This is a genomic window from Roseibium alexandrii DFL-11 (assembly GCF_000158095.2).
Taxonomy (GTDB): domain Bacteria; phylum Pseudomonadota; class Alphaproteobacteria; order Rhizobiales; family Stappiaceae; genus Roseibium; species Roseibium alexandrii.
In genome coordinates this window covers 1,407,502-1,522,844 of sequence record NZ_CM011002.1, presented here as the reverse complement: position 1 = coordinate 1,522,844, position 115,343 = coordinate 1,407,502, and the positions used below count along the sequence as shown (strand labels likewise).

Annotated in this window: 96 protein-coding genes and 2 pseudogenes (2 of these 98 only partly in view); 62 read left to right on the top strand and 36 right to left on the bottom strand. The window is 56.4% G+C overall.

Going from position 1 to position 115,343, the window contains the following annotated elements; genetic code table 11:
- The 14 genes from rpsB to lpxB form a co-directional block, all read left to right on the top strand.
- A protein-coding gene (rpsB, locus tag SADFL11_RS07095) for a 30S ribosomal protein S2 (protein ID WP_040451945.1) crosses the window boundary here: on the top strand, window positions 1-604 show its 3' portion. Its footprint begins 206 nt before the window's first position; the window shows 604 of its 810 coding nt (coding positions 207-810); the start codon falls outside the window, past its left edge; its stop codon occupies window positions 602-604.
- A 154-nt stretch (window positions 605-758) separates the two neighbouring features.
- Complete coding sequence (gene tsf / locus SADFL11_RS07090) at window positions 759-1,676, top strand: translation elongation factor Ts (protein ID WP_008193435.1); 918 nt, start codon at window positions 759-761, stop codon at window positions 1,674-1,676.
- A 69-nt stretch (window positions 1,677-1,745) separates the two neighbouring features.
- Window positions 1,746-2,468, top strand: coding sequence for a UMP kinase (gene pyrH, locus SADFL11_RS07085; protein ID WP_008192166.1), 723 nt, complete (start codon window positions 1,746-1,748; stop codon window positions 2,466-2,468).
- A gap of 105 nt (window positions 2,469-2,573) precedes the next feature.
- Window positions 2,574-3,137: a ribosome recycling factor gene (frr, locus tag SADFL11_RS07080; protein WP_008196500.1), complete on the top strand. Its 564-nt coding sequence runs from the start codon at window positions 2,574-2,576 to the stop codon at window positions 3,135-3,137.
- Between the two features lie 32 nt (window positions 3,138-3,169).
- Window positions 3,170-3,937, top strand: a complete 768-nt coding sequence (locus tag SADFL11_RS07075; RefSeq protein ID WP_008191788.1) for an isoprenyl transferase — start codon at window positions 3,170-3,172, stop codon at window positions 3,935-3,937.
- A 15-nt stretch (window positions 3,938-3,952) separates the two neighbouring features.
- Window positions 3,953-4,795 (top strand): phosphatidate cytidylyltransferase, encoded by an 843-nt coding sequence (locus SADFL11_RS07070; RefSeq protein ID WP_008191279.1) that lies wholly within the window; start codon window positions 3,953-3,955, stop codon window positions 4,793-4,795.
- Between the two features lie 8 nt (window positions 4,796-4,803).
- A complete protein-coding gene (locus SADFL11_RS07065; RefSeq protein ID WP_008196188.1) occupies window positions 4,804-6,015 on the top strand; it encodes a 1-deoxy-D-xylulose-5-phosphate reductoisomerase in 1,212 nt (403 codons plus the stop codon).
- 99 nt (window positions 6,016-6,114) lie between these two features.
- Complete coding sequence (rseP, locus tag SADFL11_RS07060; RefSeq protein ID WP_008193007.1) at window positions 6,115-7,251, top strand: RIP metalloprotease RseP; 1,137 nt, start codon at window positions 6,115-6,117, stop codon at window positions 7,249-7,251.
- Between the two features lie 194 nt (window positions 7,252-7,445).
- Window positions 7,446-9,803, top strand: a complete 2,358-nt coding sequence (bamA, locus tag SADFL11_RS07055; RefSeq protein WP_209002757.1) for an outer membrane protein assembly factor BamA — start codon at window positions 7,446-7,448, stop codon at window positions 9,801-9,803.
- Between the two features lie 100 nt (window positions 9,804-9,903).
- On the top strand, window positions 9,904-10,941 hold the full coding sequence (lpxD, locus tag SADFL11_RS07050) for a UDP-3-O-(3-hydroxymyristoyl)glucosamine N-acyltransferase (RefSeq protein WP_040453357.1): 1,038 nt from the start codon (window positions 9,904-9,906) through the stop codon (window positions 10,939-10,941).
- Between the two features lie 66 nt (window positions 10,942-11,007).
- Window positions 11,008-11,472, top strand: a complete 465-nt coding sequence (fabZ, locus tag SADFL11_RS07045) for a 3-hydroxyacyl-ACP dehydratase FabZ (RefSeq protein WP_008192525.1) — start codon at window positions 11,008-11,010, stop codon at window positions 11,470-11,472.
- 6 nt (window positions 11,473-11,478) lie between these two features.
- A complete protein-coding gene (lpxA, locus tag SADFL11_RS07040; protein WP_008197046.1) occupies window positions 11,479-12,267 on the top strand; it encodes an acyl-ACP--UDP-N-acetylglucosamine O-acyltransferase in 789 nt (262 codons plus the stop codon).
- 13 nt (window positions 12,268-12,280) lie between these two features.
- On the top strand, window positions 12,281-13,165 hold the full coding sequence (locus SADFL11_RS07035; RefSeq protein WP_008192138.1) for an LpxI family protein: 885 nt from the start codon (window positions 12,281-12,283) through the stop codon (window positions 13,163-13,165).
- On the top strand, window positions 13,162-14,358 hold the full coding sequence (gene lpxB, locus SADFL11_RS07030; protein WP_050776105.1) for a lipid-A-disaccharide synthase: 1,197 nt from the start codon (window positions 13,162-13,164) through the stop codon (window positions 14,356-14,358). Before SADFL11_RS07035 ends, lpxB begins: the two co-directional genes overlap by 4 nt.
- 64 nt (window positions 14,359-14,422) lie before the next feature.
- Here lpxB and SADFL11_RS07025 read toward each other — a convergent pair whose 3' ends face one another.
- Window positions 14,423-14,962, bottom strand: coding sequence for a helix-turn-helix transcriptional regulator (locus tag SADFL11_RS07025; RefSeq protein ID WP_209002755.1), 540 nt, complete (start codon window positions 14,960-14,962; stop codon window positions 14,423-14,425).
- A 218-nt stretch (window positions 14,963-15,180) separates the two neighbouring features.
- Between SADFL11_RS07025 and SADFL11_RS07020 the strand changes: the two genes are divergently transcribed.
- A complete protein-coding gene (locus SADFL11_RS07020) occupies window positions 15,181-16,674 on the top strand; it encodes a multicopper oxidase domain-containing protein (protein ID WP_040451948.1) in 1,494 nt (497 codons plus the stop codon).
- 51 nt (window positions 16,675-16,725) lie between these two features.
- Here SADFL11_RS07020 and SADFL11_RS07015 read toward each other — a convergent pair whose 3' ends face one another.
- Window positions 16,726-17,619, bottom strand: coding sequence for a LysR family transcriptional regulator (locus SADFL11_RS07015; protein WP_008191246.1), 894 nt, complete (start codon window positions 17,617-17,619; stop codon window positions 16,726-16,728).
- A 139-nt stretch (window positions 17,620-17,758) separates the two neighbouring features.
- Here SADFL11_RS07015 and SADFL11_RS07010 point away from each other — a divergent pair, with 139 nt between their 5' ends.
- Window positions 17,759-18,454, top strand: a complete 696-nt coding sequence (locus SADFL11_RS07010; protein ID WP_008196684.1) for a type 1 glutamine amidotransferase domain-containing protein — start codon at window positions 17,759-17,761, stop codon at window positions 18,452-18,454.
- 71 nt (window positions 18,455-18,525) lie between these two features.
- Here the strand turns inward: SADFL11_RS07010 and SADFL11_RS07005 are convergent, their stop codons facing one another.
- Both SADFL11_RS07005 and SADFL11_RS07000 read right to left on the bottom strand, forming a co-directional pair.
- On the bottom strand, window positions 18,526-20,418 hold the full coding sequence (locus SADFL11_RS07005; protein ID WP_008191687.1) for a PhoX family protein: 1,893 nt from the start codon (window positions 20,416-20,418) through the stop codon (window positions 18,526-18,528).
- A gap of 376 nt (window positions 20,419-20,794) precedes the next feature.
- The gene (locus SADFL11_RS07000) at window positions 20,795-21,337 is read right to left on the bottom strand and encodes a hypothetical protein (RefSeq protein WP_008189694.1); all 543 of its coding nucleotides are present in this window, start codon (window positions 21,335-21,337) and stop codon (window positions 20,795-20,797) included.
- Between the two features lie 260 nt (window positions 21,338-21,597).
- Here SADFL11_RS07000 and SADFL11_RS06995 point away from each other — a divergent pair, with 260 nt between their 5' ends.
- The 4 genes from SADFL11_RS06995 to SADFL11_RS06980 all read left to right on the top strand — a co-directional run bounded on the left by SADFL11_RS06995 (window position 21,598) and on the right by SADFL11_RS06980 (window position 25,736).
- The gene (locus SADFL11_RS06995; RefSeq protein WP_008189317.1) at window positions 21,598-21,789 is read left to right on the top strand and encodes a helix-turn-helix domain-containing protein; all 192 of its coding nucleotides are present in this window, start codon (window positions 21,598-21,600) and stop codon (window positions 21,787-21,789) included.
- Between the two features lie 194 nt (window positions 21,790-21,983).
- Entirely contained in the window at window positions 21,984-23,003 is a 1,020-nt protein-coding gene (adhP, locus tag SADFL11_RS06990) for an alcohol dehydrogenase AdhP (protein ID WP_008196413.1), read from the top strand.
- Window positions 23,004-23,031: 28 nt separating this feature from the next.
- Window positions 23,032-24,756, top strand: a complete 1,725-nt coding sequence (locus SADFL11_RS06985) for a cation:proton antiporter (protein WP_008192538.1) — start codon at window positions 23,032-23,034, stop codon at window positions 24,754-24,756.
- A complete protein-coding gene (locus SADFL11_RS06980) occupies window positions 24,753-25,736 on the top strand; it encodes a universal stress protein (RefSeq protein WP_008191674.1) in 984 nt (327 codons plus the stop codon). Before SADFL11_RS06985 ends, SADFL11_RS06980 begins: the two co-directional genes overlap by 4 nt.
- 559 nt (window positions 25,737-26,295) lie before the next feature.
- Here SADFL11_RS06980 and gltA read toward each other — a convergent pair.
- Both gltA and gltX read right to left on the bottom strand, forming a co-directional pair.
- On the bottom strand, window positions 26,296-27,588 hold the full coding sequence (gltA, locus tag SADFL11_RS06975) for a citrate synthase (RefSeq protein WP_008189202.1): 1,293 nt from the start codon (window positions 27,586-27,588) through the stop codon (window positions 26,296-26,298).
- A gap of 233 nt (window positions 27,589-27,821) precedes the next feature.
- A complete protein-coding gene (gltX, locus tag SADFL11_RS06970) occupies window positions 27,822-29,246 on the bottom strand; it encodes a glutamate--tRNA ligase (protein ID WP_008188889.1) in 1,425 nt (474 codons plus the stop codon).
- A gap of 134 nt (window positions 29,247-29,380) precedes the next feature.
- Between gltX and SADFL11_RS06965 the strand changes: the two genes are divergently transcribed.
- Window positions 29,381-31,876 (top strand): ComEC/Rec2 family competence protein, encoded by a 2,496-nt coding sequence (locus tag SADFL11_RS06965; RefSeq protein WP_134852936.1) that lies wholly within the window; start codon window positions 29,381-29,383, stop codon window positions 31,874-31,876.
- Between the two features lie 69 nt (window positions 31,877-31,945).
- On the opposite strand, the gene lexA is transcribed toward SADFL11_RS06965, so the two are convergent.
- Window positions 31,946-32,659, bottom strand: a complete 714-nt coding sequence (lexA, locus tag SADFL11_RS06960; RefSeq protein WP_040451950.1) for a transcriptional repressor LexA — start codon at window positions 32,657-32,659, stop codon at window positions 31,946-31,948.
- Between the two features lie 344 nt (window positions 32,660-33,003).
- Window positions 33,004-33,402 carry a hypothetical protein gene (locus SADFL11_RS06955; RefSeq protein WP_040451952.1) on the bottom strand — a complete coding sequence of 133 codons (399 nt, stop codon included), beginning with the start codon at window positions 33,400-33,402 and terminating at the stop codon, window positions 33,004-33,006.
- Between the two features lie 285 nt (window positions 33,403-33,687).
- Here SADFL11_RS06955 and SADFL11_RS06950 point away from each other — a divergent pair, with 285 nt between their 5' ends.
- The 6 genes from SADFL11_RS06950 to SADFL11_RS06925 all read left to right on the top strand — a co-directional run bounded on the left by SADFL11_RS06950 (window position 33,688) and on the right by SADFL11_RS06925 (window position 39,364).
- Window positions 33,688-34,377: an integrase catalytic domain-containing protein gene (locus SADFL11_RS06950; RefSeq protein WP_008191486.1), complete on the top strand. Its 690-nt coding sequence runs from the start codon at window positions 33,688-33,690 to the stop codon at window positions 34,375-34,377.
- A 45-nt stretch (window positions 34,378-34,422) separates the two neighbouring features.
- Window positions 34,423-34,803, top strand: a complete 381-nt coding sequence (locus tag SADFL11_RS06945) for a Mu transposase C-terminal domain-containing protein (protein WP_134852935.1) — start codon at window positions 34,423-34,425, stop codon at window positions 34,801-34,803.
- A complete protein-coding gene (locus SADFL11_RS06940; RefSeq protein ID WP_008196560.1) occupies window positions 34,804-35,148 on the top strand; it encodes a hypothetical protein in 345 nt (114 codons plus the stop codon).
- Window positions 35,148-35,909 carry an AAA family ATPase gene (locus tag SADFL11_RS06935; protein ID WP_008189273.1) on the top strand — a complete coding sequence of 254 codons (762 nt, stop codon included), beginning with the start codon at window positions 35,148-35,150 and terminating at the stop codon, window positions 35,907-35,909. The genes SADFL11_RS06940 and SADFL11_RS06935 overlap by 1 nt, the downstream gene beginning before the upstream one ends.
- 772 nt (window positions 35,910-36,681) lie before the next feature.
- A complete protein-coding gene (locus SADFL11_RS06930) occupies window positions 36,682-38,097 on the top strand; it encodes a carbohydrate porin (protein ID WP_040451953.1) in 1,416 nt (471 codons plus the stop codon).
- Between the two features lie 7 nt (window positions 38,098-38,104).
- Window positions 38,105-39,364, top strand: a complete 1,260-nt coding sequence (locus SADFL11_RS06925) for an alpha/beta hydrolase (RefSeq protein ID WP_008196719.1) — start codon at window positions 38,105-38,107, stop codon at window positions 39,362-39,364.
- Window positions 39,365-39,435: 71 nt separating this feature from the next.
- Here the strand turns inward: SADFL11_RS06925 and SADFL11_RS06920 are convergent, their stop codons facing one another.
- Together SADFL11_RS06920 and SADFL11_RS06915 are read right to left on the bottom strand one after the other, a co-directional pair.
- Window positions 39,436-39,780 carry a potassium channel family protein gene (locus SADFL11_RS06920; protein ID WP_008190914.1) on the bottom strand — a complete coding sequence of 115 codons (345 nt, stop codon included), beginning with the start codon at window positions 39,778-39,780 and terminating at the stop codon, window positions 39,436-39,438.
- 58 nt (window positions 39,781-39,838) lie between these two features.
- The gene (locus SADFL11_RS06915; protein WP_081450596.1) at window positions 39,839-40,831 is read right to left on the bottom strand and encodes a helix-turn-helix domain-containing protein; all 993 of its coding nucleotides are present in this window, start codon (window positions 40,829-40,831) and stop codon (window positions 39,839-39,841) included.
- Window positions 40,832-41,538: 707 nt separating this feature from the next.
- On the opposite strand from SADFL11_RS06915, the gene SADFL11_RS06910 reads away from it, so the two are divergent.
- The 6 genes from SADFL11_RS06910 to SADFL11_RS06885 all read left to right on the top strand — a co-directional run bounded on the left by SADFL11_RS06910 (window position 41,539) and on the right by SADFL11_RS06885 (window position 48,729).
- The gene (locus SADFL11_RS06910) at window positions 41,539-42,345 is read left to right on the top strand and encodes a hypothetical protein (protein ID WP_008189382.1); all 807 of its coding nucleotides are present in this window, start codon (window positions 41,539-41,541) and stop codon (window positions 42,343-42,345) included.
- A gap of 38 nt (window positions 42,346-42,383) precedes the next feature.
- Window positions 42,384-43,928 (top strand): amidohydrolase family protein, encoded by a 1,545-nt coding sequence (locus SADFL11_RS06905; RefSeq protein ID WP_008193341.1) that lies wholly within the window; start codon window positions 42,384-42,386, stop codon window positions 43,926-43,928.
- Window positions 43,929-44,022: 94 nt separating this feature from the next.
- Window positions 44,023-45,366, top strand: a complete 1,344-nt coding sequence (locus SADFL11_RS06900; RefSeq protein ID WP_008190550.1) for a metal-dependent hydrolase family protein — start codon at window positions 44,023-44,025, stop codon at window positions 45,364-45,366.
- 77 nt (window positions 45,367-45,443) lie between these two features.
- Window positions 45,444-46,781 (top strand): metal-dependent hydrolase family protein, encoded by a 1,338-nt coding sequence (locus SADFL11_RS06895; protein WP_008195508.1) that lies wholly within the window; start codon window positions 45,444-45,446, stop codon window positions 46,779-46,781.
- Window position 46,782: 1 nt separating this feature from the next.
- A complete protein-coding gene (locus SADFL11_RS06890) occupies window positions 46,783-48,354 on the top strand; it encodes a HoxN/HupN/NixA family nickel/cobalt transporter (protein WP_050776106.1) in 1,572 nt (523 codons plus the stop codon).
- 174 nt (window positions 48,355-48,528) lie between these two features.
- On the top strand, window positions 48,529-48,729 hold the full coding sequence (locus SADFL11_RS06885) for a hypothetical protein (protein ID WP_008193999.1): 201 nt from the start codon (window positions 48,529-48,531) through the stop codon (window positions 48,727-48,729).
- Window positions 48,730-48,774: 45 nt separating this feature from the next.
- Here the strand turns inward: SADFL11_RS06885 and SADFL11_RS06880 are convergent, their stop codons facing one another.
- Window positions 48,775-51,420 carry an AsmA family protein gene (locus SADFL11_RS06880; protein WP_008192239.1) on the bottom strand — a complete coding sequence of 882 codons (2,646 nt, stop codon included), beginning with the start codon at window positions 51,418-51,420 and terminating at the stop codon, window positions 48,775-48,777.
- Between the two features lie 217 nt (window positions 51,421-51,637).
- On the opposite strand from SADFL11_RS06880, the gene SADFL11_RS06875 reads away from it, so the two are divergent.
- Complete coding sequence (locus tag SADFL11_RS06875; protein WP_040451955.1) at window positions 51,638-52,639, top strand: lipoprotein N-acyltransferase Lnb domain-containing protein; 1,002 nt, start codon at window positions 51,638-51,640, stop codon at window positions 52,637-52,639.
- Between the two features lie 58 nt (window positions 52,640-52,697).
- Here SADFL11_RS06875 and SADFL11_RS06870 read toward each other — a convergent pair whose 3' ends face one another.
- Window positions 52,698-52,985: a hypothetical protein gene (locus SADFL11_RS06870; RefSeq protein WP_040451957.1), complete on the bottom strand. Its 288-nt coding sequence runs from the start codon at window positions 52,983-52,985 to the stop codon at window positions 52,698-52,700.
- Window positions 52,986-53,394: 409 nt separating this feature from the next.
- Here SADFL11_RS06870 and SADFL11_RS06865 point away from each other — a divergent pair.
- The 13 genes from SADFL11_RS06865 (at window position 53,395) to SADFL11_RS06805 (ending at window position 68,333) form a co-directional block, all read left to right on the top strand.
- Window positions 53,395-54,521 (top strand): IS3 family transposase gene (locus SADFL11_RS06865; protein ID WP_085955879.1). Its coding sequence is split into 2 segments (ribosomal slippage): window positions 53,395-53,659 and window positions 53,659-54,521, totalling 1,128 coding nucleotides; the frame shifts between segments, so codons are not numbered across the junction.
- A 61-nt stretch (window positions 54,522-54,582) separates the two neighbouring features.
- Window positions 54,583-55,506, top strand: a complete 924-nt coding sequence (locus SADFL11_RS06860) for a formylglycine-generating enzyme family protein (protein WP_008196417.1) — start codon at window positions 54,583-54,585, stop codon at window positions 55,504-55,506.
- A gap of 28 nt (window positions 55,507-55,534) precedes the next feature.
- Window positions 55,535-55,777, top strand: a complete 243-nt coding sequence (locus tag SADFL11_RS06855) for a DUF3302 domain-containing protein (protein ID WP_008197043.1) — start codon at window positions 55,535-55,537, stop codon at window positions 55,775-55,777.
- Window positions 55,774-56,928, top strand: coding sequence for an HlyD family secretion protein (locus SADFL11_RS06850; protein WP_008195809.1), 1,155 nt, complete (start codon window positions 55,774-55,776; stop codon window positions 56,926-56,928). Before SADFL11_RS06855 ends, SADFL11_RS06850 begins: the two co-directional genes overlap by 4 nt.
- Window positions 56,929-57,300: 372 nt before the next feature.
- Window positions 57,301-59,130 (top strand): two-component system sensor histidine kinase NtrB, encoded by a 1,830-nt coding sequence (locus SADFL11_RS06845; protein ID WP_008197384.1) that lies wholly within the window; start codon window positions 57,301-57,303, stop codon window positions 59,128-59,130.
- A gap of 5 nt (window positions 59,131-59,135) precedes the next feature.
- Entirely contained in the window at window positions 59,136-59,738 is a 603-nt protein-coding gene (locus SADFL11_RS06840; protein ID WP_008193991.1) for a response regulator transcription factor, read from the top strand.
- Window positions 59,739-59,860: 122 nt separating this feature from the next.
- Window positions 59,861-60,673, top strand: coding sequence for a transporter family protein (locus SADFL11_RS06835; RefSeq protein ID WP_008190539.1), 813 nt, complete (start codon window positions 59,861-59,863; stop codon window positions 60,671-60,673).
- A gap of 85 nt (window positions 60,674-60,758) precedes the next feature.
- Complete coding sequence (locus tag SADFL11_RS06830; RefSeq protein ID WP_228198280.1) at window positions 60,759-62,360, top strand: arylsulfatase; 1,602 nt, start codon at window positions 60,759-60,761, stop codon at window positions 62,358-62,360.
- Window positions 62,361-62,421: 61 nt separating this feature from the next.
- Window positions 62,422-63,255 carry an MORN repeat-containing protein gene (locus SADFL11_RS06825; protein WP_008193835.1) on the top strand — a complete coding sequence of 278 codons (834 nt, stop codon included), beginning with the start codon at window positions 62,422-62,424 and terminating at the stop codon, window positions 63,253-63,255.
- Complete coding sequence (locus SADFL11_RS06820; protein ID WP_134852934.1) at window positions 63,252-63,716, top strand: peptidoglycan-binding domain-containing protein; 465 nt, start codon at window positions 63,252-63,254, stop codon at window positions 63,714-63,716. Before SADFL11_RS06825 ends, SADFL11_RS06820 begins: the two co-directional genes overlap by 4 nt.
- 85 nt (window positions 63,717-63,801) lie before the next feature.
- Entirely contained in the window at window positions 63,802-64,122 is a 321-nt protein-coding gene (locus SADFL11_RS06815; protein WP_008193534.1) for a hypothetical protein, read from the top strand.
- 56 nt (window positions 64,123-64,178) lie between these two features.
- Window positions 64,179-65,600 carry an MltF family protein gene (locus SADFL11_RS06810; protein ID WP_040451962.1) on the top strand — a complete coding sequence of 474 codons (1,422 nt, stop codon included), beginning with the start codon at window positions 64,179-64,181 and terminating at the stop codon, window positions 65,598-65,600.
- 42 nt (window positions 65,601-65,642) lie between these two features.
- Window positions 65,643-68,333 (top strand): AsmA family protein, encoded by a 2,691-nt coding sequence (locus SADFL11_RS06805; protein WP_008197405.1) that lies wholly within the window; start codon window positions 65,643-65,645, stop codon window positions 68,331-68,333.
- Between the two features lie 24 nt (window positions 68,334-68,357).
- Here the strand turns inward: SADFL11_RS06805 and SADFL11_RS06800 are convergent, their stop codons facing one another.
- The 3 genes from SADFL11_RS06800 to SADFL11_RS06790 all read right to left on the bottom strand — a co-directional run bounded on the left by SADFL11_RS06800 (window position 68,358) and on the right by SADFL11_RS06790 (window position 71,770).
- Window positions 68,358-69,254, bottom strand: coding sequence for a hypothetical protein (locus SADFL11_RS06800; RefSeq protein WP_008188936.1), 897 nt, complete (start codon window positions 69,252-69,254; stop codon window positions 68,358-68,360).
- Window positions 69,214-69,600: a patatin-like phospholipase family protein gene (locus SADFL11_RS06795; protein ID WP_040451964.1), complete on the bottom strand. Its 387-nt coding sequence runs from the start codon at window positions 69,598-69,600 to the stop codon at window positions 69,214-69,216. Before SADFL11_RS06795 ends, SADFL11_RS06800 begins: the two co-directional genes overlap by 41 nt.
- A gap of 217 nt (window positions 69,601-69,817) precedes the next feature.
- Window positions 69,818-71,770: a multiheme c-type cytochrome gene (locus SADFL11_RS06790; protein WP_040453367.1), complete on the bottom strand. Its 1,953-nt coding sequence runs from the start codon at window positions 71,768-71,770 to the stop codon at window positions 69,818-69,820.
- Window positions 71,771-72,383: 613 nt separating this feature from the next.
- On the opposite strand from SADFL11_RS06790, the gene SADFL11_RS06785 reads away from it, so the two are divergent.
- Window positions 72,384-73,133 carry a DUF1194 domain-containing protein gene (locus SADFL11_RS06785; protein ID WP_209002753.1) on the top strand — a complete coding sequence of 250 codons (750 nt, stop codon included), beginning with the start codon at window positions 72,384-72,386 and terminating at the stop codon, window positions 73,131-73,133.
- 32 nt (window positions 73,134-73,165) lie between these two features.
- Here SADFL11_RS06785 and bchJ read toward each other — a convergent pair whose 3' ends face one another.
- The 3 genes and pseudogenes from bchJ to SADFL11_RS06770 form a co-directional block, all read right to left on the bottom strand.
- Window positions 73,166-73,759 (bottom strand): bacteriochlorophyll 4-vinyl reductase, encoded by a 594-nt coding sequence (gene bchJ, locus SADFL11_RS06780; RefSeq protein WP_008191807.1) that lies wholly within the window; start codon window positions 73,757-73,759, stop codon window positions 73,166-73,168.
- A gap of 1 nt (window position 73,760) precedes the next feature.
- A pseudogene (gene bchE, locus SADFL11_RS06775) lies at window positions 73,761-75,418 on the bottom strand (magnesium-protoporphyrin IX monomethyl ester anaerobic oxidative cyclase).
- 4 nt (window positions 75,419-75,422) lie between these two features.
- Window positions 75,423-75,665, bottom strand: coding sequence for a hypothetical protein (locus tag SADFL11_RS06770; RefSeq protein WP_134852933.1), 243 nt, complete (start codon window positions 75,663-75,665; stop codon window positions 75,423-75,425).
- Between the two features lie 142 nt (window positions 75,666-75,807).
- Here SADFL11_RS06770 and SADFL11_RS06765 point away from each other — a divergent pair, with 142 nt between their 5' ends.
- The 9 genes from SADFL11_RS06765 (at window position 75,808) to SADFL11_RS06730 (ending at window position 84,136) form a co-directional block, all read left to right on the top strand.
- The gene (locus tag SADFL11_RS06765; protein ID WP_040453369.1) at window positions 75,808-77,418 is read left to right on the top strand and encodes a glutamate synthase-related protein; all 1,611 of its coding nucleotides are present in this window, start codon (window positions 75,808-75,810) and stop codon (window positions 77,416-77,418) included.
- 31 nt (window positions 77,419-77,449) lie between these two features.
- Window positions 77,450-79,426: a thiamine pyrophosphate-dependent enzyme gene (locus SADFL11_RS06760; RefSeq protein ID WP_008195624.1), complete on the top strand. Its 1,977-nt coding sequence runs from the start codon at window positions 77,450-77,452 to the stop codon at window positions 79,424-79,426.
- 10 nt (window positions 79,427-79,436) lie between these two features.
- Window positions 79,437-79,658: a hypothetical protein gene (locus SADFL11_RS06755; RefSeq protein ID WP_008192024.1), complete on the top strand. Its 222-nt coding sequence runs from the start codon at window positions 79,437-79,439 to the stop codon at window positions 79,656-79,658.
- The gene (locus SADFL11_RS25225; protein ID WP_167578962.1) at window positions 79,655-79,828 is read left to right on the top strand and encodes a hypothetical protein; all 174 of its coding nucleotides are present in this window, start codon (window positions 79,655-79,657) and stop codon (window positions 79,826-79,828) included. Before SADFL11_RS06755 ends, SADFL11_RS25225 begins: the two co-directional genes overlap by 4 nt.
- Window positions 79,825-80,892: a Rieske 2Fe-2S domain-containing protein gene (locus tag SADFL11_RS06750; protein WP_008193536.1), complete on the top strand. Its 1,068-nt coding sequence runs from the start codon at window positions 79,825-79,827 to the stop codon at window positions 80,890-80,892. Before SADFL11_RS25225 ends, SADFL11_RS06750 begins: the two co-directional genes overlap by 4 nt.
- Window positions 80,889-81,650, top strand: coding sequence for a hypothetical protein (locus SADFL11_RS06745; protein WP_040451968.1), 762 nt, complete (start codon window positions 80,889-80,891; stop codon window positions 81,648-81,650). Before SADFL11_RS06750 ends, SADFL11_RS06745 begins: the two co-directional genes overlap by 4 nt.
- Window positions 81,647-81,895, top strand: coding sequence for a hypothetical protein (locus SADFL11_RS06740; RefSeq protein ID WP_008193329.1), 249 nt, complete (start codon window positions 81,647-81,649; stop codon window positions 81,893-81,895). The genes SADFL11_RS06745 and SADFL11_RS06740 overlap by 4 nt, the downstream gene beginning before the upstream one ends.
- 90 nt (window positions 81,896-81,985) lie before the next feature.
- Window positions 81,986-83,161, top strand: coding sequence for a lipase family protein (locus tag SADFL11_RS06735; protein ID WP_134852932.1), 1,176 nt, complete (start codon window positions 81,986-81,988; stop codon window positions 83,159-83,161).
- Between the two features lie 276 nt (window positions 83,162-83,437).
- Window positions 83,438-84,136 carry a type 2 periplasmic-binding domain-containing protein gene (locus SADFL11_RS06730; protein WP_040451970.1) on the top strand — a complete coding sequence of 233 codons (699 nt, stop codon included), beginning with the start codon at window positions 83,438-83,440 and terminating at the stop codon, window positions 84,134-84,136.
- Between the two features lie 161 nt (window positions 84,137-84,297).
- Here SADFL11_RS06730 and SADFL11_RS06725 read toward each other — a convergent pair whose 3' ends face one another.
- Window positions 84,298-85,707: a nucleotide sugar dehydrogenase gene (locus SADFL11_RS06725; RefSeq protein ID WP_008194422.1), complete on the bottom strand. Its 1,410-nt coding sequence runs from the start codon at window positions 85,705-85,707 to the stop codon at window positions 84,298-84,300.
- A 505-nt stretch (window positions 85,708-86,212) separates the two neighbouring features.
- On the opposite strand from SADFL11_RS06725, the gene SADFL11_RS06720 reads away from it, so the two are divergent.
- Window positions 86,213-87,055, top strand: a complete 843-nt coding sequence (locus tag SADFL11_RS06720) for a hypothetical protein (RefSeq protein WP_008191410.1) — start codon at window positions 86,213-86,215, stop codon at window positions 87,053-87,055.
- Window position 87,056: 1 nt separating this feature from the next.
- Entirely contained in the window at window positions 87,057-87,635 is a 579-nt protein-coding gene (locus tag SADFL11_RS06715; RefSeq protein WP_008194638.1) for an NUDIX hydrolase, read from the top strand.
- Between the two features lie 33 nt (window positions 87,636-87,668).
- Here the strand turns inward: SADFL11_RS06715 and SADFL11_RS06710 are convergent, their stop codons facing one another.
- The 17 genes from SADFL11_RS06710 to pdxR all read right to left on the bottom strand — a co-directional run bounded on the left by SADFL11_RS06710 (window position 87,669) and on the right by pdxR (window position 114,078).
- Window positions 87,669-89,156: a sigma-54-dependent transcriptional regulator gene (locus tag SADFL11_RS06710; protein WP_008193864.1), complete on the bottom strand. Its 1,488-nt coding sequence runs from the start codon at window positions 89,154-89,156 to the stop codon at window positions 87,669-87,671.
- A gap of 29 nt (window positions 89,157-89,185) precedes the next feature.
- Window positions 89,186-92,686 carry a PAS domain S-box protein gene (locus SADFL11_RS06705; protein ID WP_040451972.1) on the bottom strand — a complete coding sequence of 1,167 codons (3,501 nt, stop codon included), beginning with the start codon at window positions 92,684-92,686 and terminating at the stop codon, window positions 89,186-89,188.
- 134 nt (window positions 92,687-92,820) lie between these two features.
- Window positions 92,821-94,725, bottom strand: a complete 1,905-nt coding sequence (locus SADFL11_RS06700; RefSeq protein WP_008195409.1) for a hypothetical protein — start codon at window positions 94,723-94,725, stop codon at window positions 92,821-92,823.
- A gap of 13 nt (window positions 94,726-94,738) precedes the next feature.
- Window positions 94,739-96,247, bottom strand: a complete 1,509-nt coding sequence (locus SADFL11_RS06695; protein ID WP_008195013.1) for an MBOAT family O-acyltransferase — start codon at window positions 96,245-96,247, stop codon at window positions 94,739-94,741.
- 3 nt (window positions 96,248-96,250) lie between these two features.
- Window positions 96,251-97,477 (bottom strand): SEL1-like repeat protein, encoded by a 1,227-nt coding sequence (locus SADFL11_RS06690; protein WP_008191517.1) that lies wholly within the window; start codon window positions 97,475-97,477, stop codon window positions 96,251-96,253.
- Entirely contained in the window at window positions 97,474-97,689 is a 216-nt protein-coding gene (locus tag SADFL11_RS06685) for a hypothetical protein (RefSeq protein WP_040451974.1), read from the bottom strand. The genes SADFL11_RS06690 and SADFL11_RS06685 overlap by 4 nt, the downstream gene beginning before the upstream one ends.
- Window positions 97,682-98,974: a hypothetical protein gene (locus tag SADFL11_RS06680; protein ID WP_040451976.1), complete on the bottom strand. Its 1,293-nt coding sequence runs from the start codon at window positions 98,972-98,974 to the stop codon at window positions 97,682-97,684. Before SADFL11_RS06680 ends, SADFL11_RS06685 begins: the two co-directional genes overlap by 8 nt.
- 151 nt (window positions 98,975-99,125) lie before the next feature.
- Window positions 99,126-100,718 carry a glycosyltransferase gene (locus tag SADFL11_RS06675; protein ID WP_008191446.1) on the bottom strand — a complete coding sequence of 531 codons (1,593 nt, stop codon included), beginning with the start codon at window positions 100,716-100,718 and terminating at the stop codon, window positions 99,126-99,128.
- Entirely contained in the window at window positions 100,715-102,292 is a 1,578-nt protein-coding gene (locus SADFL11_RS06670; RefSeq protein WP_228198248.1) for a PilZ domain-containing protein, read from the bottom strand. Before SADFL11_RS06670 ends, SADFL11_RS06675 begins: the two co-directional genes overlap by 4 nt.
- A 287-nt stretch (window positions 102,293-102,579) precedes the next feature.
- Window positions 102,580-104,805 (bottom strand): DUF4114 domain-containing protein, encoded by a 2,226-nt coding sequence (locus tag SADFL11_RS06665; protein ID WP_134852930.1) that lies wholly within the window; start codon window positions 104,803-104,805, stop codon window positions 102,580-102,582.
- Between the two features lie 262 nt (window positions 104,806-105,067).
- Window positions 105,068-106,363, bottom strand: a complete 1,296-nt coding sequence (locus SADFL11_RS06660) for an NAD(P)/FAD-dependent oxidoreductase (protein WP_008191770.1) — start codon at window positions 106,361-106,363, stop codon at window positions 105,068-105,070.
- A gap of 12 nt (window positions 106,364-106,375) precedes the next feature.
- A complete protein-coding gene (locus tag SADFL11_RS06655; RefSeq protein ID WP_008190026.1) occupies window positions 106,376-107,998 on the bottom strand; it encodes a GMC family oxidoreductase in 1,623 nt (540 codons plus the stop codon).
- A gap of 12 nt (window positions 107,999-108,010) precedes the next feature.
- Window positions 108,011-108,868 (bottom strand): ABC transporter permease, encoded by an 858-nt coding sequence (locus tag SADFL11_RS06650; RefSeq protein ID WP_008194399.1) that lies wholly within the window; start codon window positions 108,866-108,868, stop codon window positions 108,011-108,013.
- 11 nt (window positions 108,869-108,879) lie between these two features.
- Window positions 108,880-109,746, bottom strand: coding sequence for an ABC transporter permease (locus tag SADFL11_RS06645; RefSeq protein WP_008195750.1), 867 nt, complete (start codon window positions 109,744-109,746; stop codon window positions 108,880-108,882).
- On the bottom strand, window positions 109,746-110,867 hold the full coding sequence (locus tag SADFL11_RS06640; RefSeq protein ID WP_008194474.1) for an ABC transporter ATP-binding protein: 1,122 nt from the start codon (window positions 110,865-110,867) through the stop codon (window positions 109,746-109,748). Before SADFL11_RS06640 ends, SADFL11_RS06645 begins: the two co-directional genes overlap by 1 nt.
- A gap of 149 nt (window positions 110,868-111,016) precedes the next feature.
- Complete coding sequence (locus SADFL11_RS06635; protein WP_008189849.1) at window positions 111,017-112,093, bottom strand: extracellular solute-binding protein; 1,077 nt, start codon at window positions 112,091-112,093, stop codon at window positions 111,017-111,019.
- A gap of 497 nt (window positions 112,094-112,590) precedes the next feature.
- Window positions 112,591-114,078: a MocR-like pyridoxine biosynthesis transcription factor PdxR gene (pdxR, locus tag SADFL11_RS06630; protein WP_040451980.1), complete on the bottom strand. Its 1,488-nt coding sequence runs from the start codon at window positions 114,076-114,078 to the stop codon at window positions 112,591-112,593.
- Between the two features lie 108 nt (window positions 114,079-114,186).
- Here pdxR and SADFL11_RS25700 point away from each other — a divergent pair.
- From SADFL11_RS25700 to SADFL11_RS06620, 3 genes and pseudogenes are all read left to right on the top strand, one after another.
- Window positions 114,187-114,513, top strand: a pseudogene (locus SADFL11_RS25700) (mandelate racemase/muconate lactonizing enzyme family protein); the annotation flags it as partial.
- Between the two features lie 48 nt (window positions 114,514-114,561).
- Entirely contained in the window at window positions 114,562-115,314 is a 753-nt protein-coding gene (locus SADFL11_RS06625) for a mandelate racemase/muconate lactonizing enzyme family protein (protein WP_265936778.1), read from the top strand.
- A gap of 2 nt (window positions 115,315-115,316) precedes the next feature.
- On the top strand, window positions 115,317-115,343 hold the beginning of the coding sequence (locus SADFL11_RS06620; protein ID WP_008192541.1) for an aldehyde dehydrogenase family protein. It continues 1,467 nt past the right edge of the window; 27 of the gene's 1,494 nt are visible here — the first part of the coding sequence; the start codon lies at window positions 115,317-115,319; its stop codon lies beyond the right edge, outside the window.

Genomic DNA, 115,343 nt, shown 5'->3' with positions numbered 1-115,343 from the left:
CCTGCTCGTTGGCACCAAGCGCCAGGCTCAGGATGCTGTTGCAACGTCTGCCCGCAATTCCGCGCAGTACTTCGTCAACGCCCGCTGGCTCGGCGGCATGCTGACCAACTGGAAAACCATTTCCCAGTCCATTCAGCGCCTGCGCAAGCTGGAAGAGACACTGAACTCTGACGCTGCAAACGCTCTGACCAAGAAAGAGCGTCTGTTTATGGACCGTGAGCGCGAAAAGCTTGAGCGGAACCTTGGCGGTATCAAGGACATGGGCGGTATCCCGGACCTGATCTTCGTCATCGACACCAACCGCGAAGCGATTGCCATTCAGGAAGCCCGCCGTCTGGGAATCCCGGTTGCTGCGATCCTGGATTCCAATTCCAGCCCGGAAGGCATCACTTACCCGGTCCCGGGCAACGATGACGCTGGCCGCGCGCTTTCCCTGTACTGCGACCTCATCGCACGCGCTGCCATCGACGGCATCTCCCGTGCGCAAGGCGCGTCCGGCATGGACGTCGGCGCGTCTGAAGAAGCTCCGGTCGAAGAAGCGATCGTAGAAGCGGCTGCAGAAGAAGCTCCGGCTGAAGCTGAAGCAGCGGCTGCCCAAGCTTAAGTTGATCTGATTTCTACCGCGCGGTGATCTGCGCGGTAGAAACATGTTGAATTCGCAAGGCGGGGTGCAAATTGTTGCAGGCCCGTCATAAAGGCGCGGAAAGCCATCGGCTAAACCGTGTCTCATCTGAAACCCCCCATCTACGAGGCAATCGATGAGCATTACCGCCGCGATGGTAAAAGAGCTCCGTGAGAAATCCGGCGCTGGCATGATGGACTGCAAGACCGCCCTGACTGAAAACGGCGGTGACATGGAAGCAGCTGTTGACTGGCTGCGCACCAAAGGCCTGGCAAAAGCTGCCAAGAAGGCAGGCCGCGTGGCCGCTGAAGGCCTGGTTGGTGTTGCTGCTGAAGGTACAAAGGCTGCAGTGATCGAGCTGAACTCCGAAACCGACTTCGTTGCCCGCAACGAAGGGTTCCAGGAGCTGGTCGGCAAGGTGGCAACTGTTGCCGTTGGCACCGACGGTTCTGTCGACGCAGTGACCGCAGCCAATCTGGACGGCAAGTCTGTTGCTGATTCCATCACCGATGCGATCGCCACCATTGGCGAGAACATGACCCTTCGCCGGACCGCGATCCTGTCGGTCGGCGATGGTGTTGTGTCCACCTATGTCCACGGCGCAGTTGCCGATGGTCTCGGCAAGATCGGCGTTTTGGTTGCACTGGAATCCTCTGGTGACAAGGACAAGCTTAACGCGCTTGGCCGTCAGATCGCCATGCACGTTGCAGCTACCAGCCCGCTTGCTCTGAACACCGAAGAGCTGGACCAGGAAGTGGTCGAGCGCGAAAAGTCCGTGTTCTCCGAACAGGCTCGTGAATCCGGTAAGCCGGAAAACATCATTGAGAAAATGGTGGAAGGCCGTCTGCGCAAGTTCTACGAGGAAGTTACTCTCGTGAAGCAGGCGTTCGTGATCAATCCTGATCAGACGGTTGAGCAGGCCGTTGAGGCGCTTGCCAAAGACCTTGGCACTGACGTCAAGCTTTCCGGTTTCGTCCGCTTCGCTCTTGGCGAAGGGATCGAGAAGGAAGAGCAGGATTTCGCCGCGGAAGTGGCGGCAGCCTCCGGGCAGTAAGGTCCCAAGAAAAGCGCCGGTTAGTCCGGCGCTTTTTTTTGAAGGCTTAATTTTACCCAAGGTGCACAGATGACATCTCCTTTGCGTTGGAAACGGATCCTCCTCAAGCTCTCCGGCGAGGCCCTCATGGGGTCGCAGGCTTTCGGAATTGACCCGGCGATTGTGCAAAGGATTGCAAAGGAAATTGCGGACGCTGTGGCGCTTGGGGCGCAGGTCGGCGTGGTTGTTGGCGGCGGCAATATCTTCCGCGGCGTGGCGGTAGCTGCCAAGGGCGGCAACCGGGTGACCGGTGACCACATGGGCATGCTCGCAACCATCATGAACAGCTTGACCCTTGCCGATGCCTTGCGCCGTCTCAAGGTCAATGCGCGTGTCTTGTCCGCCGTCGCGGTTCCATCCATCTGCGAAACCTTCTCTCAGCGTGTGGCGGATCGCTACATGGAAGACGGTGATGTGATCATTTTCGCTGGCGGCACCGGAAACCCGTTTTTTACCACCGACAGTGGGGCGGCCTTGCGTGCTGCCGAAATGAAATGCGATGCCTTTTTGAAGGGCACGCAGGTCGACGGCGTTTATTCAGAGGACCCCAAGGTCAACCCGGATGCCGAGCGCTATGAAACCCTCGGCTATGACGAGGTCATCAGCCGGAACCTGAAGGTCATGGACACCACTGCGATCGCCTTGGCCCGGGACAATTCCATCCCTGTCATTGTCTTCTCGATCCATTCACCGGGCGCGCTGGTCAGTGTGTTGCAGGAAACGGGAACCTACACAGTCGTGGGTGACGAGTAGTTTTTCGGCCCCTAACAGGCTGAAGCACTTGTGTTTCGGTGCGGTTGTGCCATGTTGGCGCGCCGGATCTGATTTGGCTTAAGCAACAAGAACAGTGAGGACAAAATGTCTGTAGAAGGTGTCGACCTGGATGACTTGAAGCGGCGCATGCAAGGCGCGCTTTCTTCTCTGAAAACTGATTTCTCAGGTCTGCGGACAGGCCGCGCATCCGCAAGCATGCTCGATCCGATTTCTGTCGATGCTTATGGCCAGTCCATGCCGCTGAGCCAAGTTGGAACCGTTTCCGTACCAGAGCCGCGCATGGTTGCAATTCAGGTCTGGGACAAGTCCATGGTTGCCGCTGTTGAAAAAGCTATTCGCGAATCAAACCTCGGCTTGAACCCGGTGGTAGACGGTCAGTTGCTGCGTCTTCCGATCCCCGAGCTCAACCAGGAGCGCCGTCAGGAGCTGATCAAGGTTGCGCATAAATATGCCGAACAGGCCAAGGTGGCGATCCGCCATGTACGCCGCGACGGTATGGATGACGCCAAGAAGGCAGAAAAAGACGGCGAGATCTCTCAAGACGACAGCCGTGTTGCATCTGACGAAGTTCAAAAACTAACCGATGGGATGATCGGCGAAGTGGATGCGATGCTTGCGAAGAAAGAGGCGGAGATTTCGCAGGTTTAAGCGCGGCATCTAGCCAGCAGTCGAGGACTAGGATGAGCAGCAACCTGGAACGACAGGCAAATGCAGAGCCGGTTTCGGCCGCGCCTTCGCATGTGCCAAACCATGTTGCGTTCATCATGGACGGAAATGGCCGGTGGGCGTCTTCCCGCGGCCTGCCGCGTACCGAAGGTCACCGTCAGGGGCTGGAGGCACTCCGTAAAATCATCCGTCATGCCGCTCTACGGGGCGTCGGGATAGTAACGATCTACAGCTTTTCGACGGAAAACTGGAGCCGGCCGGAGCCTGAAGTCAGATTTTTGATGGGGCTGCTGCGCCGGTTCGTGCAGCGTGACTTGAGCGAGTTGCACCGGGAAAACATCCGCATCCGCATAATCGGTGAACGCGACAATCTCGACGCCGGGATCCTCAAACTTTTGCTCGATGCCGAGGAACTGACCCGCAACAACACGGGCATGGAGCTGGTTGTTGCCTTCAACTACGGCGCGCGCCAGGAATTGACCGCTGCTGTCAAAAAGTTGTGTGAGAAGGTGGCGCGCGGCGAAATTGAACCAAGTGCTATTTCGGAATCCCATATTTCCGCAGAACTCGACACGGTGGGTCTACCTGATCCGGATCTGATCGTGCGCACAAGTGGCGAATTACGCCTTTCGAATTTCCTCCTATGGCAGGCGGCCTATACAGAGTTCTATTTCTCGGATCTCATGTGGCCCGATTTCGATGAAGCTGCGCTGGATCAAGCGCTGGAATGCTTCGGTAACCGGGATCGGCGGTACGGTGGTGTCACCGCACAGGCACTTTGAGGCCGCAAAAAGGTAATGCCTGATCAACACCTTCCAGCCAAAACGAAAAGCAATCTGCAGCTGCGGGTTCTGTCTGCAGCGGTTTTAGGGCCTCTGGTTCTTGGGCTGATTTATCTGGGTGGATGGGCATATGCGGTCCTTGTGTTGGCGGCTGCCATCCTTTTCCTGTCCGAGTGGTTCACGATCACCGGGACCAAGCAGACATCGGTTCCGGCGATTGCCGGGCAGGTAGCCCTCGTCGGTGCATGTGGTCTGAAGCTATTTGGTTTTCATGTTGAAGGACTGTTGGTCGTAGCTGCTGGTGCGGCCGCGACCCTGGTTTTGTCCGGTTTTTCGAGGGAAGGGCGCTGGGGGGCGGAAGGCATCGCCTACAGCGGCCTAGCCCTGACAGCGCTCTTGTCCTTGCGGGCAGGCACTGGCGGTTTGGTTTTCACTTTCTTTTTGTTCTTTGTTGTTTGGGCGACGGATATCTTTGCGTACTTCACCGGCCGGGCAATTGGCGGCCCCAAACTCTGGGCAAGAGTGTCGCCGAAGAAAACCTGGTCTGGTGCAATAGGCGGTTTGACCATCGCAATCGTTTTCGGTGTCGGCGTCGCGGCGGTCAGCGGAGCCAGTCAGCTTCTGACGTGGGCCGTGCTTGCGGCTATCTTGTCAATTGCCTCACAAGCCGGTGATTTGTTGGAATCTGCGATCAAACGCCGATTTGACGTTAAAGATTCCAGCCAGCTGATCCCCGGACATGGCGGTATCATGGATCGGATTGATGGCCTTGTTGCCGCTGCTATCTTTGCGGTGCTGATCGGCCTGTTTGCCGGTGGAACGTTTGCAGATCCTTTAAACAGCTTGGCTCTATTCTGAGTGGGAGAGTGCCGTTGACGGCGGAACAAGAGCAAGACTACCCGGCAAAAACGGTCCGCGTTACGGTTCTTGGTGCGACCGGATCAATCGGCCAGAGTGTCGCAGATTTGATCGCCCGCAATCCTGACCGCTTTGAAGTTGTTGCCTTGGTTGCGAATTCAAGCGCTGACGCCTTGGCAGAAATGGCGCTCCGGTTGAACGCCAAATCTGCTGTTTTGTGCGATCCACGAAACTTTGAGGATCTGAAAAACCGCCTTTCGGGAAGCGGGATTGATACCGCGTCCGGAGATCAAGCTGTGTTTGAGGCGGTTGACCGGGACACAGATCTTGTCATCGGCGCCATTGTGGGCGCCGCCGGACTTTTGCCGACCATGGCTGCCATTAAGCCCGGGCGGCGGATTGCGCTGGCCAACAAGGAGTGCCTGGTTTGTGCTGGGGACCTGTTCATGGGCAAGATTGCGGCAGAGGACGCCGAAATCCTGCCGGTCGACAGTGAGCACAACGCGATATTCCAGGTCTTCGAGGCATCGCACCCGGACAGCATTGAAAAGGTCATCCTGACTGCGTCTGGCGGCCCGTTCCGGACGATGGCGTTTGAAGACATGGTGCGGGTGACACCGCAGCAAGCGCTCAAACACCCGAATTGGGATATGGGCGCGCGGATTTCCATCGACAGCGCAACCATGATGAACAAGGGTCTTGAAGTTATTGAGGCTCATCACCTTTTTCCGGTGAGTGCAGATCAGTTGGATGTGCTGGTCCATCCGCAGTCTGCCGTTCACGGGCTTGTCCAATACCGCGATGGCTCGCTTCTTGCGCAGCTCGGCAGTCCCGATATGCGCACGCCGATTGCCCATTGCATGGCCTATCCGCGCCGGATGCAAACACCTGTCGAGCGCCTGGATTTGGCGAAACTTGGATCGCTGACGTTTGAGGCACCGGATATGAAGCGGTTTCCTGCACTGCGTATCGCGCTGGAGGCGCTTCGGTCGGGCGGTACAGCGCCAGCGGTTCTAAATGCCGCCGACGAAACAGCTGTTGCGGCCTTTCTGAAGGGCGCGATCGGGTTTATGGACATCCCGGCAGCTGTCGAAGAGGCGTTATCGGCGTTTTCTGCCAAAGGAAAGCTTGCACCAGCTGCGACGGTAGAAGACGTGCTGGCGCTGGATCAGGAAGCCCGTGTTTGGACCGGGCATTGGATTTCAAGCCGCGCCGCCTAATTTATCCGGTGCGAAACGAATGCTGGATCATTAACGTGCCGTAATTCCATTGCTATTAAGGTAGCGCTTAAGGACTGTGCGGGAACAATCGGAAATCTCATGGAAATATTTGGCTCTGCCTACGACCTTCTGATCGGCTATATGGCACCGTTCCTGTTTGTTCTGACGATCGTCGTCTTCTTTCATGAGCTCGGCCACTTTGCCGTTGCGCGGTGGTGCAACGTGAAGGTGGACGCTTTTTCCGTTGGTTTTGGGCGGGAATTGTTCGGCTGGTACGACAAACACGGCACGCGTTGGAAAGTGTCGCTTATTCCCCTTGGCGGCTATGTGAAATTTGCCGGTGACGAGAATGCCGCGAGTGTTCCAGACCGGGAATACATTGCCAGTATGAGCGAGGAAGAACGCAGAACAGCCTTCATCGCAAAACCCGTATGGCAGCGTGCGGCGATCGTGGCAGCCGGTCCGATTGCCAATTTCATCCTGGCAGTCATCATTTTTGCCGGGATCTTCATGGCTTACGGAAAGCCGCAGCTCTTGCCGGTCGTGTCCACGGTTATCGAGGGATCAGCTGCCGAAACAGCCGGTATTCAGACGGGTGACCGAATCCTGTCGATCAATGACAAACCATTGTCTTATTTTGAAGATTTGAAATGGACAGTGCGCCATAACCCGGACCAGCCGCTGGTCCTCGGGATCGAACGGGATGGGGCCGAGCTCACAGCGACAGTGGTTCCCGTTTATGTCACCGACGTCAATCAGTTCGGCGTTGAGTACCGGGAGCCGCGCATTGGCGTGGCAATCGCAAGTGACGAAAATACCCGTATCTTGAAGCAGCTCGGTGTTGGCGGCGCGCTCTGGGAAGGAGTGCTACGCACCTACAAGATCATCTACGACACGATCAATTTCATCGGAGAAATGTTCGCCGGAGAGCAGTCGCCGCAGCAGCTGGGTGGCCCGATTCAGATTGCGCAGGTGTCCGGAACGGTCGCGCAGTTCGGTTTGATCGAGCTTATCAGTCTCGCGGGCTTCCTGTCCGTGTCCATCGGGTTCATCAACCTGCTTCCGATCCCGATTCTGGACGGTGGGCATCTGGTGTTCTACGCGGCTGAAGCTATCCGTGGAAAACCACTCAATGAGAAGGTGCAGGAAGTCGGATTCCGCATCGGTTTGGGCCTCGTATTAATGCTGATGGTGTTCGCGACTTGGAACGATATCTGGCGATTAATGAGCCTTTAAGCGGGGAGCCGTGACATTGACGCAACGTCCTCTGACTAAATCGATTTCGGCGGCCAACTGCTGTTGCGTTATCGGTAAAAACCTATAAAACATGGGTCGATTTTTGAGATTCTCCGAGGGTGATCGGAAGAATCTCGAGACGGGGTTTTGAAAAACAAAGGCATAGCGCACTGATGCAGCGATTGCAGAAACACTTGAGAGCCGCAATTTTGGCGACCGCGGTTCTCGCAGCCGGGTCGTTCGTTCCGGACAACTTTGGGCCGTTTGCGGGGGCGACACAGGCAGAAGCTGCTGTTGCCCGCAACATTGAAGTACGCGGTACCAGCCGCATCGAGGAAGATACGGTCATCAGCTACATGACCATCGTTCCCGGCCGCTCTTATGGCGCGGCTGATGTCGATGAGTCTTTGAAGGCGCTGTATGCAACCGGTTTGTTTGCCACGGTTGAAATCACCCCGCGTGGCAGCACCGTCATCGTGACCGTTACTGAGAACCCGATGATCACCCGCGTCTCCTTTGAGGGGAACCGGAAGATCAAGGACGATGCTCTGGCGACGGCTGTTCGTTCCCAGTCGCGGTCCATGCTCTCTCGCGCTAAAGTCCAGTCCGACGTCCAGAGCATTTTGGAAGCTTACCGCCGCAGCGGCCGTTATGGCGCAGCCGTTGAGCCGAAGATCATTGAGCGCGGTCAGAACCGGGTCGATCTGGTCTTTGAAATCAATGAAGGTGCGAAGACCGGTGTGGAGCGCATCAGCTTCATCGGCAACAACTCGTTCAGCGACGGCCGTCTTCGGGACGTGATCCGAACCCGTGAGAGTGGGTTGCTTAGCTGGTTGCGCAGCACCGACACATACGATCCCGATCGCCTGGCCGCGGACGAAGAGCTGCTGCGCCAGTACTACAACAACAAAGGTTATGCGGATTTCCGTATCGTCTCTGTGAGTGCTGATCTCGACCGTGAGAACAACATCTTCTACGTGACCTTCACGGTGGACGAGGGCGATCGCTACGATGTCGGCAACGTTGAGGTCGTTTCCACGATCGCCGAAGTTGACCCGGAAGATCTGCGCAGGCTGGTGCGGACCCGCAGCGGCCGGACATTCAACGCCCTGCGCGTAGAGCAGTCCGTCGAAGACATCACACTTCGCGTTTCTGAAGAAGGTTATGCGTTTGCTCGTGTGCGTCCGCGTGGTTCCCGTAACTATGAAAACAACACGATCGATCTGATCTACTACATTGAGGAAGGCCCGCGGGCGTATGTTGAGCGCATCAACATCATCGGCAACGACCGGACCCGCGAATATGTCATCCGCCGCGAGTTTGATGTTGCTGAAGGCGATGCGTTCAACCGTGCCTTGGTCGACAAGGCTGAGCGCCGCTTGCGGAACTTGAACTTCTTTGAGCGCGTTTCCATCACGACGCAGCAGGGCAGTGCGCCCGATCGCGTGATTGTGAATGTGCAGGTTGAAGAAAAACCGACAGGTGAAATCTCCTTCGGTATCGGTTACTCGACGACCGATGGCGTGGTTGGTGATATCTCCCTGACCGAGCGCAACTTCCTGGGCCGTGGCCAGTACGTTAAAATCGGTGTTGGTGGTGGTTCAGATACCCAGACCTACGAGTTCCGGTTCATCGAGCCGTTCTTCATGGGCCGCCGGGTCGCCCTGGATCTTGATGTCTACCGTCAGGTGAATGATGCCAACAGCTACCGCTCTTTTGATGAAGAGCGGACAGGCGGTGGCTTCGGCTTTACCTTGCCGCTGCGCGAAGACGAAACAACGCTCCGTCTGTTCTACGCAATCTATGAAGAGAAGAACACCGACGGCAAATATGGCTCGACAGGGATCAATAACTGTAGCACTGCCAACCTCTCGCTGGCTGTCTGTGACTCCCTTGGAACCTACCTCACTTCGCTGGTTGGCTATGAACTGCGCTACAACACGCTTGACCGCAACCTGAACCCGACGGATGGCATCTACGCCTCCTTCAGGCAGGAGTTTGCAGGTGTTGGTGGCGACAGCCAGTACATCAAGAGTGAAATCCAGGCGCGTGCCTACAAGGAAATCCTCGCAGACTACGGCCTCGTCGGTAGCGTTCAGTTCCGGGGTGGCAATATCATGGGTCTCAATGAGCGTCTTCGGGTGTCAGAGCAGTTCATGCTCGGCGGCAATCTGATCCGCGGCTTTGAGAACCGGGGTATCGGCCCACGCGACGCGACGTCTGATGACGCGATTGGTGGTCGTTGGTACTTCGCAGCGTCAACCGAGGCACAGTTCCCGATCCCGGGCATTCCGAAAGAACTCGGCCTTGGCGGTGCACTGTTTGCGGATGCCGGCTCCTTGTGGGATGCCGACAATGAGCTCGTTGACATCGTAGAGAACGGTGGTGGCCGGATCCTGTCCAATGGATTTGACCTGCGTGCCTCTGTCGGCTTCGGTATCCGGTGGCAGTCGCCATTCGGTCCGCTCAAGGCAGACTTTGCTTACCCGCTCCTGAAAGAAGATTCTGACCGCACCCAGGTGTTCCGCCTGAGTGGTGGCACCACCTTCTAAGAAGCGGTTTTTACCCAAAAACCGACGGCCGCCGCATCAAACGGCGGCCGTTTTTGTTACGGTCAAACCGGACCGCAGGTGTTCAAAAGAGGATATGCCGATGTCCGAGCCGAAATTCTTTCACTTTCCAGAAGGTATACGCCTCGGCGATATCGTCGGTTGGGCAGAGGCCGAACTGGTGAACGGTGCACCGGAAACCGAAATCACCGGAGTTGCCCCGCTTGAAGACGCCGGTCCGGGCATGCTGGTGTTTTTCGACAACACGGCCTACCTCGACGCGCTGACCACCACTGCAGCAGCCGGCTGTCTGGTCAGCACCCGCCACAAGGACAAGGTTCCCGAAGGCGTTGCCGCGCTTGTCTGCAGGGATGCTTACCGGTCGTGGGCCAAAGTGCTGGCTCAACTCTTTCCCGAAGCAATGGTCCCGCGTCAGGCTGGTGTCGAGGGGGTATCCGAGCGTGCATCGGTCGATGAGACTGCAAGTCTTGAAGACGGTGTGTGTCTTGAGCCGGGGGCGGTTGTCGGGGCAGGTGCAGAAATTGGTGCTGGGACTGTCATTCGCAGCAATGCGGTGATCGGGGCTGGAGTGCGTATCGGCCGCGACTGTGTCATCGGCGCCAATTGTTCCGTCCAGCATTCAATCCTGGGCAATCGTGTTTATTTTCACCCCGGTGTGTGCTGCGGGCAAGACGGATTTGGCTACGCCATGGGACCGGGTGGGCACTTGAAGGTGCCGCAGGTTGGGCGGGTCGTTATTCAAGATGACGTTGAGATCGGCGCCAACACCACCATTGACCGAGGGGCCAACCGCGACACCGTGATTGGTGAAGGCACAAAGATCGATAACCAGGTCCAGATCGGCCACAATGTCGTCATTGGCCGTCACTGTGTCGTCGTCTCGCAGGTCGGTATCTCCGGCAGTGCAACGCTTGAAGATTATGTGGCGATTGGCGGACAGAGCGGAGTGGGTGGGCATGTCACTATCGGCATGGGCGCTCAGGTTGCGGCGGTCAGCGTTGTCAGCGAAAGCCTGGAAGCTGGCGGACGCTACGGCGGAACACCCGCAAAACCTGTGAAACAATGGTTCCGCGAAGTTGCTGCGGTCAGAAAACTTGCAGAACGCGGCGGCAAATCGTAAACGAACAGCAGTTTACACATCCAATTACTTGAAGAGTTTTGGCGGACCTCCGCCAAGGGGCGAAGAATGGACGAAACAGAAAAAACAACGCTCGCAACAGCGGATATCATGAAAGTCATGAAGCTGTTGCCGCACCGGTATCCGTTTTTGCTGATTGACCGGATCATCGAGATGGACGGCGACAACAGCTGTATCGGCATCAAGAATGTCACCATCAACGAGCCGCAGTTTCAGGGGCACTTTCCAGAACGGCCGATTTTCCCGGGCGTTCTGTTGATTGAGGCCATGGCGCAAACGGCAGGCGCCTTGTGCGTGCATGCGCGCGGCGCAGATGCACCGCCGCAGCTGGTCTATTTCATGACCATCGACCGGGCGAAGTTCCGTAAACCTGTGGAGCCGGGCGATCAGGTCCATTTCCACGTCAAGAAAATCAAGCAACGTGCCAACATCTGGAAGTTCGATGCGGTTGCCATGGTCGACGGCGCAAAGGTCGCCGAAGCCGAGGTAAGCGCGATGCTGGTAGACGCGTGAGGAATTATGGTTGATATCCATCCAACAGCGATCATTGAAGACGGTGCAAAAATAGGTGCCGGCGTGCGCATTGGCCCTTATTGTGTCATTGGGTCTCAGGTGACACTTGGCGACAATGTCGAGCTGAAATCTCACGTTGCGCTTGCCGGTGACACGACCATTGGAGCTGGCACCGCCATTTTCCCGTTCGCGTCTGTTGGTCATCAGGCACAGGATCTGAAATTCCGTGGTGAGGCCGCCACCCTGACGATCGGCGAAGGCTGCATCATCCGCGAAGGCGTTACGATCAATCCGGGGACCGAAGGCGGCGGGCTGAGCACGACCATCGGCAACAATTGTGCGTTTCTTGCCAATTCCCATGTCGGGCATGACAGTCACCTCGGGGATCGGGTCATTTTGTCCAACAACGTAATGATCGCAGGGCACGTTACTGTCGGAAGCAATGTGATTTTCGGTGGCGGGTCTGCTGTTATTCAGTTCACACGGATTGGCGACAACGCCTTTGTCGGCGGCATGGCCGGCCTGGAGAACGACCTTATTCCGTTTGGCATGGTGACAGGTAACAGGGCGAACCTTGGTGGACTGAACCTGATCGGATTGAAACGCGCAAATTTCCCGCGCGAGCAAATTCATGCTCTGCGGGCGGCCTATAAGGCGCTGTTCGAGAGCAACGAAGGCACTTTGCGCACGCGCGCCGAGGAAATTGCTGAAACCACTCAAGATCAGCCGCTGGTAAAGAAAGTGACCGACTTCATTCTTGAAGAGGAAGACCGGCGCTTCTGCACACCTGCATAAGCGGGTATTGGACATGACATTGGCCGAAACCGCCTCCCATGCTCCGGTCGCATTGATTGCCGGCAATGGCCGAATACCGTTGCAGGTCGCCACTGCCCTGGCGGCTGCAGGCCGGGAGTGCAAGGTTGTCGCGATCCGCGGGGAGGCCGATGCGGCAACACGCTCGCTCGCCTCTGCCGAGCTCGGCTGGGGAGAAATTGGCCGGCTCTATGCCTTTTTGAACAAGAGTGGCTGCCGGGATGTAATGTTGATTGGCGGTGTGTCCAAACGTCCGGACTTTGCTTCCATTCTGGGTGATCTGGGGACGCTCCGCCGATTGCCGACCATCATTCGCGCGCTCACCGGTGGTGATGACAGTCTGCTGACCAAGGTCATTGGTCTCTTTGAGGTAGAGGGATTTCGCGTGGTGGGTATCAAGGATGTTGCACCCGGGCTTCTCGCAGCCAGCGGCGTTTTGGGAAAGACGCAGCCGCGCGACACCGATTGGCAGGATATTCAGCTTGCCTTGACCGCGACCCGGAAACTGGGTGAACTCGACATTGGACAGGCGGCTGTGGCCGTTGGCGGCCGGGTTGTCGCATTGGAAGGCGCGGAAGGCACCGATGCCATGCTCGAACGCTGCGCAGATCTGCGCGGCAGCGGCCGGATCCGGGCAAAGAACAAGACTGGTGTTCTGGTAAAGACCGCCAAACCCAACCAGGACTTGCGGGTTGATCTGCCCACCATTGGGCCCCGGACAATTGAGCGGGCAGACGCCGCGGGGCTGGCAGGCATTGCGATTGAAGCGGGTGGCGCCTTGATTTCCGATCGGGAGGAAACCCTGGCGCAAGCAGATAGGGCTGGTCTGTTTGTCATCGGTATTGACCAGGCTGCCTTGTCTCAGGGTCGGGCTGAATGATTACACCTGCGGCCAGCGCCATGCCCACCGTTTGCATTGTGGCCGGTGAGGAATCTGGCGACCAGCTCGGGTCAGAGCTGATCAAGGCGCTGAACGAAAAGCTTGGTCCCCGCGTCCGGTATTGCGGTGTCGGCGGCGAGCGCATGACCTCTCTTGGGCTCACCAGCTTTTTTGACATGTCCGATGTCTCGGTCATGGGACTGTCTGCGGTGCTCGCGCGCTTGCCCTTGATCGTCAAGCGTGTCTATCAGACCGTCGACGCTGCCATCGCTGCCAGGCCGGATGTTCTGGTCATCATCGACAGTCCGGACTTCACCCACAACGTTGCAAAACGTGTGCGCAAACGGGCGCCGCACATTCCTGTTGTCGGTTATGTATCGCCATCGGTCTGGGCCTGGCGGCCGGGACGGGCAAAAAAGATGAGCGTCTATGTCGACGAGTTGCTGGCGCTGCTGCCGTTCGAACCGGGCGTTCACAAAAAGCTCGGCGGTCCGCGTACCCATTATGTCGGTCACCCGTTAAGTGAAAACGCCGATCTCTTGCGCCCGTCTGAGGGGGAACGTGCGCCATTGGAGGCTGACGAGAAAGTCCTGTTGGTCTTGCCGGGCAGCCGGGGAAGCGAAATCACAAGACTTCTCGACGTTTTTGGCGAGACGGTCGCACGTGTGAGTGCGGATATGCCGGAGGTGAGGGTGGTCTTACCTGCGGTGGCTCATCTTGAAAAGCGGATCCGGCAGGGCGTTACCAACTGGCAGGTCCAGCCGGAAATCGTGACCGGCCTTGATGCAAAACGGGCGGCTTTCCGGAGCGCGCATGCCGCGTTAGCAGCATCCGGCACTGTATCACTGGAACTGGCGCTTGCCGGAGTGCCGATGGTCGTGGCGTACAAGGTGGATTGGTTCTTCCGCAGGTTAAATAACCTCAACAAGATCTTCAAATTCGCGAGCGTCGACTCCTTTGTTCTCCCCAACATCATCCTGGGCACGAAGGCGATTCCCGAGTTCCTGAATGATGAGGTTCAGCCGGATGTGCTTGCATCCCTTCTGACGAGCTATCTCACCGACAGTCCAGAACGGGCGGCACAGGTCGCCGAACTCGGCCGCCTTGATGACGTGATGTGTTTGCCGGATGGCTACAGCCAAAGTGCGGCCGCAGCAGACGTCGTTATCGGGTGTTTGAGCAAAAACAACTAAGAAACATGAGGCCCGGTCTATTAGACTGCGTTGAGAACGCTGCGAGCGTTTCCATCATGACGCTTTACGGCTCGTGAATTGGTGGGGCATCCAACATGTCTTCGAAAAACCAGGCCGTTAGCTCGTTTCGGCTATTCACGCCAGCCTTTCGATAAACTGATGTTGCTTGTTGGCGGACGGTTTTTTCCCGGGTTTGCCGCAGTTCTGCGATTTCTCTGAAAGACAGACCTTTCAACATACCGATTACAACGTCCTGCTCGCTTGCCGTCAAACTCCAGGCATCGAACTGCTTCTGCATGACCGCGCGATACTGTCCGGCAAGCTGAGGAGAGCGGGCATCGAGCTTTGCGAGTTGCCCGCGGGCGCTTTCCAGTTTGCCTCGGAGGTCTTTCGACGCTTTGTGTTGGGCACGCCGCTCGTAGGCAAAGCCCATTAGCACAAGCGCGCTGACCGCCACACCTGACATGTCGTCGACCATGGTGGTCAACGTCTCTCCATTCATGAACTCCGTGACAATCTCGACGACGCTGGTGCCAAAAACGATAAGCACAAACACCACAAACAGGGTTTGCCGGTAACGGAATTGCACCGAGGCATCTATCATCTGAATTTCCTTGATCGATGGGCCGCCCAACATACCAAAACCGGGTTTGTTCCCAAAATTGACCCTTTGCCGGATATCTGAACCCTTTGATCCGGCATTTGTCCGATGGATTCGGAGCGTCGGCATCATCACACATTTCAGGCATCACGGCGGCGATCCTGCTTGTCTTCAGGATGGTCGCAAACAGTCTTTGTCGTATCTTTGGTTTGAGGACTTGAATGTCACTTCGCCTATCTCGCCGACAGCTTCTTGCCGGTTCCGCGTCCTTGTTCGGGGCATCCCTGATCAGCCCTGCCTGGTCGACAACAATTCCAGAAAAACTTCCGATACCGCCCCAGGCTGACGGCACCAATGAAGAGCCGATTGATCTCAGAATTCGGGCTGGTGAACACACCTTCCAGGCAGGTTTGAAGACACCGACGCTTGGAATCAACCAGGATTTTCTCGGTCCTACGATCCGGACACGCCGGAACACCGAACTCAATCTGCGTTACTTGAATACTCTGGACGAGGGCGTCTCTATTCATGGCCACGGGCTCCATGTGCCAGGTGATGTCGATGGCGGACCCCAACTGGAGATGGCTCCGGGTGAAGGTTGGCAGCCTTCCTTATCGATTGTCCAACCGGCAGCCACCTGCTGGTATCACTCGCACACCCATGGCAAAACCGGCGGCCAAGTCTACCGCGGCCTGGCTGGCATGATCATTATCGATGATGACGAGAGCGACGCAATGGATCTGCCAAACCGCTACGGTGTGGATGATTTGCCAATCATCATTCAAGATCGAACATTCGATGCACAGGGCCGGTTCGTCTATTCCCTCTTTGATGCGGATGAAGACGGTTGGTTTGGAGATACTGTCGTTATCAATGGCGCCATCGCGCCGCTTGTGGCAGATGTCCCAGCGGGCAAGGTTCGCTTGCGGCTACTGAACGGCGCAAATGCTCGGTTCTACGTGATCGCTTTTTCGGACAATCGCGTCTTTCACAAGATTGCGACCGACGGCGGCCTGCTGCGCGCACCTGTCCCCATGTCAACAATGGAAATGTCACCCGGCGAACGATGTGAGATCATCGTGGATCTGGGTGACGCCAACCCTGTGGAGCTGTTGACCTTCTTTGAAGATGAGGTCGATGACGAGGGCGAGGGCATCGTTGGTAGCCTGAGCACATTGGTGGGAAGGTCGGATGCCGCGCCGCCAAGAGCATCTTTGACCTTGCGTCCGGAAGCTCTTTTGGTTGCCAACAACGCGCCGTTGCCTGAAAAACTCGCCGCTCTCAGCCATCCTGAGGAACATGAGATCAAGAACGTTCGGGAGTTTGTTCTCGAAATGGATCACGGTGGTAATCACGCGGGCCATGACGGTCATGGCAAGATGGACATGACCATAAACGGCGCCGTCATGGATATGTCGGTGATCAACGAACGTGTTGGACTTGGGGTTTGGGAGCGCTGGCGTATCCGGTCAGATCAGGGCGCTCACCCGTTCCACATTCACGGATGTTCTTTCCTGATCGAACAAATGGAAGGAGAGGTCGTTCCAGCAGACCAGCAAGGCTGGAAAGATACTGCGGTGCTGGATGACGATGACTGGTCGGAGATCGTGGTGCGGTTTGATCACGTCGCGACAGAACAGTATCCCTATATGTATCACTGCCACATCCTCGAACACGAGGATCGCGGTATGATGGGACAGTTCACTGTCACCTAGATCTGGCATTTTAAGCCGTGAGACAGGCTGTATTCTTGAATGGGCTGACCATCAGTTGGTCTGAAAAGCCTGTTTTGTGAAATCGAGCAAGAGGCGTAGGTTGCTGGACATGGCAGCACCCGGTGGAAAGACGCCATAGATGGCGATTTCCGGCAGCCGTGTTCCCGGAAGAACCTCCTCCAAAAGGCCTGCCCGAATTTTGGGGTCAGCATCGTAACGCGGTATGCGTCCGATGCCGTGTCCAGCTTCCACAAAGGCTGTCCGGGCAACGGCGTTGTTGGTGGTGATGCTTCCCTCCGGCTCGAAGACTTTCGAGGCCCCACCGGGGAGAAGGATCTCAACCTTTTGCTTGTTCATATGCAGCACCCATTGATGGTCTCTCAGATCATCAATGGTTTTTGGCCGGGAGCGGGTTTGAAAATAGTTTGGGGCTGCACACAGGCAAGTCGAAATCGTTGCAAGACGCGTGGCTTTCAGGTCGGAATCGGGCAGGGGTGCCCCGCGGATTGCAAGATCAAAGCCCTCTTCCAGAATGTCGACAACCGTGTCTGAGAAACTGACATTGAGCTTGATCTTCGGATAGAGCCGGTGAAAGTCACCGAGAACCGGTACCACGTGATTGAGGCCGACACTGACTGGGCAGGAGATGCGCAAAACGCCTTCCGGCTCCTGCTTGTAGCGCTCAATGGCCCGCTGAGCGGCCACGGTCTCATCCATGATGACCCGGCAATGGCCGAGCAGCTGCGCCCCGGCTTCAGTGATTTTCAGACTGCGCGGTGCCCGGTGAAAAAGACTGAGCCCGTAGGCGTCTTCCAGTTTGTTCACGTGATAGCTGACAACGGCGCGGGTGAGGCCCAGATGCCGACCGGCTGCGCTGAAGGATCCGCTGTCTGCGACCTGCGCAAAAACCATCAGGCTCTTGAGGTGTTCAATAGACGCTTCCATGCGGACCAGCTCTCATTTACGTATCAAATATTTTGACATTACAGCCAATTAATTTGCCATTGGTATCACTTGGTGAGCAAATTAAATCAAGGTCACGCCGGACAGATGGTCCGTCCAATTTTGAAAACGGAGAATTTCGATGCCGCAAGTATCTGACAAAAAAGTTCTGATTGTTCTGACCAGCCATGAAGATCTTGGCGACACCGGTCAGAAAACCGGCTTCTGGGTCGAAGAATTTGCCGCCCCTTATTATGTCTTCAAGGATGAGGGCGCGAGTATCACGCTTGCTTCGCCAAAAGGTGGCCAGCCGCCAATCGATCCGAAAAGTTCCGATCCATCCGCTGCAACCGAAGCAACACGCCGCTTTGACGCTGATCCGGAAACCCAACAGATCCTGGCGAATACATTGAAGCTGGATGATGTGAACGCCGCGGATTACGACGCGATCTTTTACCCAGGTGGTCACGGTCCGCTTTGGGATCTGACTTATGACACAACCTCAATTGGCCTGATCGAAACCTTCTTCAATTCAGGCAAGCCGGTTGGGGCTGTTTGTCACGCTCCGGCAGTTTTGCTGAACGCCAAAACACCGGACGGCGCGCCACTCGTCAAGGGCCGCAAGGTCGCCGGTTTCACCAATGATGAAGAAGAGGCTGTGGGGCTCACCAACGTAGTGCCGTTCCTGCTCGAAGACGAGTTGAAGGCAAAAGGTGGCGTATATGAAAGCGTGGCCAGCTGGTCCTCATTTGCCGTTGAAGACGGCAATCTGATTACCGGCCAGAACCCGGCAAGTTCTGAGGCTGTAGCGGAAAAAATCCTCGCGAAGCTCGGATGACCAAACAATAGTTGGCAATAGAAAAGGGCGCCGATTGGCGCCCTTTTTTGTTTCTGCTCCAGGGAAACGCGTTAGCCGACGAGGCCGCCATCTTCCCGGGTCACTGCGATGATCGCGGACCGCGGAACGGATGCGCCGCCAGCCGGCCAGTGGCTGTTGCCACGCTCGCCAGGGTGCTGGATGCCGACAAACATGGTTCGGCGGTCCGGGCTCCAGGTCAGACCGGTGATTTCACACTCGTTCGGACCAACCATGAAGCGGCGGATCTCACCGGTAACCGGGTCGCCGGCGAGCATCTGGTTGTTGCCTTGGCCGGCGAAATCGCCTTCGTTCTTGTAGTTGCCATCCGTCTGGATCCAGACCAGGCCGTTGGAGTCGAAAGCCAGCCCGTCCGGCGAGTTGAACATGTTCTCTTCGTTGATGTTCGCGGAACCGGCATAGGCATCGGAATGGACGGTCGGGTTGCCCGCAAGAACATAAAGATCCCAGGTGAAACCAGGAGCCGTATGGTCGCCGCCATCCGGACGCCAACGGACGATCTGACCGTAGTTGTTCTTCTCGCGCGGGTTCGGACCGTTGACGGATGTGTCGTCGCCGCCGGCATTCGGCTTGACGCCACGTTTCTTGTTGTTGGTCAGGCAGCAGTAGATTTCCGGTGCCTTCGGATTGGCGGAAATCCACTCCGGACGGTCCATGGTGGTCGCGCCGACCTTGGAACCTGCCTGGCGTGTATGGATATGGATTTCAGCCTGATCCATGCCTGTCGTTTCCGGGGTGAGGGCCACCCATGCCCCAGTGCCGTTGTCGCTGAACTTGGCAACATACAGAATACCGTCGTTTAGGAGTTCGTCGGTCGGAGCACCCGGCGCGTAAACGCCGTTCGAAACGTAACGGTAGACAAACTCCCCGCGTTCATCATCGCCCATGTAAACGACAATGCGGCCGTCATTGTTGACCACGGCTTCGGCGTTTTCGTGCTTGAAACGGCCAAGAGCAGTGCGTTTTTTCGGTGTGGAGGTCGGGTCGGTCGGATCGATCTCGACAACATAACCGGCGCGGTTCGGCTCATTCGGATGCTTGGAGACATCGTAACGATCTTCGATTACGGCCCAGTTGTAACCCCAGTCCGTTGCTGACACGCCATACCGAGCAAGTTCCGGAGATACTTCGCGGTCCGGATTTTCCGGAGCGGAAAAATAACCGTTGAAGTTTTCTTCGCAGGTCAGGTACGTGCCCCATGGGGTGACGCCGTTGCCGCAGTTGTTCCAGGTGCCGAGAGACTTGGTGCCGGTCGGATCGGCTTCGGTCTTCATCAAGTCATGGCCTGCGGCTGGTCCGGTCAGCTCCATCTCGCTTTGCGGCGTGATGCGGCGGTTGTACGGGCTGTCCTTGACGATTTTCCAGGTACCACCGTCATTGGCGATTTCAACAACGGAGATGCCGTGGGCCATCATGCCCTTGGCAATGTCGTCTTCCGCCATGATGCGCTTGTCTTCAGCGCTTAGAGCGATGATGTCGCGGTTGGTGTACTCGTTGTTGACGACGAGAAGCGTTTTGCCGTCATGGGAGAACACGTCCATGCCGTCCGTGTTGTCGCCGAACGCGCGGGCCTGGCTGTCCGCCGTGCCGCGGGTCGAATCATCAAACTCGGGAACATCGGACCACAAGGGATCGCCCCACCGAACCAGCATTTCCGATTTGTAGCCTTCCGGGACAATCACGTCGTCCGCTGTCGAAGTCGGGATCTGGGTAAAGGCAAAGCGGCCATCCGAGGCTTTTGCACCGGTCGGTACCAAGCTCGTGCCAAGCGCGGTAAAGCTGCCAAACGCGAGAACGCCGCCCAGAAAGCCACGGCGGCTGATCGCAGATTCAACGATCCGGTCAAAGTCGTTTTCTTCCGGGCGCGGGCTTATGACCTCGTCGAATTCATCGAACGACAAGTCTCTGGTATCGATATCGGCCATTGACGGCTCCTCCTGGCTAGCGACCGTTTTCGGTCTTGGCTGAGAATTTCTCGGCTGCTACTCGTTTGAGTAGTAGTGACTATAGCTGCAGCCCTTGAGTAATAAAAGCGACGATCTGGCAGAGCGGTCCTCCGGGTTCCGGGGACGGTCAATGCCCGACAAATCTATGCAGATTTAGATTTCAAACCGGTGACGCTTCCGGCCGTCATTACGTCAATAGAATACAAAGATTGTCTGGTTTTGTTCCGTTATTGCGAACCCGTGTGTGTACATCATGATTAGGCTGGACAGTGTGAGGACTGGGTTTGAAAACACGTTGGGAGGCTGTGGCGAACCACCAACGCCTCCCAGAGAGTTACATGGTCCTTTGCAGCACTCAGCTTGGTGGAAAAGGGACAGATGAATGGTGGAGCACGATCTTCAGATCGCCATCTTCCATGCGCTCAACACCAAAGGTGTATTCAACTTTCACTTCTGTGCCGTCGGTGGTCATGAAGTAATAGTTACCCATGGTCATGGCTGTTTCGCCGTTGATCACCATACCCTCTGGCTCCCATCGGACATTGGTATAAGGCGCGATCGCAAAGCCATTGTCCTCTGAGATATCGCCACCCACAAAGTAGGAGAGGGCTGCGTCAAAGTCTCCCCGGAACTGATCTTCACTGGCGAGCGTTGGCTTGAAGAGAACCGGACGGTCGCCGTAAGCATAAAATTGCTCGATATGGTTTGTTGCCGCCGCTCTATAATCCCCGCCATCCGTATGTACCTTGCCGATCTCGACGATGCCTTCGCCCCAGGCGGTCTTCAGCACAGTGACCTCCTTTTCCGTCAGTTCAGCAGAAGTCTTTGTCGCCGCGGAAGCAGAAACGGCAGTGGCTGCGAGTGCGGCAGCAGCGGCGATAACAACAGGTTTCAACATACTTCTCTCCTCCAGAAATTGACGGGGTCATCCAAAGACACCTTGGAGATGGGAAGTCGGCAATAACGTTACCAATTAAATGAAATTAATTTTTGGTCGGGTTGTATGCCATCTATTGGCCTGCCAATCGGTCTTTTCTCCTGGAATGTGAGTCGTCCTGATGTCGTTTGAGCACTTTTGAGAATTGTTGAGAGTGTTTGACAAGAATCAATGGCTCTTGAGCCACCTGTAGATACGGTGACCACACACCGGAGCCGAAAATGCTGAGCAAACCTTTTCTGACAACGCATGAAATTGCCGAACTCCTGAAGGTGCGGGAACCAACGGTGCGGACCTGGATCCATCAAGAGGAACTGCGGGCCGTGAAGCTCGGCCGGGAGTTTCGAGTGGCGGTCAAAGACCTAGAGGCCTTTGTGAACGAACACGCGACCAGAGCGCCCAGCTGGAAATAAGCCCGTTGGGCCCGTGCATTTCGTTACTGCTGCACAGTCTGTTTGGTCAGGGAACATCGAATACTGCCCGCTGATTGTCTGGCGCAAACACACAGACGAATGAAAAAAAACGCGCGAACCAAAGGCGCACGCACTTGAGAACGTGCGCGCAGAAGGCACGCAAAAACTTCCACTCAAAATCACGAGGACAAGCAATGCCCAAAATGAAAGCTGCAGTGGTCACAGGATTTGGCAAGCCACTGGAAATCAGAGAGGTCGAAAAGCCAGGCGCGCGTGAAGGTCACATCGTGGTCAAGATCGAAGCCAGCGGTGTGTGCCATACCGACCTCCATGCCGCCAAGGGCGATTGGCCCGTCAGGCCTGAACCGCCCTTCATTCCGGGCCATGAAGGTGTCGGCTACGTTGCCGAGGTCGGGCGCGGTGTCACGTCTGTTAAGGAGGGCGACCGTGTTGGGGTGCCCTGGCTTCATCATGCTTGCGGCCACTGCAACTCATGCATAACCGGTTGGGAAACCCTTTGCCGGACCGATCCGCAGTACACCGGATACACAGTCAATGGCGGGTTCGCCGAGTATGTCGAAGCTGATCCGGCCTATGTCGGGCATATTCCGGACGGGGTCGATTTCGCGCCGGCAGCGCCGATCCTGTGCGCGGGCGTCACGGTCTATAAAGGCCTGAAGGAATGTGACCTTCGCCCTGGGAAGAGCGTCGTCATATCCGGTGTCGGTGGGTTGGGGCACCTCGCGGTTCAATACGCCAAGGCAATGGGGCTGCATGTCATTGCCGTGGACGTTGCTGATCACAAGCTGAAGCTTGCCTCTGATTTGGGCGCCGAAATTACAATCAATGCTAGGACACAAGACCCAATAGAGGAGCTCACCCGATTGGGCGGCGCAGATGGTGTGCTGGTAACGGCCGTCTCGAATTCCGCTTTTGCCCAAGCGGTCGGCATGTTGGCTCCCGGCGGAACCATGAGCCTTGTCGGCCTGCCGCCCGGCGATTTCCCGCTTAACATTTTTGACGTTGTTCTCAACCGGAAAACCATCCGGGGCTCGATCGTTGGAACACGGGCGGATCTCGCTGAAAGCTTTGCATTTGCCGCAGAGGGAAAAGTTGCGTCGCATTACGCCACAGAGTCACTCGACAACATCAATGACATCTTTGGCCGGATGGAGCTGGGCAAAATCGACGGCCGCATTGTGATGACGTTGTAACCGGCAGCAAACAGAGAGGATTTTAGTCATGGCAGCGGCGATTGAGGGCTATATCTTCTATGAGATAGCAGCTCTGCTCGTTCTTGCAGCAAGTGTCGGTTTTGTGGGGCTGCTGTTGCGGCAGCCCCTGATCGTCAGCTTTATCGCCGTTGGCATCCTCGCCGGTCCTTCGGTTCTCGGAATTGCGCAGTCGGACGCCCAGATCGATCTGCTGGCGGAGCTTGGAATTGCGGTCCTCTTGTTTCTCGTCGGACTGAAACTTGACTACAATCTTGTCCGAACTCTCGGTCCGGTCGCACTGGTGACCGGATTGGGGCAGGTCCTGTTCACGACCGTCTTCGGGTTCCTGATCGCGCTCGCGCTTGGCATGACACCAACCACCGCGATCTATGTTGCCATCGCGCTGACTTTTTCGTCCACAATCATCATTGTGAAGCTGTTGTCGGACAAGCGTGAGATCGACGCGCTGCACGGCCGGATCGCCCTTGGTTTCCTGATCGTTCAGGATGTCGTTGTTGTCGTTGCCATGATCACGCTTTCAGCGATTGGTGTCGGCAGTGCGAGCGGCAGCGACAGTGCATTTGCCGATGTTTTGCGAGTCTTCGGCTACGGATTGGCGACGCTGGTGTTCGTCGCGGTCTTCATCCGCTTTGTCGCCAATCCGCTCGTTGAAAAACTGTCCACTGCGCCGGAACTGCTGGTTTCGTTTGCCATTGGCTGGGCGGCATTGCTTGCGGCGGTCGGTCACTACCTCGGATTTGGCAAGGAGCTGGGCGGTCTGCTGGCCGGTGTCTCACTGGCATCGACACCGTTTCGCGAGGCAATTTCGGCGCGTCTTGCCAGCCTTCGTGACTTTTTGTTGCTGTTCTTCTTTATCGCCCTCGGCGCTTCTCTGCACCTGTCGGTCCTCGGCGCGAGTGTGGGCCCTGCCATCGTGCTCTCCTTGTTCGTTCTGATTGGCAACCCTTTGATCGTTCTGGCGATCATGGGGGCCATGGGGTACCGCAAGCGGACAGGGTTTCTTGCCGGCTTGACGGTTGCGCAAATCAGCGAGTTTTCTCTGATCTTCATGGCAATGGGGCTGACGATCGGCCACGTGGATGAACGTGCGCTTGGCCTGGTGACACTTGTCGGGCTGGTCACAATCGCAGCATCGACCTACATGATCACGTTCTCGCATCAGCTCTATGCCGCGCTCGAACCGTTCCTTGGGATCTTCGAACGGCGCAACACGGCAGCCGAACCCGAGGGCAGCAACGTGTCTGCAAAGCCCTATGACGTGATCCTGTTTGGTCTGGGCCGGTACGGGCTCGGGATTGCCAACGCATTGAAAGAGGATGGCAAACGGATTCTTGGTGTGGATTTCAGCCCTGGTGCTGTCAGGAATGCCCGGACGCTTGGCTATGACGTGTTGTTTGGGGATGCGACAGATCCGGAGTTTCTTGCTCATCTTCCACTTGGCAATGCGGAATGGCTCGTGATGGCGGTCCCGGAACACGACACCGGCCTTACACATGATGACCCGCGCTTTGCTTTGCTGAAAGCTGCCCGTGATCTTGGGTTTGAAGGACGTGTTGCGGTTGCCGCCCACCGTGAAGTCACTGCTGAGGCTCTCTCAAAGATAAACGCTGACATCGTCATGATGCCGTACCGTGACGCAGCTTATGCCGCCGCAAACATGATAGCCGGGCGCGCGGCTCCCTCTTTGCCCGGTCTGCAAGATCCTGAAGGTCAAAAGGAACTGCCGGCATGATTGGTGAGCTGGGGTGTCCAAAAAAGATACTTGCCGTAATCGATGACACTGATACGCAGATTGCACTTAAGAGCGCGGCCGAGTTGGCAAAGGCGCATAAGGCCGGTTTAGAGGTGATCGCTTGCGTGGAACCACCGCAGGACATTGCGATTATCGCCCGGCTGGCCGGACGCGACAAAGACGCGATTATTGAAGAGATGGTGACCCGTGCGCGGGGGGGCGCGACTGAGAACCTGAAAAGGGTTCTGCCGGATCAAGTGATTGAACCTCGGATTGTTGTCGGAAAAGCGTATCTGAGCATCATCAGGCATGTCGGTGAAACGGGATGTGATTTTGTGGTGAAAGCAGCCGAGCCGTTGACCGGCATCAGTGGTTTCCTTCATGCAAGCAACGACCAGCATCTATTGCGCAAATGTCCCTGTGCGGTCTGGTTGCAGTCCGGGACCGCTGAGCCGGTGCCACGCCGGGTTATCGCTGCGGTGGATTTGGACAACTGGGATGCGGCGGAACCGGACACTTTGGAACTCTTGAACCAGCGCGTTGTCGAAGCTGCGGCGCGTGTTGCGCATGCGCACGGGTCAGAAATCATCGTGCTTCATGCATGGGACGCGGTTGGCGAGGGCATGGTCTGGGCTTTTTCAGACACCGGGGATGCGCGCAAGGCAGCCAATGACTACGTGCGGGAGACAGTGAAAATCCGCGAAGAAACCATGCGCCGGTTGCTCAAAACAATGCGCCGGCGATTGGCAAGTCCGAACGTGGTTTTACGGCCGCTTCTGGTCCGCGGTGCGGTGGAACGCGTGATTGAAATACAGAGTAACCTACAAAATGCGGATCTCGTGGTGATGGGAACGGTCGCCCGGACAGGGCTCAGTGGCGTTTTCATTGGCAACACGGCTGAGAACATCATCAACAGCCTCAAGTGTCCGGTGCTCGCCGTGAAACCTGAAGGGTTTGTCAGCCCATTGCTGACGCCCTGAAATCGAGAGGGTATTGCCGCCGGGTCTCGAGTTGGCCGGTTGAGGGCCTATCGAATGCCTGCGGGCGGCGTAGCATTCCCGTGAAACAAGTTGAACGGCAGCGGGGCGCACTGATACCGTTCGCAGTAGTCGCTAGGGTTTGAGAGAGGAATATAGACCGGCACATGGCGGTGTGCCCGGTTATTGCGTGGTCGCCGAGTATCTTCCGATCGCAACACCGACTTGTGTTGGCTCTCAGGTTTTGCCGCAAGCCTGGCCGCAAACCGTTTATGAAGCTCCTGCGCGATACGCGGGACCAGATCTTCGACCAGTACGTCCTCATGTGGCGTACGTGACCTTTTTGACCTGTGATCTTGCATTTACGGTCCTCCATCCCAGGAAAATCACAACATGCTGTTGTTACGCGAACAAGCTGTGGCAACTGCGTAAGTGTTTTTAGGTAGATCAGACCGGAGATGCGAGAGCGTGAGTTTTTCTGAGAGGCGTCATCTCCCCCCAGAAACAAGAAAAGCCCCGGATCTGTGATCCGGGGCTTTGGTCTGGTCAGTGCCTGAACCAATCAGCGGCGCTGATCGATCGGTACGTAGTCACGCTTGGAGGCACCTGTGTAGAGCTGACGCGGGCGGCCGATACGCTGGGACGGATCTTCCACCATTTCCTTCCACTGGGCGATCCAGCCGACGGTCCGCGCAAGCGCGAACAGCACGGTGAACATTGTGGTCGGGAATCCGAGCGCGCGCAGCGTGATGCCGGAGTAGAAGTCGATGTTCGGATAAAGCTTCTTCTCGACGAAATACGGATCGTTCAGGGCGATCTTTTCCAGTTCCATCGCAATGTCGAGGAGCGGATCGTCCTTGATGCCGAGTTCGCCGAGAACCTCGTGGCAGGTCTTCTGCATGATCTTGGCGCGCGGATCGTAGTTCTTGTAGACCCGGTGACCGAAGCCCATGAGACGGAACGGATCGTTCTTGTCTTTCGCGCGGGCAACAAACTCCGGAATGCGGTCAACAGAACCGATTTCGGAAAGCATGTTCAGCGCCGCTTCGTTGGCGCCGCCGTGTGCCGGGCCCCAGAGACAGGCAATGCCTGCTGCAATACATGCGAACGGGTTCGCACCGGAAGAACCGGCAAGACGCACGGTGGATGTGGAGGCGTTCTGCTCGTGATCGGCGTGCAAGATGAAGATACGATCCATGGCGCGCGCCAGAACCGGGTTTACCTTGTACTCTTCACACGGAACAGCAAAGCACATGTGCAGGAAGTTCGCTGCGTAGCCGAGATCGTTGCGCGGATAAACGAACGGCTGACCGACGTGGTACTTGTAGGCCATCGCAGCCATGGTCGGCAGTTTCGCGATCATGCGCAGGGATGCGACCATCCGCTGATGCGGATCGGAAATGTCGGTGCTGTCATGATAGAATGCTGACAGGGCGCCGACGGTGCCGCAGAGGATCGCCATCGGGTGGGCGTCGCGGCGGAAACCGGAATAGAACCGGTTCATCTGTTCGTGGATCATCGTATGATAGGTCACACGGGTGACGAAATCGTCTTTCTGCGTCTTGGTCGGCAGCTCGCCATAGAGCAGCAGATAGCAGGATTCCAGGAAGTCACCATGGTCGGCGAGCTGTTCGATCGGATACCCGCGATACAGCAGCGTGCCTTCGTCACCATCGATGTAGGTGATTTTGGATTCGCACGATGCGGTTGAGGTAAAGCCCGGGTCGTAGGTGAACATGCCCGTGTCCTTGTAAAGGGACGAGATGTTCACAACCGACGGTCCGATGGATCCGTCAAGGACGTCGAAATCGTGGTCGTTGCCACCGACGTTGAGCTTGGCGTTGTTGTCGGCCATTCAGAAAACCCCCTATTTGTTACCCTTGCACTGCCGAGCCACGGGCCTTGGATGCAAGACCCAAATGAGGCGGCCAGACTGTGCTGGAGGAATGGTCGCGTCTTGCCTAGCCCATTTGCCGCACTGCCGCAAGCAGCAGCGTATAACGCTTTGGTCAAAGACCTACATGTTGCGGTTTGCTTATGTTCCGGCGCACTGCAGCAATATGCGCCGGAACAATGGTCAATGCTGTGTCAGGCAGCCTGATCGGCAATCCGGGCCAGGGATTCGTCCCGGCCGAGCGCAATCAGAACGTCATAAATGCCAGGGGAAGTGCCCCGGCCGGTCAACGCAGCGCGCAGTGGCTGGGCGACTTTGCCGAGTTTCACATCCTTGTCTTCCGCATAGGCTTTGACAGCCGCCTCCAGCGGTTCCGCTTGCCAGTCAGCAACGCCAGAAAGCACGCCGTTCAGATCGCCCAGAACCGCCCGGGCGTCATCTGTGAGGATCTTGATCGCCTTCTCGTCATTTTCGAGAGGACGCTGGCGCCAAAGGTAGGACGCGCTGTCGGTCAGTTCGACAAGTGTCTTTGCGCGTTCCTTCAGGCCGGGAAGGGCCGTCAGAGCCGTCTGGGCATTGGCCGCGTCCGACATCCATTCCAAGACCGCCGCCCCATCGCCCGCATGGGCTAGATAGACCTTCCAATGCTCAAGCAGCTCAGCGTCGTCGGTTGCGCGCATGTAATGGCCATTGAGATTTTCCAGCTTCTTGAAATCGAAGCGCGCTGCCGACTGACCAACGGCATCCATGCCGAACCATTTGACCATGTCCTCAAGCGACATGATCTCTTCATCGCCATGGCTCCAGCCGAGGCGGGCGAGGTAGTTGCGCATGGCTTGCGGCAGATAGCCGAGGGCCCGGTAGGCTTCGGCGCCCGTCGCGCCATGGCGCTTGGAAAGTTTGGCACCGTCCGGTCCGTGGATCAGCGGAATATGCGCCATTTTCGGCACGTCCCAGCCGTTGGCATCAAAAATCAACGTCTGCCGGGCCGCGTTGGTAAGATGGTCGACGCCGCGGATGATATGCGTGATGCCCATGTCGTGATCGTCGACAACCACGGCCAGCATGTATGTCGGCGTGCCGTCGGAGCGCAGGAGGACAAAGTCATCAAGATCCTTGTTCGGGATCACCACACGGCCTTGAACCATGTCGTCCACGACAGTTTCACCGTCTTGCGGGGCTTTCAGCCGGATCACCGGATCAATGCCTTCGGGCGCTTCGGACGCATCCTTGTCGCGCCAGGTGCCGTCATAACGTGGCGGCCTGCCTTCTGCGCGCGCCTTTTCGCGCATCGCATCCACTTCTTCCGGCGTGGAATAACAGCGGTAGGCCGTGCCGTTTTCCAGCATCTGGTCAACAACTTCCTCGTGGCGTGCCACGCGGGAGAACTGGGAGATCGGTTCGCCGTCCCAATCAAGGCCCAGCCACGAAAGACCATCCATCAGCGCATCGACCGCTTCTTGTGTGGAGCGGGCCCGGTCTGTGTCTTCGATGCGCAGCAGCATCTTGCCGCCGTGATGCTTGGCGAACAGCCAGTTGAAGAGTGCGGTGCGGGCACCGCCAATATGAAGAAATCCGGTCGGGGATGGGGCGAAACGCGTGACGATATCTTGTGCCATGGTGCTTTTTGAAAGTCTCTGTCAGAATGAGGCGCGGATCTGCGCCTGACGGATAGTGGCGCGGTCTTAGCATAGGCAAGCCTGAGGCAAAATAGGCTTTGCTGCGATCGTCAAACCCGGCAGAAGGAGCGCGGGTGGTACGGGAGGTGAAACCAGACGCCGATGATGACAACCGGGGTGTCCCCGGCGCTCCCGTTAGTGACCTTTCAGTTTTATCGTCAAACATGGATAACAGCCGCAGGCCCACCGACGCATCGCCCTGGATCGCGTTTCTGAGAGCCCGGAGAGAACGCAAAGACCGGCCAATTGATCAGCGCGCCGGTTGGGCGGGAACGGCGGACGATTGGGAGCAGTTTTGGCAAAAGCAGGGTCTTCTGTGGACCGGATTTTCCTTCAGCGCCGGTATTTTTCTCTACAGCTTGTTGCCTGACGAGCCGAGTTGGCCGGTTCTTGGCGTGCTATTCGTTTTATCAGCTGGTTTCGCGGGCTCCCATGCCATCCGAATGGGCCTGCCGCGAATTTTGATCCTTTTGCTCGCCCTTTTGGCAGGGCTCAGCACTGCAACACTCCGAACAGCTGCAGTGGACGCGCCCCGGCTGGCGGAGCCGATGACAGTTCTGTTGCGCGGTGAAGTCTTGAAGGTGCAGGAAACCCGGTCCGGCAAGCGCGTTGTGGTCCGCCTCAGTGAAGTTGATGCCAGAGCCAATACCGACGCGCGGTTTGCAAACCGGGTCCGGTTGCGCATTCCGGCAGATGCGGGCATTGCACCCGGCGACTGGATCAAAGTCCGGGCCCGCTTGTTTCCGCCCATGGGCCCTGTGGTGCCGGGCGGATATGACTTTTCCTTCCGCGCCTATTTTGACGGCATTGGCGCAAGCGGCTTCAGTTACGGAGCTCCTGAGATCGTCCAGGGACCTGCGCCATCTCAGGTCCTTCTGCTCGTTCGCCATGTTAATGGGCTCCGCCAGCACCTGGCGGCGCGGATTTCGGCGCTTTTGCCGGAAGGCCCGGAAACTGCTCTTGCGGTAGCACTCTTGGTGGGGGACCGCGGCGGTATAGATGAAAAGACCGAAGAGAGCCTTCGGGCTGCGGGCCTTGCGCATATACTGGCGATTTCTGGCCTGCATATGGCGCTCTTTGCAGGCGGTGCTTATGCTGTGTGTCTTGGCACCTTGGCACTCATCCCGGGCCTTGCGCTGCGCTGGCCAATCCATAAGGTCTCAGCGGTTCTCGCCCTCGTCGCGGCAGCTTTTTATCTTCTGCTGTCCGGGGCATCGGTCGCTACCCAAAGATCCTTCATTATGATCGCGCTGGTCTTTTTGGGGATCATGACCGGACGCCGGGGATTGACGCTGCGATCGGTCGCAATCGCCGGCCTGTTTTTACTTCTGCTCGCGCCGGAACGCCTGTTTTATCCAGGTTTTCAGATGTCGTTTGCGGCCGTGATCGCACTGGTCGCCGTTTATGATCTGTGGCGGTCGCATCAAAAGAGACGCAGGATTTTCATCCCATCAGCAAACGGGCCCTTTTGGTTCTTGTCCGGTGCACTAAAATGGGCCACCGGTTTGTTCGTGACGGCACTCGTCGCCGGGATCGCAACCGGCATTGTCGGTGCGTACCATTTTTCCCGGATCGCGCCCTTCGGACTGGTTGGTAACATGCTGGGAATGCCGGTTTTTTCGATCATCGTAATGCCAATGGGCGTGGTCGCACTGGTCCTGATGCCGTTCGGTTTGGCGGCAATCCCACTCAAGATCATGAGCGCCGGTCTGGCGGTGCTGATTCGGATAGCCGAGTTCACAGAACAAATTGCGCCTGACTTTGGCCGGATGGGCAGTTTGACCGGCCTGTCTGCCGCTGTTTTGTTGGCAGGCTTTTTGGGTTTGCTGCTCGCTCCAGGCCGCTTCCGGATGATCTGTTTGGGTCTTGCGTCTATCGGAATTGCGCTTGCGATAATATCGCGCCCGCCAGATATTTACATTCCGGCAACCGGGCCTCAATTGGCCGCGCGGGATTTTGAGGGAAGTTTACAGATGTCCAGCGCGAGAAGTTCTTTTTCCGTAGAGACTTGGTTCGAAAGGGAAGGAGTGTCAGCTGAAGCGATTAAATCGCGCAAGATGAAAGATGATCAGCGCTCTTGTGACCCTTCAGGCTGTGTTGTCCGGGCGTTTGCAGCGCGGGGAGTAGTTGGTGTTGAGCACGTGCCGATCCACATCGCGCTGCCCAAAACCCGGGACGCCTTTTTTTATGACTGTCAAAAGGCCGATATGATCGTGACCGATATGGTCGCGCCAGAAGTATGCCGCGCAGCCGAAGTGTTCGACCGGGAAATCAGAAAGGCGCGCGGCGCTGTCTCCATCTGGCTGGAACAAGTCTGTCGAACAGGCTCCCCAACGAAGGGCCCGCTGGTCAAAAAGGGGGCGAGAATAGAAGCTGCGGTTCAAAGAAGAAGTGAGGCGCTAGCCCAAGTAATGCATCCGCAAACTACACCGGCACCGGCTAAAACTGCCAACGCAGTCGTTTGCCAAACCCAAATACAATCAGTCGAGTACGCAAAACCAGCGCCTCCGCGGCCGTGGCACAAGCAAGGAACGGTCACGCGCGCCAGCTTGCGCGCATCAGCTGATTAAACCACTCGGGACTACTTACAAAACCGAAGCAGCGGGCAACTCTTGAAGATGCCTGCCAGTATAGACGCCTCAGTACCGGCGGAATAGAGAAACAAGTTTACCTTGCACACGGACACGGCCCGGTCCGAAAATACGGGTCTCGTAGGCCGGATTGGCGGCCTCAAGCGCGATCGATGGGCCTTTCTTGCGCAGCCGCTTGAGCGTTGCTTCCTCGTCGTCCACAAGGGCCACGACGATGTCGCCGCTATCGGCGCTTTCCGTCCGGCGGATCAGGACGGTGTCCCCGTCCAAAATGCCAGCCTCGATCATCGAATCTCCGCGCACTTCCAGAGCGTAATGTTCCCCTTTGCCGAGAAGTTCTGGCGGGACGCTGATGGAGTGGCTGTGGGTCTGGATCGCCTCGATCGGAACACCGGCCGCAATCCGTCCCATGACCGGGATTTCCGTCGATGCTGCAACAGGTTCCGGCGCGGGTGCTGGAGCCGGTGCCGGTTTGCCGAGAGATCCTTCGATCACTTCTGGAGAGAAGCTGCCTCTTGGACGCGGCGCACCCAGACCCGGCGCGATCGAATCCGGCAAGCGGACAACTTCCATGGCGCGGGCTCTGTTGGGAAGCCGGCGTATGAAGCCACGTTCTTCCAGGGCTGTGATCAGCCGGTGGATGCCGGATTTGGAGCGGAGGTCCAAAGCATCTTTCATTTCATCGAAAGACGGCGGGACGCCGGTTTCCTTCAGTCTTTCGTGAATGAACATGAGCAGTTCGTACTGCTTACGCGTCAGCATACTGCGGTTCCTCGCCCTGAGTTTGGTTTTGTCTGAGAATCGCTCAGTACAAATCAAGAACATGCTACCTGTTCTCATTGTGTTCTGCAAGGGTAAACGTTCTCTTACTGTTCTGCTGTAGCTGTTAGAATTAAACGGCACGGGCAGCGGTTTGTCTGGCCGTAAATAAATGGCAGCAGAGTTCAAAGTGCGGTTTGTTTTCAAAAGGTTGAGTGATCATCGACTGCGGACCGTAGGGTCCGCAATATCGGCCAATGCAAATTAAACGTGGAACGTATTGAAAACAAATAGAGAATTTTCCTCGATGTTAGATGCTTCCGGTCCAGGAGTGTTCGACTGCGGACCTATTGCGGACCCTTTTTGTTTCGGTGTTTGATCGCCCGTGCAAAGTACGGGAGGTCATATCGGTCCACATTTCGAATGTAATCTTTGAATTCTTTGTTGGTCATGCGCCCGCTGTCCACAAATGCCTTTTTCTCTCGTTCGATGAATTCAGCAAATATCAACATCGCCAGTCCGATGGTTTCACCTTCTTTTTGCATTTCCTTCGCCTCCATGAACGCAAGCGCTTCTGGGGCGTGCTGTTCCAGGATCTCGATGAGGATCCGTTCGCCAGTTAGCTTCATGGTCATTATTCGGAAATCATCGATGGCAGTTTCAATCAATTCGGACTGTTGTCGCTGTAATGCCTCTCCAAAGAGAAAGTAATCTATCTTTTCTCCAGCTCCGGCACAGGCCTGCAACAAAAACTCAAGCGGAATCGAGTTTCTTGCTTTCCATGATGAAACAGTCTTGTTCGATGCCTCAAAGTATTAATGTAAGCCCAAATCTGTTTTGAGTTTTAGAGCCAATTATACTCTATCGATTGGTCTGGAAAGACTATCGTTCTGAAACGGCGAACAATCTATACTTGGATTAAGCTCTATGAAGCTGTGGGACCAGTCGGCCTAAAACGCACAAAACGCTCTGACCGTGGCAAGTCACGTTGTTTTATCGCCCGCGAATGGGATTGGGCCGTATCCGTTAGGTTGGATGATAATGCCAAGGCCGAAATTGCTGACGGTTTGCGCCAGCAGGTGAGGGGGCTGATCAAGGGCGGCGCGACTGGAAAGACTGTCGCTGTGCTGGCCAATGAGTATTTGAAGACGGTGACAGTCGCCAACGGTATCCGTCTGGAGACGCCCGCGGAATCGGACCGGATATGCAAGGTGCCGCGGGCATTGATCCGCTCAGAACAGCATTTGAAGAAAGTCTATCGCCACAAGAAGGATCGCAAGGCGAGTGATGATGATCGGCCGCACGTGAAGCGAGTGATCACAGGGATGCAGCCAATGGACTGCGTCGTAATGGACGTCCATCACGTCAACGTCCTGCTCAAACGCAAGAACGGCACGACCGGTACACCAAAGCTGCTCGGGTTCATGGATATTGCGACCCGCCGTGTCTGGTGTGAACTGGTCTTCCTTGAGACAAAAGGCGGGGTACGCAATGCCGATGTGATCGAGGCCTTTGTCGCTATGGCACAGCATTCCGCCTTCGGTTTGCCCAAGACGCTTTATTGCGACAATGGCAAGGAATACCTTTTTGCCGACTTTCTCGACGATGCGATGCAATTGCTGGTGCCAATCGTTGGGGAGCCAGGAAAATCAAGGGTCATCCGGGCGCTGCCCTATAATGCCTCCGCCAAACCGATCGAAGCCTGGTTTGGTCATTTTTAGCAGCAATTCCTGAAGACCTGCCCGGGGTACATTGGTGATGACCGAATGAACCCCAAGCGTACGGCACTTGGAAGGCTGCCGACGCCGTTCGCAGGTGATTTTTACGCCTTTAAGAATGTTTTGAATGGGCTTTTAAGGGCCTATGAAGTCATGCCGCAATCGGGTGCGCTTGAGGGATTATCACCCAGGCAGAGATTTGAGGCGCACGTTCGGCAAGGCTGGGCGGCCACGGTCATCGACCCGGATCGGTTGAACACCGTCTTCACCAAACCCGAAACCCGCAAGGTCAGGCAACACGGCATCCCAGTCGGTGGCCGGAGGTGGAGTTGCGACGAACTGGACGTCTGGTTCCATGACACGATCGCAGTCCATATCCCACAGTATCACGGCTACAACGCTCTTCGACCAACAAAACCGGACGGGTAATTGCTCGGGATTGCTCATCCGGAGGAAGAATTTGCCTTTTTCGATCCGCGTGGCGCGAGACGCTTGGCCGAACGAAACACGCGTCGGAACAAGGCGCTTCGAAATGCAGACCGGTCAGCACCAGACATCGATATTGGAGCGGAGTTGGTCAAGCTCGCGAAACGTGCCCCTGAAGTGGTTCCAAATGTGCCGAGAGGCACACTTACCGTTACGCAAGAGCTGGAACATCAACGGGTTCTTCGTCCGGAACATGGGGACCCTTGTTCTGAGAGCGAAGACGAACGCGATCGTCGTGAGATCGCCGCAGCGCGGGATGTCTTCATCCGCAAAATCGGGAGGACTTGATGAGCGAGGCATTGAAAGAGGAGGAGGCTGGTGCTTTTCGCTTTGTTGATATCTCGGCGAGCCGGGAAATCAGAAAAGCCATGGATATTGCCAAGGAAATCTCGAAATATCCGGTGCTCATCAGTTCCAAGCCGGGCATGGGCAAATCCACAGCCTTGCGGCACCATGCTCGGAAACTGAACGCCTATTATTGTGAGGTTGGGCATGCAGATAAGACAGTCAAAGGCATGCTAAAGATGATCATTGAGGCGACTGGCTTCGCTACATCCTATCGGTTTGTGAAGGACCTCAGCGATACAGCTGTAGCGCGCCTTTATGAGGGATATAGCTCCAGACGTATCCTGATTGTTGATGAAGTGCAAAATCTGGATCTATCGGCGTTTCGTGAACTCTTACGCATTCATGAAGAGGCCGATTGCGCACTGGTGTTGAGCGGCAACGACAAGCGCCTTGCCAGAACTCGGATTCACGATTCTGCTTCGGACCAGATCGTCAGCCGCTTGGGATTTCGCATCGAACTGGGTGTGCCACTGGAAGAAGACTGCCGGGATATCGCTGTGGACTATAATGTGGAGGGCGCAGAGGCTTATCAGGCACTTGCTCGCTTTGGCGGTCAGACGTCAGTACGGGATCTGGCGCGGCTTCTGGTCTTTGCTGAAAAGCTGAAGAGCCAATCCAGCGGCATCAATCTGCACCATCTGAAGGCTGCATTCCTGACCATCTATGGCAGCAAACGGGATCTGAAATTATTGGTCGGATAGGGGCAAAATTTACCCAAACCGGGCATGTCTCGAACTGACTCCATCTTGGACGGTTCACTTTGCGCATGCCGAAATGATCGCGGCTGCAAATCCGACGTCCTTTCGAAATCCAGCGAATTCACAGGAAGGGCGGGAAGCAGGCTTTTGCTGCGTTCAGGTGCAAGGTCCGCCATGCGCCAAAATTCAGTCATTCGGGTCTTTGTATCCCGACCCAAAAAGTTGGAATCGAAGAGGGTCGTTGCAGGTCTTGAACAACCGTCCGTTCTGCGCTCGCGGACCAACGATCTTCTTGGAACTGGGATGGTGTCCGGCCGGGGATAAATCAAGGCCCAATTTATCCGCTTTTATACGCCTCTGCGACTCCCGCCCGCGTCGGCTGTTGACCGGCCACAGGCGGTACGTAATAACTAAGCTACGGCAGTAGGCGGCCGCATGACAGTGTTTTTTCGATCACCGGAATTATCAGCAGGTTGGGGGGGCAGGATTGCCAGGAATTTCAGTTCGGCTGCTGCTGCGGTGTTTGCTCCATCGGTCAGCGTGCCGCTCACATGACTGTTGCCGGAAACGCTGACCAGGAAGCGTTACTGGTGTCAAAAGTCTCGGTAAAATTGCATGTTGGTGTTGATCCTCTGCAACGCCTTGAAAAAAACGAGGCCCGATTTCGGTGCAGGAATAGCTTCACGTCTCCCCCCGGTGTAGCGTTATCGTTAAGGGATTCAAAGCTGGTTGGCCTGGGGCCGCACCAGACTGACAGGTTACAGGGAGTTTGTTGATGATGGGTCTTTTGGGATCACAACTGCGTGGCATCACGCTGATCACAGGAGCGATTCTGGTCGGTTCGCCATTTGCCTTCGGACAGTCGGCGGACGGCACTGAAGCCACTGAAAAAGAATTCATCTCGATTCTGGATGTTGCCCCGGCCGTCTATTATGGTCTGAAGCGCATGCCGAAATTCTACGGTGATCCGAACATGGATCCGGCAACGGTTGATGGGCGGCTGCTTGACCGGCAGTATCTGTTCGGCAGTTTGGGCGGTCTGCGGACACAGGCTGCTGAAAATGGCCTGGTGGTGGATGCCGGTGTCACGCAGGTGGTTCAGGGCAGCGCAAACGGGACTAGCGATGGCGCGCGCTATTATGGATCGGCTGACTTGTGGGCGGTGCTCGACACCGGACGGGCCGGATTGTGGTCCGGCGGTCTTATCGTCAGTCATCTGGAGGGCAATTGGGGAAAAACCGTGACCGGAACCGGCGCTGTCCTGCCGCTCAACAGCGATTCCATCATGCCTGCAGAGCCGTCCGCACTCGCGCTGTCTGAACTATACGCGGTTCAGGCGCTTCCTGCCGGGTTCAGTGTTCTGGCCGGTAAAGTGAATTTCACAGGGCTTGCCGATACCAACCTTTTTGCGAATAACGAACGCAGCCAGTTTCTTTATGTAGGATTGAACAACAACCCGATTCTCGGTGCATTTGTGCCTTACACGTCCTTGGGCGGTGCGGTGATCAAGCAAATCACCGAAGACTTAAGTGTCACCGGCGTGGTGACCTCCAACAATACCAATGCAGTGACACCCGGTTTTGAGGATTTCGGTTTCGACACGATGACCTATGGAGTCGCCGCCACATGGACACCGAAATTTGGCAATTTGCCTGGGAACTACAATGCGCTTGCCGGCTACACGTCCAAGGATCCGCTGCGGTATGATATCGATGAGCGGTACCTTTTTGAAGTCCTGACAGGACAGGTCCCAGCGGCAACGCGCACAGGCAATTATGCTTTAACCCTAACCGCATCCCAGTATGTCTGGGCGGATGAGAGTGTGAAGCGCAGCGACGGGCTTCCGGTCGGGATCGGCCTGTTCGGCCGGTTCGGCATCGCACCAGAAGGTCGCAATGTCATCGATCAGTTCTATAGTCTGGGCATTGGCGGCTTTGGCGGTTTGTTTGGCCGGGCCGACGACAATTGGGGCATTGGCTGGGCCGGAACCCATTTCTCGGATGACCTGAGGTCCGATCTGTCGGCGGTAGGGGTCAGCATCGATCGGTTCGAGCACGCGATCGAAGCCTACTACAATGTGGCCTGGACTCCGGCTGCGCGGACCTCGCTGAATGTCCAGTATATCAATTCCGCAAACCCGGCAGCAGACGACGCGTTTGTGATCGGTACCCGCTTGCAGCTGGATTTTTAGAGCGCAGATGAACTTGGTCGCGGATGCCTTGGGCTGGATCGTCTTGCCACGCCCAATCGGAAGGTCAGGGTCGCTGAAACGTTCTTGGCGAGATGCGTTTATCAGATTTCATAACCAGCAATATGCGGGGGGTGGCAGGCTGGTCTGTTTGGCTCTCGCCGGTTTCTTGCTGGCCGCCTGTGCAGGCCCTCCGGCCGCGATTATCGGGTTGAGCACATCTGCGGCATTTGACGCTGCGGTGCCGGGTCTCGTTCAACGGGACATCTACATCATGACCAGCCGGGAGATGGCGACAGACCCGGCCCTGCTTTTTTCCGGCGATAGAAGCCCCAATCTCAATCTTGCGAAAGTCCGGGTGACCATCCCGCCCAATCATGAGACCGGAGAAATCGAGCGCCCCACCAGGCTGCCTCCGGATCCAAAAGACACGTTTACCATCGTGGACCCGAAAGTCTTTAGCGGCTCTTCGCAGTTCGTGGCGGACCTGAGAATCAACCTCAAAGGAAGGCGCGGCCAAGCCCGTGATATTCTGGTCTTCGTTCACGGGTTCAACACCACCTTGACGGATGCGGTTCTGAGGGCGGCACAGTTTGTCAATGACACCGGGTTCACCGGCGTGCCGGTGGTGTTCAGCTGGCCCTCGAAAGGCTCGACCTTTGATTATGTCTATGACCTCAACAGCGCTCTTGCGGCCCGTGACCGGCTGATTGCCGCAGGCGACCTGCTTTTGGCGGCGTCGCCTGCCGGTGTTGATATTGTCGCGCACTCGATGGGCAATTTCCTGACCATGGAAGCCATCAGACAGGCGGCCCTGCAGGGGAGACTAAATTCCCGCCACAAGATCCGAAACATCATCCTCGCCTCTCCCGACATCGATATTGATGTGTTTGAAGAACAGCTGCGCGCTACCCCTGAAGGCCGGGAAGGCGTCTATGTTCTGATTGCCAGCAATGACAAGGCGTTGGGTATATCGCGCTATCTGGCCGGCGGCGTGAACCGTGTCGGCGATGCTGATCCCGAACGGCTGGCAGGCCTGGGCGTCACCGTGGTTGATCTCAGTCAGGTCAAGGACAAGTCGAGTATCCATCACACAAAATTTGCGGAAGCACCGGGCGTCGTCAAATTGATCGGGGAGCGCCTTGAGGCCGGTGACAGCCTGGAGGCGAGTTCGGCGCCGCCGAACCAGGCTGCCAATGTCATTCAGGGCCTAGCCAATCTCCCGATTACCGTTTTCCGGGGCGCTGGACGTCCGGCGGGAGCGCCTTGAGCCTTCTTTCTAAACGCGGGCGAGTGTGAGGCGTCATCGTTGTGGACAAGGAAGCGCGACGCCATGAAATATCAGTGTTGTCCTTTGTCTTCCTGCTTCTCGATATGGAGCAAGGCCCGGGCGAATTGCATGAACAGGTTGATGAACACCCCGACACCGACGAAAATGTAGAGCACCGTGAACATTTTGCCGAAGTCGGTCCGGGGAGCGAAGTCGGCGCTGCCGACCGTGGAAACGGTCACCGCGCAGAAATAGAGCGAATCCACCCAGGACCAGCCTTCCACCTGACGGTAGAACAGTGTACCTGAGAACAGGATCAGGACTGCAAGCGCGAGACCTGTCTTGAACCTTGGAACATGCCAGGATTTCAGGATTGCCCTGATGAGGCGAATGACACTCGTCGCAAAAGCAAACACGTTTGGGATCTCCGTTCCGGCACCAGGCTCCAAGGGGAAACGAGCCGGGGCCGTTTGTTTATCTGGTCTGGTTTGCCCGCGCCATTGTTTCGCTCGGCAGCTCATCAAACATATCTCGGTACTGTTCCGCAAAGCGCCCACTTTTCATATAGCCCAGAGAAAGCGCCACGTCCTTGATGCTTTTTGGCGGATTGCGATCATCGAGGAGCAGTCTTCTTGCCTCGCTCAATCTCGCGCTCTGGAGATATTTGTAAGGGGAGGTGCCAAGCACCTCGTCAAAGACGGCATGCAGCCGAGAGTATTCTAACTTTGCCACCCGGCACAGATCGGCGGTGCTCAGATTGGCGCAGCCGTTCAGATCTATAAACTCCGACACGCAGCGCAATGACTTCAAAGAAGACCTTTGACCCATGCGTCCCTTGAGTTCGGGGAACACGCAAGGCGCCAGCACACCGGCGATCATCGCATAAAGATCGGCTTCAAGGGCTGCCGGCATTGTGACTTGGCCGTATTGCCGTGTGGTGTAATCCGGTGTCGAAAGCACCTTGCAAAGGCTCTGCCGGAAGAATTGATCTATGGCTGCGGGCAGTTTCACCACGGCGTCATCCAGGGCAATATCCTCGGTATCGACGCCCAGCAGGCTTGCACAGGTCGCGATGAGGCGTTGGCGGCGCAGGCCAATGGTGATGGAGTCGCGCTGGCGCGCGGAAGATATGAACCCATTCGGCCCCTGGAACAGATAAAGATGCCCTGTCTCGCATTCATGGCCATTCAGCAAATACTCCCGCGCCCAACTCAGCGGATAGATTATCGTGATCCAGTCTGGCGAGGTCAGTCTTTCCGCCGTGACGAGCGGTAATGTCGAGATTCGGATGATGACCGACTCGCGACCCGTGGCCAGAATGTATTTCAAGGCATCCTTGCCAGGTTCAAGCTGTACGACCCGCTCATGCAAAATGGGCATTTTCGCTGAATGTTGTACGAGGCGCTGATCCTCAATCCACTGGGAGGTCAAACCTCTGTTTGTGCTGGCGTTCTCTCGTCCGGTCATGGAGCGCTCCTCTGTCAATTTGCGTAGAGGCGGAGGAATCGGGCCTCGATTTTCCCATAGTATTAGTTCAAAAACGTGCCGAGAAAATTAGGCCTTTATTACAGTCTTGTCGCGTTTTTATTGCGGCAATCAGCATGTTATCAAAATTTCGGGAAAAGTAGATTTATTCGATGAGTTAATATTATTTAGATTTTGTAAAAGCGAAAATAATAAACAGTAATATTCGAAAAATAAAATAAATCAGATTTTTTATTGTGCTTTTATTTGTTGATTTGTTTTGGAGTCGAGCTTTTTGTAGCTGACGGTTTTGCTTTGGGCCTGCGAGACGACTTGCCCAAAAGACTGCGTGATGCAATTTGCGTCGTTGAAACAAATCAATCGAGTCGTGGAAGGCTGACTTAGCGGCAGCTTCCGGTTCGGGTGATGAGCGGCATGGAGATGCTTTCAAATGGCACGACACTCTCGGCGCAGAACTGGCTTGGTCATTGATACCGTTTTGCTCACTGTGGATCGCCGTTGCAGCTGCGCAGGATACCGGCAGGAAAAACCGGAGGTGTCACAGCCGTTATCAGGTTCCACTGCCGGCCTGATGAGTTTTCCAGTGACTGCCTCGGTCTGGGCGGCCCGGGAAGTGGGATGCTGTCCAAGGTAGTATTGCATTAGCCCAATTATTGGGCTCGAATAGCTTCGAAGCAAGGGAAGATATAATGTACTTCAAACACCTTATTCTTGCGGGCGCGGTATTTGCCCTTGCGACGGGCCCGTCAATGGCAGACGAAGATGTGGCAAAACAGCTGAACAACCCGGTCGCCAATCTGATTAGTTTTCCGATCCAGAGCAGTTTCGATTTTCGTGTCGGGCCCAATGACGGTTGGCGCGCGACAACCAACATCCAGCCTGTTGTTCCGTTCAGCTTGAATGCAGACTGGAACCTGATCAGCCGGACAATCGTTCCTGTTGTTTACCAGAATGGCGTTATTCCAGGCCAAGGAGCACAGTTCGGCCTGAGCGACACAGCTCAAAGTCTGTTTTTATCCCCCGCCGCGCCGATGCCGACATCTTTGGGAAACTTGATTGTTGGAGCTGGTCCGATAGCGGCCATTCCGACCTCGACAGATGAATATCTGGGCGCGGGAACCTTGGGGTTCGGTCCAACCGGGGTCGTACTTTTTCAAAAAGGTCCATGGACCTATGGCGGTCTTGCAAATCACCTGTGGGGCGCTGTTGAAACACGCAGCAACGCGCCGGACCTGAACGCGACTTTCCTGCAGCCATTCGTTGCCTACACAACGTCGGATGCCTGGACCTTTTCGATTAACTCGGAGCTGACCTACAATTGGGCCGAGAGTGAACTGAGTGGCCCGGTCAATGTGGGGGTCTCCAAACTCCTCAGTGTCGGTGATCAGCTCGTGCAGTTGCAAGGCCGGGCGCGGTATTGGGCCGCTGAAACGGACTCCAGCCCCGAGGGCCTCGGTTTCGGCCTGACCGCAACCTTCGTCTTTCCAACCAAATAGATATTCACCGGCCGTAATCCGGAACAGGAGGAACAAAAATGCAGGTAGTGAAAAACACGACTTTCTTGGCCGCATTGGCATTGTCCGTCACTTGTGCAGACCTTCCCGCCTTGGCCCAGTCTTTCGATATCGTGATTGAAAACGGCCGGGTGATGGATCCGGATACGGGCTTCGACCAGATTGCCAATGTCGGCATCAACAACGGCTTTATCACGGAAATCTCGACCGAGGCGCTGGAAGGTGCTCGGGTGATCGACGCCACCGGCCATGTCGTGGCCCCGGGTTTCATCGACTATCACAGCCACGGGCAGGAGCCTTACGCCTTCCGGCTTTATGCGCGGGACGGCGTCACGACCCCGCTCGATCTCGAACTCGGCGCTCACGGAGTTGATGACTTCTACGCCTACTGGGAGAACGAAACCGCAATCCTGAACTACGGCACGTCGGCCTCGCACGCCTTCTCACGAATCGCGGTACTCGACGGCGTCGATCCCGGACGCAGCCCGATTTACAATGGTGCGCTCGGCGCTGCGATGCAGGACGGTGCACTGTTCAAGACCAAGGTCTACGACCCGATGGATGAGCCGCTCATCCTGGAAGCCGTCGAGAACGGCCTGAAGCGGGGCGCGATCGGCATCTCCTACCCGCTGGGATACTATACAGTAGTGGGTTCGCCTGAGGTGATGGCCGTTACCGGGCTGGCGAAGAAGTATGATGTCCCGATCACGGTTCACGTCCGCTATCTGTCGCAGATCCCGCCCAGCGGGTACCTCGGGCTCGAGGAAATGCTGACCGTTGCCCGGACCCAGGACGTCCCGATGCTGATGCATCACGTCCCCAGCAACTGCCTCGGCCTGACCGGCAAGTGCCTCGATCTGATCGAGGCGGCGCAGGCGCAGGGCCAGAACGTCATCGGGGAATTCTACCCCTACCAATACGCCGGAACCTATGTCGACGCCGACTACAACCGACCCGGCTATCAGGACCGGCTTGGCGTCACGGCGTCCGACTACGTCGTCACCGAAACCGGGCAGTCCCTGACCGACGAAGAGTTCGACCGGCTGCGCACCGAGGCACCCACGACGGGCCTGCTGATGTACACGATGAAGCAGGAGTATATCGACGAGGCATTCTCGCGCCCGACGACAATCGTCGGCTCGGACGCGATGCCGTATCTCTTCGAGGACGGCTACACTGGCGACTGGGACAAGCCCTACGGCGCAGGCAACGGCCACGCCCGCGGCGCCGGCACCCATGCGCGTATCCTTCGGATGGCGCGCGAGAACGACGGCATCTCGCTTATGACCGCGCTGTCGAAGATGACTTATCAGCCCGCGGTCTTCCTCGAGGACCACGTGCCCCAGATGAAGATCCGCGGACGCCTGCAGGAAGGCTCGGCGGCCGACATCACCATCTTCGACCCCGAGACCGTGACGGACAACGCCACTGCGAAGATCGGCGAGAATTCGCTGCCCTCTACCGGCATCCCTTTCGTCATAGTCAACGGTCAGGTCGTGGTCGACAACTCCGTGGTCCAGCGCGTTGATGCTGGTGTCGCGATCCGCAATCCAGTTGTGCAATGATGGTCTTTGGATCTGCCTGCTGAGGGAGCGACCTGCGTTCGTTCGCGCTAGCTGTCTCAATTTTTCAAGAATAAAATGGAGAAAGGCCCCATCGATGAAAAAAATGCTTTCCACAGTAATTGGCGGCGCCCTCGTCTGCGCAGCCAGCGCTGCAACCGCCCAAAATACGACGCCGGACAGCCCGATCCTGTTCACCAATGTCGATGTCTTCGACGGCGTGAATGAAGCGCTGATGGAAGATGTCAACGTCGTTGTGACTGGCAACAAGATCTCGGCGATCTCGTCAGAGGAGCTCGTAGTTGCGGGCGGACGGGTGATCGACGGCACGGACCATACGCTGATGCCCGGTATCATCGACAGTCACACCCACCTGATGTTCTCCGGCGTCACCTTCCCCGAGATCCTGTTCCAGCGACAGAGCTACACCACTATCCAGAGCACGCTTATGGCGCGTGATACTTTGATGAACGGTGTCACGACTGTACGCGACATGGCGGGGGACGTCTTTGGCCTGAAGCGGGCGATCGATGACGGCTCTATTCCCGGACCGCGGGTCTATCCGTCCGGTGCCATGATCTCGCAGACCAGCGGGCACGGCGATTTCCGGCTGCCTGCGCAGGATAACCCAATGTTCGGCGGCGCACGCCCTGTGTCGGACCAAAAGGGCCACGGGGCGCAGGTTGACGGGGTCCCGCAGATACTGGCCGCGACGCGCGAACAACTTCGTCTGGGCGCCTCACAAGTCAAGCTGGCTATCGGTGGCTCGGTCAGCGGGATCAACGATCCGCTCGACACGACACAGTTCCTGCTGGAGGAAATTCAGGCGGCCGTTGCAGCGGCTGAGAACTGGGGCACCTACGTGACCGTCCATGGCTACACGACCCGCGCGGTCAACCAGGCGATCGACGGCGGCGTGAAGTCGATCGAGCACGGCCAGCTTCTGGACCGTCCCACACTGGAGCGCATGGCTGCCGAAGGCGTCTGGCTGAGCATCCAACCCTTTACGATCTGTAGTGAAGCCGGGCTCACCGAAGCGCAGAATGCAAAGCAGGCAATCGTCTGTCAGGGCACCGGTCAGGTTTATGAATGGATCAAGGAACTGCCAGACCTGAAAGTTGTGCATGGCACCGACATCTTCATCAGCCCGGGTCCTGGCATCGGTGTCAGCGAGGAAGTCGAACAGATGGAGCGTCTGCTTGACTGGTTCACGCCTTACGAAATTCTGAAGATGTCTACCGGCAACGCCACCGAACTGCTGCAGTTGTCTGGTCCGCGCAATCCTTATCCCGGTGTGCTGGGCCGTGTCGAGGAAGACGCATTGGCAGATCTTCTGCTCGTGGAGGGCAATCCGCTGGAGGATATCAAAAAGGTCACGAACCGCGACAATATCAAGATCATCATGAAGGATGGCAAAATCTACAAGAACACGCTTCCCTAAGGCTTGAACAGATCTGGCTGTCCGGTTGTGAGGGCGGTTAATACTCTATGATACGAAAAATCCTAGGAGGAGACCCCATGAAGACCTTAATTTGCACCGCCGTTGCTGGCGTGCTTGCCTGCGCCACTGGGGTGGCTTTTGCGCAGGGCGGCACGTCGGATGGTCCGATTCTGTTCACTAATGTCGACGTGTTCGATGGGGTGACGCTGGAACTGAGGCAAGACGTCAACGTTGTGGTCACCGGCAACAAGATCACGCAGATTACCGCCGACGACATAGCCGTGGCCGGTGGGCAGGTGATCGACGGTGACGGGTACACGCTGATGCCCGGGCTGATGGATACGCACACGCATATGTCGATGGTGTCGATTCCCGTGGCGCGGTTGTTTAACGACCATCCAGGTTATGCCTTCATCCGGTCGACGGTTGATGCCGAAGACATGCTGATGCGCGGTGTAACCACGGTGCGCGACATGGGCGGCAACGTGTTTGCGCTTGCGGCAGCGATCGACGAAGGCCTCGTGCCGGGGCCGCGGATCTACCCGTCTGGTCGTTTTGTCGGCCAGACGTCCGGTCACTACGATTTCCGCGCCAGGTCCGATACACACCGCGTCTTCTCCGGTACCGAACCGACCTCTGACCGTCTCGGCTATAGCTTCCTTGCCGATGGTGTTCCACAGGTGCTTTCGGCGGTGCGGGAAAACCTGCGGCTCGGAGCGTCACAGATCAAGATTGCGGCCGGTGGAGGCTATGCCTCGCCCACCGATCCGCTCCTGTCGACCCAATACACTTTCGAAGAGATGAAGGCCGCAGCGGATGCCGCTGCCGACTTTGGTACCTATGTGACTATGCACGCCTACACGCCGGAATCCATCAATCGTGCAATCGACGCCGGGATCAAGGATGTCGGCCACGGTCAACTTCTCGACAAGGCAACACTGGAGCGGATGGCTGCAGAAGGGGTCTATCTAAGCACGCAGCCCTTTACCGTCTGCAACGAGCCCCAGCTCGACGATTTCTCGAACGAAAAACTGGCGATTGTCTGCAAGGCTACCGCCGAGATGTACCAGATGGCCAAGGAAATCCCGGACCTGAAGGTCACCTACGGCACGGACATGTTCAACCTCCCTGACCCCTCGGATCAGATCAAGCAGATGGAACGGCTCCTGCCCTGGTTCGAGCCAGGCGAGATCCTGAAGATGGCCACCGGCAACGTGACGGGACTTCTCGCGATGAGCGGTATGAAGAACCCGTATCCAGACGGTCCGATTGGAGTGATCGAGGAAGGTGCTTATGCGGACATCCTGTTGGTCGACGGCAATCCTCTGGAGACGCTGGACGCGGTGACCGACACCGACAACCTCAAGATCATCATGAAGGACGGCAAGATTTACAAGAACACGCTGGAGAACTGAGATGAGACTTGTCAGCGCTGTTTTGGCCACGGTGATTGCTATTCTGATCACACCAATCGCTCCGCCGGCTGCGGCGGGGCAATTGGCCACTTGGTCCTCACTGGCACCGACGGTTGAACCCTATGACGATCCGTTCGCCGAGATGCCCTCCAAACAGATCTCTGATCTGCGCACTGTACTCCGTGCCGACTTGGCCGACGCCGCGGGTAACTTTGACACAGATCTGGCCGAAGCGGCAAAAGCCGCGCGGCTTCGGCTTGAGGAAGCAGGCCTCGACATCGAGCATCTGTTTACGCAGCGCGAAATTATCATGCAGCGGCGAGAGAATGAGACGCTCGGCGTCACCACGACGCATCTCGACAAGACTATCATCATGGACGGGTACGTTTTGCCGCTGCGTGCGGAGGGCGGGATGATTGTCGAGTTCCTGCTGGTGCCCTGGGTTGGGGCTTGCATACACACGCCTCCGCCGGCCCCAAACCAGATTGTCCATGTTAACTACCCCGAAGGTTTCGAGGTGACTGGCATGTTCACGCCGGTCCGTCTCGAGGGGCGCCTCACGCATCGCCCGTCGGAATACGATCTATTTCTTGTCGATGGCACGCGTCGCATTCCAGCATCCTATGCGATGGAGCAAGCCACTATCGGCGGAACACCGGGCGAGATCGTTGCCTCTGAGACGGCGGCTGCCGATCTGTCGTGGTTCGCGGCGGCACAGGCCAAGATCACGAATGTCTTCACCGCAGCGATGACGAACATGGAACAAGGCCGGTCTGCGGGCACTGTCGGCCTCGCGCTGCTGATTGCCTTCGCCTATGGCGCACTGCACACGCTGGGGCCCGGGCATGGCAAGGCCGTTGTCATTTCCTACTTTATTGGGGCGGGCGGCAGCTTGCGCCGCGGAGTCGCCATGGGGGTTCAGATCGCCGTAATGCACGTTTTGTCTGCGATTGTGATCGTGTTCCTGCTCGATTTCGCGGTAAGACAGGCGACCGGCGCGGCACCTTCGGACTATCGCATGATCCGAATGGCGAGCTATGCGCTGATCGTTGCCATCGGTGCGGTCATGCTCTGGCGTTCGCTCGCCGCCGTCCGGGTCCGCCGAACGACCGAAATGGCAGGTGACACCCACCACCATCATCATCATCACGATGATCACGCCCATGCCGGCTGCGCGGCCTGCTCTGCTGCGCAAAACACGGCCCGCGGCGGCAAGTGGATCGCGGCTGCTGTTGGCATCGTGCCGTGCACCGGTGCTTTGATCGTCATGCTCTTCGGTCTTGCAAATGATCTGCTGATCCCGGCAATCATGATGGTTCTGGCTATCTCTGCGGGCATGGCGGTTACTATGTCGGCCATCGGCGTTGCTGCGATCTGGGGGCGCAACTGGGCTGAAACGCGCGTTGCGACAAACCCACAGCGGCGGTTCCGTTTTGAGGCCGGTGCGCGGATCGCGGCGGCAGCTTGCGTGCTTCTGATAGGTGCCACACTCTTTGCAGGGACGGCGATGTACGATCCCGGGGAGAGGCCTGAGCAAGGACTGCAACTTGTTCAATCGACCGTTCCGAAATAGCCGAACTATGGGCACACATCCGTGAATTCCACCCCATCTGGGTCAGCGGCGATGTCGAGGCGGAGACGAGACATTCAACGGTGACTTATTCAGACGGGCAAGGCAAAGTCGAAGCCGGCTATGTGATCGAGGCTTCTTCTGTCGAACCTTATTCGAACTGACCTGGAGGCATCGATGAACACCAGGGATTCCCTTGTTGCAGCTATTTTTCTCGCGGCTCTCCTGGGCATGATCGTCATGGTGCTCAATGTGCCCGTGGGGATCGACCCGAAGAGATTTGGCGCGCTTGTCTTTGGCGCAATTCTGATCTTTGGCGCACTCAACCTGGTCCTGGTATTGCTGGAGGCCCGCAAAAACAGGAAGGACCGGACGTAGCAACTGGACACTGTCCATGAGGGGCCTGTTGGGGGGGGCGTGGCATCATTTCGGGCCACCCGTTTTTGGCAGAACGCAAGGTTTCGCGGTTTCATCGACCGGGCCGGTTCCCTGAAAGATCTTGCCCAGCAGGCTGAGCGGCATGGAGAGCACCTCGCCGATGGCGCGGCCGGCACCGGCATCCCTGACGGTGAGTTTCGGTTTGCCGATCGGTCCCTCCAGCTCGAAGGGAGAGACGATTTCGACCAGTTGTTTGCGTTTCGGGCGTGGCAGGAAACCGAGTTTCAGGGTATCGGCCTTCAGATTGACCTGTCCCGAGCCGACGACTTGAACATCCTCGGTTTCCAGAATGAGCGTCTCAGTCGTGGCTGTGCCGTTCTTGAACTGGAACGGCAACACGGCGCAGACCAGTTTCGAGGTCTTCCCGCTGCCGCCGGTCGAGAGCCAGGTGACCAGATTGAGCCCAGAGAGATCAAGGAGGCGGTTAGGCAGCACACCACCCCAGAGCGAGCCGGAGACCTTTCCGGAGAGCGTCTTGCCGAGAGTGCGCGCTGAAGCGCCTGATCCGGAAACATCGAAGCTCAGATAGGCAGTGCTGTTGAAATCCGTCGCCTGGCCCAGTTCCCTCAGCAACTGGCCGAACCTGAATTTCTCAACCCGCCCGCTGGCGGAGAGGTTGACCGGCGCGCTGGAAAGATCCGCGCCGAAGTCGCCGTTGATGGTGCCGCCAAGATAGGAAAGAGACAGCGGTGCAAGCGCGATCCGGTTCTTTTCATAGGTCAGTTTGCCTTTGACATCGCCTGCCTTCTTGCCTCCTGAGACGAGCTGCTTGATCAGAAGGTCGAGTTCCGCCCGAAGGGTTTTCTCAATTGGGACTGTGATTTCCACATCGGGTTTTTTGAAGGATATGCCGTTTCCTGCAAGTTCTACCGGGCCTTGAAAGTCGGTAAAATCGAGCTTGTCGGAGACAATCGTCCCGCCGAGGAGCCAGTTGCCGGCGGTGTCCGGTTCGCTCAGGGAAAGATCTGCTTTCAATTGAGACTTGCCCGAGATCATGTCCCCGCTCATGGCCAGGACACTATCGGACAATGACACGCGTCCGTTGAAATCGACCGGCTGGAGGCCGGGTCTGTCTGGCCCGCCTATCGCGGACAAAAACGGCGGAAAATCAGGCACGGAAAAAGAGACTTCAAAAGCAAGCTCATCGATGCGCCGGAACTCCGGCACCGAAAGTTCATAGGTGAGGGCAAACAGATCCGTTCCGGACACTTGCCCGGTCAGATCCTTCAATCCGAATTGGCCATTGAAATTGTCCAGGGAAAGGCTTCCGGTGAGGGTGCCCAGATCCTCCCCCGATTGCCCCACAGGCACAAAAAGGCTGGTGGTCGGGAAAGCATAGGTTCCGGTGAGTTGTATTTGTCTGAGATCGACAAGGTCTCCAATTTCCCCGGAAAGGGCAAGATTGGGGGCATCTCTTGGCCCGTTCTTTATCGCCAATCCGATCAATCCAACCGTGCCATCGGCGTTCTTGACGATCCTTTCGGCCGAAATCGGGCCGATTTCATCAAGATCAAGGATAGCGGCGCTTGTCTTGATCTTGCCGTCCAGCAATTCAACCTGTTGAAAGGATCCGCGCAGGCGTCCTGCCACACCCGTCAAGCTGAGCGCGAGGGCCGCGTCGGTGTCCTGATCCGGCGGAGGACCGAGGTCGACGGAAAAGGTCAGGTCGATCGCTTCGTCCTTTGCCGCCGGAACAACGTCTCCCATAACGGTGAGACGGGTTCCCGACGCGGCGTTCAGGCTCAGCGTCAAGTCGTTTTGCCGGAGTTCGTTGACCGGCCCTTTAAGCTTGGCTTTGTATGCGCCCGTCGCCTCGATAGCGCTCTCGATGTTGAATGCCGAGAGCAAAGCGTCAAGCGAATTGGTCTCGGTCGTCACCAATCCGTCGAATTGCGCGATCGGGTTTGAATAATCAGCAACGCCCGTAAGGGAAGCCGAGAAGGCTGGGCTGGTTGTGTGGAGGGCGACATCTGCCTTCAGCAAAGCATCCGTGGTGACGGACTTTCGGATGCTGCCGCTCAAGGTCATGGGGGTTTCGTTCAAAAAAGCGCGCATGGTCAGCGACGAAGCTTCCCGGGAGTCAGGCGTTTCCACCTTCAGCTCTTCGATGAATATCTTTTCATTCCAGCCGTTTTCCGCGTCGCTATAGGTGAAGGCAGCGTTCGCAAATTTGATATTCTCGTAAAACGGGTTTGCGAGCAGCCCTGTGACCAGCGTTTCCGGGAATCCTGTCTCTTCTTCTGATAGGGGTTGTGCAGAGCGCGCAAAATCGAAAGAAATACCGGAGATTTCAAAATTTGAGACGCCTCCGGTTTGCCCCAGCAAAAGGCCATATGGAGCGTCGAAGGCAATTTGCTCAAATGCGCGGCGATCGGCAGAAGCATCTTCACCGTTATAAGAGGCGAAATACGCCTCGGAAATCGAAATGCCGATCGCGTTCCCGAGGTCAAGCGATACGTTCCCTCGGACATCGACCGGCTGCCCAAGTTTTTCGGCCAAAATGCGTTCAACCACAGCTTGCCTTGCGGGAAGCCCCGGCCGTGTGAAAAGAACAGCCCCTGCAAGCAGGACAGCAACACCGAAAAAGCCAATGATCGTGAGGTATTTACGCTTTGGTAGCCCGGTAGCCATACGTCACGCCATCTGTCCCGTTGTGTTCGTGCTCGAATGAAGCCTATCAAATCGAAGCAGGACCGTGTTCCTATTGTTAAGCGAGGCAGGTAATTTTTGGACTGCTCGAGCCTGTGACAGCTTGGACGAGGCAAAAGTGTTAGCCGTGCCGGTTGGCGGTCAAAAGACTGTAAGTCGCGCTGGCTAGATTGACACCTAATGAAGGGATTGGGGAAACGTGTTTGCAACGCTCTTTCGGGTCATGCTCGGGCTAAGTGTGCTGCTTGCAGCCCTTTATGCGAGTGCGGCGAGCTATTACTGGCTGGGCTGGCCCGACGCCGTTCGCATCGGGCTTGCGATCTTCATCACGCCGGTTATTGCAATTGCCTGGTTCCTGCCGGGTGACAGGGGTATTTGGCGGCGAAGCGTATCGATCATTGCCCTGGCGGTCTTCTTTATTGCCTATGCGGGTAAGACACCCTATCCGCAGACATTTGTCCCTCTACATGCAAAGGTCGCTGGCGTTGCCTTTGACGGAAGCCGTGTGACTATCACCAACTTTCGGGACGCGGTGCATCCGATCGGTGCACCGGCGGAGCCACGATGGATCACCAGAAGCTTTGATCTTGCAGACCTTGTCGGCGCCCAATTCGTGCTCCAACCCTTTGGCAACTCGCTGGCAACCGTTCACGTGATGACCAGTTTTGAGTTTGCCGACGGAGACCATCTGGCCGTCTCATTCGAGGCACGCCGAACGAGCTGGGACAAGTTCGATCCGCTGGCGGGTTTTTTCCGGCATGATCAGCTCTACGCTGTTCTGGGCACAGAACGCGATCTCTTTTGGAAACGTCTGGCCCATGTTCCGCCAAACGATCTATATGTGTTCGAGATCACGCGGTCAGATGCCGAAATCAGGGCCTATTTGCGCAGGCTGCTCGAATTTGCGAGCAGCCTCCAAGAGCAGCCTCAGTTCTATTCCACGATTTCGGAGAGCTGTTTCACCACCTTGCTGAACCTTATGCCGAGGCTTGAAAAGGTTGTGCCGTGGTACGATCTGCGGCGCTGGGTGCCCGGGGCGTCGGTAGGCCTGTTTCAGGAGCTGGGGCTTGTCGATTCATCCGTGCCGACAGAACAACTCGTCATCCGGCAAAAACTCGTAAACGGCGTCCGCCCGCCCTGGGAATTCGCGACGTCAAATGAATGGAGCGACCACTTCCGGTCGAAAATCGGAGCGCCATGACAGGAAGCGTCGCGATGGAAGCGCAGATGCTCGGGCGCCCGTTTTGGGCGATCAGCTTTCACCTTTTCCGGATCTCTCCGGAATGACGGTCATGGTCGGGTATGCGAAGGACGAGAGCCTGAATTGCCGGCCGGATCGCGCATGTGACAACCTCATTGAGAGATATCCGGATGTGCCGGCAAACAAAGGCGAGGAGCCAGACCGCCGCTCCAGTCAGGCTATTGCGGAGCAGAAACATCGCAAGCAAGAGCAGTGCACTGAGACCGAGTGCGCTGCCGTCCAGGCCAAGCGCCCAGTTTTCCAGCTGCTCAACCATGTTTGCGAGAATATTGCGCAACGCCTGCATCGTCTCGCCTCCTGCAACGGTGAATGCCTAGCGTAGTAACATTAATTGTTTCGTGAAATGGGATGGTGCTGGATAGACTGGGCCTGCTTATGCGACCTAAAACTCGGGTCGATCGGATAGACTGGGCAACCCGAGCGCTTCGACGCTTGCTTCGTCGGAAATTTGCTCCCATTCGGTTATTCGTCGAGATCGCAAAAAGTGGCTGCTTCCCGCCCAACATTGCCGTCACTGTGCCTAAAAAAATGTGGTTTGTGGATCGGATGGGCGCAATTCTATGTGCCGGGAATGGTGCAGGCTCTTTGGCTGCAGCCATACGTGGAACGCTCTAAAAGCCGCGCGGTTGTGGATTAGCCCCCTGAAAGTGGTCCACCAACTGGGATAGATTATCCCACAAATTGGAGGATCAGCGATGGCTGGGAAAAGAGAGAAGCCGGAAGAGATTGTATCGAAGCTTCGGCAAGTTGAAGTGCTGCAAGGACAAGGCGCAACGATTGCCGAAGCGGTTCGACAGATCGGCGTGACGCAGCAGACGTTCTATCGGTGGCGCAAGCTCTATGGTGGGATGCAGCGGTCACAGCTCACGCGACTGAAAGAACTGGAGAAAGAGAACCAGCGGCTTCGACGTGCGGTATCTGATCTGACTTTGGACAAACTCATCTTGAGCGAAGCAGCGAAGGGAAACTTTTGAGCCCTTCGCGTCGTCGTAAATGCATCCGCCATGTGCGGCAGGAACTGGGCGTGTCTGAGCGCCGGGCCTGCCGCGCGCTTGGTCAGCATCGATCCACACAACGTAAGGTGCCACGAGGCCGAGCCGATGAAGAGCGGCTGACCGATGACATCATCGAATTAGCGGACAAATATGGGCGCTATGGGTATCGCATGGTGACGGGTTTGCTGAACAATGCGGGCTGGAGTGTGAATCACAAGCGTGTCGAACGTATCTGGCGGCGCGAAGGGCTGAAAGTCCCACAGAAACAGAAGAAGAAAGGTCGGCTTTGGCTGAATGACGGGTCATGCGTGCGTCTCAGGCCAGAGCGCCCAAACCATGTTTGGTCCTACGACTTTGTCCAGGATCGCACGGCTGATGGCCGAGTATATCGGACGCTCAACATCATCGATGAATATACAAGGGAGGCCCTGATGATCCGCGTTGATCGTAAGCTCAACTCCACGGACGTGCTGGATGCGCTGACAGATTTGTTCATCTTGCGCGGTCCTCCGCAATACATAAGGTCGGACAATGGCCCTGAGTTTATTGCCGAGAAAGTACGCGACTGGATCGCCGCCGTCGGGGCCAAGGCAGCCTACATCGAACCAGGTTCGCCCTGGGAGAACGGGTACTGCGAAAGCTTCAATGCACGGTTCAGGGACGAGCTGTTAAACGGTGAGCTGTTCTACAGCCTACGAGAGGCGCAAATCCTTATCGAGAAGTGGCGCATTCACTACAACACCGTCAGGCCGCACAGCGCCTTGGGATATCGTCCCCCAGCGCCAGAAAGCATCGTTCCGATAGACCAGAGACCGACGATGCACTAAAAATTAATCCGGACCACCCAATGGGGGCACACCAGTTGCGGCCAGTGTTCCTATTGGAGCAATGGTTGCGCTTGCCGAAAGTCACGGATTTGCGGGCCTTGAAGGTGGAACCTTCGCAATGGGGTCGGGCGAGCACTACCGGGAAGAGGCGCCTGTCCGCCAGGTCACCTTGCAGCCGTTTTCCATTCAAAAGACGGAAGTGACAAACGCAAAGTTCGCAGCGTTTGTGGAAGAGACCGGTTATGTAACGACGGCCGAGAAGGATCTGGATCAATCGGACTACCCGGGTCTTCCCCCGGACCTTCTGAAGGCCGGTTCGATGGTGTTTGCCCAGCCAAAAGATGCTGTTGCGCTGAATGACATCAATCTTTGGTGGCGTTACGTCCCGGGTGCTCAATGGCGGCATCCCCGTGGTCCCGAAAGCTCGATAGAAGGGCTTGAAGACCATCCCGTCGTTCAGGTGTCGATCGAGGATGCAAAGGCTTATGCGGCCTGGGCAGGCGGCCGCCTTCCGACAGAGGCTGAGTGGGAGTTTGCGGCGCGCGGCGGACTGGATGGTGCCCAGTTCTCCTGGGGCGAGGATTACGATCCATCGGAAGGCTGGAAGGCAAACACCTGGCAGGGCGTCTTTCCAAGTATCGACACCGCAGATGACGGTCATCATGGCAGTGCGCCCGTCGGTTCATATGCGTCCAACGGGTATGGATTATACGACATGGCCGGAAACGTCTGGGAATACGTGTCCGACTGGTGGATCCCTGGCCATCCGACCAAGGATCAAACCAACCCGGGCGGCCCGTCCAAGACGCTCGCAGAGCAGTTTGCCAATTCGGCTGTTGGCGCCCGGCATGTGGTCAAGGGCGGTTCCTGGCTCTGCGCACCCTCGTACTGTTTTCGTTACCGTCCCTCCGCGCGGCAGCCGGCGGAGCGGAGTCTTGGCTCCAATCACATCGGTTTCCGGATCGCGCGTGATGGTGTGAACTAACTAACTGGAGGCAGTTTTGGATCCTCTCATGATTTTTGCGCTGATCGTGCTGCTGGTGTTGCTGGCAACCTTGATCGGTGGATGGCTGTTTCTTGCTGTCTGGCCTGGAAAAATCGCAAAAAGGCGTGGGCACCGGCGCGCGGAGGCCGTGACGATGTGCGGCTATTGGGGGGCGCTTACGCTGGGTCTCTTAATGCCAATTGCCTTCATCTGGGCCTACACAGACGGTGAAGAGCCTTCCCGAAACAGCGGTGCGGAGGGCGACACATGATTGTTTTCCTGACCCTTTGTTATTGCGCTGTTCTGTTCGGCCTTATCAAGGCCGGTGTCATCCGGCTCACCCCCTTCTGGAAGGCCTCTCCGGTTCTCTGGCTGGTCTTGCTGCTGGTTGTTCTGTTCATACCGATGCAATGGGGCGCCCCCAGCGGACCCATCCGCTCCTATACGTCCGTCATCGAAATTGTACCCAACGTGTCTGGGCAAGTGACCGATGTGCCGGTTCAACCCCTGATGCTGGTGGAAGAAGGGACGGTCCTTTTCAAGATTGATCCAGAACCGTTCGAAGCGGCAGTTTCCCGCAGCCGGGCCGCGCTTGCGGAAGCAAAACAAGCGGTCCCGCAACTTGAAGCAAGTTTTGGGGCTGCCGAAGCGTCGGTTTCTGAGGCTGTGGCAAATCGGGACCGGGCCAAGGACGAATTCGACCGGCTGCGCACCGCAAACGAGAATGCGACAGCTTTGGGCCGGCAAAGCACGCCATTTTCGGAAAGCGATGTTGAACAGCTTCGGCTCACTTATCTTGCGTCCGAAGCCTCGCTGACCCGTGCCGAAGCGACAGCGGAGCAGGCGCGTCTGGCCTTTACCTCTGAAATCGATGGTCAAAACACAACGGTTGCGCGCCTTGAAGCAGATCTCCGCCGGGCGGAGTTCGATTTGCGCGAAACTGTCGTCAGAGCGCCAGCAGATGGGTATGTCCTCGCATTGACCTTGCGTCCGGGTCAAAGGGTCAGCAACCTGCCGCTCAGATCCTGGATGGCATTTGCGCCGGTGGCAACCGGCCGTGTTGTTGCCTCCATCCCGCAGACGCGTGTCCGGTTCATTGAACCGAACCAGCCAGCTGAAGTTACGTTTGCCTACCTTCCTGGCAAGGTGTTTGCCGCGCAGGTGGAGTCACTTGTGAGGATCACCGCAGCGGGCCAGTTGCCGCCAAACGGAATCCTTCCTTCCCTTTCCCCGCATCACGGACCGAACGAAACAATGGGCGTGGTGCTTAAGATAGACGACAGTGGCGGCGGGTTTGCAGAGATGCCCGGCGGGATCGGCGGGACCGCTGCGATCTATACACAAACGGCAGGAGCAACACATTTGATCCGCAAGGTGATGATCCGAATGGATGCCTGGCTCAACTATGTCAGGCCGAACTGACAGAACTCCTGGTCCCAAAAAGCGGTCGTTCGGTGCACGTGCGATGGACATCCGCTTCGGGCCGGGTTTTTGACGCTAAAGCAAATTCGGCAATCCGGGAAACAACGGTCCGTGACCGTTATTCTTTTTCTCGGTCACGAATGTCTGCTAGTCGAAATTTTCGGAAGTTTTGTCGGTCAAATCGGCGGTGGACCTATGCCAGGCAACTCATATTTTTGCCAGAGTTCCGTTTAGTTCACCAGCATTGGACATGACAGCAAAAATAGACATACCGGCCGACAACAGTGATTGTCCCTATCGTCATCGAAATGTAGTGATTAGCTATCGCGCGATAAGCAGTTTTCGAAAAACGGTCAGGAGCAGACACGACACATGAGCCTCATTACGATTGCATGGTCTTTCGTTTCGGCGATCGGCGTGACGGTGTTTTTCGTCCAGCTGGTCCTATGGCGGGCACACAAGGGCAATCTGGCACCTTTGTTGGCAGCTACCATGGCGTTGTCTGCTGCCGGTGGCGCAATCTGCGAACTTGTCATGGCAAAGGCGGCGTCCGTTCGCGTCTTTGAAATAGCCATCCTTCTCAACAACGTGATGGTTTTTTTTCTCGTCATACCAATGGTCTGGTTCGTTCGTTTGCGGCTTGGAACCGGCCCCATATGGCTCGCGGGTGCCATCACTGTGCTCTGGATTATTGGTCTTGGCGTCAACTTGTTCTTGCCGGGAGACCTGACCTTCAGCTCCATCGAAAGTTTGCAAAAACGTCCAACCTTCTGGGGTGAGACCTTCAACACTCCGGTGGGCACTGCCAACCCATTCCGGATCGTCAGTGAAGTCGCAACTTTGCTGATAATTATGTTTACAGGCTGGGCCACGATTGCAGCATTTCGAGACGGCCTACGGTTTCATGCGTTGCGGACGGGCGGGCCCGTTCTGTTTTTCATCCTTGCCGCCGGTATTCATACGGTGTTTGTCGACCTGGGAATGGTTGGCACACCTTATATGATCTCTTGGGCGTTCATGGCGATCGCGATCGCTCTCGGATCCGAAATCGTCGGTGATGCGGTATCGGCCGCAAGGCTTCACACGCAACTTCAGCAAAGCGAATCCCGATGGCAGGCGCTGTTTGACAATGTCGATCTCGGGGTCATCGGGGTTTCGGCAGAGGGGCGCATCACCTTTGCGAACCGGTCCATGCTCTCTTTGCTCGGCCGAGCGGACTGCGACGTTGTTGGCCAGCCATTGGAAAATTTTGTTCCCCCTGCGCTCCGGGGCGAGTTGGCGTCGCGCATCTCAACGGCAAGGCAGGTCGGACCGAGGGCCCGGACGGACTATCCTTTGCTCGACGCGGAGGGGAAAAGTAAAGATGTCGTTTGGTCTTTGGTGGCGATTCGTGATCATGACGAAACGATCACAGATTTCATGGCGATCTGCGATGATGTGACGGCGGCTCGGAGGACAGAAAATGATCTCAACGAAACACGGCGAACGATTGAAAAACTTGATCGCTCAGCGGCATTGGCCGAGATCACGGCGGGCATAGCACATGAACTCAATCAACCTCTTGCGGGTATTTTGAGCAACGCTCAAGCCGCCCGCCGAATTCTCCCGAACTCACCAACTCCAATAAAGGATCTCGCGGAAATTCTAGATGATATCATCTATGACAACAAGCGAGCCCGGGACATCATCATCGGGTTGCGCCAACTTCTGTCGCCCCAGGTTGGGTCCATGTGCCCGGTTGCAATGGCTGCGGTTATTGAGGATATCCGGAGGCTTCTTTCCAGTGAAATGACAACACGAGGCATTTCGTTGGCCATTGAGGACATGCGGATTGTTCCGATGGTGCAAGCCAACAAGGTTCAGATCGAGCAAGTGTTTTTGAACTTGATCCTCAACGCAGCACATTTGCTGATGGATGATGGGTCCGAAGAACCCAAAATCGAAATTCGGTGGCGCGTTCGAGGTAAAAAACTGGCGGTTTATGTCATTGATAACGGGCCCGGCATTAACCCGGCCATGCGCAAAGCCATTCTACAGCCAGGCGTTACAACCCGGAAAGACGGATTGGGCATGGGGCTAACAATAGTCAAAAGAATTATCGAGAGCCACGGCGGGAAGATTGGCTTTACCAGCCGGGCTGACCGGGGCACTGTCTTCCGGTTCACTGTACCTTTGTCGCAAGACGAACCGGGTGAGGTCTGAGGCCTATGTACAAGGTCTGCATTGTAGATGACGATCCCTCCACCTGCCGGGCCTTGCGCCGATTGCTCGATGCGGCCGGATATCAAACGACCACGCATCAGTCAGCCACTGAGTATCTCGCCGCACCTGCAACAGCTACACCGGATTGTCTGTTGCTTGATATCCATATGCCGGAGTTGGACGGCTTGAGCTTGCAGACAAAACTGAATGAGACCGGAGACGCACCTCCGATTGTCTTTCTTACCGGTCGCGGCGATGTCCCGATGTCGGTTCAGGCGATGCGGGCCGGCGCTGCAGATTTCCTGCTGAAGCCAGTGGATGAGGATGATCTCTTTGCTGCCATCCAGAGGGCGGTGACGGAGCGAAAAAAGGACCTGCCGCCGTCCAACGCTGATGAGGAGAAGTTGCGAGCGCACTTGGCGCTTTTGACACCGCGGGAAGACGAAGTCCTCGACGTGATGTTGACGGGTGCACTCAATAAGGAAATCGCCGCCAAGCTTGGAATCGCAGAGCGGACAGTGAAAATGCACCGTGCGCGTTTAATGCGGAAACTCGATGCCAAAACTCTGCTTGATTTGGCACCGTACATTCCCTTCAAGCAAAACTAAGTTTTTGATAAAGTTATAATTACAGAGATGAGAGAAACTACGTAGCACCTGAGGACAGCTAGTCAACGGAGCACGCCCGCGTCAATCTTCGAGAAGCGCAAATAGCAAGGTGTGGCGGGCAAATGCTGAAGATACTGACGAGAGCGGCTGCGGCCTTGTGTCTTTTGACATATACGGCGCAGGCGCAAGACGGATCCGACGATCTCGCGGCGAAGACGCAAAATCCGATTGCGTCGATGATCAGTGTTCCTTTTGAGAACACGTTCGACTTTGGTGCTGGGAACGGCAATGCCTGGATCATGAACGTGCAGCCGGTGATCCCGGTGACCGTTGGCGACTGGAACCTCGTCAGCCGAGTGATTGCACCGATCGCAGACGCACCGGGCGGCGTTCAAACGCCAGGCAATCCGAATTCGATCGGCTCGGGGCGGGCGTTTGGTCTTGGGGACATCAATTATTCTCTATTCGTTTCTCCAGCCGAAGCCGGACGTTTCATCTGGGGTGTTGGTCCATCTGTGACCCTTCCGACCGCCACCGATTCGCGTCTTGGTTCGGCAAAGCTGTCAATGGGGCCAACCGCCGTGGTGCTGACCCAGCCAAAACCTTGGTCGCTCGGAATTCTCGCGCGCCAGCTCTGGTCGGTCGCCGGGCCGGACGGGCGTGCTGACGTCAATCAGTTCATGGTTCAGCCCTTCGTGAACTACAATTTCGGCGACGGCTGGTACGCATTTACAGATCCACCGATCACGGCCAACTGGGAGGCCGCATCAGATCAGATGTGGACCGTTCCGGCCGGCGGCGGTCTCGGAAAGATTTTCAAGATGGGCAACCAGCCGATGAACGTACGTGCTGGTGCCTTTGCCAATGTGATCAAGCCCGATGCGGCACCGGATTGGTACGCCAAGCTGACGGTGCAGTTCCTGTTTCCAAAATAGTCCCGATCGGGCAATGCGACTGTTTAGTTTTCTTGTTTCTCTAAGAGGGAGGTTGCCGAACATGAAGGCGCTCAAACACTTGACCATGGCCTGTGCCCTGGCACTGCCAGGGGCGCTGCCAGCGCTCGCACAGGACACCAAACCAAACATTTTGATGATCATGGCCGATGATGTCGGTATCAGCAATGTGAGTGCCTACAGCCGCGGCATGGCGGGGTACAAAACGCCTAACATCGACCGCATCGCAAGCGGTGGAGCGTTATTTACCGACTACTATGCAGAGCAAAGCTGCACGGCTGGGAGATCTGCATTTATCACCGGCCAGTCTCCGATCCGAACGGGCTTGACAAAAGTTGGCTTCCCGGGCGCATCGATCGGTCTGCAAGCGGAAGACCCAACACTCGCAAAGATGCTAAAGCCGCTCGGATACGTGAGCGGGCAGTTCGGCAAAAACCACTTGGGGGACCGCAATGAGTTCCTGCCAACTGTCCACGGGTTCGACGAATTCTTTGGCAACCTCTATCACTTGAACGCGGAAGAAGAGCCGGAAAACCCGGATTATCCTTCGGATCCAGCCTTCCGCGCCGAGTTTGGCCCGCGCGGTGTTCTCGATTGTAAAGCCAGTGATACGGTAAGCGATATAGATGATGCCCGCTTTGGTCCGATGGGCATGCAGGTATGTGAAGACACCGGCCCTTTGACGCAGGAGCGCATGAAGACGGCTGATGAGGAATTCGTAGGCCGGGCGATGGAGTTTATTCGCTCGAACACAGAAGACGGCAAGCCCTGGTTCACTTGGCTGAGCACGTCACGGATGCATTTTTACACCCACCTCAAAGAAGAGAGCCAAGGTGTAACCGGTCTTGGCGTGTTCGCAGACGGAATGGTAGAGCATGACGGTCATGTCGGCCAGGTGCTCGACCTTCTCGATGAACTCGGGATCGCTGAGAACACGATCGTTCTCTACACAGCCGATAACGGTCCGCATTACAATGAATGGCCTGACGGCGGTCTGAGCCCGTTTCGCGGTGAAAAGAATACCAACTGGGAAGGCGGCTACCGCGTACCCATGCTGGTGCGTTGGCCAGGTCAAATTCCAGACGGCGTGGTGATCAACCCAACAACGTCTGCCCTCGATTGGGTGCCGACTCTCATGGCGGCAGCTGGGGATCCTGACATCAAGCAAAAATTGATGGACGGAACGACGCTGAACGACCGAGAATATAAAGTGCACCTCGACGGGTTCAACCTCTTGCCAAATTTGACCGGAGAAGCGGCTCGTAGCCTGCCGATCCTGACGGAAGATGCCGTAAGGGACGCCGGATGGGGACGGCAAGCCTTCTTCTACTGGAACGATGGCGGTCAACTGGTAGCCCTGCGCTACGACGACTGGAAGCTGGTCTTCAAGGAGCAACGTGCAAAAACCTTTGACGTGTGGACTGAGCCTTTTGTCTCCCTACGTATCCCGAAAATCTTCAATCTTCGCACGGACATGTACGAACGAGCTGACACCGATTCAAACAACTACAATCGGTGGTGGATCAAGAGGATTTTTGCGCTGGTTCCAGCACAGAAGTTCGTCTCCGACTACATCGCCACGTTTGAGGAGTTTCCGCCTCGTCAGAAGCCCGCGAAATTCAATGTCGACGACGCAGTGCAGGCGCTCGCCAACGCAGGCAACAACTGATGAAGAAGCGGCGCCTTGGAAACTGGGCGCCGTTTTTTTCGGGACTTAGAGGGTAGGAACGATGCTGAGAACTCTTTTCTCCATGACCGCGGTTGCAATGATGGCCCTGCCGGGCCTGTCGCAAGCCGCACAAGACCATTGGGCCCAGGACCCCGTTACCGGCTGTGAGATTTGGTCCGACACGCCGACAGAGACCGTGATCGCCACCTGGTCCGGTGCCTGCGCCAATGGCAAGGCATCGGGGATTGGGACGCTGGTTTGGGTTGAGGACGGGGCGCTTGTTGGCACCTACAACGGCGCGATGCTCGGTGGAAAACTGAATGGTCCGGGGATCATGCAATTCAACGCCGAAGACGGGCAAGGGTTTGACCGTTTGGAAGCTGTGTTCATCGACGGTGAACCAACGGGCCCCGGATCGACGCTTTCTGCAAATGGAGATCGGTTCCAGGGCACATTTACCGGAGGTGCGATGGACGGGTTTGGAAGTCTGACAGATGCTGCCGGCAACGTTTATGAAGGCACGTTCAAAGCTGGGCAGCCAGACGGATTTGGCTATCTGAAAGGCGTTGATGGGGAAACCTATCTGGGCGAGTTGGCCGCGGGTGTCTTTGAGGGAGAGGGGCTCCTTCTTCACGCCAACGGCGAGTTCTATGCAGGGGGCTTCAAGACGGGCCTGGCCGACGGTATCGGACGGTATGAGGACAACACCGGTGGCATCTATGCCGGGCAATTCAGCGGCGGCAAGCCGAATGGTATCGGCAATTACCTGACACCCGATGGCACCGCTATCCAGGGACGGTTTGTCGATCAAAAACCGGACGGCATGGTTCTGGTCACAGCGCCCGACGGCACCCAGACGGTTGAAACCTGGGCAAACGGGGAGAAGATGCAATGATAACCGGCGTTCAAAGAACTCGCTCCGTAACTCGGCTCCATATTGCAGTCTGTGCCCTATCTGTGGCGCTGCTCACGCCTGCGCCTGCACTGGCCGATCCGTTTAAAAGTGGCGTGATTGGCGGGATTGGCGGGCTTGCCATTGGCGGCATTATTGGAGGTGGCCGCGGTGCGGCCGTTGGCGCTCTGGTGGGCGGCGTTGGCGGTGCAATCGTCGGCGCCAATGACCAAAAGCGTCAACAACGTGAATTGCGGCGCCCTGCGGCGCCTGTGTCCGCGTCCAGTCCGCTCGTTTCCGGGATTCAAGGGGCACTCGCTGCAAAGGGATACGATCCGGGCGCTGTTGATGGACGCATGGGTCCCGGGACGGCTCAGGCCATCAGCGCCTATCAGCAGGCCAACGGCTTGTTGGTCACCGGTCAGCCCTCACAGGCGCTTTTGGATCATATGCGGGGCGGATGACCCGTGTGCTTCGGTCCTGTTCACAAGCAGGCGAGGTCATGAAGGCTCGTTGCCCCCGGCACCTATCATTTGGAGGACACCGATCTTGTACCGTTGGAATATTGAAGATCTGAGGGTTCATCTGGTCATTGGAGCGCTTGCATTCCTGGCACTCCCTCCATCAATCGGCCATGCCCAACGGGCGCCGGACACAAACTCCATGACATGTGAGGCTGCGCAGAATTACACGAAATCGCAGGGACGGGCCAATTTTAAGACTGGAAACCAGGCCTTCGAGCAGGTCGTTGCCAGCGTTGAACAATGCGTTGATCCACAAGTTGCTCTGATCCCGGTTACAGCGCCAACAAAAGACAACAAGAGTTGCGTCGTCGGTTACGAATGTGTGCGCCAGCGAGGTGGCCGATAAACACCCTTCGGCGATTGAACGGAAGTCCGCAGGATAAGCTTTGTGGGAGGAACGATATGATACTTCGCTGTCTCTTTGCAGGTATGATTGCCGTAGCAAGCATCGCTCCAGCGCAGGCATTGGAGCGCGCTGAAAAAATGATCCGCGCCGTTCAAGAGCCTTTCCTTGGCGATTTTGACGAGATGAAACAGGACAAGATTGTCCGTGCACTCATTTCGTATTCCCTAACGGATTACTTCATTTCAGATGGCGAGGAACATGGCCTCGCAGTGGAATTTCTGCGCGCCTTTGACACCCACATCAACAAGGGCATCAAGAACGAAACGGACAAGATCGCTGTCGTACTCATTCCGACGAGACGGGATCGTTTGTTGCCCGATCTGGTCGAGGGAAAGGGCGACGTGGTTGTTGCCAACCTAACGGTGACACCGGAACGTCTGGAAACTGTCGACTTTGGAGATCCACTCCACACCGGTGTGAACGAAGTCCTTGTCACAGCAGTAGAAGACAAGAAACCAACGTCTGTCGAAGACTTTGCAGGTATGGAAATTCATATCCGGGCCTCTTCCAGTTATTTTGAGAGCTTGGTGCAATTGAATGAGGCGTTAGCGGCAAAGAATCTTGAGCAAGTGGAAATTATCGAAGTCTCGGAGTTTTTTGAAGACGAAGACCTTCTGGAAATGGTCGATACAGGTTTGATCAAGGCTACTGTCGTCGACGACTATACCGCGGCCCTATGGGCACCGGTTTTCAAGAACCTTGTCGTGCACGAGACCGCCCCTTTGCGAGAAGATGCAGAGATTGCCTGGGCCATCCGCAAGGACAGTCCCTTAATGAAGGCCGAGGTCGACGGCTTCATGAAAACTGCGAAAGTCGGCACGGAACTCGGCAACATTCTGACGAAACGCTATTTTTCAGACACAAACAGGATCGTGAACCCGAAGATCGAAGCGTACCAGGAGAAACTGGAACAGCTAATGGTCCTCTTTGATGAAATGGGCAAGAAATACAACATTGACCCTTATCTGTTGGCGGCGCAGGCGTTCCAGGAATCCCGGTTTAACAACAATGCCAAAAGCCATGCAGGCGCCGTGGGTATCATGCAGCTCTTGCCATCCACTGCAAAAGACAAAAGCGTCAACATCAAGAATTTTCGGGATCTTGAAGGCAACATAGAGGCAGGTGCAAAATACAATCGGTTCGTTGCAGACACCTACTTTCCCGACGCAGATATCCCGGAATTCCAAAAGATCCTGTTCGTTCTTGCGTCCTACAATGCTGGACCAAACCGTGTTGCCAGGGTCCGCAAGAAAGCAAGTGACCCCAACACCTGGTTCGACAGCGTCGAATGGGAAGTTGCCAAGGCAGCGGGTGTTGAACCGATAAAATACGTCAAGAACATCTACACCTACTATGTCGCGTTCAAGGAGTTTGCAGCGTTTGATGAAGCGCGTGCGAAACTGGCGGACGAACAGTAAACGCGGCTTGGCAACCAAGCCTGAGGATCAGGGACGCCGACCATGCTGATGCCGAGCCTCAAGCGAACCCTTGGTGCAGGGCTGCTCGTGTTCTTTATCAGCATCATGTTGGTCGCAGCGGTTCTGTATACGCCATTTGCAAGTGGGCTTCGAACCGCCGTCGCAGCCTATGCCCTGACCGAAGCTCTTGAACGACAAGTCGAAATCGGCGGTGATGTGACGGTCGGTCTCGGGCCGTTGATTGGTTTTTCTGCAAGCGACATCCGGCTCGCGCGCCGTGATCCGGCCGCAAATGAAACCCCATGGCACGCCATCGACCATGTTGATGTCAAGATCCCGCTTCATGCGCTCTTGTCCGGAGACCCGAAACCATCGGCGATCCTGTTACGTGGTGTGACGGTATATTTGGCCGGCGAGTTGCCGGAGAATGCCGAAGATGACGCTGTTTCGAACCTTGGAAACTTTGCCGGTCTGCCGACCCGTCTGCTCACAGATCCGATGTCGGAAGACCTCGTTTTGGAAGACATCGTCCTGATAGATCCGGACAAAGGGAACGGATGGGGATACGAGATCGTCGTCGATAAACTGTCATCACAGGCAAGCGCGTCTCGCTCAGACCTGCTCGTTGAGGCCAAACTGCGGGTCGACGATACGCCGGCAACTTTGTTGGCAGTTTTTACCAATCCGCACAACAGTGCTGATGGCAGCAAAACCGGACCCTTTGACTTGCAAATCGGCTTGCCGGGGGGCGAATTGCGCACGTCCGGCGATCTGGACCTTCGTCAGCCCATAGCCGCGGTCGCTGCAAAGCTTGAAGTATCAATTTCGTCATTGGGTAACCTGCTTGACCTTTTGGATCTGAGACGTGTGATAGAGGGAACGGCATCCATGACCGCCAGTCACGCCGGGTCAATCGATGCGCTCGCCATGACCGAACTCCAGCTTGACCTGCAGCTTGAGAACATTGCATCGGTCTCAATATCTGGGGCCGTCCAAAATATGGTCAGCGGTGAAGGCGCGGATCTCGAATTTGCGGTCGATGTCGAGACGGGCCGTTCTCAAGACATTGCGCCTCAATCCGTTTTCCAGGTGGATGTTGAACGGTTTTCGGGCGCGATCAAAGGAGACCGGGAGCGCTTCTTTATTGCTGATCTAACAGTCCAGACCAACCTGGCGTCCGGCGAACTTCAGAGGATTGGGCCGGTTCAGGTCGATCGAATTGTGCGGGACCCGGAAGGCAAATTGGCGCTATTGGGTTTGTCTGTGGTTGCCGGACAATCGGACCCTCCAGTTTATGCCTTTGACGGCAACATGCGTGACGCACTTCAGTTGCAAGGCATCGATGTTGAGGGGCGGTTCAATCTGGATACTGCGCAGCTGCTAGGCTGGCCCGATCCAGATCAAAAGGGTGATTTAGGCCGGTTGCAGGGAACGCTGTCGCTGAGTGACGAGAGCGGGACCTTGTCGATGACGCACCTGAAACTTGCAGCGCAAGAGACCAGCTTCTTTTCGTTAGCTTTGGATCGTCAGGATTTTGAGAAAGGTGGCGACATTTATCCAGCCATTCGGGCAGCTGTTAATGTGCCCGACATCGCAAGCCTTGGAAACCGATTGGGTCTTGAAGCAGTTACACAAGGGCAAGCAAATTTTACCGGCCATGCGTATTACGGCAGCGAGGAGGTCGGTTTTTCAGGCGAACTGGCCGTGGACGAAACACGTTTATCAGGCGATTTGAGTGCCCGGCGGGCCGATGGATATATTGCCCTTAACGGCGGTATTTTCTCTGAGCTTGTCCACCTAAAGGACATCCAGAGGACTGTTCGTACAGCGTTGTTCCTGTCTGGAGGGCAAGACAACCAAGGCAATGAGGTGTCGGTTGAGATCGATACTGATTTAATGGATGCCTTGAGTGCCGATTTGACCATTCAAGTCGATCGCATTGCGGAAGCCGGAGAGGCTGCAAGCGGGTTGGAGGCCCAGCTTTCCTACCGCGAACGGTTGGTGCGGCTCGATCCGGTTCGGTTTCAATTTATTGGCGGCTCCGCAGAAAGCAGTCTTGATGTTGATCTGAAATCGGAGGCTCCAAATTTCTCCCTGGATGGCCGGATCGAAAAGTTGAAGCTTGGGGCATTGCTAAGTTACTTGGGACTGGATCCCATCGTCACCGGCAGTGTTTATGCAAGCTATGATATTAAAGGTGCTGGCGTTTCTTTCGATCAAATCATCAAGTCGGTGAGCGGTAAGACGGCTGTATCGGTCTGGGGCGGCACTGTCGGTTCCCGGATCATTGACCTGAGTGGCATGAGCCTGATCCGATGGATGTTTGGCTCCGGTAACGGGGATGGGACGGCCAAACTTGTGTGTGCCAAGGTACCAATGTCGTTCAAGAATGGTGTTGGGTCATCCAGGTCGATTGTGATCGAAACAGACAATGTTCAAATCGTTGGTGGAGGATCCGTCGATTTGAAAAATGGAACCATCGTCCTGGAGTTTGTTCCGAGGGCAAAGCGTCCTGATTTGGTCGAAATCGTAACAACATTCGCTGTTCGAGGGCCTTTGGCAGGGCCCGAGATCGTCGTTTTGTCCGGCGGGGGTGCTGGACGTGCGGTCGCTGAAATCGTTTCAACGCCTTTGAATATTCTCGGCGCTGTCTTTGGGGCAGGGGGCGCTGGGAATGATAATGCAGGTTCGGAAAAACCGTGCGTTATCCCGAAGGCCAGCGGTCCGAAATAGGTCCACCTGGCACGATTTAGGCCGTCAATTCACCCTGGCGTTTACATGGCTTTTTTCAGTGTCACTCGGCGGCGGCGGCGGCAAATCCGGTGGCCTGTTGAGGAACGGATACCCTGCCGCAGCGCGCCGTCCCTCGTCAAAGAGTTCCGACATTTGCGGTTGGGGAAATTCAAAGACATCAAATGGGATCGGCAAGTCATCAGGGATATACGCAATTCGAACCTCGGCATCCCTTTCGGTTGCATACACCCAAAGCCGGTCCAGTGCCGCGTAGGACGCAAATCGGCCGATCCGCTGGTAGGCCCGTCCGGCAAGGTCGAGAGGCGCACCTGATGGGTTCGCCGCCAAGTTTGGCTCCCGCTGTGTGTTCATCAAGGCATAGACAACAGGTTCAACATCAACTTGTAGGTTTGCTTCTGCGAGTGCAGCGGCATCTGTGCCGGTCATGAAGGATCCGAAGAAAACGAAATTCGTGCCGGCATCCAGATGCATCTGCCCGTAGGTTTTCCCGGCAACCTCAACAGGGAAGTAGACAGGTGGGAACGCAGCAGGCAATGCAATTGCAGCAAGGATCACTTGCCGGTAACGGTGATAACGATCCGGTTCCCCAGACGCGGCAATCGCACCCAAATCCCAGAGTGTCCAGCGATTGTTATCGAAATTTGCGGTCGAAACATACAGCCGGCGTCCGTTGCGATACTCCCTGGCGACGGCGTCAATTACTGTGTCGTCTAGCAGTTCGTTTAGGAGTTTGAGCCCGGGTGTGTTGTCTGCAAAGTGCCCGCTACCCAGCAAGCCGCCGATGATGGTTCCCGGCCCGACCCGGTAAAACTCAGACTGTTTGCCTTCGACAAAAAAACGCGTGAGGATCCGATCGTATTCAGGCCCGAGAAAAGGCAGGTGTTGCCAAGAGAGCGCCAACCGACATTGCTGTCACGACCCGAAAATCAGGGCGCGTCCCGGTCTCAGACCAACCTTTCAGAAAGCCTGCGCCCCAGGCACCGTGGGATCCGCCGCCGGAAATCGAGAGAACAGGATATTCATACGAGCCTGACCGGCCACGCCGCAGATCCTTCACAACCGATGCGCTGCTTGGCAAGCTGTTTATCCGCCGGCCAGGAAGAACAACAGCGGGCGGATCCGCATCGATATCAACCACACCCCACGGCATTACCGAATCCGAATAATCTGTGGGTAGGGCAGGCGGCCGGTTTGGAGCACAGGACGCAACGACAATTGAAACCGCGAGCACAAACAAAAATCTCATCAAGCCGCCTGATACACTCACACACTTGGTCGCTTATCTTATTGCCGTCGTTGTAGCATTGTTCTTTGTCGCTTTGTGAAAATGATAAGCCTCGCGACGTCCAGAATAACGTGAGACTTTATGTAGGACTTGGTGTTTTTCCACTGGGCCGGCTAACCGGTTTTGGACAACGGGCCCATGACGACTTGTGCGACCTTGGTACCTTCCAGCTGAACTCCTACTGCAAAATTGAATTTTCACGCAACGCGCGCAATTCTTGCGCCTCCGGGTTGGCAAGCAGCGCCTTCTGAAGGGCAAGCTCGGCCGCAGCCGGATTTTGAAGCGCGAGATTGAGCCGGACAAGAAAAACCCACGCTTGGACCAATTGCGGATCTAGGCGTGTGACCTCTGTAAAGGCAGCAATTGCTGCCGGCCAGTTGCGCATTGCGAGGCTGGTCCCACCGATGACCATATGCGTTTCCGGGAAATCGGTCTTGTTGGCAAGCGCTGCTTGCCATTCTTTGGACGCCGATCGGGCGCTTGCAAGTGAATTTTCCGGCAAACGGGCGGTTTGCAGCCCGAGTAGTTGGCGGGCGGCCTCGATCCGAACGGCCTTTGATGGATCGTCCAAGGCCTTCAGCACCGGAACCAATCGGGCTTGAGGTGGCAACCTCTGGAGCAGTTTCAGCGCTGCGGCCCGAACAATCGGACTATCATCTTCAAGAAGGGTATCCGTTTTACCGGACAGGTCCGAGCCATCACTGGTACTCAACAAGTCAAGCGCCGATGCCCGCACGATTGCTGGAAATGCGGCATGGTGGGCAATTTGGAGAAGATCGGGCCCGATCCCGGAAGCTCCGTTTCTTGCTGCGTGAAAGACTTCGCCAAAATGGGGGCCGCGGTGCGGGCTGTCCGGAAAGCGCGTTTGGAGCTCTGTTGACGCCCAATCCGGCGTTTTTTCTGTATGACAATCGTTGCAGGCATTTGGCGTCCCGATCGCGGCGGAGAGATCCGGGCGCGGAACACGGAACGAGTGATCCCGGCGTTCATCGATCCCCATATAGGTGCGCTCGATCATGTGGCAGGACACACATTGAGCGTCCGCAGTATCTGTTTCATGGAAGTGATGAGATGGGTCGTCATAGACCTTCAGCGTCAAGCTCGGAAAGCGCGTGTTGCCAGCCTCTGAATGGCATTGGGTGCAGATGGCATTGCCTTGCGCGCGCAGCGCTCCGCTGTGCGGCTCGTGGCAGTTGGAGCAACGCACCCCCTTGTCATACATTTTGGACTGGAGGAACGAGCCATAGACATAGACCTCATCCAGGATTTGCCCGTCGGCGTGATAAAGACCGTTCCGCAAAAGCGCCAGCCGATAGGCATCGTGGAAAGGTGTCCCTGGGAGCGGATTCCCGTCCTCAAAGGCTTCCCGGCGGGAATGGCACCCGGCACATTGCTGGATTTCTGTTTCGGCGTTGTTTTCGCTAAAGGCCACCATCAAGCCGGTTGGTCCTAGACCCGGGAACGGGCTCTTGCTCGCTCCACCTTGATGTTCTGCCCAAGTGACATGAGCCTCGCCCGGTCCGTGGCAGGCTTCGCAGCCGACACCGATTTCCGCCTGCATACTTGAATAGCGGCGCTCGCGCGGATCATAGTTTTTTTCAAATCCGGTTGCGTGGCACTCGGCGCAGCGGGCATTCCAATTCTTGTAAGGTCCGCTCCAGTGAAAGCCGTCTTCCGGTTTCAGCTCCTGACCCTCATAGATGTGATACCAGGTCTTCAGGTCCTGATCCCAGGCGATGTCAAGGGATTGCAGGCGTCCCGGCTTGGTTTCGATCAGGTATTGCTGGAGCGGATATATGCCACCGACACCCACCACCTTTAGTGTTGTGGGTCCGTCAGGAAAGTCGGTCGTTTCAATGAAGTACTCTCCATCCTTTTGAAAGAACCGGGTCGTTCGCCCCCGGTGCGCGAATTCAACGCCCCCAAAATCACCGTCGACGGTTGTTTCAGAAGGCTCCATCCATGCTTTTGCATGATGAGACGTTGCCCAGGATTCAGCCTCTGCTTCATGGCATCCAACACATGTCTGGCTGCCTGCGTAGTCGGGATGTGCCGGCGTTTGCGCTGTTAGAGGCGCAAGTGGCCAAAAGAGCGAGACAAGCGTTGTAGCCAGAATGGGAATGAACTTCATAAACGCTTCCAGATTGGCTGGCCGTGGCAACCGGCGATGATGATCACAAGAGGCAAAGGTTACGGTATTGCTTTCCTCGACAATTTCAAAGCACACCAATCTAAGAAAATCGCCAGTGATCTCTCTGAATTCCAACACTCAACATTGACCGCCCGGAGCCAAGGGTAAAGGTTCCAATCGATAGAAAGGTCAGCGCGTAAGGTACGGCGGCAATGATCAAGGCAAAAAGAGCAGCTTGTTCTTATTTGGATCAATTGTTTTCGAAAATTTGGGTTTTAAGCGGGGCAGCCGCGCACTCTTCCAGCAAGCGGAGTTTGGTTCCGCTGCTCTTGAAAAATCAAAACCGCGAAATCCTGCATATTCCCGGATAATCCCGGCTAAGACTTTCTGGTGCCGATTTATTACGGCCAGTGCCGATTAATTCTGACAAGTATAAATCCGCAGCCGCAGTAAGACGCTGAGAAAAGGCTTGTTTGTGCGTGATGCGGGAGAGCGACCGATATTCCCCTGAACGGAACAAGGCCGGTGGACCTGCACAAATGTTATTCGCCTCCCTTTCTGATCCGGTAGCAGGCACTAGCTATCTTCTGAGTTGTAGCGGAGGATGCAGACCATGCGGATAATTGTGATCATAGTTGTCTTGTTGCAGGGATTGATTGTGTCTGCTGCGTCCGAGGAACTTGATCTGGAACTTGTGCTTCTGGCAGACGCGACGGGGTCGATTGACGACGCGGAAATCAGGTTCCAGCGCCAGGGCTATGCCGAAGCGATAACTGACCCGCAGGTCCTGAACGCCATTGCCGACAACGCTTATGGCAAGATCGCCATCACCTATGTCGAATGGGCGGACATGTTTTCCCAGGACGTCGTGGTCGACTGGATGGTGATCGACGGACCGCAGTCCGCGCAGCTCTTTGCAGAGCGTTTGATGGCACCGCCCCGTCAGGCGTTTGGCCGCAATGCGATTGGGGCAGCGCTCCTAAAGGGCAAGGAGCTGATCGACACCAATGAATACAAGGGATTGCGGCGGGTGATCGACTTGTCGGCGGACAGCGCCAACAACTGGAACGGGCCAAGCATCACTGAGGCCAGAGACGCTGTTGTGAATTCCGGCATCGTCATAAATGGTCTTGCGGTATTGTGCCGTCACTGTTCCGGCCGTCCGGTGTCTTACAATCTGGAAGACCGGTTTTTCTCCGAGATCATCGGTGGTCCTGGATCCTTTGTGGTGACGGCCGACAGCGCGGACACGTTCGCAGCGGCTGTGCGCAAGAAGCTCATTCTGGAAATCGCGGACAAGCGGTCTGCGCCGGATGCCCGTGTGCGATTTGCAGCGATTGAAGGCACCGGGGCCGCGAACTGAGCCGACCAGATCCAGTCCGGTGTTACCCATTTCTAGATATTGAACTCAAACCGGCAGGCGTCCGCCCCGCAGGCCCCGCAATCGGTCTCTGTAACACGGACATGCGAGCCGATCAGTTCCTGGAACAACCGTTCGAAAACAGCCACATGCCAGTGGCAAATCGGACGACCGGCGTGTTCTCCGGCGATCAGCGGGTTGTCTTTCAGGATAAAGATGAGGGGTGTGAGTCCTGCGATTTCGAAATGTCCGGAGCCTGCAAAGGTCCAGGCGTTTTTTGAAATGGCGTTTGCCAAGAGATGTTTTGAGACGCTTGCTGGGAGCACTTGCAAAAGCGTTTGCGCCAGACCGGGGATCCGGTGTTTCAAGACATAGTCGGCCGTTCCAACACCGGCGGCCCTGGATATCTCCGCTGAAAGATCGGGCAGGGTGGCCCGCATGGTCTTGTGAAAACGCGCCACCGGGCCTTCAGGTATCAGGCCGCTCATATCTGGAAGGCTCGCGATGCGGGCGTCCTGCAAGAGCGTTTCGAAAAGGTCCTGGCCGCCCCGTTTTTCCAAGGGGGAGCGGAATTGGGTCAAGGCATTCGGGCCGATCATGCCATCGGCCTGAAGGCTCTGCCGGTCCATGTCAGGCGTTCTCCGCCATTTGTTCAGTGCTGCCACCGCAGGCAAGCGCTGCCGCGGCTGAGGCTTTCTTGCGCTCTGACGCCCGTTCCTTGCCCTGTAGCCGCAGAGCTTCGCGGCGCTCGGCTGCCCGCGCGGCACGATCGGCCGCCGATTCCCAATCCGCCACCTGGGCTTCTGCCAATGTGCGGTTCTCATCGAAGTCGAAATGCACCTTGTCCTTGGACTGCGGCCCCCAGTAGCCTGCCTTGCCAAGATCGTAGAACGTGCGGGCGAACCCGGCCTTCAGGAAGGCTTTCAGGCAGCCCAGCAGATAGCGCCGGCGAAAGCCTGTACCGCGCCACGGGTAGTGGAACAAAGCCTTTTGCATGTAGAAGCGCCGGTAGTTCTTCATGACGCCATTCAAGAGTTCGCCGCGTGTCATGGCTTTGGGCTTCATGATTGGTGTGACGAAGTTGTATTTTGAAAAATCGAACACCTCGACCTGATCTCGGATTTCCTGGAAGAGCGGTGTGAACGGCCAGGGCGTATACATGGCCCAGTTGGCAAGGTCCGGCTGCCAGTCCCACGCCATCTTGTAGGTTTCTTCCAAGGTTTCCTCGGTTTCATTGTCGAGCCCGACAATGAACTGGGCTTCGACGAAGATGTCGGCCTCCCGCAGAAGCCGGATGGCTTCCTTGTTGTCGTTGACCTTGGTTTCCTTGTTGAATTGGTCGAGTTTGAGCTGCGCCGCTGCTTCCGTTCCAAGGCTCACATGCACCAGACCGGCCTCGCGGTAGAGCGGCAAGAGGTCCTTGTCGCGCATGATGTCGGTCACGCGGGTGTTGATGCCCCACTTGATTCTGTCCGGCAGCCCGCGTGCGATCAGCTCGTTGCAGAATTCAACGAACTTCTTGCGGTTGATGGTGGGCTCTTCGTCGGCAAGGATGAAAAAGCCGACATTGTGCTCGGTGACCAGCTTTTCGATTTCATCGACAACCTTCTTGGGATCGCGCACCCGGTAATCGCGCCAAAACTTCCACTGAGAACAAAAGGAGCAAGTGAACGGGCATCCCCGGGCAAAGTTCGGGATGGCAACGCGGGTGCCCAGCGGAACATAGGTGTATTTGTTCCATTCCAGGATGTTCCAGTCCGGCTCGATCGCGTCAAGATCCTTCACGGTCGCGGCCGCATGGGTCGCAACGATCTGATTGTCTTCCTTGAAAGCAATGCCCTTGATCGTTCTGCGGTCTTCCGGCCACCGCTCTTCGTCGATTGCCCGCATCAGCTCAATGACGATTTCTTCGCCTTCGCCGCGTACGATGACATCCACCCAAGGCGCTTCGCTCAAAACCTGCTTGTACATGAAGGTGGCGTGGACACCGCCGAGGACCCGAACCGCATGCGGGTGCTCGTCTCTTGCGATTTCAAGGATGCGTTCGGCGGCGTAAATCGACGGGGTGATGGAGGTAACCCCAATGACATCCGGTGAAATCCGTCGGATCTCTGAGGCGATTTCCTCGTCTGAAAGGTCATTTGTCATGGCATCGACGAAATGAAGTCGTCAAAGCCTGCCTTTTTTGAGGCTCCCCGAGAGGTAGGCGACCCAGGCAGGAAGGCCAGCTCCCGGCGATTTCCGCGCCCACCAGAGTGGTAGTTTGGATGAACAAACAGGATGCGCATGGGATCACCTCTCAAATGTGTCAATTAAAGTTGACACATGCATCGTCTCAGAAAAATGACGCAGATCAATCGGGCGAATTGCGTATTTTTTCAGGTTGAGCGGCAGGGCGGCTCGCAGCTCAATTATCTTCCCTTGCGGTATTTCACGATTGCCACACGGCACTGTCATCTGCTTATGATTTGAGACTGCAGGGCTTTCCAGACCTAATCCTGCAGGCAAACCATCTATTGCTCGCTCATTTTCCAAGGCGCGCCTTCAGCACATGCTGATCATGGAGACAGGAGATGTAAGGACGACAGTCCGCAATCAATTACTGACTGTTTTGAAGCAACCATAAAACGCCAAGGCCCAGTAGAACAAACGCTGTGCCACTAGCTGGGGAATGAAAATGAAAGCACGCGCCGTCGCCAAATGGAGTGAATTGCCGGACCGGGATCCACAGTACGCGCTCGTTGAAGATGTCGATCTGGTGGTCGTTCGCTTTGATGAGACGGTGTCAGTGATGTACGGGCGGTGTCTTCACCGCGGGGCGCTGATGTCCGACGGCTATGTGGATGGAGACAACCTTATTTGCGGCGTTCACTACTGGGACTACCGCATTGATACGGGCGTTTCTGAATACAACAATTCGGAAGTCTTGAAGAAATTCACCAGCTGGGTCGAAAGCGATGAAGTGCGGGTGGATGCGGAGGAGATCGCAGCTTGGGCCAAAGACAATCCGCAGCCGTTCCAGCGGGATGACTATCTCGGGCTTTACGCCGATACATCTCATGGCACTGAGGAAGAGCCCTATACCAAACTCATTCAGGGGTATGCCAAACACGGTCTTTCCAAGACCGGTCATCACGGCGTGGTGGACGCGATGGGTGTACCGCGTGTGGAGCTGCCGGATTGGGACGACATCCAGATCCTGACGGCACAATTGCAGCGCTTCCCGCTGCTCGATGATGATCCGGTCGGAACAGATGTTGTCATCGGGCCGAATGCGCAAAAGCCGCTTCACCTGAAGATCCCGCTTTTTGTCTCGGACATGAGCTTCGGCGCCTTGTCCGAACCGGCAAAGATCGCGCTTGCGCGGGGTGCGGAGCTTGCTGGAACCGGCATCTGTTCCGGTGAAGGCGGAATGTTGCCGGAAGAACAGCAAGCTTGCTCGCGCTATTTCTATGAGCTGGCCTCCGGACGGTTCGGGTTCGACTGGGAGAAGCTGAATAAGGTCCAGGCATTCCACTTCAAGGGAGGCCAGGGCGCCAAGACCGGAACCGGCGGCCATTTGCCGGGGTCCAAGGTGCAGGGCAAGATTGCCGAGGTGCGGGGGCTGAATGAAGGGGAATCGGCGATCTCGCCGCCGCGCTTCCCCGACTGGACCGTTTGCGAACAAGTCCGGGATTTCGCCGATGAGGTGCGTAGCCGGACAGGTGGCATTCCGATTGGCTACAAGCTCTCCGCACAGCATATCGAAAAAGACATCGATGCGGCTCTGGAGATTGGGGTTGATTACATCATCCTGGATGGCCGCGGCGGGGGCACTGGAGCTGCGCCGATCATTTTCCGGGACAATATTTCCGTGCCGACAATCCCGGCGCTGGCGCGGGCCCGTCGGCATCTCGACAAGGTGGGCCGGAATGATGTTTCGCTGGTGATTACCGGAGGCCTCCGGAAGCCGGCGGATTTCGTGAAAGCGATGGCGCTGGGCGCGGATGCGATTGCCGTTTCCAACGCCGCAATGCAAGCAATCGGCTGCATCGCCATGCGCGCCTGTCATACCAACAATTGCCCTGTCGGGATCGCGACCCAGAAACCGCATCTGGTAAACCGGCTTGTGATCGAGAAATCCGCCCGCCAACTCGCCAACTTCTTCGAAGCATCGGTTGAGCTGATGCAGGTGATGGCGCGGGCCTGCGGCTATTCGCATTTGAACCAGTTCAATCAGCACGATCTCACAACGTGGAGACGGGAAATGGCGAACCTGTCGGGTGTTACTTACGGTGGTGTGGCCTGATCCGGGCCGATCAGTTTTGAGGGAGGAATTAATGGACGCTCAAAATCTCGACTGGATCAAGGTCGGTCATGTGGATGATTTGCCGGAGGGGCGGGTCAAGACGGTTACGGCGCGCACCACTTCCATTTGCCTGTCTCACTTCGATGGTCAGTGGGCGGCCATGGAAAACCACTGCCCGCATCAGCGTGGGCCCCTCGGAGAAGGCTCCATTGAGAAGGGCGCGGATGGCAAGTGCTGGATCCGCTGTCCCTGGCACGGGTGGGATTTCGACCCGCTGACCGGAAAGCCGCCCGGCGGACACGAAGACAGCGGACAGGAGCTTTATCCTCTCAAGGTCGAAAGCGGCGAGATTTTCGTGGGACTTGATCCAGAGCCGGAGCATGAACGCACCGTGACCGATGTTATGGCCGAGACCATGGTCAACTGGGGCGTGAAGCGCATCTTCGGAATGGTCGGTCACTCGAACCTCGGGCTTGCCGATGCCATCCGGCGTCAAGTGAACAAGGGCAAGCTCGGCTATATCGGGATCCGGCACGAAGGCGCTGCCGCCTTTGCCGCCTCCGCCTATGGCAAGTTGACGGGCAAACCCGCCGCCTGTCTGACGATTGCGGGACCCGGAGCCACCAATCTTCTGACCGGCCTGTGGGACGCCAAGGTGGACCGGGCGCCTGTGCTCGCTTTGACAGGACAGGTGCAAACGCAGGTTTTCGGACCGGGTGCCTTTCAGGATATTGATCTGAAGTCCGCATTTGAGTCCGTATCAAGATTTTCGCAACCGGTTCTTAGCACCTCCAAGCATGCCGAGCTGATGTCCCTGGCGCTGAAAACGGCACTGGTTGAGCGCGATGTTGCCAACCTGATATTCCCGGATGATGTGCAGACCCTGCCCAGCGCCAAGGAGGCCGGACATCCGCAAGGCCGGTTGAGCCGGATTGAAGTCACGCCGTCGTCCGAAGACCTAGAGGAAGCTCTCAAACTGATCAATGGCGCCAAGCGTCCGGCCATCGTGCTTGGTTACGGGGCGAAGGATGTGCGGGACAAGGTCATTGCGCTTGCCGAAAAGATGGATGCGCCGGTGCTGACAACATTCAAGGGTAAGGGCCTCATTCCGGATACCCATCCCTTGTCCGCCGGTGTCCTTGGCCGATCAGGCACACCTATTGCCAGCTGGTTCATGAACGAAGCGGATCTGATTGTCTCTCTCGGGTCCTCGTTTTCAAATCACACAGGAATCGCACCCTACAAGCCGATCATACAGGTGGACTTCGAGCGGATGCAGCTCGGCAAGTTCCATCCCGTCACGCTGCCTGTCTGGGGAGAGATTGGAACCTTCTGCGACGCTGTGCTGGGACAGGTTAAACGGCCCGCGGATGCACCGGATCAAAAAGCGGAAGTTGCGGAACGCTGGGCCATTTGGCGCGAAGAAAAGGAAAGACGCCTTTCGGAAGAGCGGACAGGGGGGATCCACTCGGCCGCCGTCTTCAAGGCGCTGACGGAGCTGTGCCCGGAAGATGCGATCATTCCGGTGGATGTGGGCAACAACACCTATTCCTTCGGCCGGTATTTTGAGCCACGTGGCCAACGCATCCTGATGTCCGGATATCTTGGTTCGATCGGTTTCAGTCTGCCGGCAGCGCTGGGCGCCTGGTGTGCTACACAGGACTTTGAGGAATACAGGGGCCGCAAGGTCATCTCGATCTCTGGCGACGGCGGGTTCGGCCAGTATGCGATGGAGTTCACCACGGCCGTGAAATACGGCATGAACATCACGCACATCCTTCTCAACAACTCTGAACTCGGTAAGATCTCCAAGGAACAGCGGTCGGGCGAGTGGCCGGTCTGGGAGACAAGCCTCACCAACCCGTCCTTTGCCGCTTTTGCTCGTTTGTGCGGTGGGCATGGTCATCGTGTCACGGAAGCCGGAGAACTGCACAGTGCTATCGCAGAGGCGATTGCCCATGATGGTCCGTCACTTGTTGAGATCGTGACCGACGCGGATCTGGTATAGGGGGAGAGCATTGCAGACAGCAGAATTTCTGATCGAACTGGGCCGCTATTATCTCTATGCAGGTGGGATCGTTACGGCTTTGTTCTTGGTGATTGGCATTGACCGGATAGAGCCATCGGCCAACGGGTCCTATGCCTTCCGCCCGCTCTTGATCCCCGGTATCTGCCTCATTTGGCCGCTGGTGCTTTACCGCTGGGCGGTTCTGGAAAGAACGAAGGGGCACAAACCATGAAACGGGCCCACCGAACCGCTCACGCCCGGATTTGGACAGTGCTGGGTATCGCACTGCCTCTGGCTTTCTTCACCGTTCTTGCCTTGCGGCAAACCCCGCCAGCGGATCGGCCGGCAATCCTGATAGAAGCGCCCGCAAATGCGGCGGCAACCGGGGAGGGGAACCAATGAGTGTTCAATACACCCCGGTTCTTTGGAACAGGAACAAGCTGGTTTATGACGCCGTTCTGCTGATCGCGGTCGCTCTCTACCTTTACGTCTTTATCCGCTATGCCCCGGCATTTGAGGATGTCACCAAACCGATTGACGGGGCGACGTTGCGCATGCGCGCCTTTGGCAGCTGCGCGTTCTTGATGCTCACCGTCATCCTGTGTATCGGACCGCTCGCCCGGCTCGATCGGCGCTTCCTGCCGCTTCTTTATAATCGGCGGCACTTCGGTGTGCTGACAGCAGGGATTGCCGCTGTCCATGCCAATTATGTGCTTGGTTGGTATTATAATTTCTCGCCAACGGACAAATACGTCGCGTTGCTGTCGTCCAACACCAGTTACGGCCAGATCCTCGGCTTTCCCTTCGAGGCGCTGGGCATTGGGGCGCTGCTGATCTTGTTCGTTCTCGCCGCCACCAGCCACGATTTCTGGCTGAGCTTTCTCGGAGCCCCACTGTGGAAAGCGCTGCACATGTCGATTTATATCGCGTACGCTTTTGTCGTGCTGCATGTGGCGCTGGGCGCGCTTCAAGGCCCCGGGGATCCGATACTGACAAGTCTGGTCACGGCGAGCGTTGTGCTGGTTTGCGGTCTCCACTTTGCGACCGGGCGGATGGAAGCAGCGCGCGAGCGTGGCGAGGCAACGGCCAAGGCCTCGCTGCAGAACGCAGGCTGGGTCGTTGCCGGCGAAGTAGATGAGATCGATGAGGATTGCGCCAAGGTGGTGACGCTGGATGACGACGAGCGTGTTGCTATCTTCAAGTATGACGGCAAGCTGTCGGCGATCACCAATGCCTGTGCTCACCAGAACGGGCCGCTCGGGGAGGGAAAGGTCCTGTGGGGCTGCATTACCTGCCCGTGGCATGGGTATCAGTACAACCTCGCTGACGGGCGCGCTCCGGAACCATTTACCGAGAAGATTTCGACCTACCGGCTGAAATTGATTGGATCAACGGTGCTCTTGGATCCGAAGGCCTTACCGCCCGGAACTCATGTTGAACCGGTCAGACTGGGAGAGGGCGCATGAGCTGGAAACAAACCAAGGATGCGCCTTTTTTCGTTGGCTATCTGAACGCCGTTCCAAAACCGCTAGCCGTGTTCGCACTGGTCTTTTCGCTTTGTTTTGTGGGTGGCATGGGGCTGGCCGCCCTGGCACTTTCCTCAACGCAGAACGATCCGGGCAATGGCGGATTTCAATGGGGGAACCGCTTTGAACAGGCCGGAATGCTGGAACTGAGGCCCTATCCGGTATTCCGGGTGCCTGGCGACGAGGAGAGCGGACCGCGGACCTATATGCTGTCCGGTCAGGGAAAACGCGGCGTATTCGGTCAAGCGGAAGCAAATGCAGGGACGCCGGTCACCTTGCGCGGCGTTCCTGTCAACCGGGGTGATCTCACCATGATCCAGGTCGGCAACGTGGAGGCAACGGAAGATGGCGCGGGCAACTTCACTCCAAGCGACGCCGTGCCATTGGGGCGCTGGAAACTCGCCGGAGAGATCTGCGACGGCAAATGCTATGCCGGTGCCATGCGGCCGGGGCAGGGGCTTGCCCACAAGGCCTGTGCTGATCTCTGCATCACCGGAGGTATCCCGCCGGTCTTTGTCTCTACCGGTCCGGTCGAGGGCCGCAGTTTTTTCCTGATGGCAGACAAGGACGGCAATCTCTTGGGCGATGAGATCCAGGGTCTGCTTGCGCTTTACATCGAAGTGGAAGGCGACGTCGAACGTCTGGACGATCTGTTGGTTTTCAAGGCAGATCTTTCAACGGCGAGGATCTTGAAATGAGCGACAATTCCAATCGTCCGGCTGTACAAACGATCGTGATTGCTCTGGTTCTAACCGGCGCTGTAACTGCTGCAGCTTATTACACTTGGATCTACGCAAACATTGGTGCCCGCACCTATGCCAGAGGAACCCTTCTGACAGACATGCGGTTTTTTGTGGGGCTACTGGCCGTATTTGTTGCACTGACATTCGCCGACAGGATTATCGGTTTCATCGTGGCCCGGATTGGGGGAAGAAAAACTTAGGCTGATGGAAAAGAGGCCTTGGTTGGCTGGGGCTGCGCGCGGCCTCATGCTTCAGGTGAAAACGCAACTCTGAAAGCGGGAAGAACCAAAATGAAAGCGTTTGGAATTCTGTGCGGGTTTCTCGTTCTGTTTGTCACCTCCTCTGCTCAATCCAGCGACACCTGGACCGTGGAGATTGCCCCCGATCAATCGCAACTCTTTCCCGGCGAAGAAATGCTTCTAACCAATGGGATCGAGGCTTTGAGTTATTTCAAGTCCGGAGATCCCGAAAAACCCTTGGTGATCTTTGTGCCGGGTGGCTTTCATCTTGCGCGGGTCGCCTACGGGTATCCGGGCGGGAACGAAAGGGATTTTTTGGCTCACTGGCTTAACGAGCAAGGCTATTCCTTCCTTGGAGCCTCATATCCAACCGGCAACAAGGTCTATTCAAAAGTCTATCCAGCCTTTTCCATTCGGGATTGGGGCAAACAGGTCGCGGCTGTTGCAAAACACTATGTCGATCAACATCAGCTTTCAGGCGAAGTGATCGTACTGGGTTGGAGCGCTGGTGGGCAGATTGCGCAATCGGTCTACGAGGCGTCGCAAGCCGCAGGTCTTGATATGAGCCACTACGTTTCCATCGCCTCTACGCCGCCGATCCCCCTTCTGCTGGCCGCACCGGGTGCGATTTCGAAGGCCCCAAACGGATTGTCGAAAGCGCCGCAGTTCTATGACTTGTTCAAGAAATATGTGGTCGCACAGGACCAAATGAACGGCCACGAAATCATGCCATGGCCGACCTTCGAAGCAGATGTTTTGGGCGACATCCCGGTCGAGCTGAATGCGATCATGATCGCCTCCCGCTTCGAAAACGGAAAATTCGTTGAAGATCTTGAGTGGTCACTGGCCGACACCGGCGGCTTGAAAGTGACGGACTTCCCGTTTGTAGTCACGATTTCCGGCAACAAGGTGCTGGACAACGATCATGCTTTGACCGACCGGGGCAATTGGGGGCTCTATCAGGTCCAGCATCTTTATCGCAATCTGGTACTGCCAGCGCTGTCCAAATCCGAAGACATTAGTCCGGCAGCATGGCAAAGCCTGATGGACCGCATATCTTATGCCACGTCAGGAGCCCTAAACGCACGGGTCCCCGGGAACCATTTTTTCTGGTACGGCGAAGTTGGTGCGCGGGAGACTGTCCAGAAGTTGGAAATGCTGATCTTGAGGGCGAAGAACCTCAAGACCGGTATTCGTCAACTGATTGAATCCGTTAAAACACGATAAATCAGGATTTAGTAGTGTGAAAAACGTTGAATAGTTGATTCATTTGCAGAAAATATTTAGAATATACTAGTGTATCAAGAAATATATGAGAATTTTTGTATAATATTACAATTGCTAACGTCAAACGTGGCGTTATATTCATGTCTGTTGCTGTTTTGAAATGGTTCGGGTCCAGTGAGTTTTATGCGGGTATGGCTCAAAACGTTGATAATTTTCGTGTGCCTATCGAATTGGTATGTACCGTCATCGCAAGCGCAGGACACATTGACGTTCTCCATGGCCCAGAACGCTGCACCGGTTGCGCTGGCCGTTCGCATCGTTGAAAGCGCATATGATCAGTTGGGCATTTCAATCACCAAACTGCCCATGGCTCGGTCCCGAAATATCCTTACCGCATCTTCCAATGAGGTAGATGGCATCATCGCCGGGCCAAAACTGTTTGATCAGGAGTTTCCGTTTCTGACGCGGATCGACGTACCAATCTTGCAGATCGATATCAGGATATTTTCCTGCAACCCCGACTTGTTAGATGGCAATTCCGTCACACAAAAACGTTGGGGCCGGATAAACGGGGCTCGGCTACTATCGAAATACACTGAGGGGTATGACGATGTTTGGTTGGGAGACACGTTTCAAGAGCTTTTCGGAATGCTCAAACTGGATCGATTGGACGCTGTGGTAGGTCCTCAGATTGCCTTGGACATCTATTCCAATCACGACGATCGCGGATGCATCGAAGCTGTTGGCGGCTCCTTGGGGCAGGTCGATTTTTTCCATTATCTGCATTCAAAAAACGGCCATTTGGTACCAAGCGTAACGCGCGTTCTACGGGACATGCTCGATACCGGGAAAATCAAGGAAATCACTGATGCTTTCTTCGGCCCAAATGCAAAGAAACGCCCTATGCCTGGTGAACTAGAAGAAACGCCGGATATCCCACCTAGCTCCGATAGTGCGACGCAAGGTTTTAATTGAGATCGCTGCCAATACTATGTGAAAGCAGAATAGTTTACCTAATACGACTATTTCTTCTTCGAGCCAGCGCCGGTGACTGGTTCCTGACTTAATTGGGGTGTCCGCCCCCTCCCATCTCTTAAGATGGGGCCACGGGAGGGAGCGGACGGGAGTGGATGGTCCTACCAGCCGATCCCCGCATAGCGGGAGCATGCCGGCGGTTCAGCGTGCAGGCGGACCAAATCCACCACTGCCGCGTCTTCCTTTTTGGATCTCATCACACTCCGAATGGCCGGACCGTTTTGCGAGACGATGATGGCATCAGCGTCCGCGACGGCCTCTTCCGGGGTCTGTTTCAGGAAGTCGGGCAAGGCATCGACAACAGCTTTGAGATGCGGCGAAGCGTGCTGCATATATTCAAACTGTTGTGCGATATGCGGACCAGGCACGATGGCCGGGTCGTAAGCGGTGACCTCCACGCCTTCAGCGCGCAGGGCCGCAATCACTTCCAGAACCGGGCTTTCGCGCAAGTCGTCCGTACCCGGCTTGAATGCAACGCCCAGGATGGCGGCTTTCTTGGCACCGGTCTTGCGGACCATTTCGATCGCCTCTTCGACTTGCTGGTCGTTGGTCGGGATCAGTGAGTCGATGAGCGGAACATTAACGTTCAGCTGTTCTGCAAGGTGCGAAACGGCGCGGACTTCCTTCGGCAGGCAAGAGCCGCCAAAAGCAAAGCCAGGCTTCAGGTAGTAAGGCGACAGGTTCAGCTTCGTATCCTGAACAAAAATGTCCATGACCTTGTGACTGTCGATCCCCATCGGCTTGCACAGGCGGCCAACTTCGTTGGCAAAGCTCACCTTCGTCGCATGCCAGACATTGTCGACATATTTTACCAGCTCGGCGACATCGACAGAGGTGACAATCGGGTTGTCATCAACTGGTACATAGATTTTTTTCATGATGTTCGCAGTGCGCTCATCCGTGACGCCGATGACTGTTTTTGGCGGTGCATGGAAATCGGCAACAGCCGTGCCTTCCCGCAAAAACTCCGGATTGAAACACACGCCGAAGTCCCGGCCGGCCCGCTTGCCAGACACTTCTTCGATGATCGGGGTCATGATCTCGAGCGTCGTTCCCGGAGGAACGGAGCAGCGCAGAACGACGACGTGGAAGGCGTCCTTGGCCGCGATCGCAGTGCCGATAGACCGGGCAACCGCTTTAATGGCGCGCGTGTCGCAGCCGCCGTCTTCGCTGGTCGGGGTGCCAACGGAGACGAACGTGACGTCTGAGTCCATGACCGCTTGCGCAACATCGGTCGTGGCTGTCAGCAGCTCGTCGTTAACACCCGCGGTCAGCAAGTCGCCGAGTTGGTCTTCAACGATCGGGCTCTGGCCCCAGGAGATGGAATCGACTTTCTTGGCATCAATGTCGGCGCCGATGACCTTGTGGCCAAGCGAGCTCAGGCAGGCGAGGGAGACGGCTCCAACATATCCCAGGCCGATGACACTGATGGTGTTTTTGGTTTCAATGAGGCGCCAGTCAAAAGCGTCGAGTGTTTGAACGGCTTCAAATTTTCCTACATGCATTTTCATTTCACTGCTCCCAGTGTGATGGTCCTGGGACAACAGTTACAAGCGCCGTGCCAAATTGAATTGGCATGAGAAAGAGTAGTAAAAACAGTGATATATGAAAAATACACAAAATCTGCGGGCCTGTTGGCCTTTCGATTTTGAAAACAAAAATTCAAATTCGGGCAAATATAATTCGGGTTTTCGGAAATACGTAAGTGTGCGGTCAGTACCGCGAATTTCTCAAACCAAAAGCCGATGAAACACGGCTTATATTATAAAGCCTCACAGCTGGATTTTTGGACGCTCCAAATTTCGTAACAAACAACAGTTCGGATTTCGCGAATTCAGAAGAAAGGCTTCCGGAAATCAGAAATGCTAATTGGCACATACGTCATCTTGTAGTTTAATATATTAGTTAAGTGTATGTATTTATGAAAGAAATTACCAGATCCTACCCGGCCGCTCCATTTGGCAAGCCTGTTGCAAAGCTGTCTGCAACCAAAATTCTCGCAAAGGAGAGGCTGTCATGTTTCCACAAGCGGTATTCGCCCCAGTCGGACAAGTCACCGGCCCCATTGGCTGGAAGGACCCGGTCCCGGTAAATGACGTCTATCTGTTCGATCTTGATGCGCTCGTGCCAAGCCCGAAAGGTCAGATGGATCTGGATTTCGCGCGGTACTTGAGCGCATTTGCGCGCAAACGCGCATGCTACATTCTGTCCAACACCAGCATCACGGACATGATGACCCGTATCCCGGCATCGGTCCGCGCTGCATGTGCCGGTCTGTTCGCAGCCGGAGGCACGGAACTCTGGGTCGGTGAAGATCTCGTCGTGCAGCATGAGCATGAGTTTTCCGACGATCTCTATGAGTTCATGGTCAAGGTCGTTCAGAAAAGCACGTACCCGGACAAACAAGCGCCAATGCTGGAGAGTGGCTCCGCGTCTTTGCGGCTTTGCATCGCGGGTTATCAATCAACGCTCCGTCAGATGAAAGACTATGCCGCGTGGGAGGAAGAGCATTCTGAGCTCGCGACCATTACCCACGAGTTCAAAGCGCGTTTTCCGGATCACGATGTTTACCGGGACACCGACACAAGCCTGATGATCGTCCCGCGGACGTTTTCATCCGCTCTCGTGGTCAGCCATCTGCTGAAGCGGCACAAGAATGCACGCCTGATCGGCTATGTGACACCGCAAGCCGCCGGTTCCTACGCCAATCCGCTCTGCAACGCTTTTGGCAGTGCGGACGTGCTCTCGACAATCAAAGGGCCGGGCGATGTCAGTCAGCTGCTAAGCTACGAGTTCCGCCGCCTCACGCAACAAGAAGCCGCCGTAAATGAGCGGGCCGGCGAACTGGTCGAGGCGTGAGATGGGATTGCCAATCGCCCCCCTGGACCAAACGACCTGGACGCTTTTGGGCAGTGAAAAGGTTTTTGAAGCCGGAGATCGTCTGAAAGTCCTTCGACAGACCGTCGAGTTGCCTGACCACACCCGTGTGGAAGACTATTATCAGATAGACCTGCCGACCTATGCGACAGTCTATGCTGTAACGGAGAAAGATGAAGTTCTGCTTCTGGAGCAATACAAGCATGGTGTCGGACATGTGTGTCTGACACTCCCGGGCGGGCAAATTGATCCGGGTGAGAACCCTGAGTTTGCTGCCCGCCGGGAGCTTCTGGAAGAAACGGGCTATGGCGGTGGCCGCTGGACCGCAGGACCGGCCCTGGTGCTTCACGGAAACCAACGGGTCGCGCTCGGACATATCTTTGTCGCCCGCCATGTCATCCAGCTCAGTGATCCATGTCCTGGCGATCTGGAGGAAATGCAACTCAGGCTGCGGTCCCGAAAACGGGTTCAACAAGACCTTTTGAACGGCGCTCTGCCAATTACATCCCACGCAGCCGCGGTCGGGATTGCCGAAACCATGATCAGGGCGAGTGGTGCCTAAAAGAAATAGAAAGTTGGCTGTCTGCAAAGGCTGTCAGGAATTTACAGCCATATCGTCCTCGTCCGGTTCCGAGCCGGCAACACCGGTGTCGTCCCCATCTTGGGCTGCCCAGATTTCCTTCTTGCGGTAAAGGGTTGAGGGACTGACCTGGAGAACACGTGCGGTTTTCGGCAGACTTCCGCCGCACGCGTCAATGGTCGCCTCGATGATGCTGCGTTCTAGCGTTTCGAAGGGTTGACCAAGGGACAGTGTAATCTGCGGCCAAACATCGCCCGTGTCGCTGACGACCGTTGAAGCCGGGCTTGCTGCCTGAGGCACGCTGAGTGGAACCGTTTGTGCGGGTTTGGGCGCAGAGGGCTGGCGCCCCTGTAGGGTCGCCAGCATGTCCACCTCGACGATCGGGCCTTCATTCAGAACAACCAGGTTGCGAATTGTGTTTTGCATTTCCCTGACATTGCCCGGCCAGGGATGACGCATCAAAAGCTCTTCGGCTTCCACTGAAAAACCTTCAAATGTCTTGCCTTCTTCGCTGCCGAACTTGGTTAGAAAATGCCGGGCAAGTTCCAAGATATCGGCACCGCGAGCGCGTAAGGGGGGCAGTCCGATGGGCAGGACGTGAAGGCGGTAATAGAGGTCTTCGCGGAAGCGGCCAGCTTCGACCTCTTCCTGCGGATCCCGGTTGGTAGCGCAGACGATGCGTACGTCGACTTTGGTTAGCTTGTCGCTGCCGACTTTCTGGACTGTGCCGCTTTGCAGAAAACGCAGCAGTTTGGCCTGCAGGCTCAGTTCCAGTTCACAAATCTCGTCGAGGAAAAGGGTGCCGCCATCGGCCCGTGCAGCCGCACCATCCCGATCCCCCGTCGCCCCCGTAAAGGCGCCTTTTACATGGCCGAAAATCTCAGATTCAATCAGGTCTTTCGGAATGGCTGCACAGTTGAGCGGAACAAACGGCTTTTTGGCGCGCGGGCTGGATTTATGGATGGCTTCTGCGCAGACCTCCTTGCCGGTGCCGCTTTCCCCCGTGATGAAAACAGACGCATTCGACCGGGCGACGCTTTCGATCATTTTGTAGACAGCGGTCATGGGCAGGGACGAGCCGACAAAGCCGTGATTGGCCTTTCCGCCGGACGGTTTTCTAACCTCTGCAACGACCTCCGTAAGGGTTTCACGCTCCAGCGCGTTGCGGGTCGTTGTGATCAGGCGCTCTTCGGCAACAGGTTTGACGATGAAGTCGTAGGCGCCGGCCTGCATGGCGTCGACCGCGGTCTTGATAGATCCGGAACTGGTTACAACCACGACAGTAACCGGCAACTGTTCCTCCCGAACGGTCGCCAGGACTTCAAGGCCATTCATGTCGGGCAATTGCAGATCGAGAAGAACGACGCTGATGCCACCCTTGCGGATCTTGGAAAGGGCCGCCTGACCGGTCTCCACATGGGTCGTCTCTATCCCGGCACGGGAAAGATGGTGCTCATAAACGGTGGCAAGAGACAGCGTGTCTTCGACAATCAGAACTTTCAAATCAATTCCCTCAAAGTCTTGCGGAGCTTTTATGGATCAGAGGTCAGGTTGATCCCCATCTCGCCCGCCAAAGCTTTCACATCTGCTAACGTATCGTCACTTATTGATTGGAGTTCGTCCACCCGTGTAAGGGCTGCGGCTGTTTTTTCTTCGCGGACCAGAGTGTTGATTTCCGCTGCAATCGTGGTCAATCGCGTCGCGCCAAAGGTTCCCGCAACACTCTTCAAGGCATGCGTTGCGCGTTCCAGCTGTGTGAAATCATGCGTTTGAGCCGCAAGGCGTGCCGATTCGCTTTTCTCTCGGGTGTCGGCCTTAAACTGGTTCAGAAGCTTTTCCTGTAACTCCGGTGGCATATCCGCGAGGAGGGTGCGGGCTTCGCCGAGTTCCTGAGACGTAGCCTGCGGTGCGGCATGATCCAGCTTGGGAGCATGATGACGGACATTGCGGGCAATGCACGCCAGAAGATCCTGTTTCTCTACAGGCTTTGACAGGAAATCGGACATGCCGGCTGCCAGGAACCGTTCTCTATCACCGCGCAAGGCATAAGCGGTGAGGGCAATGATCGGCGTCTTTGCGTTCCGCTGCCCGTTCTGAATGTGTTGCGCAGCTTCCAAGCCATCCATTTCAGGCATCGAAATATCCATCAAGATGCAGTCATAATCGCGGTTCTGGGCCGCGATGACCGCTTCCTTGCCGTTGTTGGCAATATCGATGTCACAGCCGGCACGTTCCAGCGCGTGAGAGACCACGATCTGATTGGTCGCGTTGTCTTCAGCGACCAAGACAGTTAAGCCGTCTGGAATGTGCTCTTCCAGCATCGCGACTTCAGGTTCGGGCAATTCGATAGCATCGTCAGCGCGCTCAAGAGGAACGCAGAAATGGAAGGTGCTGCCCGCGCCAGGCAGGCTCTCGACGTGGATCTCCCCGTCCATCAAGCTGGAGAGCCGTTTGCTGATGGCCAGCCCAAGCCCCGTGCCACCTTGTTTTTTGGTGTAGCTCGTGTCGATGGTGACGAAATCTCCAAACAGTGTCTGGTGCTTATCTTTTGCGATGCCAATGCCCGTATCCTTGACGGTGAAACGGAACACCGGCTGAACCGGATCGTCCTCGTCGAGGGAAACGCTGATATCGATTGATCCGATTTCGGTGAACTTAACCGCATTGGACACGAGGTTCAGCAACACTTGCCGCAACCGGCCCGCATCGCCGCTTACGACTTGCGGCACGTCAGCCGGATAGTTCAGGTCAATTGTCAGCCCCTTTTCCTGGGCAATCGGCATGAACAAGTCGGCAATGCTCTTGACGACGGTCTTAAGCCGGAACGGAGCTTTTTCGAGCTCGGTCCGTCCTGCTTCAAGTTTGGAGAAGTCCAAAATATCGTTGATGAGTTCCAGCAAGGAGCGGCCCGATTCGCGGGCTGTTTTCACGTATGCTTTTTGGACGGGGTCAAGATCGGTATCCCGGAGCAAGCTCAAGATACCCAACACCCCGTTCATTGGGGTGCGGATTTCGTGGCTCATCATGGCGAGGAATTGGGCCTTGGCCTCGTTCGCGGCTTCCGCCTTTTCCTTGGCTACCCGAAGGGCTTCTTCAGCGGCTTTGCGTTCCGTGATGTCTCGGACATAGCCCAGGAAGAGTGGTCCCTTCTCACCGCGCGTGTGGCGGATTGCGAGTTCCACGATGATCTCGTGCCCTTCGCGGTGCAGGCCCTCGATCTCGATCCGCTTTCCGAGAACCGGTCCTTCCCCGGTTTTCAGGAATTTCTCCAGACCGGCATCGTGCATGGCGCGGTATTTTTCGGGAATGATGTAGTCGGACATCTTCCGCCCAACGAGTTCAACCGCCGACCAGCCAAATACTTCTTCTGCGGCCGGACTGAAGTCGAGAACTGTTCCGCTTCCATCCATGACGATGATGCCATCGAAGGAGGCGGAGACCACATTGCGCAACAGCCCTTGACTGCTGACCAGTTCTTGTTCGCGTTTCTTAAGTTCCGTGATGTCGACACGGAAACCGACCATACCGCCTTCGCTGGTGCGTGATTCAATGACCCGGAGCCAACGGCCGTCATCCAGATGCTGTTCCATTGGAGCGCCGGGATTTCGGTGGTTCTCCATCCGGAGTTCGACCCAGTCCTCCAACGCGTCCCCGGTAACCTGGTATTGGCCACGTTGGGCGCCTTCCCGGATGATTTCTTCGAACGTTCGGCCGGGCCGGATCAGATCAGCGCTGCTGCTGTAGAACTCCTTGTACTTGCTGTTGCACAGAACCAGCCGGTCTTCGGCGTCATAGAGAACAAAGCCGTCCGGTAGGGATTCAATGGCATCTACGAGGCGGGTTTCTACTTGTTGCAATTTCGCAGCCGCTGCTTTTTGCTCGGTGAGGTCGCGCAAGATTGCGGTGTAGGTGTCCTGACCCTCGACGATGGTTTTGGAAAGAGACAATTCAACAGGATAGAGGCTTCCGTCAAAGCGGCGTCCTGTGACTTCAAACCGGTTCTTGTCTGTTTCAAGAGGCGCCGACTTTCCCGAGCAGCACGCGAATGGCAGGACATGCGCATCTTCGTCTGGAAAGATGTCGCAAATCCGTTTGCCGGACAGATCTTCAAATGATTGAACACCGAACATTTGCAACGCCGCCGGATTGGCACTCAAGAGATCGCCGGACGGAGACAACGTCACAACTCCATCCAGCATCGTTTCAAGAACAGCGTTGACTTGCGCTTCGCCGGTTTCAGCGCGGATGATGGCCGCTTCAAGGGCGGCGTTTTTTTCCCGCTCCGCATCGGCAAGATCATGCACACGTGTCAGAGCTTTTTGGCGCTGAGACGAAAGCACAAAAGTCAGCGTAGCTGCCGCCAGAAAAGCGATGCCGAGCATCACGATCAGGCTGTTGATTGATGTTAGGCTGCCGCCGTAAAGCGCGCTCGCCGGGAGTACGACTTCCTGAATACCGCGAAGGTCGCCAATTTCCCAGTCAGTCTTGGGAGACTCTGGATGCGTGTTGTGGCAGGCGACACAGCTGCCTTCCATACGAACGGCAGTGGCGCTGCGAAAAACGTTACCATCCTCGCGCTGTTCAAGCCGTTGAAACGGCTGTTCCGGGTTCTCGGCCAAGGCAGCCAGAGCTTCACGCTCGAAATCATCGATTTCCCGGCCATCGCGCCATGGCCAGGGATGATTGGACAACATCCTGATCCGGCTTTTGGCGCCAAGAAGCGCCAGTTCATTTTCCAGCGCCAACGTCATGGAGACGGGAGCTGGAATTGTCAGCTCGTTCCCATGATAATCATGACTGACGGTGACATCTTGGGAGGAGTAAAGCTTGTCGACCACTTCGCGCGAATAAAAAGAGCGGGTCGCAGTCAGCAGTTCGTTCTGCGCTTGGGCGGCTGCGGAAAGATCCGCTGTTCTCGCCTTTTGGCCGAAGTCGACTGCGATGACGTAAGCCGAAATTGCAGATGCACATATGAACACAAGGACGAGCCAGAAAGTGGCGTCCTGCGCAACATCAGATATCCACTTCCGCATGGATTTGTCCCTGGCTGGTGCGTTTTGCGAATTCAAAACACTTCGGCTGCTTCCTGAAGGTAGTTTGGCCATAGGATGTAAAATTTCGCTTTATGGAAAGAACGGAAGATTCAGGTCTTGGTTGCAGTCGGGCCTCACCCCGGCTGCAATTTGTAGAACGGATTATCCTGCATGAAGGCCTGCCAGCTTTTGTAGGTATAGGTGCGGTGCGGCTTGCAGCTGTCTTTGCAACTGTGAACTTTGAGCGTGAGCTGGAATTCCGCATCAGGATCAAAGAGGTTTGCATAGGCAAAGACCGTGTCGGCCGACTGAACGCCGGGGACGGGGCCCGCAAATCGTTTCTTGAACGCTTCGGACGGTACGGAGGACCAACCGCCTGCAGGGAACCATCGGGGCCCGACCGGTCCTGCTCCATCAAGATCGCGTGGGGTTTCGGCGCCGAAAGTGAGCAGGAAGTCTTCCCGGCTTTTGAGCGCGGCAAGATGGTTACCGGTCATCAGATCAGGGAATTCGGCTGCACTCAGCAGTGAGATCCCGGCGTGTCCTGTATCTTCGTAACGTTCCCCGGCGCGTTTGGACGGTGAGCCATCACGGTCTTCTAAGGCAGATGTTGGCCAGTAGCGGAACAGGGCGCCATTTTCATCTGCACTCCATTCGTCATAAAAGCCTTCCAGAATGGATGCACTCCGGGTTTTCAGGGCAGGATCGGGCAGGTCTTTCAGTAAACCGGCCATGGAGACTTGCCAGTTCCAGGGAGCAATGCTGCCCTTGAACCTGAAATCGATGTCCTTGTTTATTCGGTAGAGCCCGGCGGTAGCATCGAAATCCGGCTCGTATGTATCCGCGAGGCATGCGTGAGTTTCGGTAATCCTGTCTGCCAGAACCTCCGTGCATCCTTCGCCAAGGATTTCGCATGCTTTTGCAAGGCTGTTGGCAATCATCGCCTGATTGATCATCAGGGTCATTCGATCGTTCGTGTCTGTCGCGTAGATCGTAGAACTCCAGCCGCAGGCAGGATTTTGGTCTGTCGTACGCCCGTTGACGCCGTCCTGGGCGGCGAGAGTGAGACGGATCGACTTGCGGGCAAGCGCCGCAAAAACAGGATCGCCGGTTTTTTCGTAAAGAGCGGCGAGGGCGCGCAGCCGGTAGCTCTGGTTCCAGCTCTGCAGGCCTTCCGCATCCGACGAGCAGGCACGCACCTCGCCGGTCTGCGCGGCAAGCAGGCCGGTCGCTGCATAGTAGAAATTCATACCGGCAGGAGAACCCGAGACCGTCAGAACGGCTTCGCCGTCTGGCCGGTCGGGGCGTGGAAGCGTAATGAAGTTCGTGGTTTCATCCGCCATGACCGGGGCTTCAATGGATCCGTTCGTCAGGTCTACCCGATAGATCCCAGCGGATTCGGTGTCTCTACACGCCATACGGGCCCAGAGGATATCGCCTCGGATCACGACACGGTCAGGCGTGCAACTGGCAAAGTCGAGCAGGACCTCCGGCTCTCTTGATATACGGCCGTCCGCGCCGCGTTTGTGGCGAACGAGCTGCGCCGGTTTGCCTTGCCGGGTGACCAGCAAAAGCGCCTGGTCTTCAGTAAAGCGTAACAGTTTCGCGAGTGTGCCGCGCTTGAACGATAGCCGAACCACGCCGTCCTGAAGCAGCTCTGTATGCTTGTCGCCGGTCTTCCAGGTGCGCATGTGGACCAATGATCCATCGCGGGCGAGGCGAATGGTGCCGAGGCGCGCGCCATCCTGATCAGGGCCGCCGAGCTCCCGGATCATGCCATCCACCGAGACGGTCGGTTTGTCATCGCCAGGGTTCTTCGCGACAACCAGAAGGTTGGACCCGGCCATAGATACGGTTTCAAGGCACTGTTCGGTCACGCCCTTGCGGGTGACTTCTCCGCTGGTCAGGTCGACTTCGAGACCTTGAGCAGGGAGAACCAGAAGGGAGTTTTGAGCCGCACCTTCCGGTGCGGCCCAAGGTGTTGGTGTTCCGGCACAAAGGGCCGTTGAGAAGGCAAGTGTCAGAAAGAGCGAGCGCATCAGCTGTCTCCGGTCAGAAGTTGAAGTAGATGAACTCGGTCATTTCTGCGAGCCGGTAGGTCTGGATCAGCGCAAGTCCGAACAGGACCGAGACACCAAGGGCCCAGCCTGTGGTTGGCTGCCAGCGCACCGGCAGGAACCCTTCCGAGCGGCGCTGTGCAACCAGCTTCTTCAATCCGAGCACCGGGTTGTACTTCTCGGTGAACTCGATGGCGTTCGGCAGAAGGAAGACAATGGCTGCAAGAGCAATCATCATGGCCCAGACCTGCATGGTGCCGGTCAGGGCGCCTTCCCAGAGCTTCGGCTCATAGACGGTGGAGAAGCCGGTCATGCCGTGGATGATGTTGCTTGCGCCGGTGAAGCTTTCGGCGCGGAAGAACACCCAGGCAACGACGACGGCAAGGAGCGTTATGCCGCGGCTCAGGAGGTTACCAACCGGACGGGGCAGGACATTGGGCACATAGCCATTCTTGGACAGGGCATCCCAACCGTGGTTGATCGCCAGATAGGCACCGTGCAAACCGCCCCAGAAGACGAAGGTCCAGCTTGCCCCATGCCACAGACCGCCAAGAAGCATGGTGATCATGAGGTTGGAGTAGCGGCGGATCGGACCACTGCGGTTGCCCCCCAGAGGGATGTAGAGATAGTCCCTGAGGAAGTGCGACAGGGTGATGTGCCAGCGGCGCCAGAAGTCGGAGATGCTGGTTGCCTTGTAGGGCGAGTTAAAGTTGACGGGCAGGCGGATGCCGAACAGGCGGGCCAGGCCGAGTGCCATGTCGCAGTAGCCGGAAAAGTCGAAGTAGAGCTGGAAAGTGTAAGCAAGTGCTCCGATCCAGGCAGCTTCCAGCGGAACACCATTTGTGGTCTCGGCAAGGGAGAAGACCTGGTTGGCATACGGTGCGATGCCGTCCGCCAGCACGATCTTCTTGAAGAGGCCGATGGCAAACAGGGTGCTGCCAACCGCAAGGTTCAGGACGAGCTTGTTGCGGAACACCGGCAGCTTGAACTGCGGAATGGTTTCCTTCTGCATCACGATCGGACCGGCGATCAGCTGCGGGAAGAACACCACGAACAGCATGTAGCGGCCGAAGTCGCACTTGATGATATCGCCCTTGTAGGTGTCGATCAGGAACGAGATCTGCTGGAAGGTGAAGAACGAGATCGCCAGAGGCAGGACCAGGTTCAGCATCGGGATATCCGCGCCGGCAATCAGATTCGCGTTGCCGATAAAGAAGTCGGCATATTTGAACACGGCAATCAGAGCGAGATTGAAGACGATGCCCGCGATCAGGATGAACTTGTCCCGGACCTGCCGGAGCACCCGGTGAAAACCGTAGTTGATCACGACAGAACCCAAAAGAAGGGGCAGATAGACCGGGGTCCACCAAGCGTAGAACACCAGCGAGGCAATGGTGAGCCACCAGATAATGCCGTTTTCCCAGCCCCAGTGACGGAGCACGAGGTAACCGATAAAGACCGGCGGCAGGAACAGGTAGATGAATTCCAGGGAACTGAAAACCATGACTCAGCCCTCCTTGTTGCTGGTGTCTTGCGGAGTGCTCCGCAGAAGAATGGTGAGATTTGCTTCGTCGGTTTTCTGAAGCTCTTCGAGCAGAGTAGCGCTGCCCTGGTGGCCACGGTCGGCACCTTTCCGGGCAAGTTCGAACGCCTTGGTCCGGTCCTGCTCGACAAGCTTGCCTTTTGCATAAAGGCGGCCAAGCTCTTCCATGGCACCCGGGTGGCCGGCAGCCACTCCGCGCTCCAGGAGCTCGACAGCTGCATCGGCATCGAGGCCATGTTTTTCCTTCAGATGCAGGCGGGCAAGGCCGGTGAGGGCACCGCCGTGTTCTGCTTTAGCGGCAAGGCGGAGCCACTTCAGAGCTTCCTGTACGGAGCCCTTATCGTCGGAGGTCGCCAGCATCATCAGCGCCAGATCGTGCATGGCACCGGCATCACCGAGGTCCGCAGAGCGCAGGAACCAGTCGCGGGCAAGGGCCCGGTCCGCTGTCATGAACTCGCCGTCCCGGTAGAGCCGGCCCAGCGTTTTGGCTGAGCTTGCAGAACCGTCGCGGGCTTTCTTTTCAAGACCGGCAATGGCGCGCTCAGCCCAAAACAAAGCCTGTTCCGGGTTGGGTGTAGAGCCGTAACGGCCGTTCAAAAGGATCCGGGCGTAGTTGATGGTTGACGATGGATATCCGGCAATCGCAGCTTTCTCGTAATGATGAAAGGCGAGGGTCAGATCCCGCTCTGTGCCGATGCCGCGCTCATAGTGTTTTGCGAGTTGAACGTGTGCTTTCGGGTAATCCCAGCCGAGGGCCTTGTGGAACCACTGCAGGGCGATTTCCGCACACCGTTCGCCGGACGAGCGCTGGAACAGCCGTCCCAGCTCATAAGCCGTCTCGCCGCGATAAGCGAAGGAGTAGCGCACGGCTTCCATGAAGATCAGGCGTGCCTGGTCGAGGTCCGCGTCAACGCCCCAGCCGTTCTTGTAGGCCCGGCCCAGGTGGTAAAGAGCAACCGGATGACCATCGCTGGCAAGCTGTGTCAGGAGATCGGCGGCAGCTTCCCAGCGGCCGACTTTCTGAAGGCCGCGGGCCTGTTTGATCATTTCCTCGATCGTGGGATCGATCCGCTCGGCCTTTGCTGCCGGGCGAACCGCATCGCCGGAGAGGGCGACAGCGCCGGCCCCACCGATGATCGCAGCGACAAAGGCTGCTTTTAGAATGTTTCGGTTCAATGGCTTGCGGGTCATTTCAGCAACTCCATTTCAAAGCTCGGCTGATCCCCTTCGGTCGACGTTCGCCGGTACATGGGCTCAGCATGATCAAACAGCCAATCAATGCGGTTTGGTTCCACAGCAGTGGTTTCAGGCATCGCGGTGAAGCTTGAGGCGGCAATGGCGCCAATCACAAAACCGGTTACGCAAATCAGGGCTTCTTCCAGGGTCTTGTTCGCCTTAGCCATTGGTTTGCCTCCAGATTCTGCAGGATGCGCCCTCGATCAGTTGAAGGGTGCCTTCGTTATGGGTTTGGGTGATGTCGTCCGCACGCACCGGGCAAGCGAGATCGGCCCGGCGATCCATCGCCGTTTTGACGTGTTCCTTGTCGCTATCGATGACTTGCAGCAGTTCGCCGACAATTTTGCGGGCCGGGTTGGAGCCGAAGTGATAGGCGTCGGTGAAATTCTTCAGATCCCGGGTGAAACCCGTGTCGAAATCCATGTCCACGACGGGCGCAAGTTTTGAAAGCCGATCACGGAATTTGTGGTTTGCGGCAGCAAGTCCGAAGTCATTGATGCGTTGCTGCATCTCGGAGATCGTCGGCGGAATGAAGAAGATGAGTTCGACATCGTTTTCGTCGCACCAGGCGGCAATCTCTTCGACCATCGCCCACAGATCTTCTGATTGCTTGAACCGCCGCCAGTCAGCTGCGCCATTGGTGCCAACCTGTTTGGCGAAGAGAGAGGGCAGGTCGCGGTCAAGCGCGATATCCGGCCAGTAGCGCGCCCAGTGGCCCAGACCAAGCCCGCGGCCGTGATAAACAGCCGGCAGGATCAGAGTGCCGTTCGGGGTCTGCAGGGTGCACTCGTCGCATAGGGCAGGGTCTAGCAGCGCGTCGACGGAGAGCGTTTCAAGACTGCTGAGTTCAGCGGCCTTCGCTTCCGAAATGGGGGACAGCGCAAACTTCTCGACCGCTTCGAAGACCTGCGGGTAACGGTCCTGCAAAAGCGCCCAACCGATCTTGGCAACAAACCAGTTCGTGTAATAGCCGAATGGATCATTTGCGAGTGAGATCGCTTCCGGTACGCGGTTCATGCCGCCCTTGAACCGGGCATCCATGGACCGAAGCGGAAGGCTGACGATCAACGTTTCCAGTTCTGCGTTTTCCTTCAGATACTGGAAGGTGTCGAAAATCTCAAAAACGGTCGCGCCGCCATAGGCGAAATTGTAGACATCGTCGCGTCCGAGTTCCTGCCAGTACTTGTCCTGAAGTGCACGGGCGCGGCTGTCTCCAAGAACAACCGTCGGCGCCTTGATGCGCGGATACTCGATCATCTTGTAAAGCGGGTAGTGCGCCTTGACGCTGATTTCCGTTTTGTCGAGACCGAGATCGACGATCTGGTTGTGGTTGTAAGCGTCAACGACACCGTTGAATGCAACCGGAGCCAGAGCGAGGCACGCGGTCAGGGTCAATGCAGCAGTGTAGAGTTTCGGTTTCAGCTTCATAGCTGTGGCCCTCGTTTGATCCATTTGGCTGGATCCTTTCAAGAGCTGGGCCAATTCGGTTATTGAATTATAAAATCAACAAAAACACATACTTGTGAGGAATTTGCATTTTTGGAAACAGGTACGACTTACCAATTGTGTAAGAGCGGTTTTGCAAATTGAAAAAGCCGGCCAATCAGGCCGGCAGTCCGAGAACGTGGGCGATCATGAGACCACTCGGCGGTTCGATCAGGCCGGCCATCAGGCAGACACCGACAAACAGCATCGTCACGTAAAGAAGGGTGAGATAACTCGCCATGAGGTTCTGCAGGGTGGCGAGCAGTCCGTCGCCTTCACCTGCGCGCTGGTCGCCGCGGTTGGACCAGCGTTGTTTTGACAGGCGGAAGATGCAATAGACTTTCACCGATGCGTTGATCAGCTGGTTGAAGTATAGAATGAACGGATAGCTGAGGTCCACTTTGCGGGCGTAGCGATAGAGAAACAGCGACAGCAGCATCCGGGTTATGCAGATGAAGACCACATATCCGAAGATGTAGTAGGGGTCATAGAGAAACGTGGTGCAGACCGCGAGCACTGGGCTCACCAGCATGGTCCACATGGAAACGCGCTGGTCCAGGAGGCACCACCAGATAAAGAACGGCATCCGGCCCGGCCCCAATGCCAGGGCGCGAGAGCCATTGCGCAGCATATTGCCAGACCAGCGGCGGAAGTTCTGTACCATCCGGTCCATGCCGGAGCCTTCAATGACTTCAACCGTGTAGCCCATGGCATCGGGCACATAGAGCATGCGGCAGCCGGATTGGAGCATGTAATACCAGGTGCTCTTGTCGTCGCCCGACAGGAAACGGAACTTCCCCCACAGCCAATGCTCGAGATGATCTGCCTCCAGAAGGCGAATGAACTTGAGCTTTGTCAGATGGTTCGCCCGAAAAACGGACATCCGTCCCGTCAGGGTCAGAACCCGGCCGGAGAGGGAGTGGGATTGCATGGCCAGCCGGCGCTGCGCAAAGCGCATGGTTAGCCAGTTGGCAATCCAGCGTGGGCCAATGCAAAGCACTTCCTCATCTGTCGTGCAGGCCTGCAGATCTGGGTAGAGCTTGAAAAGTGGCAGGCATGCACCGACAGCGTTTTTGGCCAGAATGAAGTCGCCGTCCATGAAGATGATCAGGTCGTCGTCTTCCACGTCACCCCGGCTCATGGCGCGCAGTACAAGGCCAATTGCCAAACGCTTGCCTGGCTGGTTCTGCCGGACGACATGAAGGGTCACATCAAGGTCGGACCATTCCCGGGCAAGAAGATTGGAAATGAGATCCTCGTCAAACCGGTCGCCGGAGCCGAGCCAGATCGTACCCGGAACACCGGCGTCCCGGATTTCGCGGCAGATCGATCGGATCACCTTTTCCGTGATATCCCGGTGTTCCTTGTAGGTGGTCATCATGAAGTGGAGGTGGCGGGGGCGCCAGCCGTCATCCCACACTTTCTTCCCGGCATCCCGCATGGACGGGTAGACAAACTTGCCGTAAATCCACGCCCGTACGGCGTGAGTGAACCACCAGCCATAACGCCAGATGCCGAGGATCCCGATGACAAAGGTGATCTGTTTCGTCGCCGGGCTGAAGAAGACGTTCTCAAAGGTGGTCAACCCAACAAAGCAGAGGCCGAAATAAAGGCTGATCTGGAACAGGGCAAACGGTGTCCACTTTGCCAAGCCCTTCGGTTGATGGGTGATCTCGTCGACATTGAAGTCCTGTTGCAGGGACCGGCTCATGTCGCGTCTCCGATGTAGCCTGAGATCAGCCGCAAGACCTTGTTTGCGCGGTACCGCTCAAAGTAGACGGTGACCGGTGTTCCGGATTGGGGAAGGGCGCCGTCTTTTGCGATCAAGTCAATTTTCGCAGAGCGCGCATCCGGTGCGCGGAACCGGTGCATTTGTGTGGTCTCATCAATGAACCCGTCTGTGCGGCTGATCATGTCCACTGTTGCTTCGATCCAGCGGTCTTCTGCCGGCACATAAATGCGGGCCGGGCTGTCTTTGCGGACCTGAGTGATTTCTTCCTGGGTCAGGAACGCTGTGATAACCCGGTGGTCGCTTTCCTCCAGAACCACAAGCGGGGCACCGGCTTTAAGCGTTTGACCATCGGCTGCAATTACATCCACAACAGCGGCATTGGAGCCCAGCGTCACCGGCATCATGTCCGGTTGAGCGCGCAGCTCTTCCAACAGTTTCTTGCGGTAGTCGACTTCCTGCTGCCAGCGCGCCACTTCGGCAATGCGTTCGGACTTCAATCCGCTGAACTTGTCGCCGTTCAAGATGCCAAAATTTCCGCCTTCAGCGCCCAATTTTTCCAACTCGGCAACGTGAATGATGTGTTTTTCAAGTGCGCTCTTGGCTGTGGCCAGCTCAAGCTGTGCCGTGGCGAGCACATCCCGCTTCAGATAGCCCTGTTCAAAAAGGGTTTCATATCTGTCTAGACGGTCACGTGCGGTCTCGACTGCAAGGTCCAGTGTGACCGTTTCTGCGCGCGCCTGGCGCAGATCATTCGCCGCAACGAGGCTGTAGCCATTTTCGCGGTCGGCTTCGACTTGCAGGTAAAGCTTGTGCTCGGAGAGCTCCACCTGCGCCTGCATAAGCGCGGTTTCAGCTTTCCGGATTTCGGAAATCAGAGCGTCGTTCTCGATGAAGGCAATAGGAACTCCAGAAGCTGCAATATCACCGGTGCGCAGGTTCAGACCTGTAAGCCGTCCGGTTGCCGGGGCCGTGACCTCATAGCGTTCAGCACTGACGACTGCGGTCGAGATTTCCAGGCGGAAGAGCGTTGCGAAAATGTAAATCCCGACATACCCGAAGACGCCAATGCCAAGGACGAAATAGAAGAGCGTCATGACGATCTGCTTGATCGGCCAGCGGCGGACAGGGATCTCCTGTGCAGGGTTTGGGTCCGGTTTGGTCGGCACCGGCGTGACCGGCGTATCGATGCGAACAATCGTGTCGGTAACGTCTGTCATCTTGCCGCGGACGAGATCCTCGACAAAGTGTTGCATCAAAGCCGTTTCCCGCTCACCAAGGTCCACGAAGCGGAAAGCGACCTCTTTGGTGTCTTCACTCGAACGGACGACTTCAGCGCTGGCCTTCAAGGTGATGTTGAAGCCCTGGAACGGCAGGGTGCACAAGAGAGTGTGCTCCGATCCGACCTCAGGAAGCGGCGCAGAAAGGCCGGAGATCCGGCAACCGCCGAGCCCCCAATCCGCAGCGTCAAAAGTCTGATCACCAAGGGTGACGCGCATCGGCGCTGTTACCCTGTAGTGCAGCCTTTGGCTGGGCCTTTCATGAATGATGTCCACTTTTGCAACCTTTGATCTCAACAACACCCATCTGTTCGCAAGGAAGATGCCAAACTGTTGGGGGGACGATCAGAGGCGATGTTTATTTTGGAGATATGAATTAACTAATTGAAAAATATACGTAAAAATTGAAGTTCACTTTGGGAGGAAAGCCGAGATTTGCAAAATGGGAACCTTGGAAACTTGAGCGCGGTCCTTTGGCGCTTCCGAATTTGCAAAAACCGTACTGGACCAAAAACAATAAGGGCCGCGTTTTTCTCAAAACGCGACCCGGTCTTTTAAGTTGCTTAGAGGATGAAGCAGTCGTTGTCGTGCAGGGCCGACACTGTCTGATTACCGACACCGATCAGCTTGCAGACCTCCTGATAGGCATCGTTGCCCTGACGGTCGATCAGGAGGGTCAAGTCTTCACCAGCCACATCGACGTCCAGGCGCGCAAGCGCGGCTGAATAGTCGATGGTCGTCGTGCCTGGCTCGCTTGAACCGCCGCTGCCTTCACCATCCTCGCTATTCACGGCTTCGGTGACATAGGAGATCAAAGAGTGGAGCATCTGGCTCAGGTCGATCTTGTCAGTGCCGATCAGGAAATCCGTGATCGTGTCGGTGCCACCTGACAGGTCATAGGACCGGTAGACAAACGTATCGCTGCCTTCGCCGCCTGTGAGTGTGTCAGCGCCCTGGAGGGAGCGGATGGTGTCGTCACCGGCACCGGCTTCGATCACGTTGGCGTCTCTCGAGCCCTTCAGGATATCATCTCCGCCACCAGAGACGATGTTGTCGATGAACTTGATTGTATCGGTGCCGATCTCAAGACCATGAGCCTTCTTGTTGTGAAGGGATATGGATAGATCCACATCAAAGGCGGAGTAATCAACGGTGTCGTTGCCCCGGCCGCCATGCATCATGTCGTTGCCGGCATCGCCATAGAACGTATCGTCCCCATGACCGCCATACAGTTCGTCGTTATGGCTGCCACCACTCAGTTCGTCGTTGCCGGAGCCGCCTTTCAGTACATCCGCGCCAGCACCTCCGGTCATGATGTCATCACCTGAGCCACCAATGAGACTGTCATCTCCATGGCCACCATCCATGGTGTCGTTGTCTGCACCACCTTTCAGATCATCATTGCCGTAACCGCCGATCATCGTGTCAGCGCCGGAGCCGCCAACCAGAACGTCGTCATCATTGCCGCCGTCGAGCGTGTCGTCGCCAGCACCGCCTTTGAGTTCGTCATTGCCGTAGCCGCCGCTGAGGTTGTCGACGCCCGAACCGCCAATGAGGCTGTCATCGCCGTTACCACCGTCGAGCATGTCATCACCGGTACCGCCGATCATCTCATCGTTGCCGGCTTCCCCATACAGGGCATCGTTGCCATTGTTGCCGTTCAGTTTGTCGTTGTGGTTGCCTCCATTCAAAATGTCGTTGCCGGAGTTGCCATAAAGATCATCCTCTCCCGAGTTGCCCCTGAGGTTATCGTCCCCGGACCCGCCGTGCAGATCGTCATGGCCATTGTTGCCGGACAGATCGTCGTTGCCGGACCGGCCGTGCAACTCGTCGGAACCGTCGCCGCCGACAAGGATGTCGTTGTCAGACCGTTCGATTTCGACAACCTGGCTGCCGACACCTTCATGACTTGGGTCCGGATCGGTGCCGCTGTCGTCCTGCTGATAATGCGCATTGAGGACCAGCGCGTTTTGCACCCCGATATCCACGGTGAAGACGCTGTCGTCAAAGTCCCGGTCGCCGCCGTTGTAAAGATCTTCAAACCCGAGCGTGATTGTTCCGGCATCGGCTTTCAGGACGCCAGTGGTGTGCAGAATGCCATCCGGGTTCAGATCAACGGTCTCGCCAAAAGCCGCTGTGTGATACGGGTTGGTGCGGATCATCGTTTCAGTGCCGTCCGCCGCGATATGATACAGCCGTGGTCCGTCACTATGGATGGTGGCTTGATTGCCATCCGCATCCTTGAACATCAGTTGGGGGGCGTTTTCGCCTTCCTGCCGAACGTCCAGATCCAGGCCCTGATAGCCACCGTTCAGGCTGTAGCCATTAGAGATGATAAAGAAACCGAGCGTGTCACCGGCCTGGACATCCAGGTATTCCCGGCTTTCGCCTTGAATCAAATTGCCGCCGCTTCCTTGCAACGAGGCGTTCGGCCACAAAATCTCGACGTCTGTGATCAGTCCATCTTCTTGGATCTTGTAGTCGCCGAAAGTGTTTCGATAGCCGGCTGTTTCACCTTCGAACACGACAGACACCGGATGATCATCCACGATCTCAATGCCGGTGACCTCGACTAGGTCTGGTCCACCGGAGCCGTAGAGGATGTCGTTGCCGTTGTTGCCGTAGAGGATATCGTCCCCGGTGCCACCCCAGACTTCGTCATTTCCGTTGTTGCCGGACATCACGTCATCCCCAAAGCGACCGGACATGACGTCCGAATGCCGGGTGCCGACAAGTGTATCGTCTTCATCCGTCCCGATCATGGGACGCGTTGCGGGCAAACTTGCCATTTTCTGTCTCCTTATTTCTTACGAAGGACGCAATCGAAGGAGGCAGTTGCAGGGAATGGGCCACTAACCTTACAGAATGTTCATGTAAGAAGGTATTTAATTCAATTAGTTAGGGATGGTGTCGATTTGGATGCGAGCGGCGTTACAGTTTTGCATGATCCCGTTTTCGATTTTGAAAAAGCCATGCCGGAAAATGCAAAACAAGAATTCTGCGCCAATCAGCAATTCAGCTTATGAATAACAGCGGGGATTTTTGATCATATTAAAGACCCAGCCGGTCACGGATCCGGTAGACCATGACCGAGGGTGCCAGAAACCACGGATTGCCGGTGTAGAACGGGCGTGTCGGGTTGGGGATCATCTCAAAGGCCGAAGGCGTAGTCTCCCGCCCGGCTGCCTTGCGGCCGATGCGCATGCCCAAATAGCTCGCCATGCCGACACCCGATCCGCAGTAGCCGTTCGCGTAGAACAGTCCCTTGTCTTCGCCGCAATGGGCGAGCGTGTCGAACGTGTAGCCGACAAACCCCATCCAGCCGTGGCTGACCTTGAACGGTCGCAGTTCCGGAAAGAGGGCGCACATTTCCTGGTGCAGTTTGACCGCGCTGTTGCGGGGATCCGTCTCGCTCAATGAGACGCGGCCGCCAAACAGAACGCGCTTCCGGTCCGGCGAAAGCCGGTAATAATAGACCAGCTTTCGTGTATCAGAGAGGATCCTGTCCGTTGGAAACAGACGGTCCACGAGGTCTGTTGGCAGCTCTTCGGTCGCAATGACATAGGACCCGATCGGGATGACCCGGCGCTGATGCCATGGCGACAGGGGGCCGGAATAGCCGTTGGTAGCCAGTATGACCTTCCCGGCGCGGATCTCGCCGCGGTCGGTCAGTATCTTGAAACCAGATCCGGTCCGATCCAAAGACAAAGCCCGGCAATTGCCAATGACATGAGCGCCAGTTTCCAGGACCCGCTTCAGCAGTGCTGGATGATATTTTGAGACATCAGCACTGCAATGATGCGGGAAGACGATGCCGCCGTGATAGGCCTCCGTACGGAGCTCAGAGGCCATGTCTTCCTTTGAAACCATGAAGGCGTCTGGCTTCCAGACCGGATGCCCCGTTTCAGCTTCCTTTGCGAGCTTGTCGTAAAGATGCGGCTTGTGGGCCCCGTGAAACCGGCCGACCTCCTTCAACCCCATATCCAGACCGTCCGCTGAAAGCTGGTGCATATAATCGAGAGACGCTTGGCCTTCTTGGCATAGCGCGGTTGCCAGCTCATCTCCGTAGCGCCCCGACAACGCGCTAAATGAAGGCTTCAGGCTGGTTGAGAGCTGGCCGCCGTTCCTGAGGCTGCATCCCCATCCGGGGTGTTCGGCATCTATCACCAGTGTGCCCAGCCCATCGGAGGCGGTCTGTAGTGCGGCATTCAAGCCGGTGTAGCCAGCCCCGATAATCAGGACTTCGATTTCATCAGGGAGTTCCTGCTTTGGCAGAGAAACCTTGGGAGCAATGTCTTGCCAATAGGGCGTTGTCTTGTAGTCCGCCGCAAACACATCGCTTCCCATGGTGATTGTTCCTTATGCTGACCTAGCGTCTTCCAGGATGAGATCCGCGCCCTTTTCGCCCACCATGATGGCCGGAGCATTGGTATTGCCCGATGTCACGGTCGGAAAAATCGAGGCATCGACAACGCGCAAGCCCTCGACACCGTAAACCCTCAAACGCGGATCTACGACATTGTCCGACCTGTTGGGACCCATCCGGCATGTGCTAACCGGATGAAAGACTGTCGAGCAGCGGTTGCGGACATCGTCCAGCATCTGTTCGTCTGTCTGAACGTCCGGGCCGGGTATTATTTCCGTTTCGATGACTTTCTGAAGTGCCGGGCTCGCCGCGATCTTCCGCAGCAGCCGGCATCCCTCGATCATCTCCTTGCAATCATGATTTGTGCTCAAGGAGTTCGGATGGATGGCCAATCCCTCGTAAGGATCTGACGATTTCAGCTCAACATGCCCGCGGCTGGTTGGCCGGGTCGGCTGCATTCCGAACAGGAAACCAGCGAAAGGATCCGGGTTCATCAGAGGCCGCTGTCCCTTCGGTGCCTTGGTGTAGCTGACTGGTGAGAAGTAGAGCTGCATGTTCGGCCGGTCGCACTCCGGATTGCTCTTCACAAATCCACCGCCCTGATTGAGGCTGATGGAGAGCGGACCGCCGCGGGTCAGAACATACCGGATGCCCTGGGCCAGCTTGCCCCACCACGGGTAGAGCTGTTGGTTCAGGGTCGGAACCTTTGACTTGTAGAGATAATCAAGGCCGAGGTGATCCTGCATGTTTTTGCCGACGGCAACACTCTGGACCTTGGGCTCTACACCCTTGTTTTGAAGCTCTGCGCCGTCTCCGATGCCGGAGAGCATCAGGATCTGCGGTGAGTTGATGGCTCCCGCGCTCAAGATCACCTCACGGCGCGCAGTGACCGTCTGCTCGCGGCCATCCTTGTCATAGATGACGCCAGTTGCCCGGTTGCCGTCCAGAAGGACACGCTTGGTGTGCGCTTTCGTCAGGATGGTGACATTCGGCCGCTTTTTCGCACGGGACAGATACGCCCGGGCCGTCGACATGCGAAAACCGCCTTTGGTTGTGATCTGGTAGTGACCGACGCCTTCCTGGTCCGCGCCATTGAAGTCCGGATTGAATTTGAAACCGGCCTGTTCGCTGGCCCGGAAAAAATTCCGACACAGAGGGTGTGCGTGTTTGTCCACGCTGGAAACATGCAGCGGGCCGTCACCGCCGCGGAAATCATCTGCGCCGGCTTCGTTGGTTTCGGAGCGCTTGAAGTAGGGCAGGACATCGTCCCACCCCCAGCCCGGATTGCCCATGGCTTTCCAGTCGTCAAAGTCCGCGTGCTGGCCGCGGATATAGACCATGGCGTTGATCGAGCTGGACCCGCCGAGCACCTTGCCGCGTGGCCAATAACCTTCGCGGTTGTTCAGGCCTGGGTCCGGCTGGGTGTCGTACATCCAGTTGATGTGTTTGTTGTAAAACGCCTTGCCGTAGCCGACCGGCACCCAGATCCAGAAGTTCAGATCCGAGCCGCCGGCCTCCAGCACGCAAACCGAATACTTGCCGCTTTCAGACAAGCGGTCTGCAACGGCGGCACCGGCAGAACCGGCGCCGACGATGACAAAGTCAAACTCAGCCATGATGTCTCCGCCTTAAGCGTTCTTGTCGCGCTGAATCAGGACGGTCAGCAGAGCCAGCAATCCGGAACCAACCATAAGAAAGAAAGACACGGCGTTTAGAACCGGAGTCGAGCCGACCTTGGCCATGCGGTCATACATGGTGATGGTCAGTGGCGCTTCCGAGCCGACCAGAAACAAGGTCGTGTTGAAGTTCTCAAACGACACCAGGAAGGCAACGATGCCCGCAGCAATCATCGCCGGCCGCAGGAAGGGCAGGGTGATTGTGCGGAGCACCCGGGCCCGGCTGGCGCCGAGATTGAACGCGGCCTCTTCCATGGTTTCGTCGAACTTCTTCAACCGGGCGGTGATCACCAGAGAGGTGATGGTGGCAATGAAGGAGAACTGGCCCAAGACTACCAGAAGCATGCCCGGCCGCAGGAACTCCAGTTCCAGATCAAATCGGTTCTCAACGTAGTTCGCCGTGTCGCTGGCAAGCACCAGGATGGAGATGCCAAGGATAACGCCCGGGATCACCAGCGGTACGACCATGAGAATGTAAAAGAAGTTCTTGGCCGGAAAGTCTCCGCGAACAAAGAGAAACGCATTGGTCGTGCCAACGAACACCGACAGCGCGGCCACAAAGATCGCAATCACGAACGAATAGTAGAGACCTTGAAGAAGCCTCCGGTCGTGGAACATTCCGAGCTTCGGCTCCGTGTCGGAGAAGAACCAGTCCAAAGTGAAGCCCTGCCACGGCAACGCCGGGAACAAGCTGTCATTGAAGGCAAAGGCGCCAGCGGAAATTAAGGGTGCGGCCAGAAAGATAAAGAAGGCCACGACGTAGAGCCGGTACCCAAGGAGGAACGGCGTTGTCTTTTTGGTTGCAAGCATGATCGTCCTCCTCAGCTCTTGGCAACAGTGTTGGCCAGCGTCTGTCCACTCAGCTTCAGACCAAGCCAGATGACGAAGGAGGTGAACAGCAAAAGCAACAGGCCGAAGGCCGCGCCGCCTTCCCAGTTGAACCGGGTGATGAACTGGTTGTAGATCTGTTCCGTGAACCAGCTGGAATTCTTGCCGCCAAGCAGGATTGGCGTGAGGTAAGAGCCTGCTGTAAGCATGAATGTCACGATGCATCCGGCAACGATGCCCGGCATTGCGTAAGGCACAATGATCTTGCGAAGCACGGTGAAGCCGTTGCCGCCGAGATTGTAACCGGCCTCGATCATGGAATTGTCCATCCCGTCGAGCGTGGAAACGAGCGGTACAATCATGAACAAGATGACCGTGTAGACGAGACCGATAATCACCGCGACGTCGTTGTAAAGGAACTCCACCGGGGTTCCGATGATGCCGGTCCAGAGGAGAAAGCTGGAAATAACACCTGTTTCGCGCAGGAGGAGGATCCATCCAAAGGAGCGGATCAGGTCGCTCACCCAAAGGGGGATCAGGCAGAGCAGGAACAGGCCGCCCCGGGCCCGCGGCCCAGCAATCTTTGCAATGTAGTAAGCGATCGGGAAGCCGATCAACAGCGCCAACGCGGTCACCAGAAGGGACATGGACCCGGTACGCAAAAGCGTGTTCCAGTAGATCGGTTCGTTGATGAACTCAAGGTAGTTCGCGAAGCTGTACTCGTAGACACGCGGCGCAACTTTTTCCTTGAGTGACAGGATCACCATGCCGATATGCGGCAGAATGATCAAAAGAATGATCCAGAGTGCAAAGGGCGCAAACAAGAGGATCAAAGAGAGGCGTTTGATGTCCTTTTGCATCAGGCACGCTCCTCGTGCGCAAAGCACATGGCCTGCTTTGAGGACCAGATCAGGCGAACCTCTTCACCAGGCTTGATATCATTATGGCCGGTCAGCGTAACGTCAGATTCAATCAGCTCGCCATTGCCGGAGCGTACAAGAACCCGGCTGTTGGCGCCATTGAAGAGAAGGCTGTCGACGACGCCGTCCATTTGGTTGTCGCCATCAATTCCACCCGTGCCGCTTTCTGATGCCCGGACCGTGTGGATGAATTCCGGCCGCACGAAGATGTCGACCTTGGACCCTTCCGCGACTGTGTAATGACCAGCTGCCGAGAAGCTCATCGGCAGGCCTTGAGAGGTTTCGACTTTGCCACCTGTGCCGTCGCTCGATTTGACGGTGCCGGACCAGCGGTTGCTGTCGCCGACAAAGCCGGCCACAAAGGCGGTCTTCGGCTGGTGATAAAGCTCTTGCGGGGTGCCGATCTGTTCGAACTCGCCCTGGTTCATGATGGCGACGTTGTCGGACATGACCAAGGCTTCGGACTGGTCGTGTGTAATGTAGATAAACGTGGTGTTGAACTGGTGTTGCAGCAGCTTCAACTCGATTTTCATGGCTTCTCGCAGCTTCAGATCGAGCGCGCCAAGCGGTTCATCGAGGAGCAAAACGTCCGGGTCGAGCACCATGCAGCGGGCAATCGCGATACGCTGCTTCTGGCCGCCGGACAGCTGGTGGATTTCGCGTTCTCCTACATCCGGCAGCGCAATCCGCTCCAGGACGTCTTGAACCCTTTTCTTGATGTCTGCGTTGTTCATGCCGGTGCAGCGCAAACCGTAAGCGATGTTTTCATAAACGTTCATCATCGGGAACAGGGCCAGATGCTGGAACACCATCTTGACGTTCCGCTTGTTCGGCGGTGTCCCCAGGACAGACTTGCCCTTGATCTTGATGTCGCCTGAATTTGGCTCATCAAAACCGGCTATCATGCGCATCAAGGTGGTCTTGCCGCAGCCGGATGGCCCCAAAATGGAGAAGAACGAGCCGCTCGGGATGTCGAAGGAGACGCCTTTGACAGCCTGGAAAGACCCAAAATTCTTGGTCACGCCGGCGCATTCAAGGTCGTAATGGGGAGTATTTGTCATTGTTTTGGACGCTTCTGGAGAAGTGAAGAAAGGTGGGGGGACACCGTATGGCGGCATCCCCCGAGAATTAGGCCTAGGCTCTACGGCAAATTGGCCAATTGGCGGCAGCATTTGTTCTGTTGCCGCCAATTTTTTGATTAGCCGGTTGCTTAGCCGCCAGTCGCTGCCTTGATTTTCTCCAAGGTTTTACCTTCCATGTCTTCCACGCCCGGAGGAATGTTGGCGAAGAACTTCAGGTTGTCGATGTCGGCATCGGTGAAGGCCGCGTTCACAGCTGCTTTCTTGTCTTCCGGCAGGAGGTCCTTTCCGCCCTTAACGGCTGCGATCGCACCGGTGCTTGCGGACATCAGGGTCACGTTTTCCGGACGCAGGACGAAGTTGATCCACTTGTAGGCTGCATCATCTGCCTTGCTCTTGCGCGGCAATGCGAATGTGTCGATCCAGGCCAGCGCGCCTGTTTCCGGCGGAATGAAGGTGATGTTCGGGTTCTGGTCGAACAGCTTGTAAGCGGTTGAATCCCAGGTTTCCGATGCCACGATCTCGCCAGACAGCATCATGGCGCTGAGGTCGTCGCCGCCTTTCCAGTAGGCTTTGATGTTGGCCTTACACTCGATGAGCTTGTCGGCAACCTTGTCGAGGATACCTTGGTACTTCTCAAGGTCGGAATAGGCGTCGAATGGATTTTCGCCCATGGAGAACGCTGTGCCGAGCAGGATTGTGCGCTTCAGGCGCATGGAGGTCTTGCCCTTGTAAGCCGGGTCACAAAGATCGCCCCAACCCTTGAAGTCAGGGGCTTTGGTCTTGTCGGCCATCAGACCCGATGTACCCCACTGATGCGGAACCGCGTAGACGCCGCCATCGATGGTCGTGTTTTCCTTCACACCATCAAGCAACTTGGCTTCCATCACGTCAGTGTCGATTTTGGAAAGGTCAAGCGGCTTGTAGATGTCGTATTCCAGCTGAGCCGCGTAGATGCGGTCGTGGCTCGGCTGAGCAAGGTCAAAACCTGCACCGCCGGTGGCGCGCAGCTTGGCGATCATTTCCTCGTTGTTGGAGAAAGTCACCTCGACCTTGATGTCCGGATATTCGGCTTCGAATTTCTGGATGAGTTCATCAGGAGCATAGGACCCCCAGGTCAGAAGCCTCAGTGTTTCAGCTTGTGCCGCCCCTGCGCTGGCAAGCATTGTTGCCGCCAACAGGCCGGTTAGAGTTGATTTGAATTTCATTACATCCTCCCTGGAGTGGTGATGGTTCCGTATGAGGCATCTGGCCTCTGTGGGATCCTGGAATACGCTGCCAGCACACTGAGATACTGACACGATTGCGGCGGAGCATGGAGAATACCCGCCACCCTTCATATTGCTAAATATACCTATTCACCAGTGATCCCTCGGGTTTTCTTAAGAGCCTAGGCCCAAGTGTTGTCCAACTGGAAAAGCCTCTGGCGCGGTATATTTCACACTTCAATTCAGCACGAAAATGGGTTGTCCTGGCATGACCTGTTCGCTCATTAATCGAAGGTTCTTACTGGCTGTCCCCTCTGCGAAGAACCCGCACCCAGGCAAATCAAAACCTGCCGGAAGTGCTGGAACTGCAGATTTCAGCCGCGCCTGACATCCCCTTTACGCGTTGAAGTTCCTGAGAAGAGACGGTAAGTATCAATTGGACTGCAAAATATATCCATTGCAGATAATTTGTCAGACCAATTAATAAAAGCGGTCTGCTATGCGAGTCGGCATTTTGGCAAGACGTCCTTAAGTGCCTGAATACCCTTTCGGATGTCGTCCGGGTTTGCACTGCCAAATCCGAGAACCAGGCCACGCTGTTGAATATCCGCCAGAGAATAGCGCGAAAGCGGGGCCGTTGTGATCCCGCGAGCAGCGGTTTCAGATACAATCTGCTGTTCATCCAGATTGGCGTTAGTGAGGCCAACGGCGTGAAAGCCGCTGCTGGTCGGTTGCAGGTCGATGTCGCCTGCTAGACTGGAAGCTGCGCCCATCAACGTATCATGCCGCTCTTTATAGACCTGGCGCATGGTCCGGATGTGGGTGGCGAACATACCTTCATCCATAAATTCGGCAACCATGGCCTGCGTCACGGTCGGGACACCACTCAGCCATGTGAGAAAGATTCGCTCAAAACTCTCCACGAGCCCCTCAGGCGCCAAGAGGAACCCGAGCCGAAGGGCAGGGAACAAAGACTTGGAGAAGGTCCCCACGTAAATAACCCGGTCGTGGGTATCGATGCTTTTCAAGGTCGGCGGCGGCTGGTCACCATAATAGAACTCCCCATCATAGTCGTCTTCAACGATCATGGCGTCCGCTTCACTTGCGGCTTTCATAAGAGCGAGCCGCCGCGAGAGGCTCATGACGTTCCCGAGCGGCTGCTGATGGGAGGGGGTGACAAAAGCCAATCGAAAATGCGGGGCTTTTTTCAAGCCGTCTTCTACACACAAGCCTTCTGTGTCCACATCGACTGGAATGGGTTGAGCGCCGATGGCGACAAAAGCGTTCCGTGCTCCAATCGCGCCGGGGTTCTCGAACCAGATTGGTTCGCCCGGATTGACCAGCATTCCCCCAATCAGAGAAAACGCGCGTTGTGCGCCGTTTGTAATGAAGATCTGTTCCGGGGCGCATTTAATCCCACGTGAGGCGTTCAGCTGACGCGCAATTGCCTCCCGCAAAGGCGTAAATCCGAAGGGTTCGCCGTAACCTGCAATATCGTCCCGGTCTTTTCGCCAATGCCGCGCGGACAGCTTCGCCCATTGCGCCATCGGAAACGCGTCGAGCGCAGGGAGAGCCGTGACAAAGGCTTGAGATTTGTGCGGCAGTCGTGTGCGGACCTTGAAGTCGGGAATCGCATGTTTGGAGGCATGGGACAGGCGCGGGATGGCCTTGATGTTGTCATTCGACGACGGCTTGGGCCTCGGCTCAAGCCGGGCGTGCAGCGCATCGCTCACAAAAGTGCCGGCGCCCACACGGGCCTCCAGGAGGCCTTCTGAAATCAGCCGGTCGATCGCATCGATCACCGTTGTCCGGGAAACGCGGATCTCTTGGGCAAGGGTTCGTGTCGCCGGCAACCGGTCGCCCGGCGTCAGCGCGCCTGTCAGCAACAGATCACGCAAAGCCATGTAGAGCTGGATCGAGATTTTCTTATCAGCGTGCTTGTCAATCTTGATAGATGACAGAACCGCCCCGGCATGCCGTTTCATCACAATTCTCCAATTGGTCTGGGAGATTGCGCAAAACGGACCTTCTATCAAGTCCAATTCTGAATAACTTGATAGTCCAATTACAAGAAAACTGCGCTCAGGGAGCCTCGTTCAAGGACCGCAAGCCCCATGAAAATACAATCAATCGAGACATTTACCAATGAATTTGTCTGCTTCACACGCGTCACGACTGACAGCGGTGAAACGGGCTGGGGACAGGTCGCACCTTACTACGCCGACATCACGGCCGAAGTTGTGCACAGGCAAGTGGCTCCTTACGCGCTTGGAGAAGACGCGCGCGATATCGATCATCTGATGGATATCATCCCGGATCGCGAGCACAAGTTTCCCGGATCCTATCTGCGCCGGGCAATGGGCGGTCTCGACACAGCGCTTTATGATTTGCGGGGCAAGATCGAAGGCAAGCCTGTGTGTGAGCTGCTGGGCGGAACGCCGGGCAAGGTCCGCGCTTACGGGTCTTCCATGAAGCGGGACATTACCGCTCAGGATGAAGCGGACCGTTTGAAGCGCCATCAGGACGAGCGCGGCTTTACAGCGTTCAAGTTCCGCATTGGCGCAGAATGCGGCCGGGATCAGGACGAATGGCCGGGCCGGACAGAGGAAATCGTGCCGTTGATGCGCAAGAGCTTTGCCGATGACACAGCGCTCTTGGTCGATGCCAACTCCTGTTATTCTCCGGGAAAGGCAATGGAGGTCGGCCGGTTCTTGGAAGCCAACGGAATTTCTCATTATGAAGAGCCGTGCCCTTATTGGCATTTTGACCAGACCAAGCAGGTAACGGACGCTTTGGACATTGATGTCACCGGTGGTGAGCAAGACTGTTCGATGGTCGATTGGAAGCGCATGATTGACCATAAGGTCGTCGACATCATTCAGCCGGACATTTGTTATCTTGGCGGCATGGTGCGCACCATGAAGGTGGCGCAAATGGCGCACGAAGCCGGTATCCCGTGCACTCCGCATGCGGCCAACCTGTCCCTGGTGACCCTCTTCACCATGCACCTGCTGCGCGCCATTCCGAATGCCGGAAAGTATCTGGAATTCTCCATCGAGGAGGAAGACTACTACCCGTGGCAGTATGACCTCTTCGTCAAGTCGCCGTTCGATATCATCGATGGCAATGCGATTGTGACGGACGCACCGGGTTGGGGTGTTGAGGTCAACCCGGAATGGCTCGCCAAATCCACTTACAAAATCAGTACCCTGGAAGGCTAATCATGGCGTCTCAACAAGACCTGATCGCC

Bases quoted from the DNA above. Each gene is read 5' to 3' on its own strand.
- tsf (WP_008193435.1), top strand. From the start codon at position 759: ATGAGCATTACCGCCGCGATGGTAAAAGAGCTCCGTGAGAAATCCGGC.
- pyrH (WP_008192166.1), top strand. From the start codon at position 1,746: ATGACATCTCCTTTGCGTTGGAAACGGATCCTCCTCAAGCTCTCCGGC.
- frr (WP_008196500.1), top strand. From the start codon at position 2,574: ATGTCTGTAGAAGGTGTCGACCTGGATGACTTGAAGCGGCGCATGCAA.
- SADFL11_RS07075 (WP_008191788.1), top strand. From the start codon at position 3,170: ATGAGCAGCAACCTGGAACGACAGGCAAATGCAGAGCCGGTTTCGGCC.
- SADFL11_RS07070 (WP_008191279.1), top strand. From the start codon at position 3,953: ATGCCTGATCAACACCTTCCAGCCAAAACGAAAAGCAATCTGCAGCTG.
- rseP (WP_008193007.1), top strand. From the start codon at position 6,115: ATGGAAATATTTGGCTCTGCCTACGACCTTCTGATCGGCTATATGGCA.
- lpxD (WP_040453357.1), top strand. From the start codon at position 9,904: ATGTCCGAGCCGAAATTCTTTCACTTTCCAGAAGGTATACGCCTCGGC.
- fabZ (WP_008192525.1), top strand. From the start codon at position 11,008: ATGGACGAAACAGAAAAAACAACGCTCGCAACAGCGGATATCATGAAA.
- lpxA (WP_008197046.1), top strand. From the start codon at position 11,479: ATGGTTGATATCCATCCAACAGCGATCATTGAAGACGGTGCAAAAATA.
- SADFL11_RS07035 (WP_008192138.1), top strand. From the start codon at position 12,281: ATGACATTGGCCGAAACCGCCTCCCATGCTCCGGTCGCATTGATTGCC.
- lpxB (WP_050776105.1), top strand. From the start codon at position 13,162: ATGATTACACCTGCGGCCAGCGCCATGCCCACCGTTTGCATTGTGGCC.
- SADFL11_RS07025 (WP_209002755.1), bottom strand. From the start codon at position 14,962: ATGATAGATGCCTCGGTGCAATTCCGTTACCGGCAAACCCTGTTTGTG.
- SADFL11_RS07020 (WP_040451948.1), top strand. From the start codon at position 15,181: ATGTCACTTCGCCTATCTCGCCGACAGCTTCTTGCCGGTTCCGCGTCC.
- SADFL11_RS07015 (WP_008191246.1), bottom strand. From the start codon at position 17,619: ATGGAAGCGTCTATTGAACACCTCAAGAGCCTGATGGTTTTTGCGCAG.
- SADFL11_RS07010 (WP_008196684.1), top strand. From the start codon at position 17,759: ATGCCGCAAGTATCTGACAAAAAAGTTCTGATTGTTCTGACCAGCCAT.
- SADFL11_RS07005 (WP_008191687.1), bottom strand. From the start codon at position 20,418: ATGGCCGATATCGATACCAGAGACTTGTCGTTCGATGAATTCGACGAG.
- SADFL11_RS07000 (WP_008189694.1), bottom strand. From the start codon at position 21,337: ATGTTGAAACCTGTTGTTATCGCCGCTGCTGCCGCACTCGCAGCCACT.
- SADFL11_RS06995 (WP_008189317.1), top strand. From the start codon at position 21,598: ATGCTGAGCAAACCTTTTCTGACAACGCATGAAATTGCCGAACTCCTG.
- adhP (WP_008196413.1), top strand. From the start codon at position 21,984: ATGCCCAAAATGAAAGCTGCAGTGGTCACAGGATTTGGCAAGCCACTG.
- SADFL11_RS06985 (WP_008192538.1), top strand. From the start codon at position 23,032: ATGGCAGCGGCGATTGAGGGCTATATCTTCTATGAGATAGCAGCTCTG.
- SADFL11_RS06980 (WP_008191674.1), top strand. From the start codon at position 24,753: ATGATTGGTGAGCTGGGGTGTCCAAAAAAGATACTTGCCGTAATCGAT.
- gltA (WP_008189202.1), bottom strand. From the start codon at position 27,588: ATGGCCGACAACAACGCCAAGCTCAACGTCGGTGGCAACGACCACGAT.
- gltX (WP_008188889.1), bottom strand. From the start codon at position 29,246: ATGGCACAAGATATCGTCACGCGTTTCGCCCCATCCCCGACCGGATTT.
- lexA (WP_040451950.1), bottom strand. From the start codon at position 32,659: ATGCTGACGCGTAAGCAGTACGAACTGCTCATGTTCATTCACGAAAGA.
- SADFL11_RS06945 (WP_134852935.1), top strand. From the start codon at position 34,423: ATGAACCCCAAGCGTACGGCACTTGGAAGGCTGCCGACGCCGTTCGCA.
- SADFL11_RS06935 (WP_008189273.1), top strand. From the start codon at position 35,148: ATGAGCGAGGCATTGAAAGAGGAGGAGGCTGGTGCTTTTCGCTTTGTT.
- SADFL11_RS06930 (WP_040451953.1), top strand. From the start codon at position 36,682: ATGATGGGTCTTTTGGGATCACAACTGCGTGGCATCACGCTGATCACA.
- SADFL11_RS06925 (WP_008196719.1), top strand. From the start codon at position 38,105: ATGAACTTGGTCGCGGATGCCTTGGGCTGGATCGTCTTGCCACGCCCA.
- SADFL11_RS06915 (WP_081450596.1), bottom strand. From the start codon at position 40,831: ATGACCGGACGAGAGAACGCCAGCACAAACAGAGGTTTGACCTCCCAG.
- SADFL11_RS06910 (WP_008189382.1), top strand. From the start codon at position 41,539: ATGTACTTCAAACACCTTATTCTTGCGGGCGCGGTATTTGCCCTTGCG.
- SADFL11_RS06905 (WP_008193341.1), top strand. From the start codon at position 42,384: ATGCAGGTAGTGAAAAACACGACTTTCTTGGCCGCATTGGCATTGTCC.
- SADFL11_RS06900 (WP_008190550.1), top strand. From the start codon at position 44,023: ATGAAAAAAATGCTTTCCACAGTAATTGGCGGCGCCCTCGTCTGCGCA.
- SADFL11_RS06895 (WP_008195508.1), top strand. From the start codon at position 45,444: ATGAAGACCTTAATTTGCACCGCCGTTGCTGGCGTGCTTGCCTGCGCC.
- SADFL11_RS06890 (WP_050776106.1), top strand. From the start codon at position 46,783: ATGAGACTTGTCAGCGCTGTTTTGGCCACGGTGATTGCTATTCTGATC.
- SADFL11_RS06885 (WP_008193999.1), top strand. From the start codon at position 48,529: ATGAACACCAGGGATTCCCTTGTTGCAGCTATTTTTCTCGCGGCTCTC.
- SADFL11_RS06880 (WP_008192239.1), bottom strand. From the start codon at position 51,420: ATGGCTACCGGGCTACCAAAGCGTAAATACCTCACGATCATTGGCTTT.
- SADFL11_RS06870 (WP_040451957.1), bottom strand. From the start codon at position 52,985: ATGCAGGCGTTGCGCAATATTCTCGCAAACATGGTTGAGCAGCTGGAA.
- SADFL11_RS06860 (WP_008196417.1), top strand. From the start codon at position 54,583: ATGGTTGCGCTTGCCGAAAGTCACGGATTTGCGGGCCTTGAAGGTGGA.
- SADFL11_RS06855 (WP_008197043.1), top strand. From the start codon at position 55,535: ATGATTTTTGCGCTGATCGTGCTGCTGGTGTTGCTGGCAACCTTGATC.
- SADFL11_RS06850 (WP_008195809.1), top strand. From the start codon at position 55,774: ATGATTGTTTTCCTGACCCTTTGTTATTGCGCTGTTCTGTTCGGCCTT.
- SADFL11_RS06845 (WP_008197384.1), top strand. From the start codon at position 57,301: ATGAGCCTCATTACGATTGCATGGTCTTTCGTTTCGGCGATCGGCGTG.
- SADFL11_RS06840 (WP_008193991.1), top strand. From the start codon at position 59,136: ATGTACAAGGTCTGCATTGTAGATGACGATCCCTCCACCTGCCGGGCC.
- SADFL11_RS06835 (WP_008190539.1), top strand. From the start codon at position 59,861: ATGCTGAAGATACTGACGAGAGCGGCTGCGGCCTTGTGTCTTTTGACA.
- SADFL11_RS06830 (WP_228198280.1), top strand. From the start codon at position 60,759: ATGGCCTGTGCCCTGGCACTGCCAGGGGCGCTGCCAGCGCTCGCACAG.
- SADFL11_RS06825 (WP_008193835.1), top strand. From the start codon at position 62,422: ATGCTGAGAACTCTTTTCTCCATGACCGCGGTTGCAATGATGGCCCTG.
- SADFL11_RS06820 (WP_134852934.1), top strand. From the start codon at position 63,252: ATGATAACCGGCGTTCAAAGAACTCGCTCCGTAACTCGGCTCCATATT.
- SADFL11_RS06810 (WP_040451962.1), top strand. From the start codon at position 64,179: ATGATACTTCGCTGTCTCTTTGCAGGTATGATTGCCGTAGCAAGCATC.
- SADFL11_RS06805 (WP_008197405.1), top strand. From the start codon at position 65,643: ATGCTGATGCCGAGCCTCAAGCGAACCCTTGGTGCAGGGCTGCTCGTG.
- SADFL11_RS06795 (WP_040451964.1), bottom strand. From the start codon at position 69,600: ATGAGATTTTTGTTTGTGCTCGCGGTTTCAATTGTCGTTGCGTCCTGT.
- SADFL11_RS06790 (WP_040453367.1), bottom strand. From the start codon at position 71,770: ATGAAGTTCATTCCCATTCTGGCTACAACGCTTGTCTCGCTCTTTTGG.
- SADFL11_RS06785 (WP_209002753.1), top strand. From the start codon at position 72,384: ATGCGGATAATTGTGATCATAGTTGTCTTGTTGCAGGGATTGATTGTG.
- bchJ (WP_008191807.1), bottom strand. From the start codon at position 73,759: ATGGACCGGCAGAGCCTTCAGGCCGATGGCATGATCGGCCCGAATGCC.
- SADFL11_RS06765 (WP_040453369.1), top strand. From the start codon at position 75,808: ATGAAAGCACGCGCCGTCGCCAAATGGAGTGAATTGCCGGACCGGGAT.
- SADFL11_RS06760 (WP_008195624.1), top strand. From the start codon at position 77,450: ATGGACGCTCAAAATCTCGACTGGATCAAGGTCGGTCATGTGGATGAT.
- SADFL11_RS25225 (WP_167578962.1), top strand. From the start codon at position 79,655: ATGAAACGGGCCCACCGAACCGCTCACGCCCGGATTTGGACAGTGCTG.
- SADFL11_RS06750 (WP_008193536.1), top strand. From the start codon at position 79,825: ATGAGTGTTCAATACACCCCGGTTCTTTGGAACAGGAACAAGCTGGTT.
- SADFL11_RS06745 (WP_040451968.1), top strand. From the start codon at position 80,889: ATGAGCTGGAAACAAACCAAGGATGCGCCTTTTTTCGTTGGCTATCTG.
- SADFL11_RS06740 (WP_008193329.1), top strand. From the start codon at position 81,647: ATGAGCGACAATTCCAATCGTCCGGCTGTACAAACGATCGTGATTGCT.
- SADFL11_RS06735 (WP_134852932.1), top strand. From the start codon at position 81,986: ATGAAAGCGTTTGGAATTCTGTGCGGGTTTCTCGTTCTGTTTGTCACC.
- SADFL11_RS06730 (WP_040451970.1), top strand. From the start codon at position 83,438: ATGGCCCAGAACGCTGCACCGGTTGCGCTGGCCGTTCGCATCGTTGAA.
- SADFL11_RS06725 (WP_008194422.1), bottom strand. From the start codon at position 85,707: ATGAAAATGCATGTAGGAAAATTTGAAGCCGTTCAAACACTCGACGCT.
- SADFL11_RS06720 (WP_008191410.1), top strand. From the start codon at position 86,213: ATGTTTCCACAAGCGGTATTCGCCCCAGTCGGACAAGTCACCGGCCCC.
- SADFL11_RS06715 (WP_008194638.1), top strand. From the start codon at position 87,057: ATGGGATTGCCAATCGCCCCCCTGGACCAAACGACCTGGACGCTTTTG.
- SADFL11_RS06705 (WP_040451972.1), bottom strand. From the start codon at position 92,686: ATGCGGAAGTGGATATCTGATGTTGCGCAGGACGCCACTTTCTGGCTC.
- SADFL11_RS06700 (WP_008195409.1), bottom strand. From the start codon at position 94,725: ATGCGCTCGCTCTTTCTGACACTTGCCTTCTCAACGGCCCTTTGTGCC.
- SADFL11_RS06695 (WP_008195013.1), bottom strand. From the start codon at position 96,247: ATGGTTTTCAGTTCCCTGGAATTCATCTACCTGTTCCTGCCGCCGGTC.
- SADFL11_RS06690 (WP_008191517.1), bottom strand. From the start codon at position 97,477: ATGACCCGCAAGCCATTGAACCGAAACATTCTAAAAGCAGCCTTTGTC.
- SADFL11_RS06685 (WP_040451974.1), bottom strand. From the start codon at position 97,689: ATGGCTAAGGCGAACAAGACCCTGGAAGAAGCCCTGATTTGCGTAACC.
- SADFL11_RS06680 (WP_040451976.1), bottom strand. From the start codon at position 98,974: ATGGATCAAACGAGGGCCACAGCTATGAAGCTGAAACCGAAACTCTAC.
- SADFL11_RS06675 (WP_008191446.1), bottom strand. From the start codon at position 100,718: ATGAGCCGGTCCCTGCAACAGGACTTCAATGTCGACGAGATCACCCAT.
- SADFL11_RS06665 (WP_134852930.1), bottom strand. From the start codon at position 104,805: ATGGCAAGTTTGCCCGCAACGCGTCCCATGATCGGGACGGATGAAGAC.
- SADFL11_RS06660 (WP_008191770.1), bottom strand. From the start codon at position 106,363: ATGGGAAGCGATGTGTTTGCGGCGGACTACAAGACAACGCCCTATTGG.
- SADFL11_RS06655 (WP_008190026.1), bottom strand. From the start codon at position 107,998: ATGGCTGAGTTTGACTTTGTCATCGTCGGCGCCGGTTCTGCCGGTGCC.
- SADFL11_RS06650 (WP_008194399.1), bottom strand. From the start codon at position 108,868: ATGCTTGCAACCAAAAAGACAACGCCGTTCCTCCTTGGGTACCGGCTC.
- SADFL11_RS06645 (WP_008195750.1), bottom strand. From the start codon at position 109,746: ATGCAAAAGGACATCAAACGCCTCTCTTTGATCCTCTTGTTTGCGCCC.
- SADFL11_RS06640 (WP_008194474.1), bottom strand. From the start codon at position 110,867: ATGACAAATACTCCCCATTACGACCTTGAATGCGCCGGCGTGACCAAG.
- SADFL11_RS06635 (WP_008189849.1), bottom strand. From the start codon at position 112,093: ATGAAATTCAAATCAACTCTAACCGGCCTGTTGGCGGCAACAATGCTT.
- pdxR (WP_040451980.1), bottom strand. From the start codon at position 114,078: ATGAAACGGCATGCCGGGGCGGTTCTGTCATCTATCAAGATTGACAAG.
- SADFL11_RS06625 (WP_265936778.1), top strand. From the start codon at position 114,562: ATGAAGCGGGACATTACCGCTCAGGATGAAGCGGACCGTTTGAAGCGC.